The sequence below is a fragment of the Comamonas sp. MYb69 genome (genome assembly GCF_037479315.1).
Classification (GTDB): Bacteria; Pseudomonadota; Gammaproteobacteria; order Burkholderiales; family Burkholderiaceae_C; genus Comamonas.
The window spans coordinates 283,966-398,023 of sequence record NZ_JBBGZG010000004.1 but is presented as its reverse complement, the minus strand read 5'-3'; the positions used below and the strand labels follow the sequence as shown (position 1 = coordinate 398,023).

Sequence of the window (114,058 nt, the reverse complement as noted above, 5' to 3'; positions counted from 1 at the left end):
GCAGTGCGCATCCACGGCGCCATCGGGCAACTGCAGCACAGGCTTTGCGGGCCAGGGATGCCAATCCAGCCAGCCGGGGGTTTTGACAGACAAGGACACGATGCAACCCCTTTAATCGATATAGCGCAGGCCGGATTTGGCCAGCGGCGCACGCATCTGGTAGAGGTCCAGCCCCAGCACGCCAGCGGCCAGCTGGGCACGTTTGGCCGTCTCAAAACGCTCGCGGTCCAGCGCGGTCTCCCAGGTGGCAGGCGCGATGGCAGCAGGCACACAGACCACCCCATCGTCATCGGCCACGATCACATCGCCCGGGGTGACCCACATGCCGGCGCAGACAACCGGGATGTTGACCGAGCCCAGCGTCGCCTTGATCGTGCCCCTGGACGAGACGGCCCGGCTCCAGACCGGGAACCCCATCTCCTGCAAGGTCTTCGTATCGCGCACGCCCGCATCGATGACCAGCGCCCGAGCACCACGGGCCTGGAAGCTGGTGGCCAACAGGTCGCCAAAATAGCCATCGCTGCATGGCGAGGTCACGGCTGCCACGACGATGTCACCGGGCTGGATCTGTTCTGCCGCCACATGCAGCATCCAGTTGTCGCCAGGCTGGAGCAGCACCGTCACTGCCGTGCCAGAGACACACTGGCCCGCAGCAATCGGGCGCAGCGCTGGCTGCAGCAGGCCGACACGGCCCATGGCCTCGTGCACCGTGGCCGAGCCCAGAGGGGCCAGGCCATCGGCAGCGGCACGGTCGGCGCGCTGGATATGGCGGTAAACAACCCCGAGTTCATACATTGCAGGTTCCTTGTGGATGGGTGATGGATGGTGGGTGGCGGGCGCTTCACAGCCCCCGGCTGCGAAGCACGGCATCGAGGCGTGGAAACACGCGCCGCGCATTGCCTTCGTAGACCTGGCGCCGGCCTTCGTCATCGAGATGCGGTGTGGCCTCGATATAGCGCCGGGTGTCGTCATAGTGGTGGCCGGTTTGCGGATCGATGCCGCGCACCGCCCCGACCATCTCGCTGGCAAACAGAATGTTTTTGGCCGGCAGCACCCGGGTCAGCAAGTCGATGCCGGCCTGGTGGTAGACACAGGTGTCAAAAAACAGGTTGTGGAGCAGGTGTTCCTCAAGCAGGGGCTTGCCCAGCGCCTGCGCCAGGCCCCGGAAGCGCCCCCAGTGGTAAGGCACGGCACCGCCCCCATGGGGAATGAGCAGGCGCAGCGTGGGAAAGTCCGTGAACAGCGCACTGTCGAGGCACTGCATGAAGGCCGTGGTATCGGCATTGAGGTAGTGCGCGCCGGTGGTGTGAAAGCAGGCATTGCAGCTGGTGGAGACATGCACCATCGCGGGGATGTCGTACTCGACCATCTTTTCGTAGATGGGGTACCAGAAGCGGTCGGACAGCGGCGGTGCCGTCCAGTGCCCACCAGAGGGATCGGGGTTGAGGTTGATCGCCACATTGCCGTATTGCTCCACGCAACGGACCAGCTCGGTGATGCAGCTGCGGGGATCGACACCCGGGGACTGCGGCAGCATCGCAGCTGGCACAAAGTGGTCGGGGAACAGCTCGCTGACGCGAAAGCACAATTCGTTGCAGACCTCGGCCCAGGCGCTCGATGTCTCGAAATCTCCCACATGGTGGGCCATGAAGCTGGCACGCGGGCTGAAAATCGTCATGTCCAGCCCCCGCTGGCGCATCAGCTTGAGCTGGTTGCTCTCAATGGTTTCGCGGATCTCGTCATCGCTGATACGCAAATCGGCGGCCCGAGGCGTCCGGCGCGGGTCCTTGAGGCCGGCCATCTGCAGGTCACGCCACTGGCCCAAGGCCGCAGGTGCCGTTGTGTAATGTCCATGCACATCAATAATCATGCCGTGCTCCTCCCTGTTTTTCCTCGTGGCCAGCGCTCGCCACGCAGCCTGGCTGGGTGCCGCGCAGCATCACGCGGGCCCTGCCCAGATGGCGCGGGGCACCAGCACCTCACCGCGCATCAGCACCCTTGCCGTGCGCAGCAAGGCGACCTGGGGCGGCGCATCGGCCTGCCCCGCGCCCGGCTTGAGCTTGACGCTCAGCACGCCCGAAGGGTGCTCGATCGCGAGCGTGTCGGCATCAACGCCGCTGGCCCGCCGGGCCAATCCCTCGCAGACGGTGCCAGGCAGCTGCACCGCTGTGCCGACCGTGACGGCGGCCAGCACGCCAATGCTTTCGTGACAGACATGGGGGATCAGGCAGCGCGTGCTGATCGCGCCGCCATGCCGGGGCGGCGCCACCAGGGTCATCTTGGGGTAGTTCTTGGCAGAGACATCACCCAGGCCCATGGCCTGCGCAGCCTGCAGGCGCAGCGCCTCCATCCGGCGCCGAAGATTCTGGTTGGCATCGATCTCGGCGGCCGTCTCATAGCCGCTTGCACCCATATCTGCGGCTTGGACCAGGACCAGCGGCATGCCGTTGTCGATGCAGGTCACCTCCACGCTGAAAGGCGCACAGCCCTCTGCGGCCACCGTTATGCGATCGCGCGCCTTGCCGGTGGGCAGCAGGCTCTTGCAGACCGATCCCGCCGTTTCCCGAAAACAGATCTCGATCGGCGCAGCACGGCCTGGCACGCCATCGATGTGGGCGTCTCCGCCATCGGCCAGCTGGCCGGCTGACAGCGGCAGCGTGATATCGGCCAGCATGCCGGTGTTGCGGGCCCATACGCGAAAGCTGGCACGCTCACCTTGGGCCTGGAGCATGCCGGTGGCCAGCGCAAAGGGAACCGCCGCAGCCAGCATATTGCCGCAGTTGGGCCGGGTGTCGACCGAGTCCATTTCAGGCTGCACCTGGGCAAACAGAAACTCCAGGTCCACCCCCGCTTGCGCCGAGCGGCTGACAATGCCGATCTTGCTGGTCAGCGGATGCCCGCCGCCGATGCCGTCGATCTGGCGGCGGTCGGGCGAGCCCATCGCCGCGAGCAGCACCCGGTCGCGTGTGGCCACATCCTGGGGCAAATGGGCGGCGTTGAAGAACGGCCCCTTGGAGGTGCCGCCCCGCATCAGCAGGCAAGGAATCGCTGTGGGCATGGAGTGCTCCCCGTGTTCTGTTGCCATCCATTCTGCGGACAGACACGGCAATGAGCCACGGGCGCAGCCAGCTAGCAGCTATAACCGGCTGGCATATCTTCTGCCGCCTGGGTAGCCGGACAGGCGCGCCTCGTCCTACGGCAGATGGCATCGGCTGCTGTCAGGACTTTGCCTACCCCTGTCCTAGCATGGGGGCATGTTGAGCAAGAGAGCAACCACCCCCGTTTTATCGGCAGCAGCCGTCGCGCTGGCAGGCCTGTGCATCGCCGCCACTGCCTATGCGATGAGCGATGAGGAAATCCGCGCAGAAACAGAGCGCATCGCGGCCCAGTACAGCACGGCCATGGCCCATTGCCAGACGCTGCAGGGCCACGACAGAGATATCTGCATAGAGGATGCCAAAGGCAGCCAGCGCGTGGCCCAGGCCGAGCGCGATGCCAAGCTGCTGGGCGATGCCGGCCACAGCTACCAGGTGCGCGTGGCCAGAGCCGAGGCGGACTACCGCGTTGCCAAGGAGCGCTGCAATGAGATGCGCGGTGATGCCGTCGGCGTCTGCAAAAAGGATGCCGAGGCCGCCTACCGCAAGGCCCAGCAGGATGCCCAGGTCAAACGTGTGGAAGCGCCCCCGGCCACCTCCACCGACCAGCCCTTGACCCCGCTGGCCCCCGCAGGCAGTGCAATGCCCCTCGCCAACCCGGGGCGTTGAAGCCGCACGGCGCGCTGCCGGTTGGCAGAGCGCAAAAAAAACTGCGCTGACCAGAAGCGGTCAGCGCAGGTTTTCAGCGTTCACCAGGGGCCGGCACCGCCTGCCCCTTCAGCTGCCATCAGCGGCGGCAGGCGGCGTAGCCCAGCACCACACCAATGGCCAGCGCGGCACCGGCAATGTGCCAGGGCTCGTCATGCGCATATTTGTCGGTGCAGGCGGCGGTGTGCTTGGTTTGTGCAATGGCGCGGGCTGCGGAATCGCGGGCCAAGCCCATGCCTTCGTCCATGCGCTCACGGATGCGCTTGATCTCGGGGATCGCATCGAGCTCCTTGACCGACAGCAGTGCGCGCACATCGCCCACCAGCTGGTCCACATCCCCCTTCACATCGGAGAGGCTGACTTGTCGCTTCTTGAAAAACATGTTCTTTCCTTTCTTGTACCCAAGCCCAAAATGTGCTCTGCCTCATACCTTATAGAAAGACCCAGCAGCGCCATGTAGGAAAGCCGCCCGCGTCGGCGTGCAAAGGTCTTGGTAGCAGCAGCAGCAGCAGTGCAAAACCCTGCTTTGGCGCACAAGCGCTGCCCCTGCTTTTCCTACACGCAATGCTGGCCGCCCAGGTCAGGATGGCCACTGAGCCCGATGAACCCTGGAGGACCTATGCCAGACCAAACCCCACCCACCACCAACCCGCCTGCCAGCGACAAGACAAATGTGGACACCACCCGCAAGCAGCAGCCCCATGACCCCGGCTCACAGGCCAAGATGCCCCATGAAAAGGACCAGTCCGTCGGCGAGACCAGCCAGGAGCCCTCGCCGGAGATGGAACAAGCCCATGCGGATTTGAAGCGCGGCCTGGTCGACACCGATGCGCGGGCCCCCGATGGCCGCCCCAAGGGCAGCAAACACCCGGTCGGTTAAGCCGTTTCAGCGCTGCACTGGCCCGCTACGGCAGCGCGCGAACGCGCATTGCCGCGTCAAATGATTCAACTTGTAACATCATCGAATACAGCAATGCATCTATAGAACAAATCTTGCTTTCGTACTAAGCTATCCGCGTTGGAGCCCGTCCATGTGGCCCTGACAGGAAGGTATGCCGTGTCGCAACGAAAGCAGGAGGATGCTGTCAAAGACGATTACCTGGAACAGCTCAAAGCCGAAGGTGCCAGTCTTTTGATGCAGAACCCACAGGAAGGTACGCCCGAGCACGCCAAGATGATGCTGATCGACGCCAAAATTGACCAACTCACCAGCCCCATCACCGTTCCGAACTGGAAGGAAACCGGCTTGTGAAACGCAGCCCGCTGGACCTGAACTGACCCCAGCGGGCTTTTTGTTGCCCGGCGCAACCGCTGCGCCGGGGGCCGCACGGTAGCGACACTTATTGATGGCCCCGTAGCGTCGTCTCCCGCTGATCCTGGGCACTGGGCAAGGTCACCCAGCGGGCCAGTTTGGGCCGTAGCCAGTTTTCCAGATCGTCCATCACCGCATAGACCACCGGCACCAGCACCAGCGACAAGGCGGTGGATGACACCAGCCCGCCGATGACGGCGACGGCCAGCGGCTGGCGAAACTCCGAGCCGCTGCTCACGCCCAGCGCGGTAGGCAGCATGCCCATGGCCATCGCAATCGTTGTCATGATGATCGGCCGGGTCCGTTCATGGGCGGCTTCCAGCAAGGCCTCGGTCTGGCTCTTGCCCATGCGCTCGGCCTCCACCGCATGCTCGACCAGCAAGATCGAGTTCTTCGCCGCCAGGCCCATCAGCATCAGCAGGCCAATCAGCACCGGCAGGTTCAGCTCCCCGCCTGTTGCCAGCAAGGCCAAAAAGGCGCCGGCCAGCGACAGCGGCAGCGCGGCCAGAATGACCACCGGCTTGACAAAGCTGCGGAACAGCAGGATCAGCACGCCAAAGATCAGCCCCACCCCCGCCATGATGGCCAGGCCAAAGCTGGCAAACAGCTCCTGCATGCCTTCGGCATCGCCATAGAGCGGCCGCGATACGCCCTCGGGCAGGTTTTTCAGGAAGGGCAGCGCATCCACGGCCGCATTGGCCTGGCCCAGCGACACGCCATGGACCTCCGCCTCCAAGGTGATGCGGCGCTCGCGGTCAAAGCGGTCAATGTGGGATTCGCCGACCTGGAAATGCATGTCCGCCACCGCCGACAACGGCACCGTGCCACCCTGCCCCGTGGGCACGCGCAGCGCGCCAATACTGTCCAGATCACGCAAGGCACCCTGGGGCAGCCGCACGCGCACGGCCAGCCGCTGGCGCCCGGTGTTGAACTTGGAGGCGGTCGCATCCAGGTCCCCCAGGCTGGCCATACGCGCCACCTCGGCGACCACATCGGGGGTCACACCCAGGCGCGCGGCCGCATCGGGCTTGAGCCGTATCACCAGCTCGGGGCCCGGGTTGGGCGCCACCTGGTGCACATTGGCCAGCATCGGCAGGCCGCGCAGCTCACGCTCGGCGTCTGCGGCCGTGCGCCGCAGCAGCTCGCCATCATGGCCACCCAGGATCACCTGCAGGTTCTGCGTGCCACCGCCCTCGCTTTCGCTGTAGCTCAGCCGCACATCGGGCACCTGCAGCAGCAGGGGGCGCAGATGGTCCTGGAAGGCCTTGGTCGTCATCGAGCGCGGTGATTTGAGCTGCACGATCACGCTGCCCTTGCGTGGGTCGCCATCACGCTGGCTGCTGCCCACGCTGACAAACACATCCTGCACATCCCCTTGCTGGCGCAGCAAACGGGTCAGGCTGGCGGCCGATGCGCGCATGTCCTCGGTGGTCGCGCCCGGCGCGCCTTGCAGGTTGATCTGCACCGTGCCGCCATCGCCCTTGGGCGCAAAGCCGGTGGGCAGCAGCGAGGCCAGCATCAGCGAGCCGACAAAAATCAGCACGCCAGCCGCCAGCGACCACCAGCGGTGCGCCAGCGTCCACTCCAGCAGCCGGCGGTAGCGGCCGGTAAAAGGCTTGTGCGGATGGGGCTGCGCCGAGGGCTTGAGCAAATAGGCGCACATCAGCGGCGACAACAGGCGCGCCACCAAGAGCGAGAACATCACCGACACGGCCACCGTCACCCCGAACTCGCGGAAGTACGGCCCGGCATAGCCACCCATAAAGGCGACCGGCAAAAACACCACGGCAATGGCCAAGGTGGTGGCCACCACCGCCAGGCCAATCGCGTCCGCCCCTTCCATCGAGGCGCGCCAGGGCGAGGCGCCGGCCTGCACCCGCTTTTGGATGTTCTCCACCTCGACAATCGCGTCATCGACCAGCACGCCGATCACCAAGGTCAAGGCCAGCAGGGACAGCATATTGAGCGAATAGCCGAGCCAATGGATCACCGCAAACGTGGGGACCAGCGAGATCGGCATGGCCACCGCCGCAATGAGCGTCGCGCGCCAGTCGCGCAGGAACATGAACACGACGACCGCCGCCAGCAGCATGCCTTCGAGCAAGGTCGCCACCGTGGCATCAAAGCTCTCGCGCGTGTTCTTGGCGCCCGATGACACCAGCTGGTACGACACCCCCGGCTGCTCCTTGGCCAGCGCCGCCACCGCCTTGGCCACCGCCGTCTCCACATCCACATCGGACGCGGCCTTGGTCTTCATCACCTGAAAACCGACCACCGCCTCGCCATTCAAGGCCGCAAAACCGCGTCGGTCGCTGGCCCCACTGGCTACGGTGGCCACATCACCCAGGCGCAGATGGCGGCCGTCGCGCGTGGCAATCACCAGCTGCTCGAGCTCCTGCACCGATGGGGCGGCCGCGAGGATACGCACCTGCTGCTCCTGCGCACCAATCTGCGTGCGGCCGCCCGATGCATCCAGGTTGTGGGCGCGCAGCGCGTCGTTCACGGCCACGGCCGTCAGGCCCAGCGCCTGCAGCTTGGCGGGGTCCAGGGTCACGGTGATGTCGCGCGCCACGCCCCCCACCTGGGTCACCTGCCCCACCCCTGGCAGCGCCACCAGCTTGCGCGCCACCACATCCTCAATGAACCAGTTCAGTTCCACATCGTCCATGCCCGGGGCGGAGACCGCATAGGTCAGCAAGGGCATGGCATCAAAATCGAGGCGCTCAACAATCGGCGGCTCGATGCTGGCCGGCAGGTTGGCGCGCACACGGTCAATGGCCGCCCGCACCTCGTCGACGGCCCGCTGCGGCTCCAGCCCGATCTCGAACTCCACCAAGGTCAGCGACATGCCCTGGGTGACGGTCGAGATCACATGCTTGACGCGGGCGACATTGGCCACACCGTCTTCCACCACGCGGGTGACCTGGGTTTCCACCTCGGTGGCCGCCGCGCTGGGCAAGGCGACTGCCACCTGCACGATGGGAAAGGACACATCCGGGTAGAGCTTGATCGGCATGACCCGGTAGGCCATCAGCCCGGCCACCAAGATGGCGATGAACAGCACCACCACGGGGATCGGGTTCTGGATGGACCAGGCGGAGATACGCAGCTTCATCGCTGGCCTCCAGCCGCAGCAGCAGGTGCAGGCGCAGGTGCCGCTTCCGGCGTGGCAGGCACGGCGGCCGACTGGGCAGCGCCATTGATCTGCACCCGGTCCCCCTCCAGCACAAAGGCGCCGCCGCCCAAGGCCAGGCGGGTGCCCAGCGGCGGGCCATCGCGCAAGGCCACCCAGCCCTGGGCGCGGGCGCCCAGGCTCACCGGCAGCTTGCGGATGCGGCTGTCGGCATCGATCGTGGCCAGCTGCGGGCCACCGGCTTCAAAGTGGATGGCTTTTTCTGGCACCGCCGCCACCGGCGCAGCCGCCTGCGCAAAACGCGCCTGCGCAAAGCCGCCCGGGCGTAGATCGGCCCGCACCGGCAGCGCCACGCGCACCTGGGCCAGCTTGGTCTTGTCGTCCACCCGGCGCGACAAAAGCCGCACCCGGCCCTCGAGCTCAACACCCGAAGCCAGGGTCACCGCCACCTGGTTGCCCGGCTGGATGCGGTCCACCTGGTCCTCGGGCACCTCGGCAGCCAGCTCCACCATGCCGTCCCACGCCAGGCGGAACATCGCCTCGCCCCCAGGGCTGGCCACATCGCCCCGGCGTACATTGCGCTGCAGCACCACGCCGGCCACCGGCGCGCGCAGCACCATGCGCTCGGCCTCTACGCGCAGCCCCGCCAGGTTGGCCGCTGCCACATCGGCATTGGCCTGGGCGCTGGCCGCTGCCGTGCGGCGCTGCTGGATCTGTTCGTCCGACAGCACGCCCTGGCCATCCAGGCCTTCGACCCGTGCCGATTCGGCCTGGGCCTGCCTCGCCTGCGCCTTGGCCTGCACCAGGCTGGCTTGCGCCTGGGCGATCTTGGCCTGCAGCAAGCCGTCATCGAGCCGCGCCAGCGGCTGGCCGGCACGCACCTGGTCGCCCTCATCGGCCAGCAGCGCGGCCACCCGGTAGCCGCTCAGCTCCGGGCCAATCGCAATTTCTTCGCGCGCCACCAAGAGGCCCGATGCCTGCTGCACCCCGCCCATGGGGCGCAGCTCCACCTGCGCCACGCTCACCGTACGCACCACCTCGGCCACCGGCTTCGGAGTCTTGTCCGCACTGCCTTCGGAGCAGGCCACCAGCCCCAGCAGCGCGACCGACCCCAGGCCTAGCCCCAAGCCCACGCGCCATCCGCTTTTCTTTGATTGCAGCATTGCATCCCTCTCAATCTGTCTTCTGTGTATCGGTGCCCAGCGCATCCCGGGGCCAACCGCCGCCCAGCGCCTGGAACACCTGCACCGCATGCGCCAAGGCTTCGGCGCGCGCCTGGGTCAGGCCACCGCGCGAGTCGCGGTAGACCTGCTCGGCATCGAGCATCACCACCAGGTCAAAAAAGCCCGCCTCATAGCCCTTGCGTGCCGCCTCATAGGCGGTCTGCGCCCGCGCCTCGGCCTGCGCCAGCACTTTCAGCCGCTGTGCATCGGGCGCCATGCGGAGCAGCGCCTGGTCTGTCTCGGAAAACGCGCGCTGCACCACCTGCTCATAGGCGATCACCGCCTGCTCGGCGCGAGCGCCCTGAGCGCGGGCGTTGGCCAACAAGCGCGGGCGGTCCAGCACTGGCATGGCCACATTGCCTGCCAGCGACCACAGCCCGGTGCTGAGCGACGCGCCCTGCTGTTGCCAGTTCAGGCCCAGCCCAGGGGTCAAGGTGATGCTGGGCAGCAGCGCCAGGCGCGACAGTTCCAGCCCGCCCGCGGCCGCATCCATCTGCGCCTGGGCCTGCAGCACATCGGGGCGCCGCGCCAGCAAATCCGCAGGCAAGGCTTGCGGCAGCGCTGGCGCCTGGGTCTGGTTCTCATCCAGGAGCAAGGCCGACAGGGGCTGGTCGCCCTGCCCCACCAGCACCAGCAAGGCGCGCCGTGCGGCATCCAGCTGCGACTGCAGCACCAGCGCATTGGCCTGGGCTGCCAGCAAGCTGGCATCGACCCGCGCCACATCGGCCAGCGCCACCAGGCCGCGCTCGAGCTTGCGCGCCAGCACCTGCTGCAGGCGGGTCTGGATAGTGATCGTCGCCTGGGCATCGGCCAGCGCAGCGGTCAGGCGCTGGGCCTCAAACAGGCTGCGCGCCACTTCGGCCACCAAGGCCGCGCGCTCGCCATAGGCGCCATAGAGCGCCGCGCCAAAGTCGCCATCGGCCTGGCGCGCCAGCGCATCACCCCGGCCCAGCACATCGAGCTCCCAGGAGACTTGCAGGTCCAGCCCGGCGCTGCTTTGCCGGCCCAGGCCAACCCCGCCCGCCGATGCGCCGCCCAGCCGCTGCACGCTTCTGCGGTCGCCGCTGGCGCGAAGTCCCCCTTGGGGCTGGTACTGGGTCAGCGCGGCCTCGCGCAGCGCCCTGGCCTCGCGCACCCGCGCCAGCGCCATCCGCGCCTCGGTGCTGGCCGCTAAGGCCTGGTCCACCAGGCGGTTGAGCTGGGGCTGCTCGAACAGGGTCCACCAGGTATCGAGCTGGGGCGCCGCCTGCGCTGGCTGGGAGTCCGTAGACGCAGGCACTACCGAAAACTGCGACGCCACCACCGGCGCCGGCGCGCGCGCATCCGGCACCGACGAGCACCCCGACAAAGCCGCCAGGCACAGCGGCGCGGCCGCCCATAGAACGTATTTCATGGCTCGGGTACTCAGTCTGGTGCTTTGCGGCTGGATGACGGCGCGCGAGCTTGGCGCACTTTAGGCGCTTTAGCCGCTATGGGCGAGGTTGCAGCAGCGGCTGCTGTCCGCCGGGCTGGCACCGGTTGCGCCGCCGCCTGCTTTTGCCGCTCGGCCAACTTGGCCAGCAGCTCCTGCAAGGTCTGGGCCGTTACCGCATGAAAATCCTGCGCCTGCTGGAGGCGCGCAGTGGCGTCAGCGGGCAGCGGGCTGCCCGTCAGCAGCTCATCCACATAGGCCGTAAAGCGCTGGCAATCGGCAATGCTCTGCTCCAGCACGATCAAGAAGGGGTTGGCGCGCAGGCTGAAAAAGTCCTGGCGCTCGCCGCGCATCGCCACCCGCTCGATGATGCCCAGGCGTTCGAGCAAGCGGGTATTGGTGCTCACGCTGGCGCGGCTGGCCTGCATGCGCTCGGCCAGCTCGGCAAAGCTGATGGGCCCGCCATCGAGCAAAAAGATGCCGATCAGGCGCCCGGCAATCCGGGGCAGGCCACTGGTCTCCGCCTGGATCGCATTGCGCTCGATAAACAGCTCGCGCGCCGCAAGCGCCTCATGCGCCTTCTTGGCCGCCGAGGCCGCCTTCGCCTTGTCCTGCTGGGTCACAGCCACCGTCCTTCATTCGTATTGTTCAGTCACCGCTGAACAATATAAACGAATTCGGGTTGACCCTAGTTATTAGAAGTAACGCTCGCTTGAAAAGAAAAAGGGCCGTGGTAGTCGGCCCTGCGGTGCTGCGCGCCTGGTGGTCAGGACTGGCGCAAGGCCAGCCGCGCCGTCAGCAGGGTGCGCCCCGGCTCGGAATCGATCTCGAGCACGCCGCCCACGCGGCCGATACGCACGGCCATCGAGCGCATGCCGATGCCCAGGCCCGAAGCCTCCACCGCAGCGGCATCAAAGCCCACGCCATCGTCTTCGATCTCCAGCACCAGCGCATCGGCCTCGGGCTGCAGAAAGGACAGGCGCACCTGGCGCGCCTGGCTGTGCTTGATGACATTGGTGAGGCCCTCCTCGACGAGACGCGTCATCGCCAGGTACTGCAGCGCGTCGGGCGGGGTGCGCCAGGCGGGCGCAAACTGCCAGTCACAGCGGATGTCGAGCGCATCGAACAGGTTGGCAAAGCGGTGGCGCAGCGGGGCCAGCCACTCCTGCGGCGACGCAGGCACGCGCACCTGGGCCGAAGAGTTGCTGTCGATCGTCTGGCGCAGGTCGTCGCGAATGTGCTTGAGCATGGACAGCACCTGGGGCCGCGTCAGGCTGCCACCGCCGCCCTGCTCCACGGCAGCAATCATGTGCACCAGCGAACCGCCCAGCCCATCGTGCAGGTCATGGGTCAGGGCCAGGCGCTCCTGCAGGCGCGCATTCGACAGCTTTTGTGCATCGAGCTCGGCCTTGAGTTGCTCGGCCTTCTTCTGCTCGGTGATGTCGAAGGTAAAACCGATCAGGCCCGTGGTCTCGCCCTGCGCATCGCACAGCACATGCACCACCTCGCGCACCCAGACAAAGCTGCCTTCGCTGGTCAGTGCGCGGTACTCGGCCTCGTGGTCCACGCCCGCCAGGCACAGCCCCACGCAGCGGTTGACCGTTGTGTCGCGCTCGTCCGGGTGGATACGCTCGGCCCAGTCGTTCACCGTCTGCCAGCTGTCCTGGCTCCAGCCCAGCAGCGCCTCGATCTGCGGCCCCACATAGGTGTACTTTTTGCTCGCCCAATCGATGCGGAACGGAATCGCCAACGTGGACTCCAGCAGCGTTTGGTAGAGGCCGTTGTCGGTGTCGGGCTCCAGGGTGCGTAGACGAGGCTGCGTATCGAGCATAGGGGTGTCAGGGTTGCGTCAACAAGGGGTGAACTGTCGGCAATGCATTCCAGAACCAGTAGAAGTACCCGCTGTCTTTGGGCAGCAAGGTCAGGGTCTGCACGCTTCTCTGCGTGCCACCCCGCCAACAGGCCAGGGCTGAATTGCGGTTGCCGTGCAGATCGATATAGGCCGCATTCGGGATTTTGGGCCTGGGAGGCATGTACAAGGCCATGCCCCGGGGCACCCAAAGATCGGCGAGAAAGATTCTATCCCGCTGCGGCCAATAACGCCCTACCGAAATCACCAGCGGCAGCTGGGGATCTACCGAGGAGAACACATGCGGGAAATCATGGTGCTCCAAGTCGGTACAGACCGTGGGCTGCAACTGGTTGCGGTGCTCCTCGTCCAGATAGGGGCATTGCTGGCCGGCAAACATGCCGTACTCGAACGGGGTGTTCTCCAGATGGCGGATCGGGCTTTGCATGCGCAGCCCCTGGCCCGGCTCGATCAAGGTGATGCCAAAGGCAGCAGCGGCCTCGCGCGTGGCCCACAGCGGCTCGTACACCACCTCGGTGGCGACGAACTCCATCTTGGTCTCCTCACCAAACTTTGTCGGCGGCAGGCGATGCGTGCCACTGACCTGGTAGCCGCGGCCCCAAGAAGGCTCGGGGGAACTGTCCGAGGGGCTGCCCGCCACCGGATTGCCGGCCACCGGAGTGCCGGCCACAGGCTGCAGCTCCTTCACCCCGGCAGGGAGCTTGTCCTTGAATGTGGGCATGCCATCGATATTGCAGACATAGGGCTTCTCCTGCGTATCGACCCAGGTGCCGATACCGTCTCGAATCAGCAAAGGCGCATCAAAAAAAGTGTGAGGCACGGTCAATCACTCCAGATGGGATGGGCGGGCGGTTGGGGGAAAGCGAGAAAAGGGACCAGCGCTGCGCGCGTCCGGCTCAATCCACCAGGCGGCGCCGGCGCGCTTCCTGCGCCGCCTGGGTGCGCGAGGACACCGACAGCTTGCGGTAGACATTCTTGATATGCGACTCGACCGTGTAGCGCGACAGAAACAGGCGCTCGGCAATCTCGCGGTTGCTCAGGCCCTCGACCACCAGGTGCAAGATGGTGTGTTCGCGCGCACTCAAGCCCGGGTCGTCGGCAGCCTGCACGGCCGGCGGGGCTTGCAGCGGCAGCTCCTCAATGATGCGCCGGGCAATGAAAGGGTCGATGGGCGCGCCGCCACGCAGCACGCTGCGCAAGGCCATGGCCATTTCCATGTCATCGCGCTCCTTGAGCACATAGCCCACGGCGCCTGCGCGCAAGGCCGCCCAGATCATCTCCTGCGTGCTCCAGGCCGACACCACCAGCATCGGCAGGTTGGGGGCCTGGGCATGGAGCTCCTCGATCAGCTCGATACCACTGCCATCAGGCAGGCCCAGGTCCACCAGCACCAGCGATACCGTGTGGGCCTCGCCCGCCAGGTAAGCGCGTGCCTCGGCGAGCGACCCGGCCATCACCAGCGCATCGCTGCTGTAGCCCAGCTGCTGCAGCAAGCCCTGCAGCCGGTTGCGCACCAGCGGGTTGTCCTCCACCACCAATACGGGTGCGGGCAGTGCGAGATCGGCGGTGAGCATCTGGGTGGGCATGGGATCCGTTCATATTCCAAGTGCTGCAATTATTCCGCAAGCCCAGGCCCTTGCCCCTCACTGAAAATGGTGAATTTCAGCGCCATGACGATTTGCTGACAGCCGCGTGGCAGCGGCCAAAGATCGCCCTCAAGTAAAGCGCTTCTCCAGCGCATCCCAGGCGGGCTTGCCCACCAGGCGCTGGCGCTCGGCAAAGCTGGCCACCAAGCCACTCGCCTCCTGCACCGACTTCTCATCGCGCAGCACGGTCAAGGTCTTTTGCATGCCGGCCACTGCGCCCTGCAGCGCCGCATTCGCATAGAGCACGATGCCATAACCCAGCGCGCCCAGTTGCTCGGCATCAAAAATGGGGGTCTTGCCGCCAATCACCATGTTCATCAGCTGCGGGGTGGCGAGCCGCTTGGGCAGCGCGCGGATCTCTTCGGCGCTGGTGACGGCCTCGACAAACAAAATATCGGCCCCGGCTTCGGCAAAGCGCTGGGCCCGCTCCACCGCCGCCTCAAAACCATGGGTGGCCGCCGCATCGGTGCGTGCCATGATCAGCAGGTTCGGGTCGCGCCGGGCATCGACGGCGGCCTTGATCTTGCTCACTGCCTCTTCGGTGGAGACCACCTCCTTGCCGTTGAAATGCCCGCAGCGCTTGGGCGCCACCTGGTCTTCGAGCTGGATGCAGTCGGCACCGGCACGCTCCAGGGTGCGCACCGTGTGGTAGACATTGAGCGCATTGCCAAAACCGGTATCGGCATCGACCAGCAAGGGCACACTGACCGTATCGCGGATGCGCGCCGTGTGGTCGGCGATCTCAGCGAGGCCCATAAAGCCCTGGTCCGGCAGGCCCAGCCACATATTGGTCACACCCGCGCCGGTCACGTAAATCGCCTCAAAGCCCAGGTCCTCGATCACCTTGGCCGACAGCGCATTGAAGGCCCCCGGCACCAGCACGCCCCGGCGTGCCGCCACCATGTCTTTCAGCAGTTGCTTGGTATCCATTCCACCGTCCCCCGTTCAAAAACAATCGCCCGGCACCCGCACGGCGCCTTCCATCAGAATGCGTGCGCTGCGGCTCATCAGCGCCTTGGTCACCACCCACTGGCCATCCTGCAGGCGTGCCTCCGCTCCTACCCGCAGGGTTCCCGAGGGGTGGCCAAAGCGCACCGCGCTGCGCTCGCCGCCACCGGCAGCCAGGTTGACCAGGGTGCCCGGCACCGCTGCAGCCGTGCCAATGGCCACCGCTGCCGTGCCCATCATCGCGTGGTGCAACTGGCCCATCGACAGCGCCCGCACCAGCAAGTCCAGGTCCTGCGCCTCCACCGCCTTGCCGCTCGATGCCGTGTAGCTGGCTGGCGGCGCCACAAAGGCCAACTTGGGTGTGTGCTGGCGGCTCGCGGCCTCGGCCAGGTCCTGGATCAGGCCCATCTTGAGGGCGCCATGGGCACGAATCGCTTCCAGGCGCGCCAAGGCCTGCGCATCGCCATTGATATCGCCCTGCAGCTCGCAGCCGCTGTAGCCCAGGTCTTGCGCATTGAGAAAGATCGTCGGGATACCGGCATTGATCAAGGTTGCGGCAAAGCTGCCTACCCCTGGCACATCGAGCTGGTCCACCAACTGGCCGGTGGGAAACATCGCACCACCATCCTCGCCCTCGTCGGCCGGGTCGATAAAGGCCAGCTGCACCTCGGCGGCAGGAAAGCTCACACCGTCCAGTTCAAAGTCGCCGGTCTCCTGCACCTGTCCGTTGCAGATGGGCACCTGGGCCATGATGGTCTTGCCGATATTGGCCTGCCAGATGCGCACCGTGCACAGCCCGTTGTACGGGATGCGGGCCGGGTCGATCAGGCCCATTGCGATCGCGCAAGGGCCGACGGCGGCAGAGAGGTTGCCGCAGTTGCCACTCCAGTCCACCAAGGGCTTGTCGATAGCGACCTGGCCAAACAGATAGTCCACATCATGGTCAGCGCGTGTGCTCCTGGCCAGCAGCACCGCCTTGCTGGTGCTCGACGACGCATTGCCCAGGCCATCGATCTGCTTGCCATAGGGGTCGGGGCTGCCCAGGGTGCGCAGCAAGATCGCATCGCGCGCCGGCCCAGGCTGCTGCGCGGGCAGCGGCAAATCCGGGACATGGAAGAACACGCCCTTGCTGGTGCCGCCCCGCATATAAATGGCGGGGATCTTGATCTGGGGAGGATGGGCGGTCAGGTTCGTCATGGTTATTCAGAAAAAAGCTAGGCATTCACACCGGGGCCGGTTGCGCCGCGCGCGATGCCAGAAAGTCCTGCGCAAAGCGCTGCAGCACGCCGCCCGCCTCGTAGACAGACAGCTCCTCGCCGGTATCGAGGCGGCAGATCAGCGGCACGCGGTCCACCAGGCCGCTGTGGCGCCAGATCACCAGACTCAGCGTAGCGCGCGCTGTGCGTTCACCTTCCACATCATAGGTCTCCGTACCGTCCAATTGCAGCGTCTTGCGTGTCGTGCCCGGCTGGAACTCCAAAGGCAGCACGCCCATGCCGATCAGGTTGGTGCGGTGGATACGCTCAAAGCCCTCGGCCACCACTGCCTCCACCCCCGCCAGGCGCACGCCCTTGGCGGCCCAGTCGCGGCTGGAACCCTGGCCGTAGTCGGCACCGGCAATGATGATCAGCGGCTGGCGGCGCTGCAGATAGGTCTCCATCGCCTCCCACATGCGCACCACCTGCCCCTCGGGCTCGATACGGGCCAGCGAGCCTTTTTGCACCTGGCCACCCACCACGGCCATCTCGTTGACCAGCTGGGGGTTGGCAAAGGTGGCGCGCATGGCCGTCAGGTGGTCGCCCCGGTGGGTGGCGTAGGAGTTGAAGTCCTCCTCGGGCAGGCCCATCTTGGCCAGGTACTCGCCAGCGGCCGAGCTGGGCAGAATGGCGTTGGATGGCGAGAGGTGGTCGGTGGTGATGTTGTCGGGCAGCAGGGCCAGCGGCCGCAGCCCCTTGAGCGTGCGCGGATGCGCGGCCAGCGCGCCCACGCCCTCGGTGTCCCAGTACGGCGGGCGGCGGATATAGGTGGACTGGGGGCGCCAGGCATACTGTGGCGCAGCGCGCTCACCGTTGTCTGCCTGGATCGCAAACATGGGCTCGTACACCGCGCGGTACTGCGCAGGCTTGACCGCCTTAGCCACCACGGCATCAATCTCCGCGTCACTCGGCCACAGGTCCTGCAGCCGGATCTCCTGCCCGTTCACGACGGCCAGCACATCCTTTTCGATGTCAAAGCGGATGGTGCCCGCCATCGCATAGGCCACCACCAGCGGGGGCGAGGCCAGAAACGCCTGCTTGGCATAGGGGTGGATGCGGCCGTCGAAATTGCGGTTGCCCGAGAGCACCGCGGTGGTGTAGAGGTCGCGCTCAATGATCTGCTGCTGGATCTGCGCATCGAGCGCGCCGCTCATGCCATTGCAGGTGGTGCAGGCAAAGGCGACGATGCCAAAGCCCAGCGCCTCCAGGTCCTCCAGCAGACCTGCCTCTTGCAGGTACAGCTGCACCGCCTTCGATCCGGGCGCGAGCGAGGTCTTGACCCAGGGCTTGCGCGTGAGGCCCAGGCGCCGCGCATTGCGCGCCAGCAGCGCCGCAGCGATCACATTGCGCGGGTTGCTGGTGTTGGTGCAGCTGGTGATCGCCGCAATGATCACTGCACCATCGGGCAACAGGCCCTGGGCTTCCTGGGCGCGCGCCAGCGCCAGGGGCTCGGCGCCGGCAATGCCGCGCGCGGCCAGCTGCGAGGTCGGCAGGCGCCGGTGCGGGTTGGACGGACCCGCCATATTGCGCACCACCGTCGACAGGTCAAACTGCAGCACCCGCTCATACCGCACCTCCTGCAGGCTGTCCGCCCAAAAGCCGGCGGTCCTGGCATAGGTCTCGACCAGCTGCACCTGCGCTTCCTCCCGGCCCGTCAGCCGCAGGTAGGCCAGCGTCTGCGCGTCCACCGCAAACAGCGCGGCAGTGGCGCCATACTCCGGGCACATATTGGCAATGGTGGCCCGGTCACCAACCGAGAGGCTGCGCGCGCCCTCGCCATAAAACTCCAGATAGGCGCCCACCACCTTTTGCTGGCGCAGGAACTCGGTGAGCGCCAGCACAATATCGGTCGCGGTAATGCCCGGCTGGGGCTGGCCGCTCAAAGCCACGCCGACAATATCGGGCAGGCGCATCCACGAGGCCCGGCCCAGCATCACGTTCTCCGCCTCCAGCCCGCCCACCCCCACCGCAATCACGCCCAGCGCATCGACATGGGGCGTGTGGCTGTCGGTGCCCACGCAGGTATCGGGAAAGGCGACCCCATCCTGCACATAGACCACCGGCGACATCTTCTCCAGATTGATCTGGTGCATGATGCCGTTGCCCGCGGGAATCACATCCACGTTCGCAAAGGCCCGCTTGCTCCATTCGATGAAATGGAAGCGGTCCTCATTGCGGCGGTCCTCGATCGCGCGGTTTTTCTCAAAGGCCTGCGGGTCAAACCCGCCGCATTCGACAGCCAGCGAATGGTCCACGATCAGCTGCACCGGCACCACCGGGTTGACGGCGGACGGATCGCCGCCCGCCTGGGCAATCGCATCGCGCAGGCCCGCCAGGTCCACCAAGGCCGTCTGACCCAGGATGTCATGGCAGACCACGCGCACGGGGAACCAGGGAAAGTCGATATCGCGCCTGCGCTCGATCAGCTGGCGCAGGTAGTCCGGCAAGTAGGCCGGGTCGGCGCGGCGCACCAGGTTTTCGGCATGCACCCGCGCCGTATACGGCAGCTGCGCCCAGGCGCCGGGCGCCAGCGCATCGACTGCCGCCTGCGCATCAAAATAATCGAGGCCGGTGCCGGCCAGTGCTTGTCGGTAATTGCTGTTCATGGGGCAGTGCGGACCGGCGGGCTGGGCGGCCCGCAGGGTGTCGCTTTTCTATATAGATCTGTAGAAGGTCGGGCCGGCCGGCAGCTCAGCTGCGCTGGTCGATGGGCTGGAACACCTGGTCTTCCGGCCCCGTGTAGTGCGCGCTGGGGCGGATGATCTTGTTGTCCACCCGCTGCTCGATCACATGCGCCGCCCAGCCGCTGGTGCGCGCAATCACAAAGAGCGGCGTGAACATGGCAGTGGGCACGCCCATCATGTGGTAGCTCACGGCGCTGAACCAGTCGAGGTTGGGGAACATCTTCTTGGCCTCCCACATCACGGCCTCCAGGCGCTCGGCAATGTCGTACATTTTCGTGGAGCCGGCCTCCAGCGACAGCTCCCTGGCAACGCCCTTGATGACGACATTGCGCGGGTCGCTGACGGTGTAGACCGGGTGGCCAAAGCCAATCACCACCTCCTTGTTCTCCACCCGGCGGCGGATATCGGCCTCGGCGGCATCGGCGCTGTCGTAGCGCTTCTGGATCTCGAAGGCCACCTCGTTGGCGCCGCCATGCTTGGGGCCGCGCAGCGCGCCAATCGCGCCGGTGATTGACGAATACATATCGCTGCCGGTACCGGCAACGACGCGGGCGGTAAAGGTCGAGGCATTGAACTCATGCTCGGCATACAGATTCAGCGAGGTATGCATGGCCCGCTCCCACAGCGCACTGGGCTTTTTGCCATGCAGCAGGTGCAGAAAATGCGCGCCAATCGAGTCGTCATCCGTCTCCACATCGATGCACTTGCCCGAGGTGCTGAAGTGGTACCAGTACAGCAGCATGGAGCCGAGCGACGCCATCAGGCGGTCGGCAATGTCGCGCGCGCCGGGCAGGTTGTGGTCATCCTTCTCGGGCAGGGTGCAGCCCAGCACCGATACGCCCGTGCGCATCACATCCATCGGGTGGCTGGCGGCAGGCAGCTGCTCCAGCGCCTGCTTCACGCTCGCGGGCAGGCCGCGCAGCGCCTTGAGCTTGTCCTTGTAGGCGCGCAGCTCCGCCCGGTTGGGCAGCTTGCCATGCACCAGCAGGTGGGCGATCTCTTCAAACTCGCAGACCTGGGCCATGTCCAAAATGTCATAGCCCCGGTAGTGCAGGTCATTGCCGCTGCGCCCTACGGTGCACAAGGCGGTGTTGCCCGCCGTCACGCCCGAGAGCGCAACCGATTTCTTGGGCTTGAAGGTCGAAGGCGTGGTGGGCGCGGTGGCCTCGGCGGTCGTGGTGGTCATAGCAGGGGTTCCTGGTTCAAATATGCGCAATCGAGAGGAATGGGCCGGCCTTTGGCATCGACGGCCACCATGTCAAACAAACCTTGGAGCACCAGCTCGGGCGGTGTGCCCGGCAGCGCAGCCGAGCCGGTGACGCAGACGGTCATCGAGCTGCGGCCTACACGGCTGACCCAGGCACGCAAGGTCAGCGCATGGCCCACCGGTGCCGGTGCCACAAAGTCCACCCGGCTGACGGCGGCCATCACGACTTCGCGTTGCGCCAGGCTGCGGGCCGCCAAAAACGCTGCCTTGGCCATCAGCTGCAAACCCTGGCCCGCAAACAGCGTGCCGTGGTGGTTGGCCAGCGCCGGCAGTACCAGCTCTTGCAACTCGGCGAATCCGGTAGGTGTTGTCATGTTTCGCAATTTACGCAAAATACAAAGGGGTGAACAGCACTGAAATGGCGAATTTCTGCGAATGAAAATCGGCATTTTGCGAATTTTGCGAAATGTAGAATCTGGCTATTCCACCGCCCCTTCGATGCGAGCGCCACTGTTGACGCGAAAGACTCTGCAATGAAAAAGACCTTTATGGGCGTCAAGCTGCGCAAGCTGCGCGCCGAACGCAATCTGTCCCAGATTGCGCTGGCCCATGCGCTGGGGCTCTCGCCCAGCTACCTCAACCAGATCGAACAAAACCAGCGGCCGCTGACGGTGTCGGTGCTGCTCAAACTGCACCGCAGCCTGGGCGTGGATATCCAGCAGTTCTCCGAAGACGAAGAGGCGCGCTTGGTGGCGGGTCTGCGCGAAGCGCTCGCCGATGCGCCCGAGGCCATTGCGCTGCCAGAGCTGCAAGAGGTGGCCACGCAAATGCCGGCGCTGGGCGCAGCGGTGGTGGCGCTGTACCGAAGCCATCTGGAGACCAAGGAGCGGCTCGAAGCGCTGTCGCTACAGCTGGGCGATGACCGCGCCGGCAGCAGCCAGACCGCCGCCATGCCGTTTGAGGTGGTGCGCGATTTCTTCTTCTCGCACCAGAACTACTTTGATGCGGTGGACCGCGCCGCCGAAAGCCTGGCCGCTCAGGCCCAGGCAGAGCGCCCGGGCAGGCCGCTGGCCGACTGGCTGCGTGAGCGCCTGGCGCTGGCGCACCAGGTGCGGGTGGAGTTGGTGGACAGCGCAGGCGCGAGCAAACGCCAGTTCGACCCCGCCTCGCGCCTGCTGCAGCTGTCCTCTGCGCTGGGCACTGCGCAGCAGGCGTTCCAGCTTGCCACCCAGCTGGCGCTGCTCGAGATCGGCGACACGCTCGACAGCCTCAGCCAGGTGCCAACGCTCATCAGCGACCCCGCTGCCCGCAGGCTGGCGCGGCTGGGCCTGGCCAACTATTTTGCCGGCGCCCTGCTGCTGCCCTATGGGCCCTTTCTACAAGCCGCCGAGGCGCTGGGCTATGACATTGACCTGCTCGGCCAGCGCTTTGCCGTGGGCTTTGAGACCGTCTGCCACCGCCTGAGCACCCTGCAGCGGCCAGGCAGCCCGGGCGTGCCGTTTTTCTTTGTACGGGTGGACCGGGCCGGCAATATCTCCAAGCGCCAGTCGGCCACGCATTTCCATTTCAGCCGCACCGGCGGCACCTGCCCGCTGTGGAATGTCTACGAGGCCTTTGGCCAGCCCGGCCAGGTGCTGGCCCAGGTGGCCGCCATGCCCGATGGCCGGCGCTACCTGTGGATTGCGCGCTCGGTCTCGGGCGGGCAACGCGGCTATGGCGCGCCGCGCAAGACATTTTCGATCGGCCTGGGCTGTGACCTGCGCCATGCAGCGCGCCTCGTCTATGCCAAGGGCATCGACCTGCAGGACCCGGAGCTGGCCACGCCGATCGGCATGGGCTGCAAGGTCTGCGAGCGCGACCACTGCCCGCAGCGCGCCTTTCCCTACCTGGGCAAAAGCCTGGCCGTCGACGAGAACTCCAGCCGTCTCACCCCCTACGGCTCGGGCGTCTGAATCTCCGCCAGCAGCTGGCCAAAACGCCGCTCGACATACTGCGCCGTCGGGCTGCGCCGCGCGCCCTGGCGCCAGAGCATGCGCACCGACAGCGGGGGCAGCGCCAGCGCCGGGCAGGGCACCTCGCGCAGCGCCTGGCGGTTGCCTTCGTAGTGCGCGATATTGACGGGCAGCACCGCCCAGCCCAGCTTGTCGGCCACCATGTCGGCGATGTTGTAGAAGCTGTCCGAGCGCCACACGCGCGGGCTGTAGGCGCGCTCGTGCACATCCTCGGTATGCATCAGCAGCTGGCGGTGCTGGGCCAGTTGTTGCAGGCCCACCACCCGGCCATCGGCGAGCGGGTGGTCGGTCGCCACAAACACCCCCTGGGGCACGGTGCCCAGGTGGCGCTGCTCAAAATGCTGCAGCACCGGGCCCCGGTCGATATGCAGCGCCATGCCCGCTCTGCCCTCGCCCACATAGTCAGCCACCTCGCTGGCGGTGCCATTGAGCAGCAGCAGCTCCAGGCCCGGGTACTGCTGCGCCATCTCGCGCAGCAGGCTGGCCACCGCCGTATAGGGCAGCGCCTCGTCAATCGCCAGCGACAGCTCGGCATCGGCCCCGCCGCTCAGCGCCTGCGCGCGCTGGTCCAGCTGCTCGGCCTGGCGCAGCAGCTCGCGCGCTTCGAGCAGCAGCACCCGGCCCGCATCGGTGAGCTGGGCATTGCGGTGCGAGCGGTCAAACAGCACCACGCCCAGGTCCACCTCCAGCATGCCCACGGCGGTGCTGACGGCCGACTGCGCCTTGCCCAGGCTACGTGCAGCGGCAGAGAAAGAGCCACTGTCGGCGGTGGCGACAAACTGCCGCAGTTGTTCAACGGTCCATTCCATAGCCCGGTACTGTAGCTCATCCATCTTCATTATTGATGGATTCCAACTTTATCAATCGATTTTTATGGCGCAATATCGGACCCATGCAATCGATCCACACCCCCGCACCAGCCCTGACGATGGCCTGGTGCCATGACCCCGCGCAGTCGCCAGCGATCCTGGCGCTGTTCATGGGCCAGCTCAGTCCCCATTACATCTCCCATGGCGAGCTGCAGTCCCCGCGCGCCATCGCACCGGGCCAATGGAGCCCCCAGCTGGCCGACAACATGGCCCTGCAGATTGAGGCCACCCTGGCCGCGCCCGAAGCCAACGCGATGCAGCGCATCGCCACCGCCCACCAGGGCGATACGCTGGTCGGCGTCGCCTTTGTCGCGCTCGACGAGGAGCAGCGCGCGCCCACCCCGTTTGCCACCCTGGATGACCTGGTGGTCAGCCCCGCCGCACGCGGCCAGGGCCTGGGCCAGGCACTGTTTGGCTGGGTCTGCGCCCAGCTGCAGGCAGAAGGCGTGCAGCGCCTGTTTCTGGAAAGCGGTATCGGCAACCAAGGGGCGCACCGGCTGTTTGAGCGCCTGGGCTGCCAGCCCGTGTCCGTCACGATGATGAAAGAGTTGGGAGTTTGACCATGGCATTGCATTCCAAAAGATGGCTGGTGCTGGCCATTGTGTCGATGGCGCTGCTGCTGATCGTCGTTGACATGACGGTGCTCTACACCGCCCTGCCGACCCTCACCCATGACCTGGCGGCCTCCACCTCGATGAAGCTGTGGATCGTCAACGCCTATGCGCTGGTGGTCGCGGGCCTGCTGCTGAGCACGGGCGCGCTGGGCGACCGCCTGGGCTACCGCCGCATGTTCATGCTCGGCCTGGTGATCTTTGGCGCCGCCTCGCTGGCAGCCGCCTATGCGCCCAATGCCGGGCTGCTGATTGCCGCGCGCGCCGTGCTGGGCCTGGGTGCGGCCATCATGATGCCCGCCACGCTGGCCATCATCCGCATGAGCTTTCCCGACCAGCGCGAGCGCTCGGTCGCCATTGGCATCTGGGCCTCGGTCGCCTCGGGGGGCGCAGCGCTTGGCCCGGTGGTGGGCGGTGTGCTGCTGGAGTACTTCTGGTGGGGCTCGGTGTTTCTGGTCAATGTGCCCATCGTGGCGCTGGCGCTGGTGCTGACCGTCTGGCTCATTCCTGCAGACCGCCTGAGCACCAAGGCCAGCCTGGCCGGCTGGGACTACACCAGCTCGCTGCAGGCCATGGTTGCGATGGTCAGCCTGGTGCTGGGCATCAAGGAGCTGGCCAAGCCCGCGCCATCGCTGGTGTTTGCCGTGCTGATGGGGCTACTCAGTGCCGCCGTGCTGTGGGTCTTTATCCGCCGCCAGCTCAGCCGGCCCCAGCCGCTGATCGAGCTGCGTCTGTTCCGCATTCCGACGTTCTCGGGCGGTGTGGTGGCTGCCGTGGTGGCTGCTGTGGCCCTGGTCGGGGTGGAGCTGGTGTTCAGCCAGCGCCTGCAGCTGGTGCTGGGCCTCAGCCCCCTGCAAGCGGGACTGGCCATTTTGCCAATCCCCGTGGCCGCCTTTGTCGCCGGCCCCATTGCCGGCTGGGCACTGTCGCGCCTGGGCACCCACCAGCTGATTGTGGGCGGCCTCCTCGTGACCGCCGTGGCGCTGTGCGCGCTGGCCATGAGCCTCAACAGCGATGCCCATGGCCTGCAGAAAATCGCGGTGCTGGCCGTCCTGGGCCTGGGTGTGGGTGCCACCATCACCGCCGCATCGAACGCGGTGATGAACAGCGCGCCGCCCGAGCATGCCGGCATGGCCGCATCGGTCGAAGAGGTGTCCTACGAGTTTGGTGGCGTGCTGGGCGTGGCCTTGCTGGGCAGCGTGCTGTCCTGGCGCTACACCAGCAGCCTGGTGCTGCCAGACAGCCTGCAAGGCGCCGCTGGCGGGGCCAGTGGCGCTAGCGACGGCATCGATGCGGCTTTGTTGGCGGCCGAAAAACTGCCGCCGCAGGCTGCCACGCAGCTGCTGGGCCTGGCCCATGCCGCGTTTGACCAGGGCTTTATCGCCGTGATGGCCACTGCCGTGCTGCTGGTGCTGGCCGCCGCACTGGCCGTCGCCCTGCTGCGCAGCGGGAGCCCCAAGCGGCGCAGCCCATCTGCAAAACCAGCGGCCAACGCCGTGCCAGGTGTGCCGGGTGAAGGGCGCTGACCCCCAAAAGGCGCGTTAGAAAAAGTCCTTGTCGGGCAGCGGCTCGCCATGCACCGCCAGCTTGCCCAGCGCCAGCGCCTTGTACAGCGCCGGGTTGTGCGATGCCACGGTGCGGGCATTGCGCCAGTGGCGGTCCAGGTTTTGCGTGCGCAAGGTGGACGAGGCACCACCCAGGTCAAACACTGCCGTGCCAGCCTGCAGCACCAGGCCGTCGACGATCAGCTTGGCCTTGGCGGCCAGCACCGCCGCATGGTGGGCCGTGTCCTTCAAGGCGGGGTCGCCTTCGGCGGTGGCGAGCGAGGCATCCTGCGCATGGCTGGCTGCTGCCACCACCGCTTCAGCGGCAAACAGCTGGGCTGACAGGTCGCCGACGATCTTCAGCAACAGCGGATCTTGCGCCGGGGTATCGGCAGCGGCAAAGAAAAAGCCCTTGCGCGAGCGCTTGTGCAGCATCGCCGACGCATCACGCACAATGGCGCGCAGGATGCCGGTGTTCACCGCCGTCAGAAAGAGCTGCGGCAAGGTGCTCTTGTAAGGCCGGCTGTAGCCGGTACCGGCGCTGTCTACGATGATTTCCTCAGGCTCCACCCGCACGTTCTCGAACAAGGTGGTGCCGCTGCCGGTCATGCGCTGGCCCATGGCGTCCCAGTCATCGACCAGGTTCACGCCTTCGCGGCGGGTGGGGATAATCGCAGTCACATCGCGCTCCTGCGCATCGCGCGCCCGCACGATGACGAAATCCGCATACAGGCTGCCGGTGCTGTAGAACTTGGCGCCCGTCATGCGGAAATGCGCGCCGTCGGGCACCAGGCGCGTGAAGGTCTTCTCGCCGCTTCTGGCCTGCGCCAGCTCGGTATTGGCCAGGCCAAAGATGGCCCCCTGGGCCACCTGATCGCGCCAGAAATGCGCCTGCGCGCTGACTGGGTTGCGCGCAAAGCGCTCCACAAAGACAAAGTGGTTGCGCAGGATATGCGCGACGTTGGAGTCGGCAGCGCCCAGCGCAATCACCTGCTCCATCAGCCCCGCAATGCTGGCCCCTGTGCCGCCCTCGGCCACCGGCAGGCGGTAGGCACCAAAGCGCTGCTCCTTCAAGGCCTGGATCTGCGCAAACGGCAGAATGCGCTTTTCCTCGCGCTCGGCCGAGCCAGCGGCGATCTCGTCAAACAGCGCTTGCCAGTCGGCGCTGGCGGTTCCGCTGGTGGCGGTCTGCGCAGCAGGGGTCAGGGTCTGGGGATGGTCGATTTTCATAAACGGTTCTGCAAAAAGCGCGGGCCGGGCCCGGCGGGTGTGTAGGGAGAGGGGCTCAGGCCGCAGCCAGGCCCAGGTTGCCGCGCAAGGTGCTGGCGCTGTAGCCCTCGCGGTAAACGCCGGCTTTGCGCAGCAGCGGCACCACCTGGTCGACAAAGTCTTCCAGGCCCGAGGGCAGCACGTCGTGCATCAGGTTGAAGCCATCGATGGCACCACTGCGGAACCAGCTCAGCATGTAGTCGGCCACCTGCTCGGGCGTGCCGACGATGGTGTTGTGGTTGCTGCCGCCGCCGTTTTGCGCACGAATGAGCTCGCGCACCGTCCAGCCATGGCTGCCCGCCTTGTCCACCACGTTCTTGGCAAAGGTGGTCATGCCGTTGTCCGGCAGTTGCAGGTCTGCGCGCAGCGGCCGGTCCAGGTCGGCATGGCCAAAGCGGGTTTGCAGCAGGTCCGACAGGTAGTTGAGCCCCTGCTCAATCGGCACCAGATCGGCCAGCGCCTGGGCGCGCTGCTGCGCGGCCTGCTCGGTGGCACCCAGCACGGTGACCAGGCCGGGGAAGACCTTGATGGTGCTGCTGGCACGCCCCAGCGCCTTGAGCCGGGCATCGAGCGCCTGGCGGTAGCTTTGCGCCTGCGCCAGCGATGGCGCCAAGGTAAACACCGCATCGGCATGCAGGGCGGCCAGGTCCAGGCCCGCATCCGAGCCTCCGGCCTGCACCACCAGTGGCCGGCCTTGCGGGCTGGGCGGCACATTGATGGGGCCCTCGACCGCAAAGAACTCGCCCTGGTGCGCAATCGGGCGGATCTGCGCCGGGTCAAAGTACTGGCCGGTGGCGCGGTCGGCCACAATGCCGCCCGGCCCCCAGCTGGCCCACAGGTCCTTGAGCACCTGGCTGAACTCCGCCGCGCGCCGGTAGCGGTCGGCATGCGCCAGCGGCGCGCTGCGGCCAAAGTTGCGCGCGGCCTCGACATCGGCCGAGGTGACGATGTTTACCCCCGAGCGCCCGCCACTGACCAGATCCAGCGACGCAAAGCGCCGCGCGATGTTGAAGGGCTCGTTGTACGACGAAGACACCGTTGCCAGCAGGCCGATATGCCGGGTCTGCGCGGCAATCAAGGTCAGCAAAATGCTGGGCTCGATCGCCGGAAATGGGCGGTGCAGGCTGTTGCCGGGAAAGGCCGCGCGGTCCGAGAAGAACACCGCATCAAAGCCGCCCCGCTCTGCGGTCTGCGCCAGGCGGACAAAGTAGTCGGGCGTTACCGGCCACAGCGGGTCGTTCTGCGGCCACAGCCAGGCAGCGGCATGGGCGCCTGCGCCATAGATATTGAGGTTGAGGTGGAGTTGGGTAGGCTGGCTCATCGTGTGGGGCACACAGGGGATATCAAAAATAGGTTCAGCGCAAGCACGGAGCGGCGTCAGGCCACGCGGGCCAGCGCGGGGCTGTCTGGCTCAGCCTCGGCCGGCCGGGTCTTGAAGCGGCTGCGCGCCGGGTCGATGTCGAGCATTGCGTCGAGCAGACTGCGGGTATAGGCATGGCGCGGCGCGCCAAAGATCTGGTCACGCGGGCCGGCTTCCACCACCCGGCCCTTTTCCAGCACGACGATGTCGTCCGAGATCGCATAGACGCTCTCCAGCCCATGGGCGATAAACACCATACTCAGCTGCAAGTCCTTTTTGAGGCGCTGCAGCAGCGCCAGGATTTCGGCCTGCACCGACACATCAAGCGCAGAGACGGGCTCGTCGCAGATCAGCAGCTGGGGCTGCACGCTGAGCGCCCGCGCAATGCAGACGCGCTGGCGCTGGCCGCCCGAGAGCTCATGGGCAAAGCGATCGAGGGCCGAGGCCGGCAGGCCCACCATGGCCAGCAATTGCGCCGCTTGCGCGCGCAGCTGCGCTGCCGTCCAGCCCGGCTGCTCGGCCAGCGGCTCGGTGATCAGCTGGCCAATGCGCATGCGCGGGTTCAGCGATGCATAGGGGTCCTGGAACACCATCTGGATGCTGGCAGCGGCGCGCACCGCCGGGTCGCCCAGATCGGCGCCATCAAAGCGCAGGCTGCCGCCATCGGCCTGCGCCAGGCCGGCGATGATGCGCGCCAAAGATGATTTTCCACTGCCCGACTCACCCACCAGGCCCAGGGTGCGGCCCCGTTGCAGCGAGAAAGACACCCCATCCAAGGCGAGGTGCTTGAAGGGTTTGAAATGCCAGGCACGGGGCTGCTGGTAGTACTTGCTCACGGCATCCAGCTGCAGAATCGGCGGCGCATCTTGCGCAGCTTGCGGTTGCTGCAGCGCGGCCTCTGCCAAGGGCTGGCGCACCACGGCCGGAATGCGCGGCGCCAGCGCCAGCAACTGCTGGGTGTAGGCCGCCTGCGGCCTGGCAAACAGCTGCTGCACCGGGGCGGATTCGACGATCTCGCCGTGGCGCATCACATGCACCTGGTCGGCCACCTGGGCGACGACCGACAGGTCATGGGTGATCAGCAGCACGCCCACATTCGACTGCTCGGCCGTACGCACCATCAGCTCCAGCACCTGGGCCTGCACCGTGTTGTCCAGCGCCGTGGTCGGCTCATCGGCAATCAGCAAGGCCGGCTCACCGGCCATCGCAATGGCCAGCATCACGCGCTGGCGCATGCCGCCCGAGAGCTGAAACGGGTAGTCCTGCAGCAGCTGCGCAGGCCGGGGCAGGCCCATGCGGGCCAGCAGGTCAATGGCCTCGGCCCGGCGCTGGGCACGCGTGAGCTGCCGCTTGTAGTACAGCACCTCTTCAATCTGGTCGCCAATGGTCAGCACCGGGTTGAGCGACGACAGCGGCTCCTGGAACACCATACCCGCATCGGCTCCGCGCAGGCTGCGCCAGTCGGCGCGTCCAAGATTGCGCAGATCGTGGCCATTGAGCATGGCCTCGTCCGCACTGAAGCGGGCATTGCCCGGCAGCAGGCCCAGCACGCTCAGGGCCGTCAAGGTCTTGCCCGATCCGCTCTCGCCCACCAAGGCCAGCACCTGCCGGCGTTTGACCTCTATATCCACCCCGTGCACCAGGCGCAGCGGCTCGCCGCCACCATGGGGTTGCAGTGTGACGCCGGCATTGCGGTAGCGCAGCACGGTGTCTGCCAAGCCCGTCTGCAGCGCGGCAGGGCGAAGGATGGCGCCAGCGTAGCTGGCGGCGTGGGCAGGCGTTGGGGCAGCAGTCATGGCAGGCGTGGGTCCAGGTAGTCTCTGAGCCAATCGCCCAGCAAGATGATGCTAAAAACCGTGGCCGTCAGCGCCACGCCCGGGAAAGTGCTGATCCACCAGCTGGTGGCCAGCTGCTGGCGCCCATCGGCCAGCATCTGGCCCCAGGAGATATCGGGCGGCTGGATGCCAAAGCCCAGAAAGCTCAACGACGACTCCGTCAGGATGACGGTGCCAATGTTCAAGGTGGCCACCACCACGAGGGCCGGCAGGATGTTGGGCAGGATGTGGCGCAGCAGCAGGCGCGAGGTGCGCACGCGGCTCACGCGCGCGGCAGCGACAAACTCCAGCTCCTTGACGCGCAGCACCTCGGCGCGCGCAATGCGGGTGTAGATCACCCAGTTGGTGAGCGCTATCACCACGATCAGCGGCGCCAGGCCGGCGCCAGCCACCAGGGCCACCACCAGCATGAACAGCATGGCTGGAATCGCCAGGATGGCATCGACCACGCGCATCAACACCTGGTCCAGCCAGCCGCCGCGCAGCCCGGCCAGCACGCCAATCGCCACACCAATGGCCCCCGACAGCGCCACGGCCGCCAGGCCCACGATGACCGAGCTGCGCGCGCCGTAGATGATGCGCGCCAGCATGTCGCGGCCCTGGCCATCGGTGCCCAGCGGGTAGGCCCACTGGCCCTTGTCCAGCCAGACGGGGGGCAGGTAGCGCAGCGACAGATTGCGCTTGACCGGGTCGGCCAGCGGCAGCAGATCGGCGCCCAGGGTGGTCAGCAGGATCAGCAGCAGCAAGATGGCGCCCAAGCGGCCACTGCGGCTGCGCCACAGCGCGCGCAAAAAGCGCTGCAGGCCCGAAGGCTGCGCTGCGGCCGCAGGCGCGCCGGCCTGCAGGGCCGCGCCGGTATTCACCACCACGCCGCTCATAGCTTCATCCTTGGGTCAATCAGGCGGTAGACCACATCGGTGGCAAAGTTCACCAGCAAGGTCATCGCGGTGATCACCAGCACACTGATCTGGATCACCGCCATGTCCTTGGTGTTGATCGCCTGCACGATCAGTTGGCCCAGGCCCGGCCAGGCAAAAATGGTCTCGGTCACCAGCGCGCCACCCAGCAGCGCCACCACGTGCAGCGAGGTCATCGTCACCGTCGGGATCGCGGCATTGCGCAGCGCATGCTTGCCAATCACCAGCCAGTCGGGAATGCCCTTGGCATAGGCGGTGCGCATATAGTCCTGGCTCAAGGTTTCGAGCATGCTGGCGCGCACCAGCTTGGCCAGGTCACCGGCAAAAGCGGTGCCCAGGGTCAGCGCGGGCATTACCAGGTGCGCCCAGGTACCGCTGCCCGATACCGGCAGCCAGCGCAGGCTGACGCCAAACGCCAGGATCAGCATGATGGCCACCCAGAAATTGGGCATGGCCTTGCCCAGCACGGCTACGCCGGAGACCGCATGGTCCACCCAGCTGCCGCGCCGCAAGGCTGCCGCCACGCCAGCGGGCACCGCGATCAGCACGGCCACCAGCATCGATGCGGCAGCCAGCAGCAAGGTGGCGGGCAGGCGCTCGAGCACAATGGGCAGCGCCGAGCTGCCATAGCGGTACGAGGTGCCAAAATCGCCGTGCAGCAGGTTGCGCATGTAGTTGAGGTACTGCAGGTGCACCGGCTGGTCCAGCCCCCAGGCGGCCACCATGGCCAGGCGGTCGGCCTCCGAGGCCTGGTCCGGGATCATCATCACCGTCGGGTCGCCGGCCAGAAACACCAGTGCAAACACGATCAGGGTGACCGTGAACAGCACCGGCACCGCCTGGAGCAGCAGCCGCCACAAGGCCGAGAGCATCATGCGCGCCGCACTTGTTCGGCCGGGATCATCTCGTCAAAGCGGCCGGCAAACTGCACCCGCTTGTTGACGCTGTAGATCGCCTTGGGATAGAGCACACCGATGCGGGCGCGGTCCTGGGTGATGATCTCCTGCGCGCGCCAGATGATGGCCTGGCGCTCCTTCTCGCCGGTGGTGGCGGGCAGCTCGGTTGCCAGGCGCTCGAACTCGGCGTTCTTCCAGTGCGGGTTGAAGCGCTTGAGCGAGCCCATGTTCAGGATGAAGGAGGCATCGGTGTAGGAGCCCATGCCCCAGAAATAGATCTCGCCGTGCGAATCACTGCCTACGCGGGCGTTGTAGATGCTCCATTCCTGCACTTCAAGCTGGGCATTGAGGCCGACATCCTGCAGGTAGCCGACGATGGCCTCGGAGACCTCGCGGTCCTTGATATAGCGGCCGCTGGGTGAGCCAAAACGGATCTTGGCCCCCTTGGCGCCTGCCGCCTGGATCAGCTGGCGGGCCTTGTCCGGGTTGAAGGAGTTGGCTGCCGTCAGGCGGGTATTGGCGTTCGGGATCTCGGGCGGGAACAAGCCTCGCGTGGCGGTGGCATAGCCATCGGCCACCACCTCAGCCAGCTCCTGGCGGTTGATGGCCAGGTCAATCGCCTCGCGCACCCGCGCGTCGTGGGTGATCACACCCGGCTCGGTGCGCAGGTGCAAACCAAAGTTGCGCGCAATATTGAAGGCGACGATGCCGGTGTCGGCATTGGACTTGAGGCGGCCGATGTCCTCGGGCGGAATGTTCACCGCCAGGTCCACGCCGCCGGACAAGGCCTCGGCCACGCGCGTGGCGGTTTCAGGAATCGCGCGGATCACCACCCGCTCCCAGTGCGGCGCCCCACCCCACCACTGGGGGTTGCGCGCGAGCACCAGGCGGTCGGCCTTTTTCCACTCGACAAACTTGTAGGGGCCCGTGCCGATGGGTTTGGCAAAGAAGGCCTCTTCGCTGCCCGCCGCCTTGAACGCATGCTGGGGCAGGATCGAGCCGCCATTGCCGACAAAGTTGTGCAGAAACAGCGGATCGGGCTTGCTGGTAACCAGGCGCACCCGGTGCGGGCCCAGCACCTCGACCTTTTCCACCGAGCGAAACTTCTCCACCGCGCTCAGCAGCTTGGGGTTGCCTTTCATGCGCTCGACGGTGAACTTCACATCTTCGGCAGTAAAGGGCTTGCCGTCGTGCCACTGCACATCAGGGCGCAGCTCAAACACCCAGGTGCGCGGGTCTTCCTGCTTCCAGGACTGGGCCAGGCCCGGCGTGAAGGCCATCTTGCCGTTCGGGAATTCCTTGTTGACCAGGTACTCATAGAGATTGACCAGCGCCGACTGGGTGCTGTTGTTCTCGTGGTTGGCCGGGTCCAGGGACAAGATGTCGTTGCTCTGCGCAATCGTCAGCGTGGTCGATCCCGCCGCAAAGGCGGCCCGCGGCAGCGCAAAGGGCAGCGCGGCCAGGCTGGCCGTGGCGGCGGCGTTTTTCAGAAAGATACGGCGGCTGGTGGACATGGGGATTCAATTCAAAGAGAAAAAGGGGACAGGTGGGCCTCAGGCCGCTCAGCGGGCCTTGGCGGATACCAACAACAGACAGCGCGGATCAGCCCAAACAGAACAGCGCCCGCTCTTGCGCATCGATCTGGGCGAGCAGGCCGGTTTCCCATGCCAGGTAGGCACGCGCTGCCGCCTTGTTGCCGCTGTGGCGGTCATGCACAAAAAACAGGTAGTCAATGCGCTCGGCATCGCTGGGCGCATCGGCACTGGCGACCACGGTCAGCCCTGCGCGCTGCCACTGCTCGGGCCCGTCGCTCAGCAGATGCCATACGCCGCCCACATCGCGCGCAGCGGCTGCTGCCAGCGCAGGCTCGGGCGTGATGAACACAGTTGCCCGGGTCCCATCGCCGCGCTGCAGCAACGGCCGGATGGACCAGCGCGCACCGGCGATATGGCCAGCGCGGTAGCTGGCGCTGTCGCGCAGATCGACCAGATCATAGACAGTGGGGTCCGCAGCCAGCGCCGCACTGCTGATGCGCGGCAACGCCGCTTCAGGCAAGGGCGCCGTGGGGATCGCCGGCAAGGCATCGGGCCTGGCCAGATAGGCCTTATGCCCCAGGCGCCGCAGCCAGACCGCCGTCATCGGCGCGCGCAGGCCATCGGTATCCACCAGCACAATGCGCGCATGGCGCGTGCCCAGGTACTGGTCGGTGGCCTGCACCAGCTGGCCGCCGGGCGCATGGGCGGCACCGGCAATGGGGCTGGCGGCAACTTCTTCGGGCGAGCGCACATCCAGCAGGTAGGTGGTGCGCTCGGGGTCGGCCAGCCAGGCGGCCAAGGTGGCGGCATCCAGGTGTGCCGCGCCCTGCTGCTCGCTCAGCTGGGCCAGCCGGGTGGCCACCTCGGGCGCCGGTGCACGGCGGTGTTCGGGGTAGCTGCGGCTTTGGCCATGCTCGAGCGGCAGGTCGTTCAAATACCAGCCCTGGGTGCCGTTCTCCAGCGCATAGATGGGATTGGGCAGGCCCAGGTCGCGCAGGGTCTGCGCGCCCACAATGGAGCGGGTGCGGCCGGCGCAGTTGACGACCACCGTCGTCTGCGCATCCGGGATCAGATCGGCATGGCGCAGCGCCAGCTCGCCATTGGGGCAGCTGATCGCGCCGGGAATGCTCATCTTGTTGAACTCGGCCAGCGGCCGGCCATCGAGCACCACCAGCTTGCCGCCAGACGCTTGCAGCTGCTGCAATTGCTGCGCGCTGATATGGGGAGTGCCCAGCGCGGCCTCGGCCAGCTCGCCAAAGGTTTTGGATGGCAGGTTCACGCCCTTGAACAGCACCAGGCCCGCCGCCTCCCAGGCGGCCACCCCGCCCTCGCTGATGGACAGATCGCTGTAGCCCAGCGCTGCCAGCGCCCGAGCGGCCCGGCTGGCAACACCGTTGCCGCCATCGATCAAAACAATGCGCGTGGACAGCCTGGGCACCAGGCGGGCGATATCGGCCTCCAGGCGGCTGTAGGCCAGCGGGATGGCCAAAAATGGGTGACCCTCCCCAAACTCGCCGGCTTCGCGCACATCCAAAAACGCGAACTCTTGGCCATCCCCCAACAGGGCTTTGACGGACAGCGGACTCAGTGCTTGCATAAAAACCATCATCTCTCGGACACAGCCCCAGACACAAAGGGGCATGGGGGAGAGCTGCGATTGTGCGCAAGGGCCCACTCGGCGAAAACGAATTAAATCTACTTAGCATATTTGCTGAGCGAGTATGGTGCGGCCGGCTAGCCGCAGGCAGCAAAGCCCCAGCCTCAGCAGCGCACGGACCCATCCTCCCGCGCGCTACCCACCACCAGCAAGGCGGCAGCCGCCACACCGGCCGCGGGCCAGAGCATCGCCGGCAAGTCCCATGCATCCCTCCCCTGCCCAGGCTCCCAGCCGATGCACGGGCGCTGGCAGCGCTGATCTATGGCAGCCTGGCCGAGGCGGCGTTCTGGATTGCCGATGGGGCTGAAGGTGCGGATGGGGCCGATGGCGCTGCGCGCCTGGAGCAAGCCGCCGCAGGTCTGGATTTGCTGCTGCGGGGCTTGCTGGTGCAGCCGCAGCGTGGCTAGCTCTGGCGGCTGTGTGAGGTTGATGGTGACGACATGCCTCCCCGGCTTACTACGCCTAGGCAAGCACAGCGACTACAGATTCCGCAATGCCATGCCCTTAACCTGAAAGGGCAGCAAAAATCGCGCTGCATCCCCCCTTTAACCGGAGACAGAGATGAGCAACCAGCAGCAACCCAACCAAAGTCCCAATGGCCAACAACCTGCCCAAAAGCAGCAGGACCAGCAAAACCAGCAGCGCCCTGCCCAGCAGCAGCAACAAGGCCGGGACCAGAACCAGCAGCAGCAAGCGCAGTCCCAGCAGCAGTAAACGCAATGGTGGCAGGGCGTCTGGCCCGCCCGGCACGCGCCCGGCTCCCGCCTAAAGGCCGCCCAAGAAAAAACCCGCCATTGCGGGTTTTGTGTCGTATCGCTTAGGGGCGAAATTGCGTTTGGTAATGTTTCAGTGCCAATTCCACATCCTGCAGGCGATCATATTGCGGGGAGCCCATGAAGGGCTCCAGATCCCGTAAACCAATCACTTCCAGTTCCAGACGCTCGTATTGCGCTTGCGTCACCACAAGCAGGTCTTCCGCTTCTCGCATAAGACCTCCTTTCCACCTGGTACCCAAATCCGTAAGTTTGGCTGACGATCCAGGTTCCACCACGATAGCGCCATCCAGGCATTTTGCAAAGTTCTTTTACAAGAACCAACGTCTGGTACACACCCGGGCGTATTCAGTATTCGGGCGTTTTCCAGCTGTCTGCGGTGATGGGCCGCGTCAGCTGCTCGATCTTGGCATCGATCAGCGACAGGCGTGCGTGCTCAATGGTGCCTTCTGCCGGGTGGTCGGCCAGCAACTCGGCGCCCTGGGCTTTCAAGGCATCCAAATAGGCGTCTTTCTCCTTGTCATTTCCGGTCTGCGTAGACATTCCTAGCCTCCAATGCTTTGGTGGTTAAACTGTAACAAAACTACTCCAAAACGCCAGCCAGCGATCTCAAAATTACGAAATAAGCAGAAAACGTCCTACAGCCACACCGAGGTGGAGCTGAGGTCTGTTATTTGCTTTGCGTAAGACTAACCTAGCTTATATGCACTGGGTTTATATAGAGGCATTTCGCCCGACACCCGTCAGTCGGCGGATGCATTGCCCGAACCGCCCAGCAGCTTCATCGCCGCCGTGATCGACACAGCCGCCTTGGCATAGCCATCCCAGGGCGCATTGCCTTGGCGAAAGCGCGCTTCGATAGAACGGAGGCCCCAGTGCGCGCCGCTGCTGACCTGGTCCAGCTCTGCCCAGCTGATGGGCACCGACACCCCCATACCCGGCCGCGCCCGCAGCGACCAGGCACTGACGGTGGTGGCGCCCCAGCCATTGCGCAGGTAGTCGACAAAGATCTTGCCCTTGCGGTTCTGCGGGCCGCTCTTGGCCACAAAGCGCTGGGGCACGGTGGCAGCGAGGTGCTGCACGATGGCCTTGGAAAAGCCCTTGACGGTGTCCCAGTCGTGGCGGCGCTGGATCGGTACCACCAGATGCAGGCCCTTGCCGCCGCTGGTTTTGAGAAAGGGCTCCAAGCCAAGCTCCTGCAGCAGCACCCGCACCAGCTCGGCGGCCTCCTGCACCGCCGGCCAGGCCAGGCCCTCGCCCGGGTCCAGGTCAAAGGTCATGCGGTCGGGCCGCAATATCTTGTCGCGCCTGGCGTTCCAGGTGTGGAACTCGACCACATTGAACTGCGCCGCCTGGGCCAGGCCCTCTGCTGCGGCAATGGCCAGCAGCGGCGGGTGCTCCGGGTCCAGCGACGGGGGCAGTTGCACAATGCCGGCCATGGCACGGGCCTGCAGGTGCTTCTGAAAGAAATGCTCGCCGTCCACACCATCCGGCGCACGCAGCAGCGACGTGGGCCGGTCCTGCAGGTGCTCCATCATCAGCGGCGCCACCTGCTCGTAGTAGCGCACCACGTCCAGCTTGGTCACGCCCGTGCTGGCATCGATGATGCGGTCACCATGGCTGACTTCAATGCCGCCGGTAGCGCTGGGGGTTTTCTTGCGGGTAGGCATGGTGGCTGTTCTCTCCCGAGTGATCTGGTTGGCGGGCTTGTCCTCGCGCAAGCCATGGAAGACCGCATGCCGCACCCTGCCCTGGCCGGTCCAACCGGCAAAGGCGATTTCTGCGACCAGCTCGGGACGAACCCAGATGGCCGCATAGTCAATGCGCTCGGGATCGACAAAGGGGCATATCTTGGTCTGGATCTTTTGCAACTGCGCCGTCAGCGCGCGCAGGCTGGCCTCGTTAAAGCCCGTGCCGACATTGCCCGCATAGACCAGCTGGCCATCGCTGCCATGCACCCCCAGCAGCAAGGAGCCCAGACCGGTGCGCGTGCCCTTGGGACGCGTGTAGCCGCCAATGACAAACTCCTGGCGCTGGCCGCATTTGAGCTTGATCCAGTCCGCCGTGCGGCCCGCGTGGTAGGCAGCATCCTTGCGCTTGCCGACAATGCCCTCCATGCCCAGCGCGCAGGCCGAGGCCAGCAACCGCGCCGGATCGCCGGCAAAAGCCTCGCTGATTCGCACGCTGTTGCCCAAGCCCGGGCTGGCATCCAGCGCCGCCTGCAGCGCCTCGCGCCGTGCCTGCCAAGGCTGGTCACGCAGATCCTGGCCGTGCGCAAACGGCAAATCGAACACGTAATAGACGAGGTCGGTCGTGCCCTCCCCATCAAACGCGTTTTGCAGCCGCTGAAAATCGGGGAGCCCTTGGTCATTGAGCGCTACCACCTCGCCATCCAGCCAGGCGTCGTTGAGCTGCAGATGCTGCAGGGCCGCTGCCAGCGCCGGCATCCTGGCCGTCCAGTCCTTGCCATTGCGCGTCCACAACTGCAGCTTGAGGCCTTTTTTGCGGGCTGCCATGCGGTAACCGTCCAACTTCAGCTCCCAGGCCCAGTCCTCGGCGTTTTGCGGTGGCGCGTCCGCAAGCACGGCCAGCTGGGGCGCCATTGTGGCGGGCAAAGCAGCATTTTTTGCTATGGCCTTGCTGGATTTACTGCGCTTGGCAGCCGGCTTGGCGCGGGTCTCGGTGGCCACCGCACGCTGCTCACTGGCCACGCTGTCAGGCCTGGCGGTCACAATATCCAGCTCTTCTTCCTTGCGCGCAAAGTCATCGGCTTCCTTGATCAGCAGCCAGGGCGGTTGGCGCTCACCCTCCTTGCCCTTCATGCGCACCAGGGTCCAGCGCCCGCCCAGCTTCTGGCCCCGCAGCTCAAAATGGAGCTTGCCCTTGCGGTAGCCCTCGTGCGGGTCGGCGAGAGGCAGCCACAGGCCCTTGTCCCAGACGATCACCTTGCCCGCGCCATAGTGGCCAGCGGGTATCTGGCCCTCAAAGCGGTTGTACGAGATCGGGTGGTCTTCCACCTGCACGGCCATGCGCTTGTGGCTGGGGTCCAGGCTCGGCCCTTTGGGTACTGCCCAGCTTTTCATCACGCCATCGAGCTCAAGCCGTAGGTCGTAGTGCAAGTGGCTGGCCCAGTGCTTCTGAATGACAAACTGCAGCTGGCCCGCGACCGATTCCCCGCCGTCGGCCGGCTCAGGGGTCTTGGCAAAGTTGCGCTTGGCTTGGTATTTGTCCAAGGAGCTGGGCATGCAGGGCCTCCGTGCGCCAGGCCACTAAGCCGCACGGCGCCGGGCAGGCGCGGCCTTGCGGGCGCTGGCGGATTTGGTGGCTGGCTTGGGCTTGGCCTGGGGTTTAGCCGCTGCGGCTGCCGCTTTGGCTGGGGCACTGGCCTTGGTCTTGGCCGGCGCAGCCTTGGACTTTCGCGCAGCGGGCTTGGTATCGGCCGCCTTGGCGCCACCGGCCAGGCTGCGTTTGAGCAAGGCAGTCAAATCCAGGATCTCGGCGCCGCCCGATACCGGCGACTCCTTGGGCGCCTGCACCACCTCTTCGACCTCGCCGGATTTGACCTTGGCATCGATCAGCTTGTGGATCTCTTCGGAGAAGGAGTTTCTGAAGTCATCGGCATTCCAGGCCTGGGCCTTGTCCTCGATCAAGGCGACTGCCATGTCCATCTCGGCGCTGCTGATGCCGGCGGCCTTGGCCGATTGGGGAGGCAGGTTGAGCTGCTCGAACGAACGGATATCGCCGCCCCAGCGCAGCAGGTTCAGCACCAGGGCGCGGCCGCAGGGCACCAGCACCGCCAGATGCTGCTTGGTCTGGATGACGACCTTGGCCACGCCCACCTTGTTGGTCTTGCGCAGCGCCTCACGCAACAGCGCATAGACTTTTTCGCCGCGCTTGAGGGGCGCCGTGTAGTAGGGCCGCTCCAGGTAGATCAGCGGAATGTCATCGGCATCGACAAAGGCCTCGATCTCGATGGTCTGCGTGGTTTTGGGAAAGGCCGCGCTGATCTCCTCCTGGCTCAGGATCACATAGCGCCCCTCTTCGTACTCCACACCTTTGACGATATCGCTGCTGGCAATCTCCTTGCCGGTGCGCTTGTTGATGCGCTTGTAGCCGACCGGCTCCATCGAGCGTTTGTCCAGCCAATCAAAGTCAATGCCCGAATCGCGCGTGGCCGTGTACAGCCCAATGGGGACATGCACCAGCCCAAAGCTGATCGCACCTTTCCAGATGGTGCGTGTCGATGTCGGGGCATTGCCTTGCTGCTCTTTCATGCCGGCCTCCTAGGTATGCGGCCAGTGTGCACGCGTCACGGCCGGACCGCTGAGAGCAAATGGCAACGCACGCAGGGAACTTCCGACCATCTGCATGCCAGCGCGGTCTGACAAAAAGACCCCTTCACTCCAATACCGCACCAGCCTTATCTGCCAACTCGCTTGGATGACTCCATGCGCGGGCGCACAAATCCTACAGACCTGGGGCGCAGCAGCAGCGAACCTAGTAGGCATACGACCGAGGAGCACGACATGAGCAGCACCAAGCCAGACACCCAGCCGGAAACCGCTACCGACAGCCGCACCGACACCCGGCCCGCAACCCAACCCAACTACCCCGAAGACGAAAGCATGGACCCGGTGGGCGAGCCCTATCCCGAGCAGGAGCCGCTGGCACCCGAGCCCGGCGAGGACCCTCCCCACCCGCCGTTCTCGCCCAGCACGGAGCCCGATATTCCACAGGATCCCGAATCCGAGCGCGTCATCAGCCCCGAGCCGCTGGATCCCTGATGGCTAGCCTCTCGCCGTTGCCGCCGCCGCTGCCTGGCGATGCGGCGCTTTTCCTCGACTTTGATGGCAGCCTGGTGCCCATGGCGCCAACGCCTGACAGCATCGCTGTGCCTACCGGGCTGGTGCCCTTGCTGCGCGATCTGAAGGGCCGGCTGGGTGGTGCGGTGGCCATCATCTCCGGACGGGAGATTGCGGTCCTTGACGCCTACCTGCAGCCCTTGCAACTGGCCTGCGCCGGCGCCCATGGCGCGCAGCGCCGCAATGCCAGAGGCCAGCAGTGCAACGATGCGCCGGGTGATATCTCCGCCGTGATCGACGCCTGCGAGCAATTGGCTAAGGCGCACCCTGCCCTGTATGTCGAGCCCAAGCAAAGCGGCGTGGCCCTGCATTACCGCCGCGATCCATCGCTGGAGAACCTGTGCCTGCGCAGCCTGCAAGCGATGCTGGCCCACAGGCCGCAGTGGACGCTGCTGCGCGGCAAGCAGGTGCTGGAGATGCTGCCGGTGGGCGCAAGCAAGGGCCGCGCCATGGATGCCTTTATGCAGGAGCCGCCTTTCGCCGGCCGCACGCCGTTTTTCGTCGGAGACGACATCAGCGATGAAAGCGGCTTTGCCGCAGTGCTGGCCGAGCGCGGCGTCGCCATCAAGGTGGGCGCGGGTGTAAGCTGCGCCAGCCACCGCCTCGATGACGTGGAGGCCGTCTACCACTGGCTTCAAGCCGCCTGCACGCAGCACCGCATGCTGAGCGCGCTGGGCCGGCCGGCGGAGGTGCAGCCATGAGCCGCCTGGTCGTTGTCTCCAACCGCGTCGCCGACCCGCAGGATGCCGCGCCCGGTGGCCTGGCCATTGCGCTGGAGGAGGCGTTGCAGCGCCAAGGCGGCCTGTGGTTTGGCTGGGGCGGCACGGTCAGCGAGCAATCCCCGCCCCCACTCTGCATCCGTCCATGGAAGGCAGTGACCGTCGCGACGACCGCGCTGGAGCGCTGCGACCATGACAGCTACTACAGCGGCTTTTGCAACAGCACGCTCTGGCCCGTGTTCCACAACCGCCTGGACCTGGCCGCATTCGACCCGCGCTTCTACGAAGGCTACCGGCGCGTCAACCGCCAGTTTGCGCAGCAGCTGCTGCCGCTGCTGCAGCCCGATGACGTGATCTGGGTGCATGACTACCACCTGATGGCGTTGGCCTCTGAATTGCGCGCGCTGGGCTGCCAGCAGCGCATCGGGTTTTTTCTGCATATCCCCTTTCCGCCGCTGGTGGCCCTCGGGGCCGTGCCCCAGCACAAGGCCTTGATGCAAGCCTTGATGGACTTTGACCTGGTGGGCCTGCAAAGCCGGCAGGACCTGCAGCATTTTGAGAGCTATGTGCTGGCCCAAAGCGATGGCCGCATCAGCCACCGCCACCACTACCGTGCCCATGGCCAGCAAACGCGCTGCGAGGTGTTTCCAGTGGGCATCGATGCCCACGCCTTTGCAGCGCTGACCACCACACCCCCGGCGCAGCAGGTGCAAGCCACACTGGCGCAGGAATACCGCCAGCGCCGCTTGGTGGTGGGCATTGACCGGCTCGACTACTCCAAGGGCCTGCCCGAGCGCATCCACGCCTTCCGCGATCTGCTCGAGCGCCACCCGGCCCACCGGCGCAGCGCCAGCCTGGTGCAGATTGGCTCGCCCACCCGCGAGCACCTGCAGGCCTATGCCGATATCCGCAGTGAGTTTGAGTCGCTCTGCGGCGCCATCAATGGTGATTTTGGCGAGCTCGACTGGATGCCCGTGCGCTATATGCACCAGGTGCTCACGCGTGCCCAGCTGGCGGGCCTGTGCCGCTCGGCCGCCGTGGGCCTGGTCACGCCCTTGCGCGATGGCATGAACCTGGTTGCCAAGGAATTTATCGCCGCCCAGGACCCGGCCGACCCCGGGGTGCTGGTGCTGTCGCGCTTTGCCGGCGCGGCCGAGCAGCTGCAGGAAGCGCTGCTGGTCAACCCCTATGACGCGCACAGCACCGCCAACAGCATCGACCAGGCGCTGCAGATGCCGCTGGCCGAACGCATCGAGCGGCACCAGCAGCTGCTGGCCCGCATCGAGGCCGAGGATGTGCACTGGTGGTGCCAGCGCTTTTTGCATGCGCTCCACCAGTGCCAGCCTGCGCTTGCGCGCAAGCCGCGTATTTCCGTTGCAGCCAGGAGCGCCGTGCTCGATGCAGAACCCGACATGCCGATGACCCGCCCCACGCGGGATGGCAGCTTTCCCTATCTGCGGGTATTGCCAGGCGGAGGCCCCGCGCAGCCCAGCACCACGGCCGCACTGCGCAGGGGCGGTGAATGATGCATGCCTCTACCGCACTTGAAGACTTTCTGGCCGGCTCCGAGCCGCAGGAGCCCGGACAGACGCTGCGCGACCTGGTCGCACAGGGCCTGGACCAGCTGCCCCTGCCCGGCCAGGGCCAGACCCTGGCGCGCTGGCGGGCGCTGGCGGCGGTGGCCGCCAGCAACCTGAGCCTGGTCAAGCTGTTTGAGGGCCACACCGATGCCCTGGCCATTCTGGCCGAACTGGGCGCCCAGGCGCCCGCAGCGGCGCGGACCTGGGCCGTCTGGGGTTCAGAGCCGCCGGGCAACCGGGTGCAGGCCACGCCCATCAGCGCCAGCGCTCACCGGGCCCCCGGCAGCGAGGTGCTGCTGAACGGCACCAAGGCCTGGTGCTCGGGCGCGCACAGTGTGGACCATGCGCTGGTAACCGCCTGGCTGTCCGATACCGAGCGCTGCCTGGTGGCCGTCAACCTGCTGCAGCCTGCGGTTCAGGTCAGCAGCGAGGGCTGGCAGGCCGTGGGCATGGCCGACAGCGGCAGCGTCGATGTACAGCTGAACAACGCCCGCGCCAGCTTGGTGGGCAGCCCGGGCGCCTACCTGAGCCGCCCGGGCTTTCAGCATGGGGGCGCCGGCATTGCCGCGTGCTGGTATGGCGCCAGCGCCCGCATTGCGGGCCAGCTGCTGCGCGCCTGCCGCAAGCATGCCGAGCCCCATGCCTTGGCCCATCTGGGCGCGGTGGATGTGGCGCTCTCGGCCACCGCTGCGCTGCTGCGCGCCACCGCCGCCCATATCGATGCGCAGCCCGAGCAGCCCTGGACCCGGGAGGTGAACCGCACCCGCCTGGCCGCCGAGGCCGCTGCCCAGCAAGTGCTGCAGCATGTGCCGCGCGCGCTGGGCCCGGGCCCTTTTTGCAAAGACCGGTCGCTCGCCTTGCTGCTGGCCGACCTGCCGATTTTTATCCGCCAAAGCCATGCCGAGCGTGATCTCGCCGCGCTCGGCCAAGCGATCGCACAACAGGAGAACAACGCACCATGGAACCTCTGATGCCCCGCCACATCGAAGGAGAAGGCACGCCCGAACTGCAATGGCAGCCCTGGCTGGCCCAGGCAGCATTGGGCACCACGCCGGCCGAGGAGCTGCTGCAAGGCTGCGCGCGGGTGGTGATTGTCTCGCCCCATCCTGATGACGAAATCCTGGCCACGGCCGCCATCATGCAGCACTGCGAGGCCAACGCGCTGCCCTGCACGGTGATCGCGGTCACCTCGGGCGAAGCCAGCCACCCGGGCTCGCGCCTGTGGACGCCGGACCAACTGGCCCAGGCCCGCGAGCGTGAAAGCGCCCAGGCGCTGGCCCTGCTCTGCCCGGGCAGCCAGATCATCCACCTGCGCATCCCCGACGGGCAGGTGCAGGACCACCAACCCCAGCTCGAGTCACGCTTGCAGCAATTGCTGCGCCCGACCGATGCGGTCTTCTGCCCCTGGCGCTACGACGGCCACCCCGACCACGAGGCCACCGGCGAGGCCTGCGCCGCCGCCACCGCCGATGTCGGCAGCCGCTTGTTTGAGGTGCCGATCTGGATCTGGCATTGGGCGAGCCCTGGCGACCAGCGCGTGCCTTGGCAGCAGGCCGTGCGCATGCCGCTGAGCGCCGAGCAGCTGGACCGCAAATGCCTGGCGCTGTCCTGCTTTCGCAGCCAGTTGCTGCCCGACCCATCCACCGGAAGGCCCGCCATCCTGCCGCGCTGGGCCACGGCGCGCCTCTTGCGTAACTTCGAGGTGATACTGCGATGAACCAACGCCAACACTTTGAACAGCTCTACCGAAGCTCCTCCGACCCCTGGGCCGTCAAAACCGCCTGGTACGAGCGGCGCAAGCGCGAGCTGCTGCTGGCATCGCTGCCGCGCCAGCACTACCGCCACGGCTTTGAGCCGGGCTGCGGCAATGGCGAAACGACGATGGCGCTGCTGGAGCGCTGCGACCAGCTCGTGGCCGCGGACTTTGCCGAATCGGCCGTGCTGCTGTGCAATGCCCGCATCCAGCGCGAGGACCGGCGCCAGCTGCACCTGCAAAAGCTGCAGCTGCCGCAGGAGTGGCCGCATGTGCCGCCCGGCGGCTTTGATCTGCTGGTGGTCTCCGAGCTCGCCTACTACCTGGATGATGCCGATCTGGCGCTGTTCAGCGAGCGCTGCCTGACCTCGCTGGCAGCGGGCGGGCACTGGCTGATGTGCCACTGGCGCCACCAGGCGCCCGACCTGCTGCAAAACGCCGACACCATCCATGCGCAAATCGGGGCCAGCGCCGCACTCAAGACCGTGGTCGAGCACCGAGAGACCGATTTCCTGCTGGAAGTCTGGGAAAGGCTCTGAACCCATGATCGGCATCTGCATCCCCGCCCACAACGAAGAAGATTTGATGGGCGTCTGCCTGGAGAGCGTCGCCACGGCCAGCCTCCACCCCGACCTGGGCGCCGAAGAAGTCAAGGTGGTTGTCGTGCTCGACAGCTGCAGCGATGGCAGCGCTGCCATCGCCCGGCAATGGCCTTTTGTCACCCTGCAGGTCCATGCCCGCAATGTCGGCCGGGCGCGGGCTGCCGGGGCCCGCCATCTGCTGCAGCACCAAGCGCGCTGGCTGGCCTTTACCGATGCCGATACCCGTGTGGCCCCCGATTGGCTGGCAGTGCAGCTGTCGCTGGGTGCCGATGTGGTCTGCGGCACCGTCGGGGTGGACAGCTGGGCGGCCCATGGCGCCGATGCGCAAGCTGCGCGCCTGCGCTTTGAATCGGGCTACCAGGACCGCGACGGCCACCGCCATGTGCATGGCGCCAACCTGGGCCTGTCGGCCCATTGCTACCAGCAGGCGGGCGGCTTTGATGCGATGGAGTGCGGCGAAGACCAGGTGCTGGTGGACCGCCTGGCCGCGCTGGGCGCGCAGATCGCCTGGAGCGCCCTGCCACGGGTGCTCACCAGTGGCCGGCCTTTTTCCCGCGTGGAACATGGCTTTGCCGGCGCCATCCGGCTAGCAACCCAACCGGGGCTGCGCTAAGGCCCGCCCACCGCCCGGCTCGATGCCTGTGGCAGCAAGCCACGGGCAAAAGCACTACAGCCAGTCAGCTGAAACCTGTTGACATTCCTCGGACAACGCCTACACCGCGCACCAACCCTCGCCGCGATCATGGAGGCATCGAAGAAAGGAGTTCGTCATGCAACACCAGCCATCTTTTCCGATGCTGACCATGCCAACCCGACCCTTAGTCGCGCAGCGTGGTGAAAAGCAAAACCGCTATGTTCCAGCGGTGTCCACTGATATCAGCAAGACCTTCGAGAAGTACCGCCGCCTGGCCGCACTTCAAAACGCCAAGCAGTTGGCGACTTAGAGCCGCCAACACGGCCCAGCAAACCTTAGGTTTGCGATTGAGACTAGGCGTCGCCGACTAGGCGCCAACCCGCAGGCAGTACAGGGGTACGACAAGGATTGGTAACGACGTATCAAGGGTTGTGTTAGAGGCTCGTGCCCAGTTTCTTGCCGAGTTCATGCTTTCCCCCTCCATCCGGTTCAAGCTTGCATGAGCGGCTCACATCGAGCATCGGCCTTCTTCTACCGGCCTAAGGTGCCCCTTGGGCATGGCCACCAACGCAACAGCCCGCAAAAAGGCGGGCTGTGGGAAGCTGGGAGCCTTCCAACTCAGGCCGCCGCAGTCTTGGCCGGGCCCCCTGCCAGGGTCTCGAGCCAGCACAAAATGGCGCCACCGCAGACCATCGCAGCCCCTTGCCAAAACGCCAGCGACAGCGGCGCTCGCAGCAGTACGGTGGACAGCGCAGCCGACAGCACGGGGATAAAGCAAGATGCGCCGGCCAGTGCATTTTGATGCGGCGCAGCTGTCCTTTATCAACATCGCGCAGGCGGCATCGCGCATCCGCAAGGACTATGGCAACAATGCCCGGCGCAGCTTGACCGTGTGCTGCTCGCCGGCCTTCTCGGCCTTGTGGATGGCGCAGCGCTTGCCGAGTTTTTTCAGCGACAACCCCGATATCGACCTGGACCTGGTGACCAGCCAGAACTTTCTGTCCCTGGAGCCGGGCATCCACCCCGATATCTTCATCACCAAGATGTCGCGGCTGCGCGATGGCTATGCCAGCGTGCCGCTGTTCCATGACCGCATCTACCCCGTCTGCACCCCCGCCTACTTGCAGGCGCACCCGGAGATCCAGACCCTCGAGGGCCTGCGCCACAGCGTGCTGCTGAACCTGAGCCCCTATGGGCGCTCCCAGGTGGCCGAGCATGTGGACTGGAGCGTGTGGCTGGCCATCCACCGCCTGGACCTGGACGAGCGCCAGAAAAATGGCGCGCATTTCTTCAACGCCAATGACTACAACCTGCTCATTCAGATGGTGCTGAACGGCCAGGGCGTGGCGCTGGGTTTCAACCAGCTGGTCTCGCACCTGATCGCGCAGAACCTGCTGATGCGGCCCGTGCCCGAGGAGCTAGTGCTCGAAGAATCACGCCACTACTTTGCCTACCGCGAAGACAAGGCCAGTGACAGCGCGCTCGCCCGCTTCAGAAGCTGGTTTTTTGCGCAGTGCGGGCTGCTGCAGGAATAAGCTGAAAGGCCATCACAGCGCAGCCTGCCGCATCCTGCTGTGCATAAAAAAAGGCCAGGCTTCCCCAGCCTGGCCTTCCCTTCTCCTCCTGCATTCTTAGTCAATGGGCACGATGCGCACACTCGACTGGCTCGCTGCATCGGCAGCCACCACGCCCACAAACAGGCGGCGGTTCTGCTCGTCATAGGCCACGCCCCGGATCTTGGGCCAGCCGCTGGCCAGCACGCTGGTCTCGCCCTTGGGGCTGACGCGGAACAGCTTGCCGCCCGAGCCGCCAAAGAACAGGCTGCCGTCAGTGGCGGCGGTCATCAGGTCAATGCCATCCGAGCTGGTGAAGCTGGCGATCAGCTTGCCGTCAGCCACAGTGGCTGGCGCCGCACGCAGCTTGGCCAGCGAGAAGGACAGTACCTGGCCGCTCGTCTGGTCGCTCACATACACCGCGTCGCCCACCACGGCCAGGCCCACGGGCTTGCCAAAGCCGGTGATCAGCTCGGTCTCGGTGGCAGCGCTACCACTGATCTTGAGCTCGCTCACGGCACCTGTGCCGCCCTTGATGAACCAGCCATCCAGCAGCGATCCATCGGGCGTGGGGGTGATGCCGATGCGGCGGCGCAGGCTGTCGGTGCCGCTCAGGTTGTAGGCCGTGCCGCTCTTGGGCACCGCAGCCACGGCGCCATCCGTGCCAAAGCCAAAGCGCGTCACATAGACGGTGCCATCGCTGCCACGCGTGACCTGGCCCAAGGTCGAGCCGCTGGCGGGCGCAGCGGGCAAGGCCGCGTACTGCGCAAACTCGCTGCCGCCCTCCCATACCCGGATGGTGTTGGCCTTCTCATCGCTCACAAACAGACGGCTTTCGTTCTTGTCCCAATACAGGCCATTCAAATCCGCCGATACCGACAAGGTGGTCGGCCCCCGGTCCGCATCGCTGCCACCGCCTCCGCAGGCCGACAAGGCGACTGCCGCGCCAGTCAGGCCCACCAGCAGCATGCGGCGTATGCCTGCATCCACAAAAGGGCGGCGCAAAAAGGGGCTGATCCATGGCATGGGCTTGTCCTCGTTCTTCATATAAAGCGCTATTATATTTTTGAATAGCGCTTAGGTGGAACAACGACTGGTGCGACAGCTGAGCCCGGGATTCTCAGCGCAGCAACGGCAGGCCGTTTCATGGATACGCACCGCAAGCGGTGGGGCATTGGGCAGCTGCTCAGCCCCTTGGCCCACGCCATTGGCGCTGCCCAGCGGCCGAACGTAAGACATTGTGCGGCCCGGTTTAAGGCCATTAAAAGGAGTACTGTGGGCCGAGGCCATCCATCTTGGTGTGCCGCAATCGCCATAGACCGGAGGTCTACATGTTCAAATTCTCAGCCTATCCCCCTGCTTCGTTTTGGGATAAGTCCAAACTGATGCTCCAGAGCGCAGGTGTGCCAGCGCCGCAGGAGCAAGACAAGAAGCCGCCTGCTGACCCAGAGCGCCCAGGCCAGGATCAACAGATCGTGGCTGGCCATGGTTTCAAATTTGTATAAACGTGGGAAGCTGCCGTCCCCAGAACTGACCGCCGTTGTGCGGTTTTTTTCTACCTGGTGTGCGCTTGCGCCATCTTTGGCAGCACTGGCGCTGTTGTGGCCACTGCCGGCAAGGGCTGGCAACTACGCCACCTGTATCCTCGACCATGCAGCACGGGTGCGCAGCGACGCGGCGGCCAAGGCCGTGTCGCAAGGCTGCTTGGCCAGCTATCCCGGTGGCATCGAGGCGGTTCGGCAAGGCGCCAGCATCGCGAGCGATGACTTCAGCTCTGGCGCCCAGTGCTCGGCAAGAAAGGCAGAAGACACGCGCAGCTCCATGGCGGCCTACCAGATCAAACGGGCCTGCCAACGGCTGTATGACCATCCCGAGGTCCCCGCACCGGCGCCGATTGCGGTGCCTTAAGAACTTCTGTTCCAAGGGTTTTTCAGCGCGCCGTTGCTGCCTCCTCTGCCCTTGACGGACTCCATGGCCATCCCGGCGTGCGGCCGTGCGCTCGCAGCTAGCCATGCTGGCCGTTGCAGCGGATGCTTGCTGCTATGGAGCACTTTGCACACAGAAGTCCGCTTTGTGCTATCCTGAAATATCCGATCAGGGCATGCTTGCCCCTTGATCCGTCAAAGTGCAAGGCGCGCAAGGCTTTATGCACACATCCTAGGCAAGCCCTCCAAGCCACAATAAATTCCTAGGGTCGGCTTTTCCCTCTTTCGCATTTATTTCTGGCGCTTCATGCTCCACCGTTTCAGCGCGTGGAGCGCGCACCCATGTTTCAATTTTTTAAAGATACCCACAAGATTTCCCGTTATTTCATCTCGCCAGGCGTGTGCGAGCAAGCAGACGGGAAATTCCAAGCAGCAGTCTCATTGAAGTCCGGCCAGGGCTCGGTTGCGCAAGACACCGTGTACACCTTCTCCAAGCTGTTCGAGACAGCGCAGGAGGCGGTCGATCACGCCAAGCATGAGGGCATGCAGCTTGCCCTCATGAAATAAGGCCACAGGCCATCACCAAGGACATCCGTTGAGCAAAGAAGACCTTATCGAAATGCAGGGGAAGATCGAAGAAATTCTCCCAGATGCGAGATATCGCGTGAACCTGGACAATGGCCACTCGCTGATTGCATATACCGGTGGCAAGATGAGAAAGCACCGTATCAAGATCATTGCCGGGGACAACGTGACGATCGAAATGTCCCCCTACGATCTGTCGAAGGGTCGCATTACGTTCCGGCATCTTGCGCCTCGCTCGGGAGCCGCCACCGGCGCCAAGCAGTTTCGCAAGCGCTAGACATTCCAGCGTTCACAACGGCGCAAGGCTGTGCCGATCCATAACCGCCCATGGGCGGTTTTTTTATGGGCCGCTGCAGGCAGCGCTTGCCGCACCATGGGTTATCAGCCGCCGCACCGTCCGCATTTGCAGCGGCTGCAGTCCGAGGCTTACGCCAGCAGAGCAGCCAGCGCCACGGCTGGCTGCAAACCAACAAAAACTGGGTTGACCGGGCTCAGATGCGAGCCAGAGGATGCTGCGGCTTCACGTTAGGCTTCAAACCAATCGACATCGAGCGAAATGGCATAGCTGCGCTTCTTGCCGTCCACGCCCGTGCCACCACCGCCAATATAGGCATCGCATGACGTGATCTGGGCATGCAGGCCTGCGTCCTGCAGCATGACTTTGAAAGGCATCAGGTCTCTGACAGACAGCTGACCTATGCGCAATCCATCCACCACCACCGACACGGGCTTGTCCGTATTCTCCTTGCCTTCTTCCGGAACGAGGAACGCGATGCAGTCCCGGTTGGCGTTTTCACCAAAGCTGTTTCCTGCGACGCGGAAAATGTTCGCCGTATAGGTGCCGTCGTCAGCCACCTTGACCGTCTCTCCGCGCGCCCAATGCTTTTTTGAGCTCAGGTCTTTCAATGCGATCGTCGCCTTCAAGGGGCCACGAAGAAACCCAGGTGCTCGCGGCGGCCCTCTGGACAGCAGCCAGTACGCAAAATAGGACAGCCAGCACAGGAAGAAAAACAACAGTATTTGTCCATAGCTCATCTCGTTCCTTTAATCGACGCTGTCTGTCAGGCTACCGCATCGCAAGGGGGAGGGAGCGAGAGCAAGAAGATGTCCTTCAAGTAGGCGCTTCCCGCGTTTACCCAATAAGCGGCCAGGCCGCAAAAAATGGCGGCCTGTATTTGGCATGTGCGCAACGACGGCGCTTCAAGCGCCAGCGCCTGGCCAGGCCGCGAGGCGCTTTGCAAGAGGGAGAGAGGGGACAGGCGACCCGTTGTCAGCGAAGCAGCGCATGCCCATGGCAGCGAGGCCAGGGCGGAGACTGCCGATCACGGGCCTGGGACGCAGCGCTGGCCAAGGCCCGGCCTATGTCAGTCGTCCACCCCGATCATCACCGACGAGGCCTTGATCACACCGTAGGCCTTGGCGCCCTCTTTCAGCTTCAGCGCATCGGCCGAATTGGTGGTGATGCTGGAGGCAATCTGCACGCCCGGTGCGATTTCCAGAACAACTTCGGTAGAGACGGGGCCGCGGGTGATGGAGATAACGGTGCCGCTCAAGACATTGCGTGCGCTGATTTTCATGGGGATTCCTTTGGGAGCGGTGGGTACCGCGACATAAACAGACGCTCTATTCTGGCCGCATTTGCCGCGCGGCCCAAGCAGCAGACCCCCACCACCGCCGTGATGGCAGCAGCGGGCCATGGCGCAATCACGCCACAGATCCCCGGCCAGGTCTAGGCACATCTAGAAACAGTCATAAAATGCGAATAATTCTCAAATGCATCGGATTGCTGCCTGCTCTGTACCGCCTCCCATGTCTGCCATTCCCGACGTCCAGCTTCTCTACACCGGCCACCACCAATGGCTGCAGCAGCGCTTGCAGCACCGGCTCGGCAATGCCGCCGATGCGCAGGACATGGCGGCCGACACCTTTGTCTGCGTGCTCACCAGTGCCACGCCGCCCGAGGCCATCCGTGAGCCCCGGGCGTTCTTGACGACCATTGCCAAGCGGCTTTTGATCAACCACTGGCGCCGCCGTGATCTGGAGCGCAGCTACCTCGAAGCGCTGGGCGCCCAGCCCGAGCCGCTGATGCCCTCGCCCGAAGAGCTGGCGGTGCTGCAGGAAACGCTGGCCCATGTGGCCCATGCGCTCGACGGCCTGCCGCTGCCGGCCCAGCAGGCCTTTTTGCTCAGCCAGCTCGATGGTCTGGGTTACGAGGCAATTGCACAGCGCCTGGGCATCTCGCACAGCACCGTGCGCCGCCATATGGCAGAGGGCTTTCGCCGCATTGCGCTGGCCCTGGCCAGGCAGGATGCCGGTATTACCGCGCCAGTGCGCAACGCAGCACCGGCGATGGCGGGCAGCCTGAGCGCCGGATGACGGCAAGCCCCGAATCCACGTTGGACCCGGTCAGCGAAGCTGCCGTGGAATGGCTCGTGCAGTTCCACTCGGGCGAGATGACCGAGGCCGACCAGGCCCGCCACCGCGCCTGGCTCGCCGCCCACCCCCAGCACCAGCTGGTCTGGCAGCGGCTGAGTGGCAGCCTGCATGCGCAGTTTGGCGCGGCCCGCGCCGTGGCCGCGCCCAAGGCCGCCGCCGCGATGGGCGATGTGATGGGCCAGGCGCTCGCGCATGCCCAGCGCCGTGGCAGCAGCCGGCGGCGTCTGCTCAGCGGTGCGCTGGCCATCGGCGGTGTCTCTGCAGGCGCCCTGCTGCTGGCCGACCGCCAGATGCCCTGGCGCCAGATGACCGCCGACCTGCGCACCGGCACCGGCGAGCGCCATGCCTTCACCCTGCCCGATGGCAGCGAGCTGCTATTGGATGCCCGCTCGGCGGTGGACCTGGACTTTTCTGAGAGCCGCCGCCGGGTCGCGCTGCGCCAGGGCGCGCTGCTGGTGCAGGCGCAGCCTGCCAGCAACGGCCTGGCGCCGTTTGAGGTGCTGAGCCGGCATGGCCGCATCCAGGCGCTGGGCACCCGGTTTACCGTACGGCTGCAAGAGTCCTACACCCGCGTCGGCATGCTCGAGCACGCCACGCGCCTAACGACCGCAGCCGGTGCCAGCCAGGTGCTGGACGAAGGCCATAGCGCGCGCTTTGACACCTTGTCCATCGACGCCGACGACATCAACCCCCAAGCCGAGGCCGCCTGGCAGCGCGGCATGCTGGAGGTGCACAACCGGCCGCTGGGCGAGGTGGTGCAGGCGCTGCGCGCCTACCGCCGGGGTTTTGTCCGCATCAGCGCCCAGGCTGCCGCGCTGCGGGTCTATGGCAACTATGCGCTCGACGACAGCGACCGCGCCTTGGATGCGCTGGCGGCAACCTTGCCGATCACGGTGCGCGTCTACCAGCGTGGCTGGCTGGTCGTGATCGAAGCGGCCTGAGGCGCGCAGACCTGCCCGGACAGGTCTGTCGAGGACGGGGCTGCAGCGCATAGGCCCCGCCCCTCAAAAATAAATGAACACTTTTTTGCGCTCGCTCTACATACCTTGGAAGCCTCGATTCATCTATCTGCATTTCCAAGGACCCTATGCCACTCCGCCGCTCGCCCACCCTGCCCACTGCACCTATGGGCGCCATCGCACTGGCCGCCGCACTGGCCGCCGCCATGTCCTGCGCCCTGCCTGCCCAGGCCCAAACCCGCAACCCGGCCGCAGTCCAAAGCTATGACCTGCCCGCCCAGCCGCTGGGCAGCACGCTGGCCCGCATCGCCTCGCAAAGCGGTCAGCAGATCAGCATGGATGCCAGCCTGGTGCAAGGCCGCACCGCGCCGGCCCTGCGCGGCAGCTATGCCCCGGAGGACGCTGCACGCGCTGCGCTGGCCGGCAGCGGGCTGGAGCTGGTCAAGATCGACGGCAGCACCTGGTCGTTGCGCACCGCGCCCCATACGGGAGCCGGAGCCGGCGCCACGACCGTCAGCAGCGATGCCGCCGCCGCTGGCCTGACGCTCAACGAGATCCGCGTGACCGCGCCGGCGATCCGCAGCGCCACCACCGAGCAGACCGGCGCCTACACGCCGCGTGCCGTCACCATCGGCAAAGGGGAGCAGGCGCTCAAGGACATTCCCCAGTCGATCAGCGTGGTCACCCGCCAGCTGATGGATGAGCAAAACGCGACCTCGGTCTACGACGCGTTGGGCAGCACCACCGGCATCACCTTGCTGCAAAGCCCGCAAGGCGGCAAGTACATCTACTCGCGCGGCTTCAGCATGGCCACCATCCAGTATGACGGGGTCAATGTGCAGCGCCTCTATGGCCGCGCCAGCAACTACCAGGGCGGCACCGCCATCTATGACCGTGCCGAAGTGCTGCGCGGCTCGGCCGGCCTGCTGCAAGGCGGGGGCGATCCGAGCGGCGCCGTCAACCTGGCGCGCAAGCGCCCGCTCAAGGAAGGCGGCGTCACCGTCACCGCCAAGGCCGGCTCCTGGGACCGCTATGGCGCGCAAATCGATGGCAGCGGCGCGCTGAACGCCGACGGCAGCCTGCGCGGCCGCGCCGTCATCGATGTGGACGACCAGCACTCCTTCATCGACTATGCCAAGCAACGCAATGGCACCTTGTACGGCACCCTGGAGTACGACATCTCGCCCCAGACCCAGGTCAGCGTGGGCGCCAGCTACGAGTCCTTCAAGGGCCGGCCCTTTATCTCGGGCCTGCCGCACTACAGCGATGGCCGCGACATCGCGCTGCCCCGCTCCACCTACCTGGGCGCCATCTGGAACCGCCAGAACAACAACACCCGAACGCTGTATGCAGACCTGAACCACCAGTTCAACAGCCAATGGCGCGCCAAGGTCTCGGCCCTGCATGTCAAGGAAGAGCTGGACATGAAGTACGCCTCCTCCCAGCGCGCCGTGGCCGCTGCCACCGGTCTCGGCGCCACTGTCACCAACCTGACCCAGGCCGACCAGAGCGCATCGGGCCTGGACGCCAGCCTGGTTGGCGATTTCAGCGCCTTTGGCCGCGAGCACCAACTGGTGCTGGGCACCAGCTACAGCCGGGGCAAGGCCACCAGCGACTACAGCTCGATCACACCGGCAGTGCCGATCAATGTGTTCGACCCCAACCCTTTCCGGGAAGAACCCAGCAACGAAGCGATTCGCTACGCCAACACCGAGCGCTTTTTGGGTACCACGCGCCAGGTTGGCGCCTATGGCGCGCTGCGCCTGCAGCTGAGCGATCCACTCAAGCTGGTGATGGGCGGACGCCTGGGCAACTACAGGTCCGAATACGAACTGATCACGACGACGACCGGCAATGTCGTCACCTCGAACTCGCACCAGGCCAACACCCGTTTCATGCCCTTTGCCGGGCTGATCTACGCCCTCAACCCGCAGTGGTCGGCCTACGCCAGCTATGCCGATATCTTCAACCCCCAGGCATCGCTGAATGCAGCGGGCCAGAACCTGAAACCCATCCAGGGCGCGACCTATGAGCTGGGTCTGAAGGGCGAGATCCTGGGCGGCCGCGCCAACACTTCGTTTGCGCTGTACCGCGTCGACCAGAAGAACCGCGCCACCGAAGACATCGCCTCCGGCCCCGACTGCCGCGATGGCTACTACTGCTACACCGACGACGGGCGCGTGCGCAGCCAGGGCTTTGATGCCGAGATCAGCGGCGAGCTGAGCCGGGGCTGGAACCTGTTCGCCGGCTATACCTTCAACCGCAACGTCTACAAGCGCGACATCAACAACGAAGGGCTGGACTTCAACAGCTACACGCCCAAGCACCTGCTGCGCCTGTGGACCACCTACCGCCTGCCCGGCGACTGGAACGCGCTCACCATCGGCGGCGGCGTCAACACCCAAAGCGCCTCCTACCGCAAGATCGGCGCGATCAGCCTCAATGCCCCGGGCCGCGCCGTCTGGAGCAGCTATGTGCGCTACCAGATCGACCCGCATTGGCAGCTGAGCCTGAACTTCAACAACATGTTCAACAAGCGCTACTACTCGTCCATCGGCAACCTGGTCAACAGCAGCCACTATGGCGATCCGCGCAACGCGATGCTGACCTTGCGCGGCTCGTTCTAAACCGCGTCTGCGCAGATGGCAGGCGAGTTTCGCCAACGCATGGCCTGGCTGCACACCTGGTGCGGCCTGGTCAGCGGCTGGCTGCTGTGCGCGATCTTTCTGACCGGCACTTTGAGCGTGTTCCGCGCGCCCATCACGCGCTGGATGCAGGCCCAGCCGCCGCTGGAGGCCGCAGCAGCGCAGGCCCCGCTGGCGCTGGATAAAGCCGCGCGCCACCTGACCAGCGAGGCAGCAGGCGCGCGCTTTTGGCGTATCGAGCTGCCCCAGCAAGCGGGCGATGCGCTGCTGCTGGCCTGGCAACCGGCGGGCCTGCGCGGCGGCCTGAAAACCGCTGCGATGGACCCGGCCACGGGCACCCTGCTGCCCCAGCCCTGGGGCCGCAAGACGGAGGGCGGGCGCCATTTCATGAGCTTTCACTACAGCCTGCATGCGGGCACCATCGGCTTTTGGCTGGTGGGCTTTTTGGCCATGTGCATGCTCGTTGCACTGGTCTCGGGCGTCGTCGTGCACCGGCGCATCTTTGCCGACTTTTTTACGCTGCGGCTGGGCAAGGGCCAGCGCTCCTGGCTGGATGCGCACAACGCGACCGGCGTGCTGGCGCTGCCTTTTCTGTTCATGATTGCCTACACGGGTCTCGCCTACTTCTACACCAGCTATATGCCCTGGCCACTGCGCGCCCTGTATGGCGACAGCCCCCAGGCCCAGGCGCGTTACCAGGGCGAGCTCTCGCCCGAGGCCGCGCCGCCACGCCGCAGTCTGCAGGGCCAGCCTGCGGCGATGCAGGACCTGGCGCAGCTGCTGGACCAGGCGCAGCTGCTGACCGGCCGCAGCCCGCGCATGCTGTTTATCGAGCGGCCCGGCGATGCCTCGGTGACCGTGCGCGTCTTTCACCAGCCGCCCAGCGACACGCAGACCATCCTCCACCAGGCCGCTCAGGTGAGTTTTGATGGGATGAGCGGCGCCGTGCTGCAGCTGCGCAACCCCGACCCACACGCCCCCACCCACAGCGACCAGATCCACCCGGTACTTGAAGCGCTGCATGTGGCCAGCTTTGGCGGCTGGACGCTGCGCTGGATGTACTTTGTCTTCGGGCTGATGGGCACGGCAATGATGGCCACCGGCACCGTGCTCTTCATGGTCAAGCGGCGCAAAAAAAGCGCGCAGGAGTTTGGTGGCGCTACCGCTGGCTTTTACCGGCTTGTCGAGTGCCTGAACGTGGCCGCCCTGGCCGGTATGGCACTGGCCTGCATGGGCTACTTCTGGCTCAACCGCCTGCTGCCCGCCGCCCTACCGGGGCGCGAGCTGTGGGAGATACGCGGCTTTTTGCTGCTCTGGGCCGCCAGCGGGCTGCATGCCGCCTGCCGGCCCCCGGCGCGGGCCTGGGTAGAGCAGTTGGTGGTGGCAGCGGCCCTGTGCATGCTGCTGCCGCTGCTGAACCTGGCCACCACCGGCCTTTGTGCCTGGCATTACGCCCAGAGGGGCGACTGGCAAAGCGCCAGCGTGGAGCTGGTTGCCATCGCGTTTGGCCTGGTGCTGATGGGCATGGCCTGGACAGTAAAGCGGCGCTGGCACAGCCCAGGCCCGCGGGCAACGCTGGCTCCGCTGCCAAAGCCGGCCAAGCCGGCAAAGTGGCAGGCCGCCCAGCCAGGCAACCGCCTGCAAGTGAGCAGCCGTGTGCTGGCCGCCTGCCTGGGCGGCTATGGCCTGGCCAGCCTGGCCGCAGCAGCTCTAGCGCGCATGCTGCCCAGGTTCAGCGGGCTATCCAGCGCCGAAGCGGTGCTGAGCGCCAGCCTGCTGAGCTTTGTGCTCTATACCGCCCTTGCCATCTGGGTGTTCAGCACCCGCAGCGCCAGCCAGGCCTGGCTGGGCCTGTTCATGCTGGCCATGGCCTGCGCCGCCTTGGTTCTTGCTTAGGCGGCGGTGGAAAATCCTCGCCTGGTGGGACGGACCCGAGCCGCCCGCGCCGCACCAGAGCCAGCGGCTGGCCCGGCACTGCGGCGCTCATGCCAAGGTCTTGCGCCAAGGTCTTGATCACAAAGCAGCTACGGTATTTCCAACTGGTTTGTTCATTTTCCATAGCCACTGAATCCATCCTCAGGAATTGCCGAAGCATCGGCCATAAATTCCGAATTGTGCTTCTGCCACCCATCCGGTTCAATGGGGCCATCTGGAGGTCCCCCATGCATGATTCAATGTTCTTTTATGGCTTGCTGACAGCCACCTTTCTTTTTGCCGGCATGGTGAAGGGGGTGACAGGGATGGGGCTGCCGACGGTGGCGATGGGGCTGCTGGGCACGGTGATGCCGCCGGCCATGGCGGCAACGCTGTTGGTGGTGCCATCCTTTGTCACCAATGTTTGGCAACTGTTCTCTGGCGGCGCGGTTGCAGCGCTGGTGCTGCGCCTGTGGCCCATGCTGGCGGCCATGGTGATCGGGACGGTGGGCGGGTCCGCGCTCCTGGTGCGCGTTGACCCCCGCTGGTCCGGCTTCGCCCTGGGATCGGCCTTGATCGTCTATGCGGTCTATGCCTTGTTGGCGCCCGCGCTCTCCATCCCGCGTGCGCTGGAGGCATGGCTTTCACCGCTGGTGGGGCTGGTTACCGGCATGGTCACGGGTGCCACCGGCGTCTTTGTCATGCCAGCCGTTCCCTACCTTGGCGCTCTTGGCTTGCACAAGGACGAGCTGGTGCAGGCGCTGGGGCTGTCCTTCAGCATCTCGACCCTGGCCCTTGCCGCAGGTTTGCTGGCCAACGACGCATTTCGCCTGAACCAGCTGGGCCTGTCGTCACTCAGCGTCATCCCTGCGTTGCTGGGCATGTGGCTGGGCACTCGGGTCCGGGCGCGTATCAGTCCCCAGCGCTTTCGGCAGTGCTTTCTGCTGTTGCTGCTTGTCTTGGGGCTCGAACTTGCCTCTCGGCCGTTCTTTTAAGAACCTGCTCAAAAGGCCGCGCTATCTAAGAACCTGTTCAAAGCCCCATGGGCAGTCAGCCAGATGCGGGGCGGGTTGTGACTCAGTGCCAACCACCGAATGCGCGCCGCCCCAGGCCTAGATGCCCGCACACCTTCGGCAGGCTCATGCAGACCGTTGACGGCGCCACTGCCCGCACCCGCCGCCGCACAGCGGCCCATCGCTTGCATCGCAAAAATTCGTCGCTATAATCCGCGACCTATGGTCATCATCTCGTACGCCTTCGCTGTGCTGTACCGCCTCGCTTCCTAAGCGCGGCACGATTTCCTATTCCCATTTGAAACGATGCCGCCGCACGGGCGGCATTTGTTTTTTCAACGGGCCTTCCTGCGGCATTTTTCCCAGAAAGGACCCCGTCTTGTCTTCTCCCTGCGCTTTTTTCACCGCCCTGGCGTTGCTGCCTGACAGCGCCGGCCTGCGCCTGCACGCGCCGCATTTGCCTACGCACAGGGCCTTGCGATGACGCACGCCGCCATCGCCCTTGCCCTGTGGACCGCATCGCTGCTGATTGCCGCATGGCAAGGGCGCGCCGGCCGTATCGACCGCCGCGATTACCGGGCGCTGCTCACCGTCGCGGGTCTCGCTGGCCTCACCTCCGCCGCGCTGGCGCTGATCGCGCTCGTCCCCGCGAGCGCCGCGCCCTGATGCCCGCCGCTGCACCCCTCCTCACCCATCCCATGTCCATGCTGCTACAGCAAGTCCTTCCATGACAACCGATACCCACCTACCTGCCAGCGGCCTGCGCTTTGCCGCCTCTCTCGCGCTGATTGCCGTACTCGGCCCCTCGGCCACCGACATGTACCTGGCCTCGATGCCCGAGATCGCCAGCGAACTGGCCGTGCCCTATGCCCAGGTGCAGCTGACCCTGACGGTGTTCCTGCTGGCCATGGGCCTGGGCCAGCTTGTTTTTGGCCCCATCGTCGATGCCTTTGGCCGCCGCCGACCGCTGCTGGCGGGGCTGTTGGCCTTTGCGCTGGCCTCGCTCTGGGCCAGCCAGGCGTCCTCCATCGGCATCTTGCTCACCAGCCGTTTTGTGCAAGGGCTGGCCGGCGCGCTCACCCTGGTGGTGGTGATGAGCTCGGTGCGCGATGTGACCAAGGGCGCGCGTGCCGCCCAGCTCTTTGCCTTGCTGATGACCATCGAGGGCCTGGCCCCGGTGCTGGCGCCTGCCGTGGGCGGCTATGTCGATGTGCACCATGGTTGGCGCGGCGTCATGGTGGTGCTCGGCGCGATGGGCCTGTTGGTCCTCTTGAACACCGCGATGGCCCTACCCGAAACCCTGCCGCGCGCGGCCCGGCTGCCGCTGCGGCTGCGCTCCGTCGCCAGCACCTACCTGCGCATTGCCAGCGACCGGCAGTTTCTGCTGCCCGCGCTCGCGCTGTCCAGCGCCTTCTTTGTGCTGTTCATCTACATCGCAGGCGCCTCCCTGGTCTACCAGCAGCGCTTTGGCCTGAGCCCCGACCGCTTTGGCCTGGTCTTTGGCGCCACCGGCGTGGCGGTGCTGATGGGCGCAGTCACCAGCGGCAAGCTGGTGCAGCGCGCAGGCGTTGCCAGGCTGGCTGTCGTCGGCGCGCTGCTGATGGTGGCTGGCTCCGCCCTGGCCCTGGCCGCCGCTGCCGCGCAGCTGGGCCTGCCCGGTATCGTGCTGGGGATGTTCCTTGCGATGTGGGGCCTGGGCATGGCCGAGGCCACCTTGATGTCGATGGCGATGGGCTCGCAGCACAGCGCGCTGGGCTCCACCGCTGCGCTGCTGGGCGCGTTCCAGCTCAGCATCTCCTCGGCCGCCACGCCGCTGGCCGGCAAGGTGGTGGTGCTGGGCACCGTTCCGTGGCTGGCCTTCATGCTGCTGGCCTCAGTGGTGCTGCTGCTGCTCACCCGGCTCAGTGCCAGGCAGGCGCCTGCCACGCTCCATGCGCTGGCGGGGCATTAGCGCGACAGGGGCAATAACAGCCGCATTTACCGTAAATGCGTGATGGCAGATCTCCCTCTTTGCGTCAAAATGTAGCGATGGCTATTGCGCAACTCCCCGTACTGCTGGTTGATGACGACCCCGACATGCTCGCCCGGCTGGGCGCCGTGCTGGGCTCGGTAGGCGTCGCAGCCGATCAGCTGTGCGAGGCCGGTTCGTTGGCCGAGTGCCAGCAATTGGTGACCGCGCCCGAAGGCGGCCTGCAGCCCATGGTGATGGCGCTGATCGACCTGGGCCTGCCCGATGGCAATGGCATTGACCTGATTGACTGGCTGCGCGCGCGCAACCCGGTGCTGCCGATTCTGGTGGTGTCGGCCTGGAGCACCGAGGAGATGATCCTGGGCGCGCTGCGCGCCGGCGCCAATGGCTATGTGCTCAAGGAGCGCGACGACCTGGAGATTGCGCTGTCGGTGCGCAATGTGCTCAAGGGCGGCGCGCCCATCGACCCCTTCATTGCCCGGCGCATTCTGGACCTGGTGGGGCGCCCGGCCGGGCGCCCTCCCACCCCGTCGCAGCCGCCCGACCCGGCGCTGCGCGAAGCGCTCACCGAGCGCGAGCGCGAGATCCTCGACCATGTCGCCGCCGGCATGAGCAACCGCGAAATCGCCGAATGCCTGCACCTATCCCGATGGACCATCGACACCCATATCCGGCATATCTACGACAAATTGGCCGTGAGCTCGCGCACGCAGGCCTTGCGGCGTGCACGCGAGCATGGCTTGCTGCGCTGATCTGTCTGGCAGCGCTATGCCAGGTACCGCCCGCGCAGGCCCAAGGCCAGCCCTGGCCCGGCACGGCCGAGGCCGCGCGCTCGGACTGGAATGCCCAGCAGCCACCCGACAACGGCTGGGTGCCGGTGAAGGTGCCCAACGACTGGAACCAGCAATGGCCGGGCTATAGCGGCGTCGTCTGGTACCGGCTGCGCTGGGACATCAGCGGCGAACCACAGACCCAGGGCCTCTACATCCACTACCTGATGCAGGCCGGGGTCATCTCGGTCAACGGCGTGGAGCTGCAGCGCGACCCGTATTTGACCGAGCCGATGACACGTGCCTGGAACACGCCGCGCTACCTGGTACTGCCCGCACCGCTGCTGCACAGCGGCAGCAACGAGCTGCTGATCCGCGTGAGCGGCTACTACGCCTACCAACCCGCGCTGGGGCCGGTGGAGATCGGCGCACCCGAGTTGCTGCGCGCGGCGCAGCAGGACAGCTACCTGGTGCGGCACAACCTCAACTGGCTGCACCTGGGCGTGGGCGCAACCCTGGGCTGCTTCTTCCTGGTGCTGTGGTTGATGCGCCGCCAAGAGGCCGCCTACGGCTGGTATGCCGCACGCCAGGCCGCCTGGGTCGGCTTTACCGTCAACTTTGTCAGCGTGACGCCCTGGCCGTTCCACCACATCAACACCTATGCGGCTGTGGTCTCGATCGCCTATGTGCTCTACCACGGCTGCAATGCCATGTTTGTGCTGCGCTTCATGGGCCGCCGCTGGCCCAGGCGCGAGGCCGCCATGTGGCTGGTTATTGCCGCGCTGGCGGCCATCACCTTCCTGGTGCCCGATGCGCAGCTCAGAGAGATGCGCAACGTCATGGCCTGGGCCTCATCGGCCCTGCTGTTCACCACCGCTGGCGTGTTTGTCGGCCTGGCCTGGCGCAACGGCAACCAGGCCCAGCGCCTGCTGTCGCTCACGGCGCTGGCCAGCGCGCTGGCGATGGCGCATGACCTGCTGGTCTTCACCCGCATCGTGGACGACAACTTCTACCTGGCCACCTACACCGAGCCACTCGCCACCGTCGGCATTGCGCTGACCTTGGCCTGGACCTTTGTGCAGAACACCCGGCGCGTGGAGAGCTTCAATGACGAGATGCAGCACCATGTGGCCGAGGCCCGCGCCGAGCTGACCGAATCGCTGGCCGGCCGCCATGAGCTGGAGCTGCTGCAGGCCCGCCTGGGCGAGCGCGTCAATATCGCCCACGACCTGCACGACGGCCTGGGCGGCATGCTGATCGGCAATATCACCACCTTGGAGCGCACACGCGGCGCGCTGCCACCCGACCAGGTGCTGGGCATGCTGCGCGGCATGCGCGATGACCTGCGGCTGATCATCGACCTGGCCTCTGCCCAGCACTATGGCGAGCTGTCGCTGGGCGAGCTGCTCGCCCCCATGCGCTACCGCATGAGCCAGCTGTTCGAGGTGCACGACATGGAGGTGCATTGGCAGCTGAACCATATCGACCAGCTGCACCTGCCCACCAGCGCCAGCCTGGATGTGCTGCGGATTCTGCAAGAGGCCCTGACCAATGCCTTTAAGCACAGCCACGCCCAACGCGTGGACGTGGTGCTGGCCCGCGAGGCCGGCCAGCTGCTGCTGCAGTTGCAGGACAACGGCGTGGGCCTGCCTGCGGCCAAAGCGGCCAACAGCTCCACGCACGGCACCGGCCTGCGCAGCATGCAGGCCCGGGCCCAGCGGCTGGGTGCGCAGTTGTCAGTGGGATCGCAAGGCGGGCTGACGACGGTGGTGCTGCGGGTGCCGCTGCCGGCTGTGGTGGAAGTGCGGGACATACCTGAGGTCTGACACCCCCGCGTAGTCAGCTATTTGAGGTACGACTGGATTAGACTAAGAAAATCATTCAACCAATTAGAAGAGTCGCTCGCTACTAATGTCCCGCGCATCAAAAACGTTCTTAATCTCTATCCAAGATGCGACCACGCTCCTTGCGCATTTCGACTCACTCCATAAGCAAAATGCGGAGTCAGCAGAGGTTCTCAAACGAGCAGGGCTCGTGATGGCACTTACCGCATGGGAGACCTATGTGGAAGATCGCGTCATAGAGGCAGTTGCCGCCAGATTAAAAGCGGTGAACGGTAGTCCTATCGGGGATTTCGTGAACAACAAGCTCACGGAGGAATTGAAGCGCTTTCACAACCCCAATTCAGAGAAGACCAAAAAGCTATTTCTTGATTACTTGCAGGTCGATGTGACCGCAGGGTGGGCATGGCTTCACTACGACACTGCGTCAGCAAAAAAGTCACTTGATCAACTCATCAGCCGCCGTGGAGATGTGGTTCATCGCTCGAAACCAGTAACTGTCGGGGCACCTGCACCTCACATGGTCAAGCGGGATGACTTGGAGAAAGCCATTCGCTTTTTAACTGGCCTTGTAACTGCCACGGAACATGCTCTTGAAGCAGAGTGACGGTGAAGGCTTCATAAAGGCAAACGGCTGACTTGGCCAAGCCAGCCGTTCGCCTAGGACCTGTCTCCCTGCCCTCCTACACCCCCTCCACCTCTGCTTATTCACCACATCTCGGCGCCCGGCCCCCGCAATGCAGGCTGGCCCGGCGCCCCACCACTCAATCGGCCTTGCGCGCCACCACACGGCGCCCGACCAGGCCCATCCCGCCCACCAGCGCAGCCAGCAAGGCCAGTGCCCAGCCCGACAACGCAGGGACCGCAATGGGGTTGGTGCCGCCGTTGCCCGGAGGCGCGGTGACGACCACCTGCGACGGGGTCAAGGTCACAGCGACGGCGTTGTTGCTATCGCCGCTGTAGGTCACGGTGATAGCGCGCTCGCCCTGCGCCAACGCGGAGGTGGTGCAGCTGGCGGTGGCGGTATCGCCCACGGTGACAAGGGCCACAGGGCCGCCGCAGAGCACGCTGGGGCCATCGCTGAAGGTGACGGTGCCGCCAGGGGCGCTGCCGATCACCGTGGCGGTCAAGGTCACCGCCTGGCCCTGCTGCACTTGCTGCGGGCTGGCCTCCAGGCTGACCTGCGCGGCGGCCTGGCCGACGGCAAAGCTGGCGCTGCTGGTTTGCAGCAGCGCCGGCTCGGCCAGGTTGGGGTTGAGCGCCAGGCTGGCGACGAGGCTCTGGCTGCCGGCTTGGGCAAACTCCAGGTCGTCAAACACGGCAGTGCCGGTGGCAGTGGCCAGGTCTACCGATACCGGCGTGGTGGCCAACACCAGCTTGGCCAGGCGGCCCGTGCCTGGGCCTTGGGCCAGTTGCACGCTGCCCAGCGAGGCGAGTGCGCCAAGGGCTGGGTAGCTGGTACTGCTAAAGGCCTGGCCGTTTTCTTGCAGTGTGACTTGCGGCGCTGGCAGCATGGGGGTGTTCAGCGCCACCGCTGATGGCTGCACGCTGAACTGCATCGCGTAATGGCTTTGCACGGCACCGGCATCCACGCAGGATGCGGGCACCAGGCCATCGGCCACATAGGGGCGCGCGGCGCCGCGCTGGTCCAGCGGTGGCACCGTCACCTCTGCCGCGCTGGCCACGCCCGCGCAAATGCTGCGCGAACCGGGCAGCGCCAGCAGGGTTGGGGTGTTGCCGCCGTAGTGGCCCAGCGGTGCCAGGCCAGGGTCGATGGTCGTAGGCGTGTCCCGGGTAAAGACATTGCCACCGCCATCAATGAGGGTCAGCCCTGTGCTGCGGATATCAGCCGCTGGCCCAGCGCCGCCGCTGTTGCCGGCCACGATGCTGTTCACCAGGTTCAGGCTGGGGGTGTTGCCACCGTCGGCTGCGCCACTGATACCACCGGCAATGCCGCTGCTATTGCCTGCCAGCGTACTGTTCAGCAGCACCAAACGGCTCTGGCCCTGGCTGAACAGGGTGCCACCTTGGCCGGCCGCGTTCGGGCTGGCATTGGCGCTGAAGGTGCTGTTCTCGATCTGCGCCACACTGCCCAGGTTGGCAAGCGCACTGCCACCCAAGTCGCCTTGGTTGGACACCCAGGTGCTGCCGCGCAAGGTGGCGGTGTTGCCCGCCGCCACCAGCAGGCCGCCGCCCAGTTGTGCAGCACTGTTGCTGTCGAAGGTGGAACCTTCAATCTCCAACACACCCGATCCATGCGAGTACACCGCCCCACCCGATCCCGCCTGGGCCAGCGAGTCATTGCCGCCGCTGTAGCCCCCGGCTGCGGCCACACTCTGCGCCAGCACCAGGTTTTGCAGCTGCACCAAGCCAGTGGAATGGTTGAGCACCGCACTGCCGCCGTTGGAGCGGCCTTGCGCCAAGCGCAGGCCCGCCAGGCGCACCGGCTGCGCGGCGGCCTCGATCTGCAGCACACGGCTGGCACCATTGCCGCTGACCGTCAGCACATCGGCGCCCGGGCCCTCGATGGTCATGCTTTTAGCCAGGCTGATCTGGCCATGGGCCAAGCTGATGGTCTGCGGCGCAGCGGGGTTGAACACGCTGGCATCAAACTGGATGACGGGCGCGCCGCCCAGCATATTGGCCTGCAGCACCGCATCGCGCAAGGTGCAGGTGTTGGCATTGCCCTGGGCGCAGGCTTGTGGGTTGCTGCCATCGCTGTCGCCAGCGTTGTTGACCACATAGCTGGCCGCAAAGAAGCGCAACACGCTGGCGGGCGTGATGGGGCTCATGCAATTGGCGTTGGGCACGGCCATATAGCAGCCTTGGGTAAACACCTGTACCGCTGCATCGCTGCCGCCCGCGCCAGCCGGCGCCACAAAGCTGAGCGACGTGGGCGTCACATTGAAAGGCTGGATATAGGTAAAGCCTGCAAACTGCACTTGGGCCGTGGCATCAAAGTGGCTGCCGTTCACCGTCACCACCGTGCCGCCTGCGGCATCGGCCACGGCGGGCGCCAGACTGGTGACGGTGGGCGGCAGCAACAGCACCTGCGTGCTGGCCGAGCCTTGTACCACGGGGTTGGACAGCGCATCTGCCACCGTGATCTGCTGGCTGCCCATGGCGGCCAAGGTGACGCTGAAACTGCCCACCCCGCCGGAGAGCGCGGCGCCTGCGGGCAACTGTGCCCCGGCATCACTGCTGCTGAAATGCACGGTGCCGCTGTAGCTGGGCATCGCATGGCCACCGGTATCAAGCGCGTTGACGCTGAAGTTAAACGCCTGGCCCGCAGCCACTTGCGCTGGCAGGCTGATACCAAATCCGCCCAGCTGCTGGGCCGCGACGGTAAAGGCCGCGCTGCTGACCGAGGCTGCGCCCAGGTACGCATTGAGGCTGACGCCCGCAACCGGCACGCCACCGGGCAATGTGAAGCTGACCGTGCAAGCAGCCTGGCCGCTGGCATTGCTCGGCGCGCAGCTGGCGCTGGAGGTCAGGCCAGCATGTGTGCTGGCAAGCAAGGCCGGGGTCACCCCCAGCAGAGGCTGTCCGCTGCTTTGCACATCCACCGTCACCGGCAACGCCGCACCCGGCGCCACCTGGCTGGGGAAAGGCGAAGGGCTGGCAAATGCCAGGGTATAGGCCTGGCCTTGCACGGCACCTGCATCAATCACCGCACCTTCGGTGGCCGGGCGCGGTGCGCCGATCTGGTCGCGAACCTGCTCGCCTGCTGCGTAGCGGCCCAGGCCCAGCGCCGGTGAGCCCGCCAGGGGCGGCATCGTTGGCATGGTGCCGCCATAGGCGCCCAAAGCGGCAAGCCCGATCGCAGGCAGCCCTGTGTCGGCTGCGTTGGCGGTATGGATGGTACTGTTCTGGTTCACCAAGCTGCTGCCGCCCACCACATTCGGAAAGCTGGGCGCCGTGTTACCGCGAATGATGGAGTTGACCACCAACGGCGCGCTGCTGCCCTCCCTGTAGAAACCTCCACCCCAACTGGTTGCTTGGTTTGCGCTGATGGTGGAGTTGTGGATGGCAATGCTGCCACCTGAGCTATTGTTGATGCCGCCACCTTGGCGGGCCACATTGTTGGCAATGGTGCTGTTGTGGATCAGCAGCGCCGTGGCAGTCGGATCATTCTGGATGCCGCCGCCGTAGCCAAACGACGCGTTGCTGGCCGTGTTGTTGGCCACCGTGCTGTTGAGCAAGCTGAGGCTGCCGCGGTTGAGGATACCGCCACCATTGCTCGTGCTGGTGTTGATGTTGCTATCAATCCAGCAGCTGTCGACCGTGAGTTTGGCAGCGCTGTTGATGCCTTGGCGCGCGCCACTGATGCGCAGCCCAGCGAGACGAACCTCCAAGGTACTTCCGGTACCGCTCGCGCCTTGACCGGCATTCATCACAAACATGGTCTGCGACGTGCTGCCCCTCAAGGTCAGCAGATGCGCACCCGGGCCCGCAATGTCCACGCTGTAACGCGGGGCCAATTGGCTCACCGCAATCGTCTGCGGAGACGAAAACAGGCCCGCATCAAACTCGATGCGCGCCGCAACGCTGCTGTCTGCATCGGCATTGAGCGCCAAAATGGCATTGCCGAGGGTGCAAGTGCCGCTATTGCCTGCATCACAGCCGGACGCATTGGCGGTGGAACCGCTCACCGCATTGACCACATAGGTTTTGGCCTGGGCCGCCAGTGGCAGTGCAACTACCAATGCCAAACTGCCCAGCAAAACCAGCTGCCGCAAACGGCTCCCGGCTGCCTTTGCCTGCACAGTGCGTTCCAGCAGCGTTGCCAACCCAACTCTCCCGCCTTGCGCCCGCCGGTTGGCGTTACCAGCGTTGCCAAATCTAACCATAGTTACCCCCAGTCTTGTCTTGAGCGCAGACTAAAGGGGCAAGCCGGTTTTGCCATCCCGTAAAATAGTGATTCAGCTGCGGGTGGCCGGCTTTCAGGGCCTGCCCAGGGGAGATGTGGAGGTATCTCGAGGCCCATGCCCGGCACTGGGGCGCTGGTTCAGCGCTCGGGTCAAAGCCAGTGCAGTCCGCTTGCTTATCAGCGTCCAGCCGCCAAGCTTGCCAGACCTACTCGGCGTCACCGACGGCGTGGTTTGGCCCAAGCGGAAGAATACAGAACAGGTGCCTGGCATCCTGCCCTCCGCTTCTGCGCATGCAAGGACAAATAGCGGTTGGCCTCCGCCCGATGGCGCTTGCCGAGGGCCCCATGCGAGCCGGTACCTTGGTGCAGCCTGCTCAACATGCCTTGCGCAAGTCCAAGGCTCAAGGTTGACCCGTCCCCTGCTGAAGCTGCCGGCTCAACGCCTCTATCTCGGCATCGATCCAGGACAAGCGCGCATGGTCGCTGGTGCCCGGCGCCGGCCTGCGGGCCAGCAACTCCGCCCCTTCTTCCCTCAAGGCTGCCAATCTTTCAGCCAAATCCTGCAGGTTGCTAGAACGTTCTGACATTTGGTTTTCTTCAATTTTCTTTGAAAAATTAACTCTACCTATTTATTTGATGAAATCTATCCGGCGTTACAAAAACTACATAACGAAGCGATTTCCGCTTACAGAGTACCCGTGCCAGCACATTGAACTTTTCCGCCAAGCACGGTCCCGGCTGCCCCGGCTTTGCCAAGACCACAGCCATGCGGCATCCACCCCGCATCTGCGCAGCAGCCCCGTCTGAGGCGCAGATGCGCCAAAACAGGAGGCCCGCGCAAGCCCCTCGCTGACAGCGGGCTGCCGGGGTCGCCACTACGCTTTTGCGACGAGATCAGCGCATTTCTCAAAACCACAAGAGCAGCACCACATGGTCAAACCCCCAAAGCCTTTGGCTTATGTCACCGATGCCTCGCCCGGCTGGCAGCGCATCCAGCGCGGCGATGGGTTTGTCTACCGAAACCAGCGTGGGCAGACCATTCGCAACCCGCGCCAGCTCGAACGCATACGCCTCTTGGTCATTCCTCCCGCCTACACCGATATGTGGATCTGCCCCGATCCGCAGGGCCACCTGCAGGCGACGGGCCGCGATGCCCGGGGGCGCAAGCAGTACCGCTACCACCCGCAGTGGCAGGAGCAGCGCAAGCAGACCAAGTTCGAGCGCATGGCGGCCTTTGCGGCCAAGCTGGGTCTGATTCGCCGGCGCATCCAGCGTGACCTGAAAGCGGGCGATACCACGCAGACCTCGGTGGCGGCAGCGGTGGTCCGCCTCCTGGACACCACGGCGCTGCGCATTGGCAACGACAGCTATGCGCGCGAGAACGGCTCGTTTGGGCTGACGACCCTGCGCAACCGCCATGTGACGATGCGCGCATCGCGCATCCGGCTGGCGTTCAAAGGCAAGAGTGGCGTGGAGCAGCAGGTGGAGCTGGAGGACCCGCGCGTCGCGCGCATCGTGCGGCGCTGCCAGGACCTGCCGGGCCAGCGGCTGTTCCAGTATGTGGATGACGCGGGCGAGCGCAAGCAACTGCGCTCTGAGCATGTGAATGCCTATCTGCACGAGATCGCCGGTGAGGACTTCAGCGCCAAGGACTTTCGCACCTGGCATGCCAGCGTACTGGCCTTGTCGCTGGCGCTGCAGTCGCGCAGCAGCGATGCCCCGCTGACGGCACCCGATATCGTCCGCCAGGTCGCCCAGCACCTGGGCAATACCGTGGCGGTCTGCCGCAAGTACTATATCCACCCGCTGGTGATGGAGGTCTGCGAAGGCCCCGAGGGCGGCGCGCGCTGCGATGCCTATGCGGGCAAGCTGCGCGGCAGCGCGGGATTGCGCGAGGCCGAGCGCAGGCTGATGGCGTTTTTGGCAAGCGGCTAACCCAAAGAGTAAGAACAAAATTCATTCTGCAGAGCTTGCCTAACCCAAGCCAGGATTCTGATCGTGCAACGAAAAAAGGGGAGGTATGTTTCCATACCTCCCCCGACGTCTGTGGAGACTCTACCTGTTGTGCCAATCTCTTGGTAGGCAACAGGCTGGCGAAATATCTCAATCCGATAGACGGATTAAGCCAAGCTACTTTGCTTGCGATGACGCACAACGGCAACCACCGCAATCAATAGCGAAAGAATCCACAGCGCCCATTGAGAAAGCGAAGGCACAGGCTGTGCCACTGCAGCGGGTGCCGGCAAGGGCACGGGGACGATAGGATCATTAATGACTCCGTCGGCAACAATATTATCATCGCCAAGACCACCATCCGTCAGTTCATAAGTAATCGTGTTTCCCGATATCGTCAGGCCCATTGGATCATACCAAATGCTCTTACCCGAAGAGGTTGGGGTTGGACCAAACTTCTTAGCCCCCATTCCCTCGAGCGATGGGAATGTAACAGCAACCTTAACCTTTTCACCGACTTCACAGTTCAGCAGTTTAAATTTGAAGCCGCCTTGTGCAAAAACCGAATTTCCTTCATAAGCCACCGCCGGCGTAAATGGGCCCGTGTTTTCCGGATCGAATTCACAAGCAGAACTTGCCGTGATCAAACTGGCACTTACGACAGCATCAGTAGAAGATTTGCTGATGATGCTTCGCATTGCAAATTTAGCGGTCACGGACTTATCGCCTTGGATGTTCTCTACCGTGCAGATTTTCCCAGTGCAATCACCTTGAAACCCAACCAGCTCGAAGCCAGGTGCAGGCGTTGCAGTACACACGCTGGTATCACCATAAGCAATTGGACCCGTGCATGCCACTTGACCTCCATTGGCAGGAGTAGCAGACCCAGTCACCACAAAGAAATTACGTGTAAATGTTGCAACTGCAGTTTTGTCACTCTGAATATTATCGATAGTGCAGACCGAACCGGAGCAATCGCCACTGAACGACGCAAATGTATAACCAGGATTAGCGATTGCTGTACAGGTACTGCTGCCTCCGTGATTAATCGATGTCGTACAAGTTACCGTTCCGGCTTCCAATGGATTCACGACTCCAGTGACGCTATAAAGAGTCGGCGAAAATCGAGCAATCACCATCTTGTTACTCTGGACATTGTTAATGGTGCAAACATTGCCCTCACAATCACCAGCAAATGCCTCGAAGGTATATCCTGGCACGGCTTGTGCCGAGCAATTGATCGTGCCGCCAAAGCCCACAGGCCCAGAGCAAGTCACCGCTCCCGCATCCACAGGATCGGCAGCACCAACAACGTTGAAAGATGCAGCAATAACCGCATCCGTATCGGTTGCCGAATTATTTTCAGGACGGGGATCAACGATTTCTGCAGAATTCGCAACAACTGCAGTATTGGAAATCGTACCAGACGCGGCCAGGTCCACTGTCGCATTCAATGTATATGTCACAGATCCGCCGACGGCCAAGTTAATGGAGTCATTGATGCTACCTACGCCGGAAGGCGTACATATTCCACCGGCATTTCCCACGCAGGTCCATACCGCATTGGTCAAAGAGGCAGGCAATGTATCGCTCACGGTGGTGCCAGAAGCGGTGTCAGGCCCTGCGTTCGACACCGTAATAGTGTAGGTCAGGGAACCGCCTGCCGCCACCGACGTGATGCCATCCGTCTTGGTAATAGATACGTCTGCAGCGGCTACTTTACCCAGCAGCGGGATCTGCAACGTTACACCATTGGCGGTAAAGGTCAGCTCGCTAGACGTCACACCTTGGGAGGTGGGCGTGAAGGTCACATCAACCACGCAGCTTGAATCTGCTGCCAAACTCGCTTGACAGTGCGAGTTTACTGAATAGCCAGGACCAGCCACAAAGTCGCTCAAAATCGCCAGTGCTTTTCCATTATTCTTAATGGTAACCGGCAGACTGCTCACCGAAGCCAAACGTTTATTACCAAAATCCAAAAACCGTGGCTCTACACTGACATCATAACCCACGGCACCCGAACCATAGGTATTCATCTTGATACCAGAGTTGGTTATATAGGCAATGTGAATATTACCAGTCTGGGGATTGATTACCGCGGTTTGATTATTAGCCTGCGCCACTATAGTCTGCGAAGCATTGAAAGTAGTAAAAAAATCGTTTGAATTTTGAAATGCTATGCCACCACCGTTGGTCTTATAAAGATAGAGCGCATTTCCAAAATCATCAGAAAATACGCTAGCCGAATTCGCAACAGTCGTTGCGTCCAGATTAAGCCGAACACTAGTATTTGAATTTATATTTACTTTATAACCCGGATCACCAGAAGATCCGATAAGACTTCCGACCGCATACAAGTAAGTATTATCTTGCTCATGCGCCAAGGCCCAACTAGAAAAATATGCTTGCCCTGGAGGGTTGATTACCGGCCCAAAGGTTTTGCCAAAATCGGTACTTTTACGAACCTGGAAAGCGGGAGTGTCAGCGGCGATGTAAACATCGCCATTAACCCTGTCAACCATAACATTTCCGAATGCCACGCTCATAGCGACATTCGTAGTAGCAAACGTCAATCCCTCATCATCACTTCTGAAAAGCTGAAAACCACCACCTCCAGCACCCATAAGATAGACGTATTTACCAAATGTAGCCATCCCAATAGCGGAACTGGTGCTCGAAACCGCGCCCACCTTGTTCGGGTCAGACCAAGTGACACCTTGATTCAAGCTTCTCGAAACATATGCCTCGCCATTATTCAGTATGGCAAATACGTAAACTATTCCACTGCTTGATGACCTAATTGATGCGGCAGCTACCGTAGTCGCACTACCCCCAAATGCGGGCAGATTAACGCGCTCCAGAAAACTAGCACCCTGGTTGATGGATTTTGCTACGCTTAATACATTGGCCTTAAAAAATACCATATATACATTACCAGCAGGATCTGCGGTAAGTGAACGAGAGGTATTGGATACGCCAACATTGCTTCCTGTGCACGCCGCCCCTTCACACACATCAACTTGCACGTCTCCGTTCAACAAGATTGGGGTGAGGGCCGCATGCGCGTTCCAAGAAATAAATAGAAGTAGCCAGATTCGAAAAATTGCTTTCATAAACCTCTCAGTAAAATCTTAATTAACACCAATTACCTGGATAAAAAAATACGATGCAGCACCAAAACGAACACAGTGGATCATGTCGCCTGCATGACAAACCTACATGTGCAGAACGCCCTATTCAGAGGAATGTCAATGGGTTACAGCGCCATAAAGCAACCGGTCCCCAAACCGGCGCTTTACCAAATTACCAACCTGCCTCGATGTAGTGGAGCCGAGATCAGACTCGTCAGCAGCCTGAGCTCATGTAGCGCGGAACGACGGGAACCAACACACCGCGCGCAAGCTTACACACATTTCAATACATTTGAAACTTTTTGCGATAAAGATCGCACGATTCTGCAATTCGCTATCGACTTTCGTTGGAAGAACGCCGCCAAGAGGCGCTAAGGCGAAGCTAGTGCACGCTGCCAGCAGAATTTTTGTAGTCACCCAGGGTGGAAGGGGCCGACAGATGCGAGGCTTCGGGAGCAATATCGGCCTCAAAAAGCTATATGCGTTTGTCGCCACCCAGCAGAATGTTGCCCCCTAACCCGCAGCGGGATCCGTGCCGATCAATGCTGGCAAGGTTTTGCCCACCACCAATGATGGCTACGTGGGCAAGGCACCGGATATTGGCGTCTTTGAGGCCGGGAGGCCCCACCCAAGCAGTACGACCCACGCGGTATGCCGTCAGCGAGGCGGTAGTTTGGATGTGGCGGGGGCACGCATATAAGTGCTTTCCCCCTTCCCTGGCCTGACTCAGCCAGCCATGGAGTCGTTACACTCACTCACATCCAAAGAGGGGGAGACCGTGTTCAGGCCCGTCATCTATCTGCTGATCGCATTAGCCGCGTGGACGGTGTACAGCCGCTATGAGCAGCAGCAGGCCGCATCGCTGCGGGATTCCGAGCCTGTTCTCTCCGAGCCCGAGCCACCCGAGGCACCGGAGGCAGCTGCGCCCAGTGCGCCGAACCCACTGTTCAAATGCGATGGCCGCACCCACTGCTCGCAGATGACCTCGTGCAAAGAGGCCAAGTTTTTTCTGAAGAACTGCCCCGACACCAAGATGGACGGCGACAACGACGGCATCCCCTGCGAGCGGCAGCTCTGCAACGTCAACAAAAGACCATAAACCAAGAGCTTTCACTACAGTCCTCGTCCTCGTCCTCTTTCTCGCACTCGAACTTTCCGCTCCAAGTCGGCAAGGGGCCGTCGGCCTCCCAACCCGTTCAGACAGTGTCGTTGCGCAATTTGCCAAGCATCCAGCTGCAAAGACGCTTTGGCTCAGGAAAGACGTTCTCACCGGTTCGTTAGAAGCTTGGTAAGTCCGACCAACCATCGGGCGTCAGGCCTTTTCGATCCATAACCCGGGGAACCAAAAATTCTCTCCACCGTTCCCTGAAGACATCCACTTGGCGCATGTAGGCAAGGTGGCTTTGCACATCCACTCCAGCGCGTCGCTCGCTGGCCAGTACCAAACTCAAACCTGGAGAGAGCCAAGACCAATGCTCCACGAAGTCTGACTGAGCTTCACGCGCATCTTCGAACCGCTTCAGCTCAGCACGCAATTCCTGCTCTTGTTGTAATGCCCTAACGACAAAGCTCGCAGGCCAAACTGCAGGTAGATGGCTCGGAATGTCTGGATGACTTGCATACCAATTTTGGGCGAACTCTTGCTCATGCGTCTCGCTCTCCTGCTGCGCATCTCTGATTTTCACAATCGAGGACAGCCTTGAAGGCATTGGAGAATGTATTTGGGCAGCCTGCACCATGGCCGCAGGAACGACGAAGGTGAGCGCAAGCCAAATGCCCAAAGCAGTGAGCATGCTCGCTGCGCCGGAGATTGGCGCCCAAGACAGCAAGCCTCCAATCACTACCCATATCAAGGTGAAAACTGCCAGGAGACCTAGCCAACTTAGAGCTGCACTGGCGCTTGAGCCCGGATCCAGAGCGAATGCAGGCAAGGTGGACACAGAGGCCACCCCGAAGAGCGCCATAAATCGCCACCCAATCGCTGCGCGCATGAGCCCACCTACACCATGGCTGGCTTGCACGCGAAGAAGGCTAAGCCGACCCTGTTCGCGCTCTTCCTGCATCATTCCCGCGCAAAGAATCAGTGCAGCAAGGGGCAGCAGCAAGGCTGTCATCGCAGGAATACCAGGCAAACCCGACAAACTCAACAGAGGATTCTTGATAGACCCCAGCTCCCGTGCGTCGACTTGGCTATTGTCAAGAGAGACCTTCAACGCTGAGGGCAGCGAATAAAGGCGCTGAACACCCAGGACCAGCCCTTCTTGAACAGGCATTCGGGTTGAGCCCAATTCACTGCGTCCGGCTTGGTAGGTGGCGGTCGCCAACGCAGGTCCGGAGGTACCGGCTTTACGCATCGCCTCCATCACGGCATCCAACCTTTGCGCGCGAAGCGGTTCATCTTGCGCAGCAGCGGCTCGCCATGCTCTTGCATCCAATCCCGCAGAAATCGAGGCAAACATCAGTACGAGCATCAGCGCACCCAGGCTCACCCACGTTAAGGGCTGCCGCACAAATTTGCTGGCTTCTGCACGCCAGTAGTGCACTCCAAACACGGCTTTCATGGATTGAGCCTCCGCGTACTGAGCCAAAGAGCAGCAGCAACCGCTGTGGCCCATGCCATCAGTTGCGCCCAAGCCAGAGCGCTCGCTTCTAGTGCAAATCCAGTCCCAGGCGCCTCATAGCTCCATGCGGGAATCGCCTGCCACTGCGCGTTGCCAGCATATTTGTCTTCGAACGATGTCACCCCTTTGGTTGAGGTAAGGTCCCACTCGTCCATCCAGGTGGTGAACTTTTGACGGTAGGTTTCCGCCGCCATCTCAAAATGATGTCGATGCGCCAGATCCGTGCCCGCCATCGCCGCGCTGATAGTCCCCATTGGTCCGTAGGGGCTGATGAAGCTCATCCAGCCGAGCAGCTTCTGTTGGTGGAATTGTGCAGACCAAAGCCGCTCGAAATGCAGTTCATGGACATGGGTCGAATAGCTGTCTCGGTAGAGCCGGCGCTTGGCGTTCGCACCGAAGGGCAAGTCCTCAAGCCTTGACACGCCGTTGTCCGCCAGAAGCGTTTTATCAAAGGCTTTCATGCGTTCAGAAGCTGAACCGTCACCTGGCAGGCCATTTTGGATGTCATCGCCAATGCCTTGCCAGAATGCCGCACCGGTTGGCAAGGGGGCCCATCGCTCGACCAGGGAGGCCGAGAGCCTCGGCACGATGAAGACCCAGCCAACCCACAAGGCAGTCAGAACAAGCAGCGCCATCCTTGAACTATGGCAGTGCACAGATACAAGCACTGTTACTCCCACCCAGGTGATGTAGTACACAAGAAGAGATACACCTAGAGCAGCGAAAGCACCAAGGTGCTGCTCACCCCCAGCCATCCAAGCGCAGGCAAGCCCGATGGGCAAAAGCACGACCAGCAAGGCCACGGTAATCCCTATCCATTTACCAAACACCAGTGAGCAACCGCTGATACCAAATGCATGCAGCATCCTCAAGGTGCCAGATTCCCGCTCTTGGGTGATGGTGCTGTGTCCCAAAACCGCAATGAGAAGCGGGACCAATACCAGCAACACAAATGCGGGAGTGAATGCCCCCCAGCCGATAGAGGGTGTCGCATCTGCGGCGGGCGAGAATAAAGCCATGTTGCGCTTGTGCGGCTCTAACCACATTGCCTGGCCAACATGCGCATCAACTCCGGGATCCACGCTGGACAGCGTGGACCGGGGCTTGAAAGCGTACATGCCGAAGTGGGCAGCGCGGTGCGGGTTCTTGTCTCCTTGGTGGTCCCATTGCTGGCGGGCCACTTTCTCAACGTGGGCGCGCTCTTGTTCGGCAGCATCACGTTGCATGGATGCAGTCGTCAGCATCGCTGCAAACAGCAGTACAAGGACAAGACCCAATGTCCAGAGTCGCCCGTCCCGTAACAACGAGCGGGCCTCCTTCGTAGCAATAGAAGCCATCATGGGACGCTCTCCTCCCTACAAGTTGTGCCTGCTTGCTCAAGGTAGATGCGCTCCAGCGTGTGATGGTCAACATGTTTCGCGTCGAACGCAGATACAAGCTGCCCTTCGCGCAGTATGCCAATACGGTCCGCCACCTGGAGGACGTTGTGCAGGTCATGCGTTGCCATAAGGATGGCCATGCCGGCGTGTTTGGCCGCTAACACGCTTTGAGCGAATTCATTGGCCGCAGACGGATCAAGTCCCGAGGTGGGCTCGTCCAGCAGCATTGCACGTGCTTGCCGTGCCGTAGCGATGGCAAGGCCCACTTTCTGGCGCATGCCCTTCGAATATCCAGCAACTTTTCGTTCATGGGCTTCGATGGCCAGGCCAGAGATTTCCAGGAGCTCTTGTGCTCTGCCCTTGTCCAGTGGCAACTTGGAAACCATGCAGAAATAGCGCAGGTTCTCCACCCCTGACATGTAGGGATAGAGTGCAACATTTTCTGGCAGGTATGCCAGTCTGGAGCGAGCGTCTTGCGGATGCACCGAAGCGTCGATGCCATCCACCAGAGCTTGACCGGAGGATGCTTTGACGAGACCCAAAAAGGCATTCAAGGTGGTTGTTTTTCCAGCGCCATTGCCTCCCAGCAATGCGTAAACCGTGCCCGACGGGATGCCTAGATTCAAGGTCTTGAGCGTGGTTCTGCTGTTGCGTTGGACAGTGAGGCCGCGAGCCTCAAGAATGAAGTTGTTGGACATCAGAAAAAGTAGCGGACCGTAGCGCCAAATGTAGTGCGAGGGACAGGCGAGACCATCAATCCAGCAGCGCTCCCATAGGCAATCTCGGTACCATAGCGATGGGGCTGGAATGAGGCATACAGCGAAAACTGTGTTTGGCCCATGTCATAGGTACCGCGCAAGTCGTACCTGGTAAATATCGGCATGGTCCGCTCCTGTGTAGTAGGCGTTCCAACGTAATACGGAATATCCGAGATCAGATAGGCATCGGCGTTCAGCGTAAGCTGGCCTGAGCCCAACCGGAGTTTGTGCTGCGCTCCCGCCTTGAGTTGCGTGGCTGGGATAGAGAGCTTGGCACCGGCATTGGCAGCTGGATTGTTCACCTTTGCCATCAGGATCTTGCCGATGCTGGCATACACGCTGGTTGATGGGCTTACCCGCCAACGTGCGTCCAGCTCGTAGCCCTTTCGGGTGGTGTCCCCGACAGATTTGAAGGAGCCGTCCGCCTGGCTGACGATTTCATCGGTGTTCAAGATGTAGTACGCGGCGCCAGACAAGGTCCAAGCATCAGCGGGGACCGCCGTAAATCCCAGATCGTAAGAGCGCACCTTGCTAGGGGCCACATGGCTGACAACGCCTCCCGCTGCACCGAGCGGCCCGGTTGAGCCACTGCTGCTGATTTGTTCCGCTGCGGGAGACCGCATACCTTCGGCGACGTTCGCAAACAGCTCCAGCTTGGGCAGCACTGACCACGATGCTCCGAGCTTGGGTGTAAAGCTTCCCTTGTCGTACGTGGTACTTGCCGCGGGCAGCTTGAGATTATCGATGTCGTAGTCGAATCGGTCATAGCGCGCGCCGGCGCTCAGCTTCAGCGTCTCCGTAGCTTTCCATTGACCTTGCGCGAACACCCCATAGGTGAGCAAGTCCAAAGACTGTGCGTTCACATAGTTCGCCGTTGGAGCCCGATTGACGTACATCTGGCGGTAAGCATCGCCGCGGTCTTTGCGCAGCTCAACGCCCAATGCCAATGCTGCCTGGTCAAACGTTGTGTTGTTCAACACGCGCACGCCATAGATGTCACGGTTGTCTACACCTACTGTATGGGTCGTGGCGTTGGACGTAATTCCTCGAGTGCGTTCAAAGTCCTCGGCATAGACGGTTGCGTACCAGCCATCCTCACCATCAACGGGCGCGCGATTGAAGACAATGCTGGTTCGGCGTGCATTGCCAAAGCCTGGGTTGTTGGCCTGGGTCGAGCGCGGGTCCAAGCCTGCCTCAATTTGAGGCAGAAGCAGATAGCCCGAGGCCGTAAAGTCAGCCACGTAACGGGTCAAGCGAAGACTGTAAAGGGCACCATCATGTTTGGTGGAAAGCTTCCACGAGAAGCTGTCTCGGTCGGTCGACGAGTCGTAGCGATAGCCGTCGTTGCGGTACACATCGGCCAGGAACAACGAGTCGATGTCCGAGAAGCTATTGGACAGCAGCAGCGTCGCACGACGCAGACCGTATCGCTCGGCACTCACGCTGATGCTTGAAGGGGTGGCACTTCCGCCGTTGTTGGTTCGAATGCCGACGGCACCGGCGCGGTTTTGGTCACCGTAAAGCGCGGAAATTGGCCCTTTGATGACATCAATGCCGTCAATCAGATCCGGGTGCAGCCACTCCAGAAAAACTGGCCCGTGACCCGCACCGCCTTGGCTTGATGGAATGTTTTGTGGGACGCCATCGACATAGACTGCCGTGTCGGCGCCATGGGTTCCTTGTGTGGCAAATCCGCGCATTCGAAATCCGTTGCCGGTCTCGCCCTGGTCAATATTGTTGGCAAGCACCCCGGGCACCCGGCGAAACACATTGGAGATGTCGCGTCCCACGTTCGTACTGGCTATGTCGTCTGGTGTCAGCGCTTGCACTGTGGTTGGCAACGCTGTTGCCTTCAGGGAGACTGCTGCACGGTCCCCTGGTGCGCGCCTGGCTGAGCCAGCACTTTCTCGCACTTCCACCGACGGAAGTGTGACCTCTGCTGTAGCGCCTTGGGGAACCGAAGCATCGGAAGCGCTTGGTTCAGAAGTCTGCGCATGCACGCTAGGAAGGAGCGACACCGCCACGGCAACAGCGCTGAGCTGTGCAGTGGACCAGCGCAGCTGAGGGTTCACAAGGCTGAGGGGATAGAAGAAAGGCATAAAACTTGAAAATGGTTCTTGTGACAGTGCACACGACCACCTGACAGGCGCATCAATGCCTGCCCACGTGAGAACATAGTGAAAGGTCGGGTTTTGAAGGCACCGCCCCGAAACGGCTGGACCGCCAATGGTCAGATCATTTGACTGGGACGCGATGGCGATACGTCGCTCGCTGGAAGCGGGAGAGTCGGACTGCAGCTAGAGAAGCAGCGCAGGGATGCAGCCTGACGGATTCAGCCTGCGGGTGGGCCACGCGGATGCGCCGCAAGTGCGCTATGCGCAGAGGGTAAACCTGCCCAGATCTGCGCAGGAGGAGGATTGGCTTCAGCATGCGCGCAGAACTGAAAGAATGCGGGCATGGCTTCCAGCTGGCTTGCATGGAACATGCACCAGAGGCATGACTCCTTCGTGCTGCCTTCGTGGCTTGGTACATCAACGTCCGAGTTGGAGACGGCTGCCCTATTTCCCTGCGCCAAAGGAGTCTCTGTACCTATGGGCTCGCTGGCATGCTGCGCTTGGTGCAACGGCCACGCAAGCAAGACACAAGCCGCGATAACAGCAAGTATCCAGCGTGAAGCTGATTGGCTAAGCACAAGCATGTTGGATTCAATTGATAATGAATTATCATTATCACATTTTTAGCGCTTGTCTGGTGCATCAAGGCCTATGGTTGTGCTCGCTTTCCGTGTTGCGGCCATGCGCATAGGCTAACCAAGTGCCATTTAGTTAGCGCCTGGCGAGCTCCACTTGCCACAGGCACTCGTCACTCCAACTATCAATCCAGCGCCTGTCGCCACAGCTGATCCATATGACGAACGCAACCAGCGGCTCAGCCCGATCCCCAAACATGTTTCGCAGATGACCTCGTGCAAAGAGGCCAAGTTTTTTCTGAAGAACTGCCCCGACACCAAGATGGATGGCGACAACGACGGCATCCCCTGCGAGCGGCAGCTCTGCAACGTCAACAAAAGACCATAAACCAAGAGCCTGCGCTGCAGGCTCTTTTTCATCGCCGATGGCCTAGAACTTGCCGTTCAAGGTCAGCATTGCATTGCGTGGCAGCGCCTGCATATTGCCGTTGTAGACCGAGCTGACGGTCTGGTAGTAGGTCTTGTCAAAGACATTGTTCAGGTTCAGGCTCAAGGTCCAGGTCGGGTCAAAGCGGTACTGCAGCATCAGGTCCCAGGTCGCATAGCCGCCCTGCGTGAACTTGTAGGGCTGGCTCTCGCCGCTGCTGTTGGTGACAGCGCCGCTCACATACTGCGTGCTCTGGATACGGCCACTGCCGCCCACGCGCCAGTTCGACAAAGCACCCGGCAAGGTATAGACGGTGGACAGCTTGAACAAATGCTTGGGCGTGATGCTGCTGAAGACCGTGCCTTCGGTCTTGTCCCGCGTCTGGTTGAAGGTATAGCCCGCCGCCAGCTGCCAGCCGCTGGAGACCTCGCCCCCCACTTCCACATCAAAACCCCGGCTGCTGACCTTGCCCTGCGGCAGGTAGCAGCAGCTCGCACCCCAGAGGCTGTAGTTCTCCGCATAGCGTTCATCGAGCACTGCGGTGCCGGTGCGCTCCACGTTGAAGACGCTGAAGGTCGCGTTCATGCGCCCATCCATCAGCTCGCCTTTGAGCCCCGCCTCATAGCTCTTGCCCTTGATGGGGTTCAGCGGCGTGCCCGGCTGCGGGCCCGCCAGGTTGAGCGCCTGGGGCTTGAAGATCGACGAGTAGCTGACATAGGCCGACCAATGCGGGTCCAGGTCATAGATCACACCGCCATAGGGCGTGAGCTTGGCGCTTTCTTTGAACGATTTGGCGGACCAGGGGCTGGTGTTGCCAGCGGTGTCTATGATGTCGGACATGGTCTGCGTGAACTCATAGCGCGCCACGCGGGCGCCAGCAATCACATGCAGCTTGTTGGTCGGGTGCAGCCGCACAACGCCATAGGCGCCCAGCTGCTCCTGGCCCCAGGGGCCGTAGCGCTCGCTGAGGTTCAGGTTGAACTGGTCAAACGCCGGGTTCCAGGGCTGGATGTCAAACACATTGCCGCCCACCGTGCCGCTGTCGGCAAAGCTCATGTTCTGCCAATGGCTGCGCACCCGCTGCCAATCGGCCCCGATCAGCAGCTCATGGCTGCGGCCCAGCAGCGAGAACGGGCCGCTCAGGTTCAGATCCACCATGTCCTGGGTGTTGGACGAGTCCAGCACACCGCCGCGCCACACCGGCCCGGCCAGGGTTTGCGGATCGACGGCGCCAGACAGCGTGCTCCAGCGCCGCTGCTGCTCGGTGCGCGCATGGGTGGCGTTGAGCTTGAACTTCCAGTGGTTGTCAAAACGGTGCTCCAGCTGGGCAAACACTTCCTCGTTCTGGTAGTGGAAGTAGGCCCAGGGGTTGGAGAAGGCCGTGCTGCGCGGCAGGCCCAGGCTGCGGCCATCGGCAAAGCGTGGTAGGCCGGCATAGTCGCCCTTCTGCCGCACCTTGCCGTAGGATCCGCCCACGGTCAGCAAGGTGTCGGCCGTCAGGTCGGCCTCCAGCACGCCGTAGAGCGAGGGCTTTTCCTGGCTAATGTAGTCAAAGTAGGAGTCGCCCTTTTGGTAGCTCAGCACCGTGCGGCCCCGGATGCGGCCATCCTGCGTCAGGGAGCCGGTGGCATCGACCTCGGTGCGCTGGTTGCCCCAGCTGCCCAGCGATTGCGACACCTCCACCTGCTGCTGCGCCAAAGGCTTTTTGCGCACCAGGTTGATGATGCCGCCCGGGTCGCCCACCCCGCCCAGCAGGCCGGATGCTCCGCGCATCACCTCCACCCGGTCGTAGGAGCCCATGTCCTGCTGGGGCTGGTAGGTGTAGGCGCCCAAGGCCATCGGCGCGCCGCCATCGATCTGCATGCTGGTGATCTGAAATCCGCGCGAGAAGTAGCGGCCGGAGTTGTCGGCCACGATGACGCCAGGCGTCAAGGTCAGGGCCTGCTCCACATCCACCACCCGCTTGTCGTCCATCAGCTGCCGCGTCACCACCGACACCGACTGCGGAATCTCGCGGAAGGACTGGTCGGTCTTGGAGGCAATGCTGGTCACCTGGTTGGTGTAGGAGCCCGTGCCTTCAGTCGTGCCATTGGCCGAGCGCCGCGCCGTCACGCGGATCTCGGCCAAGGAGCGCTCGGGCGCCAGCGCTGCAGCCGCAGCGGCCGGCGCGGGCGTGGTGCTGACCGGCTTTTTGACGACCAGGTAGCTGCCGCTGGCCTGCTGCACCGCCCGCAGCCCCGTGCCTGCGACCAAGGCAGCCAGGCCCTCTGGCACCGTATGCCTGCCCTGCAGGCCGGGGCTGCGCAGGCCCTCGGTGGTATCGGGGGTAAAGGACAGCAGCACGCCGCTCTCCTTGGCAAAGCGGGTCAAGGCTGTATCCAGCGGGCCGGCGGGGATGGCATAGGCCTGGGCGCTCTGCCCCGCTACAGGGGCCTGTTCTTGGGCCTGGGCATGTGCAGCATGCGGCAAGATAGCGGACAGCGCCAGCGCCAATGCGCTAGGGGCAAGAACGGTGGTGCGGCCGCCAAAGCGGCGCGCGGATGTGCGGTGATGGGCCATGGATGCAATACTTTCTGTTCGCCACGGTGGCGACGGCGGTCAAGAGGAATCTCGGATCAACCATGTGATCTCCTCTTCTTGAAACGCTGCTCGGCCAAACAGCTCAGCCCATCCCCATTATTTTTTCAGCCCTGCCCGCACCAAGCGGTACGATGCCGCGCGCCAACCCCAGAGGCGGCTAACGGTCTGCACCTGCAAGGACAGCAGGCCGGCGACGTTGTCCAGCACCTTGGCAATATCTGCCAGCGGGTAGGCGCCCGACAGGCGCAGGGCCGCCACGTCGTCATCGCAGGACAGCGGGTGCACGCTGTAGCGCCCCAGCTCCTGCAGAAAATCATCCAGCCGCATATCCCGCGCGACCAGCACCCCGTCGACCCAGGCAGCATCGCTGTCCTCGCGGGCCGGCCGGGGCTCGCCGATGTGCTGGCGGTCAAAGCTGCTCTTTTGGCCGGCCTGCAGCACCAGGCTGCGCTGACCGTCCACCGGCGCCAGGCGCACCGCGCCTTCATAAACGCCCACCCGGGTCGGCCCCTCCGCATCCAACCGCACCGAAAACCGGGTGCCCAGCGCGGTCGTCAGCCCGTGGGGCGTCTCCACCAGCAAGGGCCGGCCACCGCCCTCCTTGCCGCTCTGCACCAGAATCTCACCGGCAATCAGGTGCAGCCTGCGCTCGCTGCTGCCAAAGCGGATATCAAGCACGGTGGATGCGTTCATGACCACCCGCGTGCCATCGTCCAGATCGATGCTGCGCCGCTCGCCCACCCCCGTGCGCTGACCCGCCAGCACCTCGCGCCAGCTGGTCTGCCGGTAGCCTGTCCAGGCCGCACCGCCGGCAACGACCAGCACCACCAGCGACTTGACCATCTGCCTGCGCCGTGCCGATCCCTGCGGCGCCAAGGCGGCTTTGGCAAAGTCCAAGGTATCGGGCCCGGCCATCGCACCCAGCCGGCCGTTGACGGCCTCGATGCGCTGCCAGGCCTGCTCATGCACCGGGTCTGCCGCCCGCCATTGCTGCCATTGGTCTTTCAGATCGGGGGTGGCATCTGGCGACTGCAGCTCCACCATCCATTCCACCGCCTGCTGGGCAACCGCCCGAGGAATCGCCGCCTCAGCCATGAATGGCGAAATAGCACTGCATGCCCGCTTGCACGATGTAGCGCTTCACGGTCGAGAGCGAAACGCCCAGCGCAGCGGCAATCTCCAGCTGGGGCATGCCCTCGAGTTGCGCCATCAAAAACGCCTGGCGCACGGGGGCTGGCAGTTGGTCCAGCATGCGGTCGATCTCATCGAGCGCCTCCAGCAAGAGCGCCCGCTCCTCGGGCGACATCGCCATCACCGCGGGGGCCTGGGCCAATGCATCCAGGTAGGCCTGCTCCAGACGCTGGCGGCGGTAGTGGTTCAGCAGCGCATGCTTGGCAGCGGTGGTCAGAAAAGCACGCGGCTCCTGCGCCGCCACCGGCTCATCGCGCAACAGCAGGCGCAGAAAAATATCATGCGCCAGGTCGGCCGCATGGTGCGCATCACCCAGTTTGCGGCGCAGCCAGGCACGCAGCCAGCTGTGGTGGTCGCGGTAGAGCGTGCTGACTTCCTGTCGCACGCCGTGGTGCGCACTGGCATCTTGGGACATAAAAAGGGGAGCCCCGCGCAGGTGCTCCCTCATGTATTGCAAATGATTCGTATTCTATTTGAAATTCCCAAACACAAGTAGCGACCAGGCTTGGGATGTTGGTTCCTGTCTGCGCCGATCAGCCCAACGCCGAGGTCAGCGGGCGGTTGAACACCACATCCTTCATGACCAAGGTTGAGGTCATGCGCTGCATCCCAGGCAAGGCCGTCAGCTTCTCGTCGTAGAGCTTCTGAAAGGCGGGCAAGTCTTTGACGACGATCTGCAGCAGATAGTCTGGGTCGCCAAAGAGCCGCTGGGCCTGGATCACGTTGTCCAGTTCGGCGACCGCTTTTTCAAAGTCGCACACGACCTTGCTGCTGTTGAGCGTGACGAAGACGATGGCAGCAAAGTCCAAACCCAGTGCCGCAGGTGCCAGATCGGCACGGTAGCCACGAATGGCACCCGCCTCCTCCAAGGTGCGCACACGCCGATGGCAGGAGGACAAACTCAGCCCCACCTGCGCAGCCAGGTCGGTGAGGCTCAAGCGCCCGTCACGCTCCAGCGCTGCAAGAATTTTCCGATCCAGTGCATTCATTCTTAGATAGCTTCCAGTTTTCTCTCAGTTATCGGAATTTATTGAGAGCACATTCTGCTACATGTTGCCTATCCTTCTCTCCTTTGTTTGACGAGAGAAGTACTGTGCCTTTGACCGCTGTAGCCGCCTTCTGGGCAGTGTCGTTTGCGTTGGTGATCACCCCGGGGGCCGATTGGGCCTATGTCATTTCTGCGGGCCTGCGCGGACGCCGCCTGGCTTGCGCTGCGGTCGTCGGTCTGGCCTGTGGTGCCTTGCTGGCCACTGCGGCGGTGGCCGCAGGCGTTGGCGCGCTGGTTGCCAGCTACCCCGTGGTCTTGACGGTGCTGACAGTGGCCGGCTCCGCCTATCTGCTCTGGATGGGCGTGGCCATGCTGCGCAGCCCTGCGGCCAGCGTCAGTGCCAGGTCCGAGCTGGTGGGGGGAGGATGGAAATGGGCATGCAAGGGCGCAGGTATCAGCGGCTTCAACCCCAAGCTGATTCTCTTGCTCCTGGCCTTGCTGCCGCAGTTTGTACACGCCGAGAGTGCATGGCCCGTCGCACTGCAGATCATGGTGCTGGGCGCCGTGCATGCGCTGAGCTGCTGCGGTGTGTATCTGGCGGTTGGTTTTACAGCGCAGCGCGTGCTGGGCACGCGCCCAGGCGCGGCACTGGTCGTATCTCGTGTGTCAGGGGCGCTGATGGTTGGCATCGCGTTGCTGCTGCTGGCTGAGCGGGCGATGCATTGATAGGGGCGGTGGCTGCCGATGGGCTGCAATGGCACTTCGGTTTGCAGCTCTGCCTGGTCTAAAGCTGGCATTCAACATTAAAACCGGGAGTTAACAACAGCCTCCCCACTCCCTCAAATTCACCCGTTTAGGTGCTTTTTTCATTGACGGGAAGTCCCTGCAGTGCAACAAAGCCACCAACATCCAATCCGCTATTTGATATCGAATTGGTTCACTTGCGTGGTTTCCTTTTCAATAGTGTTGGTGTATTTAGTGGCTTCAGCTGCGTTAGTACCGACATACCCGTATGTAGTGATAATGGAGTTCTCTTTGAGGGAGAGTCCTCGGTAAGGACCTGTAGCAGCCACCCATGAAGTGGCCTGTGTATCCAGGGTGAGCCTGCCGCTGTCTGCGTCCTTGGCCTGTGTCTTGGTATAAAAACGGCAGGCCGAAAATTGACCCAGCGAGGTGGTGACCGTTTCCAGGCCTACAAAGGTTCTTGCGTAGGCAACGTTGGAAACTCCACGTGTATAAACACCCTTTAAATATCCTTCATTCGTCTGCACAAAGTTCTGCGTGGTGACCTGGCCAGGCTGCATAGCCATCACGGATGCGCGTGCTGGCACCAAGCTTTGTTTGCTCGAAAAAATTAGGTTATCTAAATTGCCTAAACCGTAATAGAGCAGCACACCGTTTTCAATGGCATAACGAGAGTGGCCAAACGAATCTTCATTGGAGTCCACAAGAATAATGTTGGCACCGTCTTGTTTTTCTTCGCCTACGACCCGGTGAAAGAGAGAGTGTACATAAGTCGATGCACTGGAAGATTCAGCGGCTTGTGTGGTTTGGGATTGCATAAAAGCGATTTCGGTCCCCAGGCGGTAAAAACCGGCGTTGAAGCAGGCGGCCGAATCCACAGGCTCAGCGATGTCGTCACTGCCACCACCTCCGCAAGCCGAGAGGATGGTTGCCAAGGCAAAGACGACTATGTGGTGTGAAGTTTTTTGGTACATGAAGTGTGCCCGTTGATGTATCTGGAACTATCTTAAGTGTCCCGTGCGAGTTCGGGCATAACTCCACGTGCATCAAATGACATTTGCAGCTTTTTAGTGTGACAACGGCAACAAGAGCCGCTTCCACAATCCAGCAAACCGCAGGTTTGCATTGAAGACGAGACATGAAACCGCAGGCAGTACAAAAGTACGAAAAGGTTTCCTTGAGCGACGACTGGGTAAACCTGAGGGTAATTGCTAGGCACTGACTTTTAGAGCTCTAGGGAGTCATATTCTCGGTGCTTTGGTTTGCAAGTCGTGGACGGGTCTGACCGACAGCTTTTGTGTGAAATGAACTCCTGCCTTGGGTCTTTAACCGCCCTCAAATTCATCAAGGCCGTTCTCTATGATCATCGCAATAACCTGAAAACAGACAAAGCTCTCACTCGCACTCAATCCGCAACTGACACTTTAAAGCGCAGCGAGCCCCCTCACCTCTTCCCAACACCCCCATACATCTCCCCCGCCGGAAACGCATTCGTCTCAAAATCCAGCCACGGCGGGTTCTGTGCATACATCTCGGCCGTCAGCTCCTTGATCGCCGCGATATACCAGGAGTCGTCATTGACGCGGTGGCTCAGGATGATCGGTGAGGTGGCGCGCTCGTCGTCGATCAGGCGGTAGACCAGGTCCGAGCGCAGCCGCGCTGCTGCCGGCACGATACAGACGCCCATCTCGGCGGCGACCAGGCCCAGGCCGGCCTGCAGCTCACGCACCTCATGCACCTCGGCGGGCTGTATGCCCTGGTCATGCAGGAGGCCCAGCACATGGTCGGCAAAGCTGGGGCGCGGGTCCTTGGGGTAGACGATGAGGCGCTGGCCGGCCAGCTCGGGCAGGCGGATGCGGCCGGTGTCGGCGGCCAGCGGGGTGCCTGGCGCAATGGCCAGCACCAGCTTTTCTTCGCGCAGCACGGTGCGCGCCACCGAGGTGTCATTGGTGCGGATGCGGCCAAAACCCAGGTCGATGCGGCCCGAGCGCAGCTCCTGGATCTGCTGGATCGAGCCCATGTCCACCAGGTGCACGTCCACGTCCGGATAGCGTTTGCGGAACATGCGCACCAGCATCGGCAGCCCGCCGTACAAGGTGGAGGCCACATAGGCAATCGAGATGGATTGCCGCTGGTTCAGCCCCACTTGCCGGGCCGCGCTTTTCATCTGGTCCACCCGCTGCAGCACCTGCAGCGATTGCTCATAGAAGAGGCGCCCGGCCTCGGTCAGGCGCACCGGGCGGCTGTTGCGCTGGATCAGCTGCACGCCCAGCTCGTCCTCCAGCTGCTGGATCTGGCGGCTGAACGGCGGCTGCGCAATATGCATTTGCTCAGCCGCGCGGGTGAAGTTGCGGGTAGTGGCCACGGCCACAAAATACCGGATATGGCGCAGATCCATCAGGGAAAACCATAGATATGGGAATGTAGCGATTTTAAGTCATTGTTTTTTAATATTCAAACTACACACCATACCTGCAAGGTATGAAACAAGACAAATTCGGTGTTGGATCAAGGGGCGCACTGCGTCGTCCAATAGCCTCCATGCAAAACACACACCCACCCCAAGACAACGCCCGACCTGCGGCATATACGGCAGCAGGCTGCGTTGTCGTCGAACAGGTGGAGACCTTGCTGGTCGATCTGCCCACCATTCGCCCCCACAAGCTGTCGATGGCCACGATGAACGGCCAGACCCTGATGCTGGTGCGCGTGCGCTGCTCCGATGGCACGGTGGGCATGGGCGAGGGCACGACCATTGGCGGCCTGGCCTATGGCGCCGAATCGCCCGAGGGCATGAAGCTGGCCATCGATACCTATTTTGTGCCGCAGATGCTGGGCGCCAACGCCAACCGCGTGCCCGCACTGATGGCCCGGCTGAACCAGGCCATCCGCGACAACCGCTTTGCCAAGTGCGCTGTCGAGACGGCGCTGTTCGATGCACTGGGCCAGCGCACCGGCCTGCCGGTGTCCGAGCTGCTGGGCGGCCGCCTGCGTGACCGCCTGCCCGTCGCCTGGACGCTGGCCTCGGGCGACACCGGCCGCGACATCGAAGAAGCGCAGCGCATGCTGGAGACACGCCGCCACCAGATCTTCAAGCTCAAGATCGGCCGCAAGGCGGTGCGCGACGATGTGGCCCATGTAGCGGCCATCAAGAAGGCACTGGGCGATCTGGCCTCGGTGCGGGTCGATGTGAACATGGCCTGGAGCGAGCTCGAAGCGCACCATGGCCTGGCCGGCCTCGTCGATGCCGGCTGCGAGCTGGCCGAGCAGCCGGTGGCCAGCGCCGATGTGCTGGCCCGGCTCAAAGGCCGCTACCCCATTGCCATCATGGCCGATGAATCGCTGACCGGCCCGGCCTCGGCGCTGGCACTGGCACGCGTGGCTGGCGCCGATGTGTTTGCGATCAAGACCGAGCAATCGGGCGGGCTGCAGGCGGCGCAACAGGTCGCCGCCATTGCCGATGCGGCCGGGATCGAACTGTATGGCGGCACCATGCTCGAAGGCGGCGTGGGCACCATCGCCTCGGCCCATGTGTTTTCCACATTCCGCGAGCTGCAATGGGGCACCGAGCTGTTTGGCTCGCTGCTGCTGACCGAAGAGATACTGGCCACGCCGCTGGAGTACAAGGATTTCCACCTGACGGTGCCCACCACACCGGGCCTGGGCATTGCGCTGGATGAAGACCGCGTGCGGCACTTCCGCAGGGACCGCAGCCGCGTGAGCGTGCCGGTCGGGGTGTCCGCCACAGACTGACACCACAGACGGATAGACAGACAGATTGACCCCAAGAATTTACGACAAGGAGACTACGATGAGCGCCCCTATCTTCAACACCCCCGACGTGCAGGATTTTCTGCGTCTGGCCAGCGGCCTCAACCAGGACGGTGGCAACCCGCGCACCAAGCAGATCATCCACCGCATCCTGTCCGACCTGTTCAAGGCCATTGAAGACCTGGACATCACGTCCGACGAATACTGGGCCGGCGTTGCCTACCTGAACCAGCTGGGCGCGCGCGGCGAGGCCGGCCTGCTCTCGCCCGGCCTGGGGCTGGACCGCTACTTCGACATGCGCATGGACGCCGAAGACGCGGCGCTGGGCATCGCCAACGGCACACCGCGCACGATTGAAGGCCCGCTTTACGTGGCAGGCGCGCCCGTGGTGCAAGGCTCTGGCCGCCTCGATGACGGCAGCGACACGGCCGGCCACACCCTCATCATGCACGGCACCGTCTACGGCGCCGATGGCCAACCGCTGCCCGGCGCGCAGGTCGAGGTCTGGCATGCCAACACCAAGGGCTTTTACTCGCACTTTGACCCCACCGGCGAGCAAAAACCGTTCAACATGCGCCGCACCATCATGGCCGATGCCCAAGGCCGCTACAAATTCCAGAGCATCGTACCCATGGGCTATGGCTGCCCGCCCGATGGCCCGACCCAGGCCCTGCTCAACCAGCTGGGCCGCCACGGCAACCGCCCCGCGCACATCCACTTCTTTGTCACGGCCGATGGCCACCGCAAGCTCACCACGCAGATCAATATCGACGGTGACCCGCTGGTGTTTGACGACTTTGCCTACGCCACCCGCGAAGGCCTGGTGCCCCCGCTGACCGAGCGCAGCGACGAGGCCAGCATCCGCGCCCACGGCCTGAGCGGCCCGTTTGCCGAGATCGTGTTTGACATCCAGCTCAGCGCGCTGGTGGGCGGTGTCGACAACCAGATCGTGGACCGCCCACGCCTGGCGGCCTGACCGGCTGACGCCACGCGGCCGGGGTGCTGCCTAGCAGGCAGTGCCCCCGCCCCAGACCCATCCTCCCTCCCCTAGCCATTCGCGCCGCGATCCGCGTTGCGAGGCGGAGCTGTACCCCCAGGAGCCCTCACCATGACCACGATTGCCTCTGCCGATCAGTTCGGCGCCGTCGAACACCTGCTGGAGACAGCGCTGCAAGACGACAAGGAAGCGGGCATTTTCCGCTGCCGCCGCGACATCTTCACCAACCCCGAGCTGTTCGAGCTGGAGATGAAGTACCTGTTCGAATCGAACTGGGTCTACCTGGCGCACGAGAGCCAGATCCCCGACAACAACGACTACTACACCACGTCGATTGGCCGCCAGCCCATCATCATCACCCGCGATAAGCTGGGTGAGCTGCATGCGGTGATCAATGCCTGCGCGCACAAGGGCGCGATGCTGTGCCGCAAAAAGCATGGCAACAAGGGCAGCTTCACCTGCCCCTTCCATGGCTGGACCTTCAGCAACGCCGGCAAGCTGCTCAAGGTCAAGGACGAGAAGACCACCGAGTACCCGATCACTTTCAACAAGAACGGCTCGCACGACCTGACCAAGGTGGCGCGCTTCCAGAACTACCGGGGCTTTCTGTTTGGCAGCCTGAACGCCGATGTGCAGCCACTCGAAGACTACCTGGGCGAGACCCGCGTCATCATCGACCAGATCGTGGACCAGGCGCCCGAAGGCCTGGAAGTGCTGCGCGGCAACTCCAGCTACATCTATGACGGCAACTGGAAAATGCAGATGGAAAACGGCTGCGACGGCTACCACGTCAGCTCCGTGCACTGGAACTATGCGGCCACGATGAGCCGCCGCAATGCCGAAGGCACCAAGGCGACTGACGCCAACAACTGGAGCAAGTCGGTCGCCGGCGTCTATGGCTTTGAGAACGGCCACATCCTGCTGTGGACCAACACCTTGAACCCCGAGGTGCGCCCGATCTGGAACCAGCGCGAGGAACTCGCCCAGCGCGTGGGCCAGGAGCGCGCAGATTTCATCGTGCGCCAGACGCGCAACCTCTGCCTCTACCCCAATGTGTTCCTGATGGACCAGTTCGGCACCCAGATCCGTGTGGCCCGCCCCTTGAACGTGAACCAGACGGAGATCAGCATCTTCTGCTTTGGCCCCAAGGGCGAGAGCGCGCAAGACCGCGCCACCCGCATCCGCCAGTACGAGGATTTCTTCAACGTCTCGGGCATGGGCACGGCCGATGACCTGGAAGAGTTCCGCGCCTGCCAGGCGGGTTACGCCGGCAGCGCCGTGCGCTGGAACGACATGAGCCGTGGCGCGCCGCTGTGGATCGAGGGCCCCGACGAGAACGCGAAGAAGATGGGCATGAGCCCCTTGCTCAGCGGCGAGCGCAGCGAGGACGAGGGCCTGTTTGTCTGCCAGCACGACTACTGGGCCAAGACCATGCGCCAAGCCGTGCAGCAAGAGCGCGCAGGAGTGCAGCCATGAGCAGCGCCGCCAGCCACAGCAACGCGGCCGACCACCGCGCCATCTGCGCCTTTCTCTACCGCGAGGCGCGCTACCTGGACGACCGCGAGTGGGAGCCCTGGCTGGCGCTCTACGCGCCCGATGCCGAGTACTGGATGCCTGCCTGGGACGACGATGACCAGCTCACCGACGACCCGCACAGCCAGATCTCGCTGATCTACTACCCCAACCGCAATGGGCTGGAAGACCGGGTCTTCCGCATCAAGACCGAGCGCTCCAGCGCCTCCATGCCCGAGCCGCGCACCAACCACATGATCACCAATGTGGAAGTGCTGGCCGAGCAGGCCGATACGGTGGAGGTTCGCTACAACTTTCATACGCTGAGCCACCGCTACAAGCAGACCGATCACTTCTTTGGCACGGTCTTTCTGACCCTGCGCAAAGTGGCCGACAGCTTCCTCATCGCCCGCAAGAAGATCGTCCTCAAGAACGACTACATCCGCCAGGTCATTGATGTCTACCACATCTGACACGCCAGGAGACCACCATGAACAGCTATCGCATTGCCCTGAACTTTGAGGACGGGGTCACCCGCTTTGTGGACTGCGGCGCCCACGAAAAAGTGCTGGATGCCGCCTTCCGCAACCGCATCAACCTGCCGATGGACTGCTCGGACGGCGTCTGCGGCACCTGCAAGTGCAAGGCCGAAAGCGGCACCTACGACCTGGGCGACGACTACATCGACGACGCGCTGACCGAAGACGAAGCCGGCCAAGGCCTGGTGCTGACCTGCCAGATGGTGCCGCAGTCTGACTGCGTGATCGCCGTGCCGGTGCCCTCCACCGCCTGCAAGACCGGCACCAGCCAGTTCAGCGCCACGGTGAGCGCGGTGCAGCCCTTTGGCGATGCCGCCTATGAGCTGGTGCTGGATGTGGCCGAGGCCGCACCCGCATTTCTGCCGGGCCAGTACGTCAATATCGGCGTGCCGGGCAGCAGCCAGCACCGCTCCTACTCGTTCAGCTCCGCACCTGGCGATGGCCGCATGACCTTCCTGATCAAGCAGGTGCCCGGCGGCCTGATGAGCAGCTGGCTCCAGGGCGCGAGCCAGGGCGAGCCGCTGCAGATGACCGGGCCGCTGGGCAGCTTTTACCTGCGCGCGGTCACGCGGCCGCTGCTATTCTTGGCAGGCGGCACGGGCCTGGCGCCCTTCCTGTCGATGCTGGAGGTGCTGGCCCGCAACGGAGCAACGCAGCCCATCCACATGGTCTATGGCGTCACCCGCGATGCGGACCTGGTGCTGGTCGAGCGCCTGCAGGCCTATGCGCTGCAGATCCCGGGCTTCACCTTCAGCACCTGCGTGGCCGATCCGCAGACCGGGCATGAGCGCCAGGGCTATGTCACCCATCACCTGCCCGCCCAGGCGCTGCATGGCGGCAATGTGGATGTCTACCTCTGCGGCCCGCCGCCCATGGTGGATGCGGTGCAAAAGCACTTCCAGGCCGAAGGCATAGTGCCCGCCAACTTCCATTACGAAAAGTTCACGCCCACCCAGCCGGTGGCCGCCGTGGCGGAGGCCTTGGCATGAACGCGCCCCTGCAAGCCGCAAGCACCCAGCGCTTTGCCGGCAAGGTGATGGTGGTGACCGGCGCGGCCCAGGGCATTGGCCGGGGCGTGGCGCTGCGCGCTGTGGCCGAAGGCGCCCAGGTGCTGTTGGTCGACCGGGCCGACTTTATTGCCGAGGTGGCAGCCGAGGCGGGCAGCCCCAACGCAGCCGGCCTGGTGGCCGACCTGGAAACCTACGAGGGCGCACAGGCCGCGATGGCCCGGGCCGCCGAGCTGTTTGGCGGTATCGACATCCTCATCAACGGCGTGGGCGGCGCGATCCGCATGCGCCCTTTTGCCGAGTTCGAGCCCGCGCAGATCGATGCAGAAATCCGCCGCTCGCTGATGCCCACCCTCTATGCCTGCCATGCCGTGCTGCCGCATCTGCTGGCGCGCGGCGGCGGCACCATCGTCAATGTGTCGTCCAACGCCACGCGCGGCATTCGCCGGGTGCCGTACTCGGCCGCCAAGGGCGGCGTCAATGCCTTGACGCAATCGCTGGCGATGGAATACGCACCGCAGAACATCCGCGTCGTCGCCTCGGCCCCTGGCGGCACCCATGCGCCGCCCCGGCGAGTGCCGCGCAATGCCGCGGGCGACAGCCCGCAGGAGCAGAGCTGGATGCGCGAGGCCGTGCAGCAGGTGACGGAGTCCAACTACTTCAAGCGTTACGGCAGCTTGGATGACCAGGTCGGCCCGATCCTGTTTCTGGCCTCTGACGAGGCGGCCTACATCACCGGTGCGGTACTGCCCGTGGCCGGTGGCGACAACGGCTGAGCGCAGTCCGCCGCCCACCGCCCTACCCACTCTAAAAATAGAACAGCCCGCGCCTGTGCAGCACCGCAAAGCTGCAGCGATGCGCGGGCCCAGGAGACGCCATGACTGATCGACAAGCCATTGTTCCGCCCGGCATGGAGGCGGTGTACGAAAAGATCGGCTACGCCCCGGCCATCCGTGTCGGCCACACCGTCTATGTGTCCGGCCAGATCGGCCGCAAGTCTGACTTGCAGCTGGTCGAAGACCGCGAAGCCCAGATCACGCAGGCCTTTGCCAACCTGCAGCTGGTGCTGGAGGCTGCAGGCGCCCGCCTGGCCGATGTGGTCGATCTGACCAGCTTTCATACCGATATGCGTGACCTGCCCTTGTTCATGCAGGTGCGCAACCGCTTTTTGCACAGCCACCCGCTTCCCGCCTGGACAGCGGTGGGCGCACACATGCTGGGCGGCGCGCCCGGCTACATCGTGGAGATCAAGGCCATTGCAGTGATACCGGCCCATGCAGCCAAACCGGGCTGAACAACCCAGCCCTTATAAAAGGAGACAGAGATGAAAACCTTGGACGTCAACCAGGTCATAGACAACGCCCGCTTTACGCGCTTCCACTGGATGGTCACCCTGCTATGCGGCTTGCTGCTGGTGTTCGATGGCTATGACCTGTTCATCTACGGCGCCGTGCTGCCCGTGCTGATGAAGGAGTGGAGCCTCTCACCCGTGCAGGCCGGCGCCTTGGGCAGTTATGCGCTGTTCGGCATGATGTTTGGCGCCTTCATCTTTGGCCCGCTGGCTGACCGCATCGGCCGCAAAAAGGGCGTGGCCATCAGCTTTGTGCTGTTCAGCATTGCCACCTTCATGAGCGGCTTTGCCACGTCGCCCACCGAGTTTGGCATCTTCCGCTTTATCGCCGGCCTGGGCTGCGGCGGCCTGATGCCCAATGCCGTGGCCCTCATCAACGAATACGCCCCCAAGCGCGCCCGCAGCACCCTGGTGGCGCTGATGTTCAGCGGCTATTCGCTGGGCGGCGTGCTCTGCGCGGGCCTGGGCATCTACATGCTGCCGCGCTTTGGCTGGCAGTCCATGTTCTTTGCCGCAGCCCTGCCGCTGGTGCTGCTGCCGCTGATCTTGTGGAAGCTGCCCGAGTCGGTGGGCTTTTTGCTGCGCCAGGGCCAGCAGGCCAAGGCGCGGCAGATGCTGTCGCAGGTAGCGCCCGATGTGGCCATGGGCAGCGATGTACAGCTGCTGCAGACCGAAGCCAAAGGCGCCGGCGTGCCCATGCTCGATCTGTTCCTCAAAGGCCGCGCGATGGGCACCTTCATGATCTGGCTGTCCTTCTTCTGCTGCCTGCTGATGGTGTATGCGCTGGGCTCCTGGCTGCCCAAGCTGATGGCCACGGCCGGCTACAGCCTGGGATCGAGCCTGTCGTTCCTGCTGATGCTGAACTTTGGCGGCGTGGTCGGCGCCATTGCCGGCGGCTGGCTGGGTGACCGCTTCAGCCTGCCCAAGGTGGTGCTGGCCTTCTTTGCGCTGGGCACCGTGGCCATCGCGCTGCTGGGCTTCAACAGCCCCATGCCGGTGCTCTACCTGCTGATCGCCATTGCCGGCGCCACCACCATCGGCACGCAGATCCTGCTGTATGCCAACACCGCGCAGTTCTATCCGCAGGCCATCCGCTCCACGGGGCTGGGCTGGGCCTCGGGTGTGGGGCGCACCGGCGCCATTGTGGGCCCACTGCTGGGCGGCTGGCTGATGGCCTCAGCGCTGCCGCTGCAGATGAACTTCCTGGTGTTTGCCGTGCCAGGCCTGGTCGCCGCGCTCGCCATCGGCTTCTTCATCCTTTACTACCGAGGCAAGCAAGAGGCGTCCCAAGTCGTCGTTGCTGCCGTTCGCCCCGCCGTCTGATCGCTCCTTAGGAAAAACCCATGCTCTATCTTGTCCATATGGTCGTCAACATCCCCGCCAGCGTGCCCGCCGAAGAGGCCGCGCGCATCAAGGCTGCGGAAAAAGCCTATTCGCAGCAGCTGCAGGAATCGGGACAATGGCCGCACCTGTGGCGCGTGGTGGGCGAATACGCCAACTACAGCGTCTTCGATGTGGCCAGCCATGACGAGCTGCACAACACGCTGAGCCAGCTGCCGCTGTTCCCCTATATGCAGATCACAGTGACGCCACTGGCCAAGCACCCCTCTTCCATCCGATAAGCAGACAGGCAGATGCAGATGACGATGCAACGGCGAACCCTAGCCCTGCTGCTGGCGGCCCTGGCGCTGCCAGGTGCCGCCATGGCGCAACCCGATGCCGCCTGGCCGGCCAAGCCCATCAAATGGGTGGTGCCCTTTCCGCCGGGTGGCGCGATGGATGTGATTGCCCGCACCTTGGGGGATAGGGCCGCGCGCGAGCTGGGCCAGCCCTTTGTGATCGAGAACCGGCCCGGCGCGGGCGGCAATATTGGCGCCGACTATGTCGCCAAGCAGCCTGCCGACGGCTACACCATCATGATCACCTCGATTGGCATGGCCACCAACCCGGCGCTCTACGCCAAGCTGGCCTATGACCCGGTCAAGGACTTTGCGCCCATCAGCCTCCTGGCGGTGGTGCCCAATGTGCTGGTGGTCAATGCCGCCCGCAGCCCCGACCAATCGGTGCAGGACCTGCTGGCCCATGCGCGCCGCAACCCCGGCAAGCTGAGCTATGCGTCCGCAGGCAACGGCACCTCCATCCACCTGGCCGGCGAGGTGTTTGCCTCCACCGCCGGCGTGGAGCTGATGCATGTGCCCTACAAGGGCAGCGGCCCGGCCATTACCGACATGCTGGGCGGCCAGGTCGATCTGATGTTTGACAGCATCACCTCGGCGCGGCCCCATATCCAGTCTGGCAAGCTGCGCGCGCTGGGCGTGACGACTGCCAAGCGCTCCTCCGCGCTGCCCGGTGTGCCCACGATTGCCGAAGCCGGCCTGCCCGGCTACGAGGTATCGCCCTGGTTTGCGGTGTTTGCGCCAGCCGGCACACCGCCCCAGGTGGTGGCCCGGCTCAACCAGGTGCTCAACGGCGCGATGCAGCAGCCCGATACCCTCAAAAAGCTCGAAAGCGTGGGCGCCGAGCCCATTGGCAGCACGCCCCAGGCGCTGGCCACCCACCTGCAGCAGGAGCTGGCGCGCTGGGGCACGCTGATCAAGGAGCGCGGCATCCGCCTGGATTGATGCCGCAGCCTGGCAACGGACAACAAGGGCCAACCCCATGAACCTCAACGATACCCGCAGCCACGCCGAGCAGGCCATTGGCGCCGTGCTGCCCCAGCGCCGGCACGACTTGGCGCGCCTGCGCGTGCTGGCCGAGCGCGGCCTGCAGCCCGTCGTCACCGTGGTGGGCAAGTACAACCACGGCAAAAGCCGCCTGCTCAATGAGCTGATCGGCAGCCCCACCTTTGCCGTGGCCGACCGGCGCGAGACCGTGGCCCTGTCCGGCCATGTGCATGCGCAGGTGCGTTGGCTGGATGCGCCGGGGCTGGATGCCTATGTGGACCAGGCCGATGACGACCACGCGCACCGCGCCACCTGGCTAGAGTCCGACATCCGCCTGTTTGTGCATGCCGCCAAGGAAGGCGAGCTCGATGCGCGCGAGCGCAGCCTGCTCCAAGCACTGCACGCCGATTCCCAGCGCACCCGGCGCCAAACGCTGTGCGTGCTCACGCAGATCGACCAGCTGGCCGACGACGCTGCCCAGCAGCAGGTGAACGGCGCCATCGCAGCGCAAGCCGCCGGCCCGATGTGGCTGGCCGTCTCATCCACCCGCTACCGCCAGGGCGTGGATGGCGCCAAACAACTGCTGCTGGAGAGAAGCGGCATCCCGGCGCTGCAGCAGTCCCTCAAGCAAGCCCTCGCCCAAGTGCCCCAGGCGCGCAGCCATGAGAAAGCCCTGCTGCTGCAGGAGATTCGCAGCCAGCTCCAGGCCCTGCATGCCGAGCGCCAACAGCGCCTGGCCCAGTTGCGCCAGCTGCAGGCAGAGCAAGGCCAGCGCTTTGCGAGCGACCTGGCCGCCGTGCAAGACAAGACCGGCCAGGACATCCAGGCCGTGCTCGATGTGCCAAGGCCGGACCATTCGCTCACGCCCGACAGCTTTGCCGACCAGTTCAAGATGACGCCCGGCAAGCTCGAGCGCAACCGCCTGCAGGTCGCCTATTCCAAGGCCTGCATCAGCATCAGCGCCATCTTGACCAAGCATGGCGTGGTGGAGCTGCCGCTGGAGCAGCAGACCCAGGTCAAGAGCCTGGACAGCGTGATGGTCGCCGTCATGGGCGTCTCGGTGAAATACCGCCAGGACCTGCGCCGCCTGTTTTGCGAGTCCGCCGGGCGCAGCGCCCTGGCCCAGGCCTTTACCCGCTACTTTGAGCTCTCGGCTGACCGCCAGGCCCTGGTGCAGCGCATGGCCCACCAAGAAGCCCAGGTGCAAGCCAGCGCCCAGGCTTTAACAGCCTTGAGCGCACTCGAAGCACTGGAGACCCGCGCATGAATGCCATGGCCGGCGAACAGCAGTTTCTGGCCCATGCGGGCGGCAGCGCCGCCGGGCCCACCACTGCCAACCATCAGGCCGGGCTGGCGCAACTGCATTCCCAACTGCAACAGCTGCAAGCCTGGCAAACCCAGCTGCAACAAGGCCTGGGCAGCGCCCTGGCACCAACACCCGGCCTGCAGCCCAGCCACCCGCTGGCCCAGCAAGCCCAGGCCCTGCACCAGCAATGCCAGGATCTGCAGGTGCGCTGGGCGCAGCAATGGTCTGCGCTGCAGCCCGCACGCAGCCTGGCCCAGGACTTTGAGCAGCGCGTGATCCTGCTGGTGTTTGGCAAGTTCAATGCCGGCAAAAGCTCGCTGTGCAACTTTCTGGCCGAGCGCTTTGCCGCGCAGGGCCAGCCCCTGCGCTTCTTTCACCTGGCAGATGGCGCGGTGGTGGAAAGCGACGAGCCCCTGCGCGAAGGCGCCACCGAAACAACAGCCCGGCTGCAAGGCCTGTGCCTGGGCACTGGCCTGGTGCTGCTGGACACCCCCGGCCTGCACTCCGTCACGCCCGAGAATGCCGCCCTCACCCAGCGCTTTACCGAAAGCGCCGACGGCCTGCTCTGGCTCAGCAGCTCCACCTCGCCCGGCCAGGTGCAAGAGCTGGACGAACTCGCCCGCGAACTGCGCCGCAACAAGCCGCTGCTGCCGGTCATCACCCGCAGCGACCTGATCGAAGAAGACGAGGTCGATGGCGAGATCCAAAAATGCTTGCGCAACAAAACCCTGGCCAACCGCGCGCTGCAAGAGGCCGACGTACAGGCACGCGCCCAGGGCAAGCTGCGCCAGCTGGGCATTGATCTGTCGGTGCTGAAGCGCCCTGTCTCCATCTCCGTCCACGCCGCACGCCACCAGCCAGGCCCCGACGCGCTGGCCGACGCTGGCCTGCTGCGTCTCTACACCGCCATCGCCGACGTACTGGCCCCCGCCCAGGCCTATAAACAGCGCAAACCGGCCGAGGTGCTGCTGCACCACCTGGAAGAAAACCTACAAGGCTCCATCGATGCCGAACTGCGGCCCCCACTGCAGCGCCTGCAACAGACCCTGGCCCAGGAGCAAGAGCGCCTGCAGCACAGCAAGGCGGCGATGCTGCGCGCCGCGTGGCGCCAGACCATTCCTGCGCTGCCGGGGTTGCTGGATCTGTATGCGGATCGGTTGCCCTTGCTGTTTGCCGAGGTTGCTGCGCTAGTGCGAGGTGAGATTAGGGAACAGCTGCGCAGCCATCTCGCTGGCTATGCACTGCCTGCGCTGCCAGCAGAACCAGCGACCCTGGGGTGGCCACCGGCTACTGTGGGCCCTGATGCCCTTTACGCAACTTTGCAAAATGCTGTGCGCGAGCAGCTAGAGATGGCTTTGGCTGCAGCGGTCGATACCTGCAGCCATGCACTGGAGCCGATGGTGCTGCCAGTCGCGCAGATGCAGGCGCATTTGCGGCAGTGCAGCCAGGATTTGCATGGCGTGGGCACTACGTTGCGGGCTTGAATGCGAACGGACGCCAATGTCCCCCATTTCCCCTAACGAGCCACCTAGAGTCATGGTTTGCCATCCCATTCGGGCTTCGGGCAAAAGCATGCCCATGTTTTTCAAGGTGGATGGACGATGCTCAAGAGCAGCAAAACGGCATGGTCGAACACGTAACCCGAACGATGAAGGAGCAATGCGTACACACACCGCTTGGAGCGTCTGCACAACGCCAGCAGGGTCCTTGGGGACTCGATGGGCTTCTGCTGGACGGTCCCGGGTCAGGCCAGAACTGCTGGTGCCAGCCAATCACCAGATTCGCACGATAGATACCATCATCTACCTACCATATATCCCGTACCTTGCCACATATCCATTGCGCCCGTTTTATAGATTTGAGGCGAACAAAGAACAATTAAGCAGAGGGATCTTTGGCTTGCACTTTCGCGAGATTACGAAGGATCTACAGAGAACAGAACGGCCTGCGCAGCGCAACAGCCTAGCTGGATTTCAGCCTCAAACAGCGCTCGGCAGCACCAGCATACCCGGTAATTAAATGTGATTTGGAGTTCACAAAGCAATACAATTTGAGTACGTTTTATAGAAAGACATACGATGATGGGCCTAACGGTCAGCCAGCGGATATCCGCCAGCTTTGCACTAATTATTGCGGTGATGTTCGGGATGTCCGCCACCTTTTATATGCGTGCGGATTCGAACCATGAGCGGGCTACCGACGTTCTCTCCTCCGACCTCGCGGGCATGGGATTCGCTGGCCAGATGCGCCAGGATTTGACCCTCCATTTTTACCAGACGCTCAACCTACTTCGGGATGCGGAGGCGAATGCCGGTCGCAGCAGCGACGTGCTCACCGAAAACAAGGCGCAGTTGAGCGCGATCGAAGCCAGTTTAGACAAGGTTTACGCCAAATACCTCAACACCATCACCCGCCAGGAAGATCGCGATGCGACCGCGGAGTTCGCGCTTACACGTGAGGCGTATCAGAAAAATACGCATCTGCTGGTTGAAATTTTGGAGCGTGGCCAGGTCGCTGAAGCTGCGCAGTTGCGCAGCGGGCAAATGCTGCCGCAATGGCGCAAGGCGCAGGAGCAGGTCAGCAACATCGTTGACTTGAACCAACATGCCGTGGAGGAGGACATGCAGACGATTCAAGAAATCGCAAGCTCCAACAAGCGCTTGGCAGTCGGTGCGCTGGTGCTGGCTCTGGTGCTGGCCATTATTTGCGGTCTGCTCTTGCACCGCTCAATACTACGTCCTATTCAAGCAACCTTGGCGGCCATGAAAACGCTGGGTACGGGCGACCTTTCGAGCAAGCTCAGTCTGAACCGTAGCGATGAATTCGCTGCCATTGAGGCAGGCTTCAATGGCATGGTCACCTCGCTTCGCGAATTGGTTGTTCAAGCACAGCGTTCATCGGTACAGCTGACAACGTCCATCACTGAGATCGCTGCAACCACCAAGCAACAACAAGCCACCGTCACGGAAACGGCTGCGACCACCAGCGAAATTGGCGCAACTTCGCGCCAGATTGCCGCGACCTCTCGGGAGCTGGTGCGCACCATGGGTGATGTCTCGGCCCACTCCGAGCAAACTGCAGCGCTGGCCGGGTCGGGCCACCGAGGCGTAGTACGCATGGCCGAGGTAATGCAGGAGTTGACCAGTGCCTCCGAAATGGTCAATGCCAAACTCGCCCTGCTTAACGAAAAGGCTGGCGGCATCAATCAAGTCGTTACCACCATCGTCAAAGTCGCTGACCAAACCAATCTGCTGTCTCTCAATGCTGCGATCGAAGCCGAGAAAGCGGGCGAATATGGCCGCGGATTTGGCGTAGTAGCCACTGAAGTACGCCGTCTGGCGGACCAGACTGCGGTTGCCACCTACGATATTGAACAGATGGTGCGCGAAATTCAGTCTGCCGTGTCTGCAGGCGTAATGGGGATGGAAAAATTCTCCGAAGAGATGCGCCGCGGCAATACTGAAATGTCCCAAGTTGGCGACCAGCTGTCACAGATCATCCACGAAATTCAGGTTTTGGCCCCGCAGATGCAACAGGTCAGTGAAGGCATGCAAACTCAGTCCAGCGGGGCCGAGCAAATTGAGCAGGCCTTGAGCCAACTCACCGAAGCCAGTAGCCAAACCGTAGAGTCACTGCACCAGGCCGGCATGGCAGTTGAGAACATGAGCGATGTAGCCAACAATCTGCGCAGCGGGGTTAGCCGCTTCAAGGTTTAATCGTGGCATTGACCCCAGCAACGGAGCCTGCACCGTTGCACCTGCTGTTCAACCTGGGCGCTGATCGTTACGCCTTGCCTGCCAGCGTGGTTCGCAAAATCATGCCCCTGCAACGGCTCAAGCATGTGCCGGAGGCCCCCGCCTGGGTGGCTGGTTTGCTGTCCTACCACGGGGAGATCATTCCAGTACTGGATCTTTGCCAGCGTGTGTTTGGGCAAAAGGCTCGGCATAGCATCAACACCCGCATGGTGCTGCTGCACTATTCGTCGACCCAATCCCTTGGCTTGATCCTTGAAAAGGCCAATCAGGTGATGCGCCTGCCTAGCCCCGCACAACAGCCTACGGGGCTGGATGCAGGAGGCGCCTACCTGGGCGCCGTTCAGGCGCAAGGCTTGGGCGACATGATTCAGCACATCTCCATTGAAGGGCTGTTGCCACCGGATATGGTCCAGTTGCTGTTCCCGCCCCAGGGCAAGCTAGCATGATTGAACGACTGGAACACCTCTTGCGATCGCTTATCGGACTCGACGCGAGTACGCTGGGCCGAGGGGCAGTCGAGCGCGCGCTGCGGCAACGGTTGAAGGCCAACTCCATGGATGAAGAAGCCTACTGGAGCCATATCCGCCAATCGCAGACAGAGCAACGCGCACTGATCGAAACCATGGTGGTTCCTGAGACCTGGTTTTTTCGCTACCCTGAATCGTTCTCGCTGTTGACCACCCAAGCGAGAGCGTTACAACGCCGGCTCCCTGTCGGGCAACCTTTGCGCTTGCTCAGCTTGCCATGCTCCAGCGGAGAAGAGCCCTACTCCATGGCAATCGCCATGTTCGATGCTGATTTTGCGGCGCACGAATTTCAGATTGATGCGCTGGACATCAGTCAGCGCGTCATAGAACATGCGACCCTTGGCCAATATGGCGTGAATGCCTTTCGCGGCGATGATCCAGGCATCCGCGAGCGGTATTTTCAACGTGAGGCGGATGGCTCCCACCGCATCCATGAGAGGCTACGCGCCGTGGTGCGCTTTCAGTGTGGGAACATACTCGGCAGCATCATGCAGCCTTCTCTGACGGACTACGACATCGTATTTTGTCGCAATCTGCTGATCTACTTTGACCGACCTACGCAGTTGCGGGCGCTGACCAATCTCAAACGCTGGCTGCGCGCCGACGGACTGCTGTTCACTGGGCCAGCTGAAGCAGGCGTTCTAAGCCAACAAGGCTTCGAATCGCTGGATGCCGCACACAGTTTCGCGTTCCGCCGCCGCACCCTGCCATGCCCCCCAGTGCCAGCGCGCCCCATATTGCCTGCGGCGGTCACGCCGCGCGCGCCTTCGCCTTTGCCATTGCGTGCCACTTCGGCCGTACGCCCCATGGCGCCTTCACCAGCTGCCAAAAGTGAATCGCCGCCAACGGGAGATGCAACGGCTGGAATGCGCAAAATCACCGAGCTCGCCAATGCGGGACGCAGCGCAGAGGCGCTCACTGCCTGCGCACAGCAGTTGACCCTGCATGGGCCGACCGCCGAGTTGTTCTTCTGGTGGGGCTTGATATGTGACGGTGCGGGCCAGGCCGAGGCTGCCCTGCGCCACTACCGCAAAGCGCTTTACCTTGAGCCCTACCACACCCGAGCCCTGGCACACCTGGCAGCCCTGCTGGTGACACAAGGCGACCACAGCGGTGCGGCACGATTACAGCAACGGCTGAAGCAGAGAGAAACCCAAGATGCCGGCAAGTCCTGATCCCCATATCCCGCTAGAGCCCCCAGCTATTGACGCCTGCTGGCAGCGCATTGGTGTTCGCGGCGACCGCTCCTGCGAGGGGCTGCTCCAGCATGTTCATTGCCATAACTGCGAACGCTATGCCGAGGCTGCCGCTCTGCTGCTCGATCGGCATGAGCTGGATCTGGAGACGGTGGACGAGGCTTCGTTCGCGGAGAATCAGCAACCTGAGCCGCTGGCTGATGGCCAGACACTGTCAGTCCTGATCTTTCGCATTGGGCAAAACTGGTTGGCTCTGCCTTCAACGCTTTTGCTAGAAGTATCGTTGCCCGTGCCCGTTCACGGACTGCCTTACCCCCGCAACCGTTCACTGCGCGGACTGTGCAATGTACGGGGAACCTTGGTTCCCTGTATGGCGCTTGACCTGGTATTGGGCCTGACCACCGAGACCACGCCGCAAGACCGCCCCCACATGCTGATACTGGACACACCTGGTGGCCCACTGGTGACGGAGGTTCAGACCGTGGAAGGCATATACGCGATTCCACTTGCCAAGCTGCAAAAGACGGGCCATGCCAGTGGCCTTGCGGTCAGCCAGCTAGCCTCTGCGGTGATGCAGTGGCGGCAGCACAGCATCACGGTGCTCCATGCTGATCGCCTGTTGCAAGCCTTGTCCAGGAGCCTTAGATGATCCAACAAGCAACACCGCTGGCACATCTCGCGATGTATGGACCAAAGGTCAAGCCATGAGCCTTGATGCCTACAAAGACAGCTCCATGCTGGAGTTGTTTCGTCAAGAAGCGCAGGCACAAACCCAGGTCATGGATTCATGCCTGCTGGTACTTGAGCGTGAGCCTACCGATCCCGCGCAGCTGGAGGCCTGCATGCGTGCAGCGCACTCACTCAAAGGTGCGGCACGCATTGTCGGCTTAGATGTCGCTGTGACATTGGCCCATGTGATGGAGGACTTGCTAGTCTGGGCCCAGAGCGGCAAGGTCCGACTGAGCACCACACGCATCGACGCCCTGCTACGCGCTTCAGACGCATTGAGGCAGTTGAGTGAAGGGATCAGCGTGCAAGGGCTGCCTGCGCTGCAAGCAATCCTGGCAGAAGATACGCAGCAAGATGCGCCGGCACCCGATGCCATGCCGGACTTCACGCCGGCCTTGCCGGAAGAAGTCTCCCCCATTGAGACCAACGAGCCCGAGCCCGCCGGTGAACTGCATGACCGTATCCTGCGTGTGTCAGCCGAACGCCTGGACCATCTGCTCGATCTGGCGGGACGCTCACTGGTGGCTGCACAGCGTACCAAGTCCCTGGGCCAAGAGTTGGCACAGCTCAAACGCCTGCAAGACCATCTTGATCGATCCCTGCATGGGTTGCGCGATGCGCTGCTGGGACAGGAGCTACCGCCTCGTGCCAAGGCCTTGCTATCCGATGTGAACCACTGGACGCTGGAAGCCAAAAGCCAGTTGCAACAACACACAGCGGCTTTCGACAGCTTTGGCTGGGCCTTTGAGCAGCGCAGCCAGCGTATCTATGACACCGTATTGGCATCGCGCATGCGACCCTGCGCGGATCTGATGGCTGGCAAGGCGCGCATGGTGCGTGAGCTCAGTCGCAGTCTTGGCAAAGAGGTATGGCTGAATCTGGAGGGCGAAGAGGTACAAGGAGATCGCGACGTACTGGAGACATTGGAAGCACCACTGATCCAGTTACTGCGCAATGCGGTGGACCACGGCATTGAAAGCCCCGCACAACGGTTGGCCAGCGGCAAGCCCGCACAAGGCAACTTGGTACTGCGGGCTCGGCATGCTGCTGGGCTCCTGGTCCTTGAGCTGGAAGACGATGGAGCAGGCGTGGACCTCGCTCGCGTACGCGCCGCGGTCATCGCACGCAAGCTGGCCACAGAAACGATGGCCCAGCACATGCATGAGGAAGAATTGCTGGCTTTTCTGTTCCTGCCGGGTTTCAGCGTGAACGAGAAAGTCAGTGAGATCTCTGGCCGTGGGGTGGGCCTCGATGTGGTCCAGCACACGCTGCGTCAACTACGCGGTACGGTGCGCGTCCGCCAGCAACAGGGGCGAGGGACAGTGTTCCAGCTGCAACTGCCGCTGACCTTGTCGATGCTGCGCTGCTTGGTGGTGGAGATCAGCGGTGAGGCCTACGCGCTTCCGCTTGCGCAAGTGGAGCAGACTTTGCGTATCCCGGCGGACGCCATCAGCATGGTGGAGGGTCAGCAACATATCTGGGTACGTGAGCGCGCCATCGGTCTGGTCGCTGCCCACCAGCTTTTACAACTGCCGCATGGCAAATCCGATCCGCTGGGGCTCCCAGTGGTTTTGATACCGCACCACGACCGAAGCCTTGCCATTGCGGTAGACAGGATTGTTGGCGAGCAAAATCTGGCTGTCGTTCCCATCGACTCCCGCCTAGGCCTGCTGCGCGGAGTGGAGGCAGGTGCCCTGCTCGATGACGGCAGTCCGGTGCTTATCGTGGATATGGATGACTTGCTGAACTCCGCTGACAAGCTCTTGGGCGCAGGCCAAGTCGAAAGGGTTGCACGGTTGTCTGAAGGGCCGTCACTGCGGCGCAAGCGCGTATTGGTGGTGGACGACTCGCTGACCGTGCGTGAGCTGGAGCGCAAGCTGCTCATTGGGCGCGGTTACGAGGTGACTGTGGCCGTGGATGGCATCGATGGCTGGAACATTCTGCGTGCAGAAAAATATGACCTCCTGGTGACCGATATCGACATGCCCCGCATGGATGGCATTGAGCTGGTAGGCCTGGTAAGACGCGACGCACAACTGCAGTCCATGCCCGTGGTGGTTGTATCCTACAAAGACCGCGAGGAAGACCGCAGACGCGGCCTTGATGCGGGAGCCGACTACTACCTTGCTAAGTCGAGCTTTCACGATGAAACATTACTAGAGGCTGTACACATGCTGATCGGCGAGGCTGTTGAATGAAGCTTGGACTGATGGTTAACACCCCTGAGTTGGCGCAACGCCTCGAACACGCTTTGGAGCCGCTGCACGACATCCACTGGGTGGCACAAGACGAGACGCAAGCCTTGCGCCTGTGTCGTGACATGCCCACTGAGCTACTGCTGCTGCAACTGGGCACAGCTGATCGAGTGGCCTTTTCGCAACGTGTCATGAATGAGGCGCCATGCCCTTTGCTGCTGCTGGATCTGGCGACCGAGCTCCATACCGAATGGGCATTCAATGCCTTGGGCCACGGTGCCCTTGATGTGGTGCATCTGCCCGAATTGGCGAACGACAGCGCATTCAATCCAGCACTGCTGCTGCGCAAGATCCAGAACATCGCCTGGCTGGCCACGCCCCCGCAGCCTGTTACCCACCGAGCCACGCGCACCAGCGCGAAACGCGCATGCCTGATTGCCATCGGTGCCTCCGCTGGTGGGCCCGCCACACTCAACCAGTTGCTGCGTGAACTGCCTAAAGATCTTGACGCCGCCGTGGTACTGGTTCAGCACCTGGACGACAAGTTCTCTGCGGGCATGGCTGAATGGTTGGCGCGGGAATCAACGCTTCCGGTACGCCTGGTTCAGGCTGGTGAGATACCGCAGACCGGCGTGGTCTTGCTGGCTGGCCGCAATGAGCATTTGACGGTGAGCCGCCGCGGTGACCTGCAGTATTCACTCAAGCCTGACGCGCAAATTTACCGTCCGTCGATCGACATTTTCTTTCACAGCATTGCCGAGCAATGGCGAGGTGATGCCATCGGTGTGTTGCTAACGGGTATGGGGCGAGATGGGGCAGATGGGCTCAAGGCCATGCGCGAGCGAGGCTTTGCCACCATTACCCAAGACCAGTCCAGCAGCGTGGTGTGGGGAATGCCCAAGGCCGCCGTTGCAATAGATGCGGCAGCTGAAGTCCTAGCTCTGGACCGCATCGCCAACCGCTTGGCCGAACTATGCCGCTGGATGGCGGTAAAGAGAAATTCATGACTCCTATTCCAACTCTGGATGAAAACACCTCTGCCGGGGAGCCTGGCGAGCTTGAAGTCAAAGTTTTACTAGTAGATGACCAAGCGATCATCGGCGAGGCCGTACGGCGCATGCTGAGCCATGAGATCGGCGTGTCTTTCCACTACTGCGGAGACCCGAAAAAAGCCATGGAAATGGCTGAACACATCCAGCCGACCGTCATCCTGCAAGACCTGGTGATGCCCGGTGTTGATGGTCTGGACTTGGTGAGCCAATATCGCAACAATCAGAAATTACGCGACCTGCCCATCATCGTTCTGTCATCCAGGGAAGACCCGAAGATCAAGAGCCAGGCATTTGCAGTGGGGGCTAATGACTATCTCGTGAAACTGCCAGATGCTGTGGAACTGATAGCACGTCTCCGATACCACTCCCGAGCGTATCTGGCGATGAAGCAACGCGACCTGGCGAACCAAGCCTTGCGCCTGAGCCAACAGCAACTCCTGGAGAGCAATCTTGCGCTGCAGCGTATGACGAAGCTCGACGGCTTGACTGGCTTGTCAAACCGGCGGCATTTCGATGAGCACCTGGACCTGGAATGGAAACGCGCACGGCGAGAGAGAATTGAACTCTCACTACTGATGATCGATGTCGATTTTTTCAAATCCTATAACGACAATTTCGGCCATGTGATGGGCGACGAGACCTTACGCAGCGTGGCCCAGGTCCTTGCACAATCCTGCTCGCGCTCCGGTGATCTGGTCGCCCGATATGGGGGTGAAGAGTTCGCTATCATTCTGCCCAATACCTCGCAAGACGGCGCATGCTCGCTCGCCAATAGTGTGCGCCGCGCAGTCCAGGCACTAGCCATTGCACATGTTACACCGGTAGCCGATGCCACAGTGACGGTCTCCATCGGAGTTGCCACCATGGTGCCTGAGCAAGACCTCAAACCCATTGCATTGATACAGCGCGCAGACATTGGGCTGTACCAGGCCAAAGAAAGTGGTCGAAATCGCATCGGCGTAGCCTGAGTACGGTAAATTTCTGATTCGATGCGATCTTGATCAGCAGGGGATGGGCTTCCTCCGGCTCGCCAAAGCTCTGGTAGCGTTGGATGGTCGCAAGTCTACGCAGGGTGCGTCAAGGGTATAGTGCAGACCTGCGAGGACGGATTCTTGCAATGACTGCAACGGACTCACGCAAATCCCAACAAACCCAATAAGGCACCTTCGGACCAGGCCCCGACGCATACTCGCCCGCGCGACCCGGTGTCTGGCTCTGACCGCAAACAATCCCACCCCGTTAGAACTCGGCCTACGCTTGTACCTGTAGTAGATCGCAGGCCCTACCCGTGCATGCGATCAAGTCAAACCGCCCTGAGACCCAGCTTGCGCGGGCTCACAGGACCTGGCTGTCCCAGGTACTGCTGCCCTGGTAGCGCTGTTGCCAACGGTCGATGCGCCACTGGCCGGCCTTGCGCAGCAATGTGAAGCGACTCTCCACGATGGGCCAGCGGTTGGAGAAGAATTCCCCGCGCGTGGTCGCGCCCGCATAGGTGTCGGCCGACTCGGGCTCGTCCACGGGGAGCATGCGGTGCTGGGTGGTGATGGTGCATTGGTCAGCGCTTGGCCACTCCAGCGCCAGCAGGTCCAGGTGCAGCGGCAAATCGGGCTTGGCACTGATGGAGATGCGCGGGTACTTGCGCGGGCGCGGCGTGGCATAGGCCTGGCGCAGGGCCATCGCGCCCGCCAGCTGCTGCCACATCACGCCCATGTCCTGATGCGCCTCGGCGCCCCGTGCGCCAGCGATGGCCTGACTCGCCGCGCGCTCCCAGTGGTTCATGGCATGCACCCAGCTGCGTAGCGCCGCCGTGGGGCTGGCAAAGGCGGGGCTCAGTCGGTCGGCCAGCGCGGCGTGAAAGGCGCTGTCAAACGATGAGTCCTCGCCGCTGGCCAGGCTCCGCCAGTTGGGCTGCTGAAACGTGGGGAAGTCATCGGGCCAGTGCAGCACAGCCAGCAGTTCCTCGGGCCAGGGCAAGGTGCCGCTGGGCGGCGCCGGCGCAGCGGCACGCAGCGCGGGGGGCAGCAAGGCATCCAGGCGCGCGGCTAAGGCTTCGAAGCCGTTGCGGCGCGCCAGGTCGGCAGCGGTGGCGCCCAGGCCATCCTGGGCAGCCACCTGCGCAGCTGCGGCTAGCAAGAGGGTCACGGCCTCGTCACCACCCGCCTGGGCGGCGGTCATCAGCGGCGTGCGCCCGTGCTCGTCGGCCTGGTGCTCGGTATCGGCGCCGGCGGCGAGCAAAGCCTGCACCAGTGCGGCCTCATTGCCGCTGGCAGCCCAGCCCAAGGCCGTCCAGCCCATCACGGCATCGGGGGTGTTGAGCGCAACACCGCGCGCCAGCAACCACCTGACCGCCTCCGCCTGCTGGGCGATCACGGCCTCGATCAGCGGCGTGCGAATGTTCCACAGGGCCGACAGGTCGTCGCCCGCTTCGGCCAACGCGGCCAGCGTGCGGATATCGCCGCGCGCTGCGGCCTGGTTGCCTGCGCCGGCTGAGGTATCGATAGGGGTTCCAGAAGCAAGCTGTGGCATGGGAGGGGACTGCGAGCCGGTCGTACATGGAAGGAGTGATGGACCCGAAGTTTAGGGCCCCTGCCATGGGCGAGTGATGTGTAGTGAGAGAACCCTGCGCCGAAGCCCGGAACTCCAATCGCAGATGGCTTTCCCCATCTCTGACAGTGCCCTTCCCCCGCCCCCATGAGAGCCCTGCAGCGCACCGGATAAACGCCGCGCAAGCCTTGACTGCTTTAGACTCGGGAGTTATATTTATCAGCTTCTTAAAGCCAACAGAGCATGTTGGTGCTTCGGTACTACTCGCGGACCAGCTTGCGTCCCGTCGCGGTACCTATTTTCTTGCGTGGGGTGCTGCTGCCCCACCGCCCTGCGTCGTCAACCAAAGCCTTGTCCCTCCCGCTGGACGCCGATCCACGATCGGCAGGCCTTGCTTGCGCCGTCTGTCTCGCCGTCTTTAGCGCCTGCCTTGCGGCTGTGGAACATGGCTGCCTTGGCTTGGGCGGCTATCGCCCAGCGCATTGCATTGCCGCAGGCTTGCCGCCATGGCGCAAGAGACCTCCCTGAGCTCGGCTCAGGCGCTTGCGTGGCGCCAAGAGCCTAGCTCGCTTTCTCCAACCGCTTGTATAGGAAATACACCGCATGATGAACACCCGACACTTTGCCCGCACCCTGCTCGCCAGCGCCCTGCTGGCCCTTGGACTGTCCACCCACGCTGGCGATCTGCCCGGAAAGGGCGTCAAGGTGCTGCCCCTGCAAAGTTCGTTGGCCGAGGAAACCTTCCAGACCCTGCTGGTCACGCGTGCGCTGACCAAACTTGGCTATGACGTGCAGCCCGTCAAGGAGGTCGAGTACCCGCTGGCGCATCTGGCCGTTGCGCGCGGAGACGCCACCTTCATGGCCAACCATTGGAATCCGCACCACTCGGAGTTCTACAAAAGCGTAGGGGGCGACGCCAAATTGTCGCGCAAGGGTGTGTATGCAGCCGGCGCCGCCCAGGGCTACATGATCGACAAGAAGACAGCCGATCAGTACGGGATCACCCACCTGAGCCAGCTCAGCGACCCCAAGCTGGCCCGGCTCTTCGATACCAACGGCGACGGCAAGGCCGATCTGGTCGGGCCCAGCGCCGGTTGGGGTGGCGAAGCCGTGGTGAACCACCAGCTCGCCGCCTTCAAGCTGCAAGGTACGGTGAACTACACCCAGGGCAACTACCCTGCGCTGATCTCGGACACGCTGGCCCGTTATCAGCAAGGCAAGCCGGTGCTGTTCTACGCCTGGACCCCCTACTGGTTGAGCAATGTGCTGCGCTCGGGCAAGGACGTTGTCTGGCTGGAAGTGCCGTTCTCGGCCATGCCTGGTGTTCAGGCGGGCACGGACACAAAATTGTCCAACGGCAAGAACTACGGCTTCCCTGTCAACAACGAATACATCGTGGCGAACAAGACCTTTGTCGAAAAGAACCCCGCCGCCGCCAAGCTGTTTGAGATCATGACGCTGCCCATCGGGGACATCAGCGAGCAAAACCGTCGGATGCACGACGGCGAGAACCGCCAGCAGGACGTGGAGCGCCACACGGACAGCTGGATCAAGGCCAACCAAAAGACCTTTGATGGCTGGATCGAGACAGCGCTGAAGGCCGCCGCAAGCTGACCTGGGTTTGCTCTGAACGCTGGGCGCGCAGCTTCTACACCTCGGCAACACCCACGCAGGCCGCCTGACGCGTCGACCACGCACTCATTGATCAGCGCCTTGTGCACGGATCAGATCGCGCACTGCAATGGCCGTCACCAAAAGCGCCAAACCCGCGGCGCTCAGGGTTGCCGCCGTGTAGAAGCTGATCAAAGCCCAGTAAAGGACGGGCTGCTCGGCGGCAAGGATGTCAGGTCCTTTGCGGTTGTTCAGCACCCCAGAGCGCAAGCTCTCCACCACTTCGGTCGCGCCGATAACGCAACCCCAGCCGATCAAGGCCGCGATGGCGAGCGCTGCCATCGACTGCAGCCACGGTCGCCGTCGGCTCGGGGTATTCGGGAGGCCCATCACCTGCTCACTGACTTGGCAAAGGCCCAAAGGCCCATCGCTTCGCAAAGG

At 63.7% G+C, this 114,058-nt stretch carries 100 protein-coding genes and 1 pseudogene (1 of these 101 cut by a window edge); 54 read left to right on the top strand and 47 right to left on the bottom strand.

Annotated features, from left to right (window positions below):
- From WH303_RS08110 to WH303_RS08095, 4 genes are all read right to left on the bottom strand, one after another.
- Positions 1-99, bottom strand: partial view of an amidohydrolase family protein gene (locus tag WH303_RS08110; RefSeq protein WP_339517870.1) — the 5' portion only. It extends 819 nt beyond the left edge of the window; the window shows 99 of its 918 coding nt (coding positions 1-99); its start codon is at positions 97-99; the stop codon falls past the left edge of the window.
- Positions 100-111: 12 nt separating this feature from the next.
- A complete protein-coding gene (gene ligK / locus WH303_RS08105; RefSeq protein WP_339517869.1) occupies positions 112-795 on the bottom strand; it encodes a 4-carboxy-4-hydroxy-2-oxoadipate aldolase/oxaloacetate decarboxylase in 684 nt (227 codons plus the stop codon).
- 46 nt (positions 796-841) lie between these two features.
- Positions 842-1,870, bottom strand: a complete 1,029-nt coding sequence (locus WH303_RS08100) for an amidohydrolase family protein (protein WP_312989178.1) — start codon at positions 1,868-1,870, stop codon at positions 842-844.
- Positions 1,871-1,939: 69 nt separating this feature from the next.
- Positions 1,940-3,058 (bottom strand): 4-oxalomesaconate tautomerase, encoded by a 1,119-nt coding sequence (locus tag WH303_RS08095; RefSeq protein WP_339517867.1) that lies wholly within the window; start codon positions 3,056-3,058, stop codon positions 1,940-1,942.
- A 196-nt stretch (positions 3,059-3,254) separates the two neighbouring features.
- Here WH303_RS08095 and WH303_RS08090 point away from each other — a divergent pair, with 196 nt between their 5' ends.
- The gene (locus WH303_RS08090; RefSeq protein ID WP_339517866.1) at positions 3,255-3,764 is read left to right on the top strand and encodes a hypothetical protein; all 510 of its coding nucleotides are present in this window, start codon (positions 3,255-3,257) and stop codon (positions 3,762-3,764) included.
- 118 nt (positions 3,765-3,882) lie between these two features.
- Here the strand turns inward: WH303_RS08090 and WH303_RS08085 are convergent, their stop codons facing one another.
- Positions 3,883-4,185: a DUF883 family protein gene (locus tag WH303_RS08085; RefSeq protein WP_021027561.1), complete on the bottom strand. Its 303-nt coding sequence runs from the start codon at positions 4,183-4,185 to the stop codon at positions 3,883-3,885.
- 237 nt (positions 4,186-4,422) lie between these two features.
- On the opposite strand from WH303_RS08085, the gene WH303_RS08080 reads away from it, so the two are divergent.
- Positions 4,423-4,683: a hypothetical protein gene (locus WH303_RS08080; RefSeq protein WP_339517864.1), complete on the top strand. Its 261-nt coding sequence runs from the start codon at positions 4,423-4,425 to the stop codon at positions 4,681-4,683.
- 177 nt (positions 4,684-4,860) lie between these two features.
- Positions 4,861-5,055 (top strand): hypothetical protein, encoded by a 195-nt coding sequence (locus WH303_RS08075; RefSeq protein ID WP_148293205.1) that lies wholly within the window; start codon positions 4,861-4,863, stop codon positions 5,053-5,055.
- 88 nt (positions 5,056-5,143) lie between these two features.
- Here WH303_RS08075 and WH303_RS08070 read toward each other — a convergent pair whose 3' ends face one another.
- The 12 genes from WH303_RS08070 to WH303_RS08015 form a co-directional block, all read right to left on the bottom strand.
- The gene (locus WH303_RS08070; RefSeq protein WP_339517863.1) at positions 5,144-8,230 is read right to left on the bottom strand and encodes an efflux RND transporter permease subunit; all 3,087 of its coding nucleotides are present in this window, start codon (positions 8,228-8,230) and stop codon (positions 5,144-5,146) included.
- Positions 8,227-9,411 (bottom strand): efflux RND transporter periplasmic adaptor subunit, encoded by a 1,185-nt coding sequence (locus tag WH303_RS08065; protein ID WP_339517862.1) that lies wholly within the window; start codon positions 9,409-9,411, stop codon positions 8,227-8,229. The genes WH303_RS08070 and WH303_RS08065 overlap by 4 nt, the downstream gene beginning before the upstream one ends.
- 10 nt (positions 9,412-9,421) lie before the next feature.
- Positions 9,422-10,864, bottom strand: coding sequence for a TolC family protein (locus WH303_RS08060; RefSeq protein WP_339517861.1), 1,443 nt, complete (start codon positions 10,862-10,864; stop codon positions 9,422-9,424).
- A gap of 11 nt (positions 10,865-10,875) precedes the next feature.
- A complete protein-coding gene (locus WH303_RS08055; protein WP_339517859.1) occupies positions 10,876-11,505 on the bottom strand; it encodes a GbsR/MarR family transcriptional regulator in 630 nt (209 codons plus the stop codon).
- 143 nt (positions 11,506-11,648) lie between these two features.
- The gene (locus WH303_RS08050) at positions 11,649-12,713 is read right to left on the bottom strand and encodes a sensor histidine kinase (RefSeq protein ID WP_339517857.1); all 1,065 of its coding nucleotides are present in this window, start codon (positions 12,711-12,713) and stop codon (positions 11,649-11,651) included.
- Positions 12,714-12,720: 7 nt separating this feature from the next.
- On the bottom strand, positions 12,721-13,572 hold the full coding sequence (locus WH303_RS08045) for a hypothetical protein (RefSeq protein WP_339517855.1): 852 nt from the start codon (positions 13,570-13,572) through the stop codon (positions 12,721-12,723).
- Between the two features lie 76 nt (positions 13,573-13,648).
- Positions 13,649-14,338, bottom strand: coding sequence for a response regulator (locus WH303_RS08040; RefSeq protein WP_260719303.1), 690 nt, complete (start codon positions 14,336-14,338; stop codon positions 13,649-13,651).
- Between the two features lie 129 nt (positions 14,339-14,467).
- Positions 14,468-15,328: an isocitrate lyase/PEP mutase family protein gene (locus WH303_RS08035; RefSeq protein ID WP_339517851.1), complete on the bottom strand. Its 861-nt coding sequence runs from the start codon at positions 15,326-15,328 to the stop codon at positions 14,468-14,470.
- 15 nt (positions 15,329-15,343) lie between these two features.
- Complete coding sequence (gene prpF, locus WH303_RS08030; RefSeq protein WP_339517849.1) at positions 15,344-16,543, bottom strand: 2-methylaconitate cis-trans isomerase PrpF; 1,200 nt, start codon at positions 16,541-16,543, stop codon at positions 15,344-15,346.
- Between the two features lie 25 nt (positions 16,544-16,568).
- Entirely contained in the window at positions 16,569-19,208 is a 2,640-nt protein-coding gene (gene acnD / locus WH303_RS08025) for a Fe/S-dependent 2-methylisocitrate dehydratase AcnD (protein ID WP_339517847.1), read from the bottom strand.
- 85 nt (positions 19,209-19,293) lie between these two features.
- Positions 19,294-20,472 (bottom strand): bifunctional 2-methylcitrate synthase/citrate synthase, encoded by a 1,179-nt coding sequence (gene prpC / locus WH303_RS08020; protein WP_260719300.1) that lies wholly within the window; start codon positions 20,470-20,472, stop codon positions 19,294-19,296.
- The gene (locus tag WH303_RS08015; protein WP_339517845.1) at positions 20,469-20,867 is read right to left on the bottom strand and encodes an acyl-CoA thioesterase; all 399 of its coding nucleotides are present in this window, start codon (positions 20,865-20,867) and stop codon (positions 20,469-20,471) included. The genes prpC and WH303_RS08015 overlap by 4 nt, the downstream gene beginning before the upstream one ends.
- A gap of 159 nt (positions 20,868-21,026) precedes the next feature.
- Here WH303_RS08015 and WH303_RS08010 point away from each other — a divergent pair, with 159 nt between their 5' ends.
- Entirely contained in the window at positions 21,027-22,445 is a 1,419-nt protein-coding gene (locus tag WH303_RS08010) for a short-chain fatty acyl-CoA regulator family protein (protein ID WP_339517844.1), read from the top strand.
- Here WH303_RS08010 and WH303_RS08005 read toward each other — a convergent pair.
- A complete protein-coding gene (locus WH303_RS08005; RefSeq protein WP_339517843.1) occupies positions 22,427-23,338 on the bottom strand; it encodes a LysR family transcriptional regulator in 912 nt (303 codons plus the stop codon). The two genes, WH303_RS08010 and WH303_RS08005, sit on opposite strands and share 19 nt — an antisense overlap.
- Before the next feature lie 59 nt (positions 23,339-23,397).
- On the opposite strand from WH303_RS08005, the gene WH303_RS08000 reads away from it, so the two are divergent.
- Together WH303_RS08000 and WH303_RS07995 are read left to right on the top strand one after the other, a co-directional pair.
- On the top strand, positions 23,398-23,934 hold the full coding sequence (locus WH303_RS08000) for a GNAT family N-acetyltransferase (RefSeq protein WP_339517842.1): 537 nt from the start codon (positions 23,398-23,400) through the stop codon (positions 23,932-23,934).
- 2 nt (positions 23,935-23,936) lie between these two features.
- On the top strand, positions 23,937-25,511 hold the full coding sequence (locus WH303_RS07995; protein ID WP_339517840.1) for an MFS transporter: 1,575 nt from the start codon (positions 23,937-23,939) through the stop codon (positions 25,509-25,511).
- Between the two features lie 15 nt (positions 25,512-25,526).
- Here WH303_RS07995 and WH303_RS07990 read toward each other — a convergent pair whose 3' ends face one another.
- From WH303_RS07990 to WH303_RS07960, 7 genes are all read right to left on the bottom strand, one after another.
- Positions 25,527-26,759 (bottom strand): acyl-CoA dehydrogenase, encoded by a 1,233-nt coding sequence (locus WH303_RS07990; RefSeq protein ID WP_339517839.1) that lies wholly within the window; start codon positions 26,757-26,759, stop codon positions 25,527-25,529.
- A gap of 55 nt (positions 26,760-26,814) precedes the next feature.
- Positions 26,815-28,119: an NtaA/DmoA family FMN-dependent monooxygenase gene (locus WH303_RS07985; protein ID WP_339517837.1), complete on the bottom strand. Its 1,305-nt coding sequence runs from the start codon at positions 28,117-28,119 to the stop codon at positions 26,815-26,817.
- A 56-nt stretch (positions 28,120-28,175) separates the two neighbouring features.
- The gene (locus tag WH303_RS07980; protein ID WP_339517835.1) at positions 28,176-29,954 is read right to left on the bottom strand and encodes an ABC transporter ATP-binding protein; all 1,779 of its coding nucleotides are present in this window, start codon (positions 29,952-29,954) and stop codon (positions 28,176-28,178) included.
- The gene (locus WH303_RS07975; RefSeq protein WP_339517834.1) at positions 29,951-30,871 is read right to left on the bottom strand and encodes an ABC transporter permease; all 921 of its coding nucleotides are present in this window, start codon (positions 30,869-30,871) and stop codon (positions 29,951-29,953) included. The genes WH303_RS07980 and WH303_RS07975 overlap by 4 nt, the downstream gene beginning before the upstream one ends.
- Positions 30,868-31,785: an ABC transporter permease gene (locus tag WH303_RS07970; protein ID WP_339517832.1), complete on the bottom strand. Its 918-nt coding sequence runs from the start codon at positions 31,783-31,785 to the stop codon at positions 30,868-30,870. The genes WH303_RS07975 and WH303_RS07970 overlap by 4 nt, the downstream gene beginning before the upstream one ends.
- Positions 31,782-33,320 (bottom strand): ABC transporter substrate-binding protein, encoded by a 1,539-nt coding sequence (locus tag WH303_RS07965; RefSeq protein ID WP_339517830.1) that lies wholly within the window; start codon positions 33,318-33,320, stop codon positions 31,782-31,784. Before WH303_RS07965 ends, WH303_RS07970 begins: the two co-directional genes overlap by 4 nt.
- An 88-nt stretch (positions 33,321-33,408) precedes the next feature.
- Complete coding sequence (locus WH303_RS07960; protein ID WP_148293247.1) at positions 33,409-34,938, bottom strand: rhodanese-like domain-containing protein; 1,530 nt, start codon at positions 34,936-34,938, stop codon at positions 33,409-33,411.
- Positions 34,939-35,000: 62 nt separating this feature from the next.
- Here WH303_RS07960 and WH303_RS07955 point away from each other — a divergent pair, with 62 nt between their 5' ends.
- A complete protein-coding gene (locus tag WH303_RS07955) occupies positions 35,001-35,405 on the top strand; it encodes a hypothetical protein (RefSeq protein ID WP_339517828.1) in 405 nt (134 codons plus the stop codon).
- Positions 35,406-35,559: 154 nt separating this feature from the next.
- Entirely contained in the window at positions 35,560-35,712 is a 153-nt protein-coding gene (locus tag WH303_RS07950) for a hypothetical protein (RefSeq protein ID WP_158400600.1), read from the top strand.
- Between the two features lie 103 nt (positions 35,713-35,815).
- Here the strand turns inward: WH303_RS07950 and WH303_RS07945 are convergent, their stop codons facing one another.
- From WH303_RS07945 to ku, 4 genes are all read right to left on the bottom strand, one after another.
- On the bottom strand, positions 35,816-35,986 hold the full coding sequence (locus tag WH303_RS07945; RefSeq protein WP_021028205.1) for a hypothetical protein: 171 nt from the start codon (positions 35,984-35,986) through the stop codon (positions 35,816-35,818).
- 133 nt (positions 35,987-36,119) lie between these two features.
- Positions 36,120-36,314: a hypothetical protein gene (locus tag WH303_RS07940; protein WP_021028206.1), complete on the bottom strand. Its 195-nt coding sequence runs from the start codon at positions 36,312-36,314 to the stop codon at positions 36,120-36,122.
- Positions 36,315-36,514: 200 nt separating this feature from the next.
- Positions 36,515-39,016: a DNA ligase D gene (ligD, locus tag WH303_RS07935; protein WP_339517827.1), complete on the bottom strand. Its 2,502-nt coding sequence runs from the start codon at positions 39,014-39,016 to the stop codon at positions 36,515-36,517.
- A 24-nt stretch (positions 39,017-39,040) separates the two neighbouring features.
- Positions 39,041-40,045 (bottom strand): non-homologous end joining protein Ku, encoded by a 1,005-nt coding sequence (ku, locus tag WH303_RS07930; protein ID WP_339517826.1) that lies wholly within the window; start codon positions 40,043-40,045, stop codon positions 39,041-39,043.
- A 252-nt stretch (positions 40,046-40,297) separates the two neighbouring features.
- Here ku and WH303_RS07925 point away from each other — a divergent pair, with 252 nt between their 5' ends.
- The 8 genes from WH303_RS07925 to WH303_RS07890 all read left to right on the top strand — a co-directional run bounded on the left by WH303_RS07925 (position 40,298) and on the right by WH303_RS07890 (position 46,231).
- The gene (locus tag WH303_RS07925) at positions 40,298-40,555 is read left to right on the top strand and encodes a hypothetical protein (protein WP_339517824.1); all 258 of its coding nucleotides are present in this window, start codon (positions 40,298-40,300) and stop codon (positions 40,553-40,555) included.
- Positions 40,555-41,334 carry a trehalose-phosphatase gene (otsB, locus tag WH303_RS07920; RefSeq protein ID WP_339517823.1) on the top strand — a complete coding sequence of 260 codons (780 nt, stop codon included), beginning with the start codon at positions 40,555-40,557 and terminating at the stop codon, positions 41,332-41,334. The genes WH303_RS07925 and otsB overlap by 1 nt, the downstream gene beginning before the upstream one ends.
- Positions 41,331-42,878 carry an alpha,alpha-trehalose-phosphate synthase (UDP-forming) gene (locus tag WH303_RS07915; protein WP_339517822.1) on the top strand — a complete coding sequence of 516 codons (1,548 nt, stop codon included), beginning with the start codon at positions 41,331-41,333 and terminating at the stop codon, positions 42,876-42,878. The genes otsB and WH303_RS07915 overlap by 4 nt, the downstream gene beginning before the upstream one ends.
- Positions 42,875-43,903 carry an acyl-CoA dehydrogenase gene (locus tag WH303_RS07910; protein ID WP_339517821.1) on the top strand — a complete coding sequence of 343 codons (1,029 nt, stop codon included), beginning with the start codon at positions 42,875-42,877 and terminating at the stop codon, positions 43,901-43,903. Before WH303_RS07915 ends, WH303_RS07910 begins: the two co-directional genes overlap by 4 nt.
- Positions 43,903-44,649: a PIG-L deacetylase family protein gene (locus WH303_RS07905; protein WP_339517820.1), complete on the top strand. Its 747-nt coding sequence runs from the start codon at positions 43,903-43,905 to the stop codon at positions 44,647-44,649. The genes WH303_RS07910 and WH303_RS07905 overlap by 1 nt, the downstream gene beginning before the upstream one ends.
- Positions 44,646-45,224: a class I SAM-dependent methyltransferase gene (locus tag WH303_RS07900; RefSeq protein ID WP_339517819.1), complete on the top strand. Its 579-nt coding sequence runs from the start codon at positions 44,646-44,648 to the stop codon at positions 45,222-45,224. The genes WH303_RS07905 and WH303_RS07900 overlap by 4 nt, the downstream gene beginning before the upstream one ends.
- Positions 45,225-45,228: 4 nt before the next feature.
- On the top strand, positions 45,229-45,900 hold the full coding sequence (locus WH303_RS07895) for a glycosyltransferase (RefSeq protein WP_339517817.1): 672 nt from the start codon (positions 45,229-45,231) through the stop codon (positions 45,898-45,900).
- A gap of 157 nt (positions 45,901-46,057) precedes the next feature.
- A complete protein-coding gene (locus WH303_RS07890) occupies positions 46,058-46,231 on the top strand; it encodes a hypothetical protein (RefSeq protein WP_158400602.1) in 174 nt (57 codons plus the stop codon).
- Positions 46,232-46,539: 308 nt separating this feature from the next.
- Here WH303_RS07890 and WH303_RS07885 read toward each other — a convergent pair.
- Positions 46,540-46,713, bottom strand: a pseudogene (locus WH303_RS07885) (aromatic amino acid DMT transporter YddG); the annotation flags it as partial.
- Between WH303_RS07885 and WH303_RS07880 the strand changes: the two are divergent.
- Positions 46,701-47,456 (top strand): LysR substrate-binding domain-containing protein, encoded by a 756-nt coding sequence (locus WH303_RS07880; RefSeq protein ID WP_339517814.1) that lies wholly within the window; start codon positions 46,701-46,703, stop codon positions 47,454-47,456. The pseudogene WH303_RS07885 and the gene WH303_RS07880 overlap by 13 nt on opposite strands.
- Positions 47,457-47,552: 96 nt before the next feature.
- On the opposite strand, the gene WH303_RS07875 is transcribed toward WH303_RS07880, so the two are convergent.
- A complete protein-coding gene (locus WH303_RS07875; protein WP_339517812.1) occupies positions 47,553-48,500 on the bottom strand; it encodes a hypothetical protein in 948 nt (315 codons plus the stop codon).
- 459 nt (positions 48,501-48,959) lie between these two features.
- On the opposite strand from WH303_RS07875, the gene WH303_RS07870 reads away from it, so the two are divergent.
- The 3 genes from WH303_RS07870 (at position 48,960) to infA (ending at position 50,261) form a co-directional block, all read left to right on the top strand.
- Positions 48,960-49,382, top strand: coding sequence for a hypothetical protein (locus tag WH303_RS07870; protein ID WP_339517811.1), 423 nt, complete (start codon positions 48,960-48,962; stop codon positions 49,380-49,382).
- A gap of 359 nt (positions 49,383-49,741) precedes the next feature.
- Positions 49,742-49,966: a hypothetical protein gene (locus WH303_RS07865; protein ID WP_021028220.1), complete on the top strand. Its 225-nt coding sequence runs from the start codon at positions 49,742-49,744 to the stop codon at positions 49,964-49,966.
- Positions 49,967-49,994: 28 nt separating this feature from the next.
- The gene (gene infA / locus WH303_RS07860; RefSeq protein WP_021028221.1) at positions 49,995-50,261 is read left to right on the top strand and encodes a translation initiation factor IF-1; all 267 of its coding nucleotides are present in this window, start codon (positions 49,995-49,997) and stop codon (positions 50,259-50,261) included.
- 248 nt (positions 50,262-50,509) lie between these two features.
- Here infA and WH303_RS07855 read toward each other — a convergent pair whose 3' ends face one another.
- Both WH303_RS07855 and WH303_RS07850 read right to left on the bottom strand, forming a co-directional pair.
- Complete coding sequence (locus WH303_RS07855; protein ID WP_339517809.1) at positions 50,510-51,019, bottom strand: hypothetical protein; 510 nt, start codon at positions 51,017-51,019, stop codon at positions 50,510-50,512.
- 329 nt (positions 51,020-51,348) lie between these two features.
- The gene (locus WH303_RS07850; protein ID WP_021028223.1) at positions 51,349-51,561 is read right to left on the bottom strand and encodes a TOBE domain-containing protein; all 213 of its coding nucleotides are present in this window, start codon (positions 51,559-51,561) and stop codon (positions 51,349-51,351) included.
- Positions 51,562-51,793: 232 nt separating this feature from the next.
- On the opposite strand from WH303_RS07850, the gene WH303_RS07845 reads away from it, so the two are divergent.
- From WH303_RS07845 to WH303_RS07800, 10 genes are all read left to right on the top strand, one after another.
- Positions 51,794-52,360, top strand: coding sequence for a sigma-70 family RNA polymerase sigma factor (locus WH303_RS07845; protein ID WP_021028224.1), 567 nt, complete (start codon positions 51,794-51,796; stop codon positions 52,358-52,360).
- A complete protein-coding gene (locus tag WH303_RS07840; protein ID WP_339517805.1) occupies positions 52,357-53,361 on the top strand; it encodes a FecR family protein in 1,005 nt (334 codons plus the stop codon). Before WH303_RS07845 ends, WH303_RS07840 begins: the two co-directional genes overlap by 4 nt.
- A gap of 146 nt (positions 53,362-53,507) precedes the next feature.
- On the top strand, positions 53,508-56,006 hold the full coding sequence (locus tag WH303_RS07835; RefSeq protein ID WP_339517803.1) for a TonB-dependent siderophore receptor: 2,499 nt from the start codon (positions 53,508-53,510) through the stop codon (positions 56,004-56,006).
- Positions 56,007-56,021: 15 nt separating this feature from the next.
- A complete protein-coding gene (locus tag WH303_RS07830) occupies positions 56,022-57,920 on the top strand; it encodes a PepSY-associated TM helix domain-containing protein (RefSeq protein WP_339517802.1) in 1,899 nt (632 codons plus the stop codon).
- A gap of 266 nt (positions 57,921-58,186) precedes the next feature.
- On the top strand, positions 58,187-58,933 hold the full coding sequence (locus WH303_RS07825; protein ID WP_339517909.1) for a sulfite exporter TauE/SafE family protein: 747 nt from the start codon (positions 58,187-58,189) through the stop codon (positions 58,931-58,933).
- Between the two features lie 498 nt (positions 58,934-59,431).
- Positions 59,432-59,617 carry a hypothetical protein gene (locus WH303_RS07820; RefSeq protein WP_021024669.1) on the top strand — a complete coding sequence of 62 codons (186 nt, stop codon included), beginning with the start codon at positions 59,432-59,434 and terminating at the stop codon, positions 59,615-59,617.
- Between the two features lie 61 nt (positions 59,618-59,678).
- Positions 59,679-60,902, top strand: coding sequence for a multidrug effflux MFS transporter (locus WH303_RS07815; RefSeq protein WP_339517801.1), 1,224 nt, complete (start codon positions 59,679-59,681; stop codon positions 60,900-60,902).
- Between the two features lie 77 nt (positions 60,903-60,979).
- The gene (locus WH303_RS07810) at positions 60,980-61,672 is read left to right on the top strand and encodes a response regulator transcription factor (protein ID WP_021024671.1); all 693 of its coding nucleotides are present in this window, start codon (positions 60,980-60,982) and stop codon (positions 61,670-61,672) included.
- A 125-nt stretch (positions 61,673-61,797) separates the two neighbouring features.
- Positions 61,798-63,516 (top strand): ATP-binding protein, encoded by a 1,719-nt coding sequence (locus WH303_RS07805; RefSeq protein WP_339517800.1) that lies wholly within the window; start codon positions 61,798-61,800, stop codon positions 63,514-63,516.
- 85 nt (positions 63,517-63,601) lie between these two features.
- Positions 63,602-64,138: a HEPN domain-containing protein gene (locus tag WH303_RS07800; protein WP_021024673.1), complete on the top strand. Its 537-nt coding sequence runs from the start codon at positions 63,602-63,604 to the stop codon at positions 64,136-64,138.
- 157 nt (positions 64,139-64,295) lie between these two features.
- Here the strand turns inward: WH303_RS07800 and WH303_RS07795 are convergent, their stop codons facing one another.
- Positions 64,296-68,243 (bottom strand): beta strand repeat-containing protein, encoded by a 3,948-nt coding sequence (locus WH303_RS07795; RefSeq protein WP_339517799.1) that lies wholly within the window; start codon positions 68,241-68,243, stop codon positions 64,296-64,298.
- Positions 68,244-69,331: 1,088 nt separating this feature from the next.
- Here WH303_RS07795 and WH303_RS07790 point away from each other — a divergent pair.
- Positions 69,332-70,336 carry a DNA topoisomerase IB gene (locus WH303_RS07790; RefSeq protein WP_339517798.1) on the top strand — a complete coding sequence of 335 codons (1,005 nt, stop codon included), beginning with the start codon at positions 69,332-69,334 and terminating at the stop codon, positions 70,334-70,336.
- Positions 70,337-70,521: 185 nt separating this feature from the next.
- Here the strand turns inward: WH303_RS07790 and WH303_RS07785 are convergent, their stop codons facing one another.
- Complete coding sequence (locus tag WH303_RS07785) at positions 70,522-73,467, bottom strand: IPTL-CTERM sorting domain-containing protein (protein ID WP_339517797.1); 2,946 nt, start codon at positions 73,465-73,467, stop codon at positions 70,522-70,524.
- Between the two features lie 754 nt (positions 73,468-74,221).
- Here WH303_RS07785 and WH303_RS07780 point away from each other — a divergent pair.
- Positions 74,222-74,584, top strand: a complete 363-nt coding sequence (locus WH303_RS07780; protein WP_339517796.1) for an excalibur calcium-binding domain-containing protein — start codon at positions 74,222-74,224, stop codon at positions 74,582-74,584.
- Positions 74,585-74,762: 178 nt separating this feature from the next.
- Here WH303_RS07780 and WH303_RS07775 read toward each other — a convergent pair whose 3' ends face one another.
- From WH303_RS07775 to WH303_RS07760, 4 genes are read right to left on the bottom strand one after another with little or no spacing between them, the layout of a single operon-like run.
- Positions 74,763-76,046 carry a DUF3526 domain-containing protein gene (locus WH303_RS07775; protein WP_339517795.1) on the bottom strand — a complete coding sequence of 428 codons (1,284 nt, stop codon included), beginning with the start codon at positions 76,044-76,046 and terminating at the stop codon, positions 74,763-74,765.
- Positions 76,043-77,446 carry a DUF3526 domain-containing protein gene (locus tag WH303_RS07770; protein WP_339517793.1) on the bottom strand — a complete coding sequence of 468 codons (1,404 nt, stop codon included), beginning with the start codon at positions 77,444-77,446 and terminating at the stop codon, positions 76,043-76,045. The genes WH303_RS07775 and WH303_RS07770 overlap by 4 nt, the downstream gene beginning before the upstream one ends.
- Positions 77,443-78,183 (bottom strand): ABC transporter ATP-binding protein, encoded by a 741-nt coding sequence (locus WH303_RS07765; protein ID WP_339517791.1) that lies wholly within the window; start codon positions 78,181-78,183, stop codon positions 77,443-77,445. Before WH303_RS07765 ends, WH303_RS07770 begins: the two co-directional genes overlap by 4 nt.
- Positions 78,183-80,342: a TonB-dependent receptor gene (locus WH303_RS07760; protein ID WP_339517789.1), complete on the bottom strand. Its 2,160-nt coding sequence runs from the start codon at positions 80,340-80,342 to the stop codon at positions 78,183-78,185. Before WH303_RS07760 ends, WH303_RS07765 begins: the two co-directional genes overlap by 1 nt.
- A gap of 858 nt (positions 80,343-81,200) precedes the next feature.
- Between WH303_RS07760 and WH303_RS07755 the strand changes: the two genes are divergently transcribed.
- Positions 81,201-81,320, top strand: a complete 120-nt coding sequence (locus tag WH303_RS07755) for an excalibur calcium-binding domain-containing protein (protein WP_339517788.1) — start codon at positions 81,201-81,203, stop codon at positions 81,318-81,320.
- 42 nt (positions 81,321-81,362) lie between these two features.
- Here WH303_RS07755 and WH303_RS07750 read toward each other — a convergent pair whose 3' ends face one another.
- From WH303_RS07750 to WH303_RS07735, 4 genes are all read right to left on the bottom strand, one after another.
- Positions 81,363-83,918, bottom strand: a complete 2,556-nt coding sequence (locus WH303_RS07750) for a TonB-dependent siderophore receptor (protein WP_339517786.1) — start codon at positions 83,916-83,918, stop codon at positions 81,363-81,365.
- Between the two features lie 117 nt (positions 83,919-84,035).
- Positions 84,036-85,034 (bottom strand): FecR domain-containing protein, encoded by a 999-nt coding sequence (locus WH303_RS07745; protein ID WP_339517784.1) that lies wholly within the window; start codon positions 85,032-85,034, stop codon positions 84,036-84,038.
- The gene (locus WH303_RS07740) at positions 85,027-85,545 is read right to left on the bottom strand and encodes a sigma-70 family RNA polymerase sigma factor (RefSeq protein ID WP_339517782.1); all 519 of its coding nucleotides are present in this window, start codon (positions 85,543-85,545) and stop codon (positions 85,027-85,029) included. Before WH303_RS07740 ends, WH303_RS07745 begins: the two co-directional genes overlap by 8 nt.
- A gap of 118 nt (positions 85,546-85,663) precedes the next feature.
- The gene (locus WH303_RS07735) at positions 85,664-86,119 is read right to left on the bottom strand and encodes an Lrp/AsnC family transcriptional regulator (RefSeq protein WP_339517780.1); all 456 of its coding nucleotides are present in this window, start codon (positions 86,117-86,119) and stop codon (positions 85,664-85,666) included.
- A gap of 104 nt (positions 86,120-86,223) precedes the next feature.
- Between WH303_RS07735 and WH303_RS07730 the strand changes: the two genes are divergently transcribed.
- Positions 86,224-86,844, top strand: coding sequence for a LysE family translocator (locus WH303_RS07730; RefSeq protein ID WP_339517779.1), 621 nt, complete (start codon positions 86,224-86,226; stop codon positions 86,842-86,844).
- A 191-nt stretch (positions 86,845-87,035) separates the two neighbouring features.
- On the opposite strand, the gene WH303_RS07725 is transcribed toward WH303_RS07730, so the two are convergent.
- Complete coding sequence (locus WH303_RS07725) at positions 87,036-87,836, bottom strand: hypothetical protein (RefSeq protein WP_339517778.1); 801 nt, start codon at positions 87,834-87,836, stop codon at positions 87,036-87,038.
- Between the two features lie 470 nt (positions 87,837-88,306).
- Positions 88,307-89,260, bottom strand: coding sequence for a LysR family transcriptional regulator (locus tag WH303_RS07720; RefSeq protein ID WP_312989704.1), 954 nt, complete (start codon positions 89,258-89,260; stop codon positions 88,307-88,309).
- Positions 89,261-89,403: 143 nt separating this feature from the next.
- On the opposite strand from WH303_RS07720, the gene WH303_RS07715 reads away from it, so the two are divergent.
- From WH303_RS07715 to WH303_RS07625, 19 genes are all read left to right on the top strand, one after another.
- Positions 89,404-90,615, top strand: a complete 1,212-nt coding sequence (locus WH303_RS07715; protein WP_339517777.1) for a muconate/chloromuconate family cycloisomerase — start codon at positions 89,404-89,406, stop codon at positions 90,613-90,615.
- A 58-nt stretch (positions 90,616-90,673) separates the two neighbouring features.
- Positions 90,674-91,609, top strand: a complete 936-nt coding sequence (gene catA / locus WH303_RS07710; protein WP_339517776.1) for a catechol 1,2-dioxygenase — start codon at positions 90,674-90,676, stop codon at positions 91,607-91,609.
- Between the two features lie 132 nt (positions 91,610-91,741).
- Positions 91,742-93,106, top strand: a complete 1,365-nt coding sequence (locus WH303_RS07705; RefSeq protein WP_339517775.1) for a Rieske 2Fe-2S domain-containing protein — start codon at positions 91,742-91,744, stop codon at positions 93,104-93,106.
- The gene (gene benB, locus WH303_RS07700) at positions 93,103-93,615 is read left to right on the top strand and encodes a benzoate 1,2-dioxygenase small subunit (protein WP_339517774.1); all 513 of its coding nucleotides are present in this window, start codon (positions 93,103-93,105) and stop codon (positions 93,613-93,615) included. The genes WH303_RS07705 and benB overlap by 4 nt, the downstream gene beginning before the upstream one ends.
- 17 nt (positions 93,616-93,632) lie before the next feature.
- Positions 93,633-94,670, top strand: coding sequence for a benzoate 1,2-dioxygenase electron transfer component BenC (gene benC / locus WH303_RS07695; protein WP_339517772.1), 1,038 nt, complete (start codon positions 93,633-93,635; stop codon positions 94,668-94,670).
- Positions 94,667-95,464, top strand: coding sequence for a benzoate diol dehydrogenase BenD (gene benD, locus WH303_RS07690; protein WP_339517771.1), 798 nt, complete (start codon positions 94,667-94,669; stop codon positions 95,462-95,464). The genes benC and benD overlap by 4 nt, the downstream gene beginning before the upstream one ends.
- 101 nt (positions 95,465-95,565) lie before the next feature.
- Positions 95,566-95,982, top strand: a complete 417-nt coding sequence (locus WH303_RS07685) for a RidA family protein (RefSeq protein ID WP_339517770.1) — start codon at positions 95,566-95,568, stop codon at positions 95,980-95,982.
- Positions 95,983-96,012: 30 nt separating this feature from the next.
- Positions 96,013-97,362 (top strand): MFS transporter, encoded by a 1,350-nt coding sequence (locus WH303_RS07680; protein WP_339517769.1) that lies wholly within the window; start codon positions 96,013-96,015, stop codon positions 97,360-97,362.
- A 20-nt stretch (positions 97,363-97,382) separates the two neighbouring features.
- On the top strand, positions 97,383-97,661 hold the full coding sequence (gene catC / locus WH303_RS07675) for a muconolactone Delta-isomerase (RefSeq protein WP_339517768.1): 279 nt from the start codon (positions 97,383-97,385) through the stop codon (positions 97,659-97,661).
- An 18-nt stretch (positions 97,662-97,679) separates the two neighbouring features.
- Complete coding sequence (locus WH303_RS07670) at positions 97,680-98,660, top strand: tripartite tricarboxylate transporter substrate binding protein (protein WP_339517767.1); 981 nt, start codon at positions 97,680-97,682, stop codon at positions 98,658-98,660.
- 37 nt (positions 98,661-98,697) lie between these two features.
- Positions 98,698-99,969 carry a GTPase gene (locus tag WH303_RS07665; protein ID WP_339517766.1) on the top strand — a complete coding sequence of 424 codons (1,272 nt, stop codon included), beginning with the start codon at positions 98,698-98,700 and terminating at the stop codon, positions 99,967-99,969.
- Positions 99,966-101,492 (top strand): dynamin family protein, encoded by a 1,527-nt coding sequence (locus tag WH303_RS07660; protein WP_339517765.1) that lies wholly within the window; start codon positions 99,966-99,968, stop codon positions 101,490-101,492. Before WH303_RS07665 ends, WH303_RS07660 begins: the two co-directional genes overlap by 4 nt.
- Positions 101,493-102,086: 594 nt before the next feature.
- The gene (locus WH303_RS07655) at positions 102,087-103,724 is read left to right on the top strand and encodes a methyl-accepting chemotaxis protein (protein ID WP_021024699.1); all 1,638 of its coding nucleotides are present in this window, start codon (positions 102,087-102,089) and stop codon (positions 103,722-103,724) included.
- A gap of 2 nt (positions 103,725-103,726) precedes the next feature.
- Positions 103,727-104,209, top strand: coding sequence for a chemotaxis protein CheW (locus WH303_RS07650; protein WP_027010358.1), 483 nt, complete (start codon positions 103,727-103,729; stop codon positions 104,207-104,209).
- Complete coding sequence (locus WH303_RS07645; protein ID WP_021024701.1) at positions 104,206-105,465, top strand: CheR family methyltransferase; 1,260 nt, start codon at positions 104,206-104,208, stop codon at positions 105,463-105,465. The genes WH303_RS07650 and WH303_RS07645 overlap by 4 nt, the downstream gene beginning before the upstream one ends.
- Positions 105,449-106,135 (top strand): chemotaxis protein CheW, encoded by a 687-nt coding sequence (locus WH303_RS07640; RefSeq protein ID WP_339517763.1) that lies wholly within the window; start codon positions 105,449-105,451, stop codon positions 106,133-106,135. The genes WH303_RS07645 and WH303_RS07640 overlap by 17 nt, the downstream gene beginning before the upstream one ends.
- A gap of 55 nt (positions 106,136-106,190) precedes the next feature.
- Positions 106,191-108,413 carry a hybrid sensor histidine kinase/response regulator gene (locus WH303_RS07635; RefSeq protein ID WP_021024703.1) on the top strand — a complete coding sequence of 741 codons (2,223 nt, stop codon included), beginning with the start codon at positions 106,191-106,193 and terminating at the stop codon, positions 108,411-108,413.
- Positions 108,410-109,417, top strand: coding sequence for a chemotaxis-specific protein-glutamate methyltransferase CheB (gene cheB / locus WH303_RS07630; RefSeq protein WP_339517760.1), 1,008 nt, complete (start codon positions 108,410-108,412; stop codon positions 109,415-109,417). Before WH303_RS07635 ends, cheB begins: the two co-directional genes overlap by 4 nt.
- Positions 109,414-110,430, top strand: a complete 1,017-nt coding sequence (locus WH303_RS07625; RefSeq protein WP_084635584.1) for a diguanylate cyclase — start codon at positions 109,414-109,416, stop codon at positions 110,428-110,430. Before cheB ends, WH303_RS07625 begins: the two co-directional genes overlap by 4 nt.
- 367 nt (positions 110,431-110,797) lie before the next feature.
- Here WH303_RS07625 and WH303_RS07620 read toward each other — a convergent pair whose 3' ends face one another.
- Positions 110,798-111,988, bottom strand: a complete 1,191-nt coding sequence (locus tag WH303_RS07620) for an ankyrin repeat domain-containing protein (protein ID WP_339517758.1) — start codon at positions 111,986-111,988, stop codon at positions 110,798-110,800.
- 621 nt (positions 111,989-112,609) lie between these two features.
- Here WH303_RS07620 and proX point away from each other — a divergent pair.
- Positions 112,610-113,620: a glycine betaine/L-proline ABC transporter substrate-binding protein ProX gene (gene proX, locus WH303_RS07615; protein WP_339517755.1), complete on the top strand. Its 1,011-nt coding sequence runs from the start codon at positions 112,610-112,612 to the stop codon at positions 113,618-113,620.
- Between the two features lie 84 nt (positions 113,621-113,704).
- Here the strand turns inward: proX and WH303_RS07610 are convergent, their stop codons facing one another.
- Complete coding sequence (locus tag WH303_RS07610; protein ID WP_339517753.1) at positions 113,705-113,959, bottom strand: hypothetical protein; 255 nt, start codon at positions 113,957-113,959, stop codon at positions 113,705-113,707.
- Positions 113,960-114,058: the final 99 nt, after the last annotated feature.

What these genes read in the sequence shown, in the direction of transcription:
- ligK (WP_339517869.1), bottom strand. Translation starts at nt 795, where the DNA reads ATGTATGAACTCGGGGTTGTTTACCGCCATATCCAGCGCGCCGACCGT.
- WH303_RS08100 (WP_312989178.1), bottom strand. Translation starts at nt 1,870, where the DNA reads ATGATTATTGATGTGCATGGACATTACACAACGGCACCTGCGGCCTTG.
- WH303_RS08095 (WP_339517867.1), bottom strand. Translation starts at nt 3,058, where the DNA reads ATGCCCACAGCGATTCCTTGCCTGCTGATGCGGGGCGGCACCTCCAAG.
- WH303_RS08090 (WP_339517866.1), top strand. Translation starts at nt 3,255, where the DNA reads ATGTTGAGCAAGAGAGCAACCACCCCCGTTTTATCGGCAGCAGCCGTC.
- WH303_RS08085 (WP_021027561.1), bottom strand. Translation starts at nt 4,185, where the DNA reads ATGTTTTTCAAGAAGCGACAAGTCAGCCTCTCCGATGTGAAGGGGGAT.
- WH303_RS08080 (WP_339517864.1), top strand. Translation starts at nt 4,423, where the DNA reads ATGCCAGACCAAACCCCACCCACCACCAACCCGCCTGCCAGCGACAAG.
- WH303_RS08070 (WP_339517863.1), bottom strand. Translation starts at nt 8,230, where the DNA reads ATGAAGCTGCGTATCTCCGCCTGGTCCATCCAGAACCCGATCCCCGTG.
- WH303_RS08065 (WP_339517862.1), bottom strand. Translation starts at nt 9,411, where the DNA reads ATGCTGCAATCAAAGAAAAGCGGATGGCGCGTGGGCTTGGGGCTAGGC.
- WH303_RS08060 (WP_339517861.1), bottom strand. Translation starts at nt 10,864, where the DNA reads ATGAAATACGTTCTATGGGCGGCCGCGCCGCTGTGCCTGGCGGCTTTG.
- WH303_RS08050 (WP_339517857.1), bottom strand. Translation starts at nt 12,713, where the DNA reads ATGCTCGATACGCAGCCTCGTCTACGCACCCTGGAGCCCGACACCGAC.
- WH303_RS08040 (WP_260719303.1), bottom strand. Translation starts at nt 14,338, where the DNA reads ATGCCCACCCAGATGCTCACCGCCGATCTCGCACTGCCCGCACCCGTA.
- WH303_RS08035 (WP_339517851.1), bottom strand. Translation starts at nt 15,328, where the DNA reads ATGGATACCAAGCAACTGCTGAAAGACATGGTGGCGGCACGCCGGGGC.
- prpF (WP_339517849.1), bottom strand. Translation starts at nt 16,543, where the DNA reads ATGACGAACCTGACCGCCCATCCTCCCCAGATCAAGATCCCCGCCATT.
- acnD (WP_339517847.1), bottom strand. Translation starts at nt 19,208, where the DNA reads ATGAACAGCAATTACCGACAAGCACTGGCCGGCACCGGCCTCGATTAT.
- prpC (WP_260719300.1), bottom strand. Translation starts at nt 20,472, where the DNA reads ATGACCACCACGACCGCCGAGGCCACCGCGCCCACCACGCCTTCGACC.
- WH303_RS08015 (WP_339517845.1), bottom strand. Translation starts at nt 20,867, where the DNA reads ATGACAACACCTACCGGATTCGCCGAGTTGCAAGAGCTGGTACTGCCG.
- WH303_RS08010 (WP_339517844.1), top strand. Translation starts at nt 21,027, where the DNA reads ATGAAAAAGACCTTTATGGGCGTCAAGCTGCGCAAGCTGCGCGCCGAA.
- WH303_RS08005 (WP_339517843.1), bottom strand. Translation starts at nt 23,338, where the DNA reads ATGGATGAGCTACAGTACCGGGCTATGGAATGGACCGTTGAACAACTG.
- WH303_RS08000 (WP_339517842.1), top strand. Translation starts at nt 23,398, where the DNA reads ATGCAATCGATCCACACCCCCGCACCAGCCCTGACGATGGCCTGGTGC.
- WH303_RS07995 (WP_339517840.1), top strand. Translation starts at nt 23,937, where the DNA reads ATGGCATTGCATTCCAAAAGATGGCTGGTGCTGGCCATTGTGTCGATG.
- WH303_RS07990 (WP_339517839.1), bottom strand. Translation starts at nt 26,759, where the DNA reads ATGAAAATCGACCATCCCCAGACCCTGACCCCTGCTGCGCAGACCGCC.
- WH303_RS07985 (WP_339517837.1), bottom strand. Translation starts at nt 28,119, where the DNA reads ATGAGCCAGCCTACCCAACTCCACCTCAACCTCAATATCTATGGCGCA.
- WH303_RS07980 (WP_339517835.1), bottom strand. Translation starts at nt 29,954, where the DNA reads ATGACTGCTGCCCCAACGCCTGCCCACGCCGCCAGCTACGCTGGCGCC.
- WH303_RS07975 (WP_339517834.1), bottom strand. Translation starts at nt 30,871, where the DNA reads ATGAGCGGCGTGGTGGTGAATACCGGCGCGGCCCTGCAGGCCGGCGCG.
- WH303_RS07970 (WP_339517832.1), bottom strand. Translation starts at nt 31,785, where the DNA reads ATGATGCTCTCGGCCTTGTGGCGGCTGCTGCTCCAGGCGGTGCCGGTG.
- WH303_RS07965 (WP_339517830.1), bottom strand. Translation starts at nt 33,320, where the DNA reads ATGTCCACCAGCCGCCGTATCTTTCTGAAAAACGCCGCCGCCACGGCC.
- WH303_RS07960 (WP_148293247.1), bottom strand. Translation starts at nt 34,938, where the DNA reads ATGCAAGCACTGAGTCCGCTGTCCGTCAAAGCCCTGTTGGGGGATGGC.
- WH303_RS07950 (WP_158400600.1), top strand. Translation starts at nt 35,560, where the DNA reads ATGAGCAACCAGCAGCAACCCAACCAAAGTCCCAATGGCCAACAACCT.
- WH303_RS07945 (WP_021028205.1), bottom strand. Translation starts at nt 35,986, where the DNA reads ATGCGAGAAGCGGAAGACCTGCTTGTGGTGACGCAAGCGCAATACGAG.
- WH303_RS07940 (WP_021028206.1), bottom strand. Translation starts at nt 36,314, where the DNA reads ATGTCTACGCAGACCGGAAATGACAAGGAGAAAGACGCCTATTTGGAT.
- ligD (WP_339517827.1), bottom strand. Translation starts at nt 39,016, where the DNA reads ATGCCCAGCTCCTTGGACAAATACCAAGCCAAGCGCAACTTTGCCAAG.
- ku (WP_339517826.1), bottom strand. Translation starts at nt 40,045, where the DNA reads ATGAAAGAGCAGCAAGGCAATGCCCCGACATCGACACGCACCATCTGG.
- WH303_RS07925 (WP_339517824.1), top strand. Translation starts at nt 40,298, where the DNA reads ATGAGCAGCACCAAGCCAGACACCCAGCCGGAAACCGCTACCGACAGC.
- otsB (WP_339517823.1), top strand. Translation starts at nt 40,555, where the DNA reads ATGGCTAGCCTCTCGCCGTTGCCGCCGCCGCTGCCTGGCGATGCGGCG.
- WH303_RS07915 (WP_339517822.1), top strand. Translation starts at nt 41,331, where the DNA reads ATGAGCCGCCTGGTCGTTGTCTCCAACCGCGTCGCCGACCCGCAGGAT.
- WH303_RS07910 (WP_339517821.1), top strand. Translation starts at nt 42,875, where the DNA reads ATGATGCATGCCTCTACCGCACTTGAAGACTTTCTGGCCGGCTCCGAG.
- WH303_RS07905 (WP_339517820.1), top strand. Translation starts at nt 43,903, where the DNA reads ATGCCCCGCCACATCGAAGGAGAAGGCACGCCCGAACTGCAATGGCAG.
- WH303_RS07900 (WP_339517819.1), top strand. Translation starts at nt 44,646, where the DNA reads ATGAACCAACGCCAACACTTTGAACAGCTCTACCGAAGCTCCTCCGAC.
- WH303_RS07895 (WP_339517817.1), top strand. Translation starts at nt 45,229, where the DNA reads ATGATCGGCATCTGCATCCCCGCCCACAACGAAGAAGATTTGATGGGC.
- WH303_RS07890 (WP_158400602.1), top strand. Translation starts at nt 46,058, where the DNA reads ATGCAACACCAGCCATCTTTTCCGATGCTGACCATGCCAACCCGACCC.
- WH303_RS07880 (WP_339517814.1), top strand. Translation starts at nt 46,701, where the DNA reads ATGCGCCGGCCAGTGCATTTTGATGCGGCGCAGCTGTCCTTTATCAAC.
- WH303_RS07875 (WP_339517812.1), bottom strand. Translation starts at nt 48,500, where the DNA reads ATGCCATGGATCAGCCCCTTTTTGCGCCGCCCTTTTGTGGATGCAGGC.
- WH303_RS07870 (WP_339517811.1), top strand. Translation starts at nt 48,960, where the DNA reads ATGGTTTCAAATTTGTATAAACGTGGGAAGCTGCCGTCCCCAGAACTG.
- WH303_RS07865 (WP_021028220.1), top strand. Translation starts at nt 49,742, where the DNA reads ATGTTTCAATTTTTTAAAGATACCCACAAGATTTCCCGTTATTTCATC.
- WH303_RS07855 (WP_339517809.1), bottom strand. Translation starts at nt 51,019, where the DNA reads ATGAGCTATGGACAAATACTGTTGTTTTTCTTCCTGTGCTGGCTGTCC.
- WH303_RS07850 (WP_021028223.1), bottom strand. Translation starts at nt 51,561, where the DNA reads ATGAAAATCAGCGCACGCAATGTCTTGAGCGGCACCGTTATCTCCATC.
- WH303_RS07845 (WP_021028224.1), top strand. Translation starts at nt 51,794, where the DNA reads ATGTCTGCCATTCCCGACGTCCAGCTTCTCTACACCGGCCACCACCAA.
- WH303_RS07840 (WP_339517805.1), top strand. Translation starts at nt 52,357, where the DNA reads ATGACGGCAAGCCCCGAATCCACGTTGGACCCGGTCAGCGAAGCTGCC.
- WH303_RS07835 (WP_339517803.1), top strand. Translation starts at nt 53,508, where the DNA reads ATGCCACTCCGCCGCTCGCCCACCCTGCCCACTGCACCTATGGGCGCC.
- WH303_RS07830 (WP_339517802.1), top strand. Translation starts at nt 56,022, where the DNA reads ATGGCAGGCGAGTTTCGCCAACGCATGGCCTGGCTGCACACCTGGTGC.
- WH303_RS07825 (WP_339517909.1), top strand. Translation starts at nt 58,187, where the DNA reads ATGCATGATTCAATGTTCTTTTATGGCTTGCTGACAGCCACCTTTCTT.
- WH303_RS07820 (WP_021024669.1), top strand. Translation starts at nt 59,432, where the DNA reads ATGACGCACGCCGCCATCGCCCTTGCCCTGTGGACCGCATCGCTGCTG.
- WH303_RS07815 (WP_339517801.1), top strand. Translation starts at nt 59,679, where the DNA reads ATGACAACCGATACCCACCTACCTGCCAGCGGCCTGCGCTTTGCCGCC.
- WH303_RS07810 (WP_021024671.1), top strand. Translation starts at nt 60,980, where the DNA reads ATGGCTATTGCGCAACTCCCCGTACTGCTGGTTGATGACGACCCCGAC.
- WH303_RS07800 (WP_021024673.1), top strand. Translation starts at nt 63,602, where the DNA reads ATGTCCCGCGCATCAAAAACGTTCTTAATCTCTATCCAAGATGCGACC.
- WH303_RS07790 (WP_339517798.1), top strand. Translation starts at nt 69,332, where the DNA reads ATGGTCAAACCCCCAAAGCCTTTGGCTTATGTCACCGATGCCTCGCCC.
- WH303_RS07785 (WP_339517797.1), bottom strand. Translation starts at nt 73,467, where the DNA reads ATGAAAGCAATTTTTCGAATCTGGCTACTTCTATTTATTTCTTGGAAC.
- WH303_RS07780 (WP_339517796.1), top strand. Translation starts at nt 74,222, where the DNA reads ATGGAGTCGTTACACTCACTCACATCCAAAGAGGGGGAGACCGTGTTC.
- WH303_RS07775 (WP_339517795.1), bottom strand. Translation starts at nt 76,046, where the DNA reads ATGAAAGCCGTGTTTGGAGTGCACTACTGGCGTGCAGAAGCCAGCAAA.
- WH303_RS07770 (WP_339517793.1), bottom strand. Translation starts at nt 77,446, where the DNA reads ATGATGGCTTCTATTGCTACGAAGGAGGCCCGCTCGTTGTTACGGGAC.
- WH303_RS07765 (WP_339517791.1), bottom strand. Translation starts at nt 78,183, where the DNA reads ATGTCCAACAACTTCATTCTTGAGGCTCGCGGCCTCACTGTCCAACGC.
- WH303_RS07760 (WP_339517789.1), bottom strand. Translation starts at nt 80,342, where the DNA reads ATGCCTTTCTTCTATCCCCTCAGCCTTGTGAACCCTCAGCTGCGCTGG.
- WH303_RS07755 (WP_339517788.1), top strand. Translation starts at nt 81,201, where the DNA reads ATGACCTCGTGCAAAGAGGCCAAGTTTTTTCTGAAGAACTGCCCCGAC.
- WH303_RS07750 (WP_339517786.1), bottom strand. Translation starts at nt 83,918, where the DNA reads ATGGCCCATCACCGCACATCCGCGCGCCGCTTTGGCGGCCGCACCACC.
- WH303_RS07745 (WP_339517784.1), bottom strand. Translation starts at nt 85,034, where the DNA reads ATGGCTGAGGCGGCGATTCCTCGGGCGGTTGCCCAGCAGGCGGTGGAA.
- WH303_RS07740 (WP_339517782.1), bottom strand. Translation starts at nt 85,545, where the DNA reads ATGTCCCAAGATGCCAGTGCGCACCACGGCGTGCGACAGGAAGTCAGC.
- WH303_RS07735 (WP_339517780.1), bottom strand. Translation starts at nt 86,119, where the DNA reads ATGAATGCACTGGATCGGAAAATTCTTGCAGCGCTGGAGCGTGACGGG.
- WH303_RS07725 (WP_339517778.1), bottom strand. Translation starts at nt 87,836, where the DNA reads ATGTACCAAAAAACTTCACACCACATAGTCGTCTTTGCCTTGGCAACC.
- WH303_RS07720 (WP_312989704.1), bottom strand. Translation starts at nt 89,260, where the DNA reads ATGGATCTGCGCCATATCCGGTATTTTGTGGCCGTGGCCACTACCCGC.
- WH303_RS07715 (WP_339517777.1), top strand. Translation starts at nt 89,404, where the DNA reads ATGCAAAACACACACCCACCCCAAGACAACGCCCGACCTGCGGCATAT.
- catA (WP_339517776.1), top strand. Translation starts at nt 90,674, where the DNA reads ATGAGCGCCCCTATCTTCAACACCCCCGACGTGCAGGATTTTCTGCGT.
- WH303_RS07705 (WP_339517775.1), top strand. Translation starts at nt 91,742, where the DNA reads ATGACCACGATTGCCTCTGCCGATCAGTTCGGCGCCGTCGAACACCTG.
- benB (WP_339517774.1), top strand. Translation starts at nt 93,103, where the DNA reads ATGAGCAGCGCCGCCAGCCACAGCAACGCGGCCGACCACCGCGCCATC.
- benC (WP_339517772.1), top strand. Translation starts at nt 93,633, where the DNA reads ATGAACAGCTATCGCATTGCCCTGAACTTTGAGGACGGGGTCACCCGC.
- benD (WP_339517771.1), top strand. Translation starts at nt 94,667, where the DNA reads ATGAACGCGCCCCTGCAAGCCGCAAGCACCCAGCGCTTTGCCGGCAAG.
- WH303_RS07685 (WP_339517770.1), top strand. Translation starts at nt 95,566, where the DNA reads ATGACTGATCGACAAGCCATTGTTCCGCCCGGCATGGAGGCGGTGTAC.
- WH303_RS07680 (WP_339517769.1), top strand. Translation starts at nt 96,013, where the DNA reads ATGAAAACCTTGGACGTCAACCAGGTCATAGACAACGCCCGCTTTACG.
- catC (WP_339517768.1), top strand. Translation starts at nt 97,383, where the DNA reads ATGCTCTATCTTGTCCATATGGTCGTCAACATCCCCGCCAGCGTGCCC.
- WH303_RS07670 (WP_339517767.1), top strand. Translation starts at nt 97,680, where the DNA reads ATGACGATGCAACGGCGAACCCTAGCCCTGCTGCTGGCGGCCCTGGCG.
- WH303_RS07665 (WP_339517766.1), top strand. Translation starts at nt 98,698, where the DNA reads ATGAACCTCAACGATACCCGCAGCCACGCCGAGCAGGCCATTGGCGCC.
- WH303_RS07660 (WP_339517765.1), top strand. Translation starts at nt 99,966, where the DNA reads ATGAATGCCATGGCCGGCGAACAGCAGTTTCTGGCCCATGCGGGCGGC.
- WH303_RS07655 (WP_021024699.1), top strand. Translation starts at nt 102,087, where the DNA reads ATGATGGGCCTAACGGTCAGCCAGCGGATATCCGCCAGCTTTGCACTA.
- WH303_RS07645 (WP_021024701.1), top strand. Translation starts at nt 104,206, where the DNA reads ATGATTGAACGACTGGAACACCTCTTGCGATCGCTTATCGGACTCGAC.
- WH303_RS07640 (WP_339517763.1), top strand. Translation starts at nt 105,449, where the DNA reads ATGCCGGCAAGTCCTGATCCCCATATCCCGCTAGAGCCCCCAGCTATT.
- WH303_RS07635 (WP_021024703.1), top strand. Translation starts at nt 106,191, where the DNA reads ATGAGCCTTGATGCCTACAAAGACAGCTCCATGCTGGAGTTGTTTCGT.
- cheB (WP_339517760.1), top strand. Translation starts at nt 108,410, where the DNA reads ATGAAGCTTGGACTGATGGTTAACACCCCTGAGTTGGCGCAACGCCTC.
- WH303_RS07625 (WP_084635584.1), top strand. Translation starts at nt 109,414, where the DNA reads ATGACTCCTATTCCAACTCTGGATGAAAACACCTCTGCCGGGGAGCCT.
- WH303_RS07620 (WP_339517758.1), bottom strand. Translation starts at nt 111,988, where the DNA reads ATGCCACAGCTTGCTTCTGGAACCCCTATCGATACCTCAGCCGGCGCA.
- proX (WP_339517755.1), top strand. Translation starts at nt 112,610, where the DNA reads ATGATGAACACCCGACACTTTGCCCGCACCCTGCTCGCCAGCGCCCTG.
- WH303_RS07610 (WP_339517753.1), bottom strand. Translation starts at nt 113,959, where the DNA reads ATGGCAGCGCTCGCCATCGCGGCCTTGATCGGCTGGGGTTGCGTTATC.